The organism is Cytobacillus mangrovibacter (assembly GCF_042865275.1).
Lineage (GTDB): Bacteria > Bacillota > Bacilli > Bacillales > Cytobacillaceae > Cytobacillus > Cytobacillus mangrovibacter.
Genome location: NZ_JBIACJ010000005.1, coordinates 57,672 through 173,014, shown reverse-complemented (window position 1 = coordinate 173,014; position 115,343 = coordinate 57,672). Strand labels below are relative to the sequence as shown.

At 38.1% G+C, this 115,343-nt stretch carries 110 protein-coding genes, 1 other RNA gene, 3 pseudogenes and 2 other annotated features (1 of these 116 only partly in view); of the genes and pseudogenes, 99 read left to right on the top strand and 15 right to left on the bottom strand.

From position 1 onward, the window contains the following. From ACFYKT_RS11200 to ACFYKT_RS11190, 3 genes are all read left to right on the top strand, one after another. Positions 1–618: the end of a bifunctional folylpolyglutamate synthase/dihydrofolate synthase gene (locus ACFYKT_RS11200; RefSeq protein ID WP_389219466.1), read on the top strand. 690 nt of this gene lie to the left of the window's left edge; 618 of the gene's 1,308 nt are visible here — the last part of the coding sequence; the start codon falls outside the window, past its left edge; its stop codon occupies positions 616–618. 101 nt (positions 619–719) lie between these two features. Then, the gene (locus ACFYKT_RS11195) at positions 720–2,435 is read left to right on the top strand and encodes a sensor domain-containing diguanylate cyclase (protein WP_389219464.1); all 1,716 of its coding nucleotides are present in this window, start codon (positions 720–722) and stop codon (positions 2,433–2,435) included. Positions 2,436–2,778: 343 nt separating this feature from the next. After that, positions 2,779–5,604 carry a VWA domain-containing protein gene (locus tag ACFYKT_RS11190; RefSeq protein ID WP_389219462.1) on the top strand — a complete coding sequence of 942 codons (2,826 nt, stop codon included), beginning with the start codon at positions 2,779–2,781 and terminating at the stop codon, positions 5,602–5,604. A gap of 74 nt (positions 5,605–5,678) precedes the next feature. Here ACFYKT_RS11190 and ACFYKT_RS11185 read toward each other — a convergent pair whose 3' ends face one another. From ACFYKT_RS11185 to ACFYKT_RS11175, 3 genes are read right to left on the bottom strand one after another with little or no spacing between them, the layout of a single operon-like run. Then, entirely contained in the window at positions 5,679–7,700 is a 2,022-nt protein-coding gene (locus ACFYKT_RS11185) for a hypothetical protein (RefSeq protein WP_389219460.1), read from the bottom strand. A 15-nt stretch (positions 7,701–7,715) separates the two neighbouring features. Then, complete coding sequence (locus ACFYKT_RS11180) at positions 7,716–8,249, bottom strand: hypothetical protein (protein ID WP_389219458.1); 534 nt, start codon at positions 8,247–8,249, stop codon at positions 7,716–7,718. Beyond that, complete coding sequence (locus tag ACFYKT_RS11175; protein WP_389219456.1) at positions 8,233–8,739, bottom strand: type IV pilus modification PilV family protein; 507 nt, start codon at positions 8,737–8,739, stop codon at positions 8,233–8,235. Before ACFYKT_RS11175 ends, ACFYKT_RS11180 begins: the two co-directional genes overlap by 17 nt. 157 nt (positions 8,740–8,896) lie before the next feature. Here ACFYKT_RS11175 and ACFYKT_RS11170 point away from each other — a divergent pair, with 157 nt between their 5' ends. The 32 genes and pseudogenes from ACFYKT_RS11170 (at position 8,897) to pheA (ending at position 38,610) form a co-directional block, all read left to right on the top strand. After that, positions 8,897–10,237, top strand: coding sequence for a hypothetical protein (locus ACFYKT_RS11170; RefSeq protein WP_389219454.1), 1,341 nt, complete (start codon positions 8,897–8,899; stop codon positions 10,235–10,237). Between the two features lie 55 nt (positions 10,238–10,292). Continuing rightward, positions 10,293–11,069 carry a PRC-barrel domain-containing protein gene (locus tag ACFYKT_RS11165; protein WP_389219452.1) on the top strand — a complete coding sequence of 259 codons (777 nt, stop codon included), beginning with the start codon at positions 10,293–10,295 and terminating at the stop codon, positions 11,067–11,069. Positions 11,070–11,088: 19 nt separating this feature from the next. Next, positions 11,089–12,444 (top strand): VanW family protein, encoded by a 1,356-nt coding sequence (locus tag ACFYKT_RS11160; protein ID WP_389219450.1) that lies wholly within the window; start codon positions 11,089–11,091, stop codon positions 12,442–12,444. A gap of 21 nt (positions 12,445–12,465) precedes the next feature. After that, on the top strand, positions 12,466–14,127 hold the full coding sequence (locus ACFYKT_RS11155) for a GspE/PulE family protein (protein ID WP_389219448.1): 1,662 nt from the start codon (positions 12,466–12,468) through the stop codon (positions 14,125–14,127). Positions 14,128–14,138: 11 nt separating this feature from the next. Further along, the gene (locus tag ACFYKT_RS11150) at positions 14,139–15,194 is read left to right on the top strand and encodes a type IV pilus twitching motility protein PilT (protein WP_389219446.1); all 1,056 of its coding nucleotides are present in this window, start codon (positions 14,139–14,141) and stop codon (positions 15,192–15,194) included. Next, positions 15,181–16,386 (top strand): type II secretion system F family protein, encoded by a 1,206-nt coding sequence (locus tag ACFYKT_RS11145; RefSeq protein WP_389219444.1) that lies wholly within the window; start codon positions 15,181–15,183, stop codon positions 16,384–16,386. Before ACFYKT_RS11150 ends, ACFYKT_RS11145 begins: the two co-directional genes overlap by 14 nt. 108 nt (positions 16,387–16,494) lie before the next feature. Further along, entirely contained in the window at positions 16,495–16,947 is a 453-nt protein-coding gene (locus ACFYKT_RS11140) for a type II secretion system protein (protein ID WP_389219442.1), read from the top strand. A gap of 33 nt (positions 16,948–16,980) precedes the next feature. Further along, complete coding sequence (locus tag ACFYKT_RS11135) at positions 16,981–17,727, top strand: prepilin peptidase (protein ID WP_389219758.1); 747 nt, start codon at positions 16,981–16,983, stop codon at positions 17,725–17,727. A 12-nt stretch (positions 17,728–17,739) separates the two neighbouring features. Then, entirely contained in the window at positions 17,740–18,738 is a 999-nt protein-coding gene (gene pilM, locus ACFYKT_RS11130) for a type IV pilus biogenesis protein PilM (RefSeq protein ID WP_389219441.1), read from the top strand. Positions 18,739–18,741: 3 nt separating this feature from the next. Continuing rightward, positions 18,742–19,407, top strand: a complete 666-nt coding sequence (locus ACFYKT_RS11125; RefSeq protein WP_389219439.1) for a PilN domain-containing protein — start codon at positions 18,742–18,744, stop codon at positions 19,405–19,407. Next, positions 19,404–20,180: a pilus assembly protein PilO gene (locus ACFYKT_RS11120; protein WP_389219438.1), complete on the top strand. Its 777-nt coding sequence runs from the start codon at positions 19,404–19,406 to the stop codon at positions 20,178–20,180. The genes ACFYKT_RS11125 and ACFYKT_RS11120 overlap by 4 nt, the downstream gene beginning before the upstream one ends. A gap of 24 nt (positions 20,181–20,204) precedes the next feature. Further along, entirely contained in the window at positions 20,205–20,654 is a 450-nt protein-coding gene (locus ACFYKT_RS11115) for a type II secretion system protein (protein ID WP_389219436.1), read from the top strand. Between the two features lie 161 nt (positions 20,655–20,815). Further along, positions 20,816–21,901, top strand: coding sequence for a stage II sporulation protein B (locus ACFYKT_RS11110; RefSeq protein WP_389219434.1), 1,086 nt, complete (start codon positions 20,816–20,818; stop codon positions 21,899–21,901). Between the two features lie 232 nt (positions 21,902–22,133). Next, on the top strand, positions 22,134–22,706 hold the full coding sequence (locus ACFYKT_RS11105) for a Maf family protein (protein ID WP_389219433.1): 573 nt from the start codon (positions 22,134–22,136) through the stop codon (positions 22,704–22,706). 54 nt (positions 22,707–22,760) lie between these two features. Then, positions 22,761–23,252: pseudogene (gene radC, locus ACFYKT_RS11100) on the top strand (RadC family protein); the annotation flags it as partial. 605 nt (positions 23,253–23,857) lie between these two features. Next, a complete protein-coding gene (ltrA, locus tag ACFYKT_RS11095) occupies positions 23,858–25,669 on the top strand; it encodes a group II intron reverse transcriptase/maturase (RefSeq protein ID WP_389219756.1) in 1,812 nt (603 codons plus the stop codon). Between the two features lie 103 nt (positions 25,670–25,772). Next, positions 25,773–25,976: pseudogene (locus ACFYKT_RS11090) on the top strand (JAB domain-containing protein); the annotation flags it as partial. A 146-nt stretch (positions 25,977–26,122) separates the two neighbouring features. Next, positions 26,123–27,139 (top strand): rod shape-determining protein, encoded by a 1,017-nt coding sequence (locus tag ACFYKT_RS11085; protein WP_389219432.1) that lies wholly within the window; start codon positions 26,123–26,125, stop codon positions 27,137–27,139. A 134-nt stretch (positions 27,140–27,273) separates the two neighbouring features. Next, on the top strand, positions 27,274–28,158 hold the full coding sequence (mreC, locus tag ACFYKT_RS11080; protein WP_389219430.1) for a rod shape-determining protein MreC: 885 nt from the start codon (positions 27,274–27,276) through the stop codon (positions 28,156–28,158). Continuing rightward, positions 28,155–28,670 (top strand): rod shape-determining protein MreD, encoded by a 516-nt coding sequence (gene mreD / locus ACFYKT_RS11075; RefSeq protein ID WP_389219429.1) that lies wholly within the window; start codon positions 28,155–28,157, stop codon positions 28,668–28,670. The genes mreC and mreD overlap by 4 nt, the downstream gene beginning before the upstream one ends. A 252-nt stretch (positions 28,671–28,922) precedes the next feature. Continuing rightward, the gene (gene minC / locus ACFYKT_RS11070; RefSeq protein WP_389219428.1) at positions 28,923–29,600 is read left to right on the top strand and encodes a septum site-determining protein MinC; all 678 of its coding nucleotides are present in this window, start codon (positions 28,923–28,925) and stop codon (positions 29,598–29,600) included. Between the two features lies 1 nt (position 29,601). Further along, positions 29,602–30,405: a septum site-determining protein MinD gene (gene minD, locus ACFYKT_RS11065; RefSeq protein WP_389219426.1), complete on the top strand. Its 804-nt coding sequence runs from the start codon at positions 29,602–29,604 to the stop codon at positions 30,403–30,405. 303 nt (positions 30,406–30,708) lie between these two features. Further along, positions 30,709–31,491: a peptidoglycan DD-metalloendopeptidase family protein gene (locus tag ACFYKT_RS11060; protein ID WP_389219424.1), complete on the top strand. Its 783-nt coding sequence runs from the start codon at positions 30,709–30,711 to the stop codon at positions 31,489–31,491. After that, positions 31,484–32,350 carry a M50 family metallopeptidase gene (locus tag ACFYKT_RS11055; protein ID WP_389219423.1) on the top strand — a complete coding sequence of 289 codons (867 nt, stop codon included), beginning with the start codon at positions 31,484–31,486 and terminating at the stop codon, positions 32,348–32,350. Before ACFYKT_RS11060 ends, ACFYKT_RS11055 begins: the two co-directional genes overlap by 8 nt. A gap of 22 nt (positions 32,351–32,372) precedes the next feature. Next, positions 32,373–33,839 (top strand): Rne/Rng family ribonuclease, encoded by a 1,467-nt coding sequence (locus tag ACFYKT_RS11050; RefSeq protein WP_389219421.1) that lies wholly within the window; start codon positions 32,373–32,375, stop codon positions 33,837–33,839. 49 nt (positions 33,840–33,888) lie between these two features. Next, positions 33,889–33,985, top strand: a sequence feature (ribosomal protein L21 leader region). A gap of 13 nt (positions 33,986–33,998) precedes the next feature. Then, positions 33,999–34,307 carry a 50S ribosomal protein L21 gene (gene rplU, locus ACFYKT_RS11045; RefSeq protein ID WP_389219419.1) on the top strand — a complete coding sequence of 103 codons (309 nt, stop codon included), beginning with the start codon at positions 33,999–34,001 and terminating at the stop codon, positions 34,305–34,307. Positions 34,308–34,318: 11 nt separating this feature from the next. Then, complete coding sequence (locus ACFYKT_RS11040) at positions 34,319–34,663, top strand: ribosomal-processing cysteine protease Prp (RefSeq protein WP_389219417.1); 345 nt, start codon at positions 34,319–34,321, stop codon at positions 34,661–34,663. 1 nt (position 34,664) lies between these two features. Continuing rightward, a complete protein-coding gene (rpmA, locus tag ACFYKT_RS11035) occupies positions 34,665–34,958 on the top strand; it encodes a 50S ribosomal protein L27 (protein WP_389219415.1) in 294 nt (97 codons plus the stop codon). A 264-nt stretch (positions 34,959–35,222) separates the two neighbouring features. Next, entirely contained in the window at positions 35,223–35,756 is a 534-nt protein-coding gene (locus ACFYKT_RS11030; RefSeq protein WP_389219413.1) for a Spo0B C-terminal domain-containing protein, read from the top strand. A 59-nt stretch (positions 35,757–35,815) separates the two neighbouring features. Continuing rightward, complete coding sequence (obgE, locus tag ACFYKT_RS11025; protein ID WP_389219411.1) at positions 35,816–37,111, top strand: GTPase ObgE; 1,296 nt, start codon at positions 35,816–35,818, stop codon at positions 37,109–37,111. Positions 37,112–37,135: 24 nt separating this feature from the next. Then, positions 37,136–37,591 (top strand): ACT domain-containing protein, encoded by a 456-nt coding sequence (locus ACFYKT_RS11020; RefSeq protein WP_389219410.1) that lies wholly within the window; start codon positions 37,136–37,138, stop codon positions 37,589–37,591. A 134-nt stretch (positions 37,592–37,725) separates the two neighbouring features. Then, positions 37,726–38,610, top strand: a complete 885-nt coding sequence (gene pheA / locus ACFYKT_RS11015) for a prephenate dehydratase (protein WP_389219409.1) — start codon at positions 37,726–37,728, stop codon at positions 38,608–38,610. Positions 38,611–38,684: 74 nt separating this feature from the next. On the opposite strand, the gene ACFYKT_RS11010 is transcribed toward pheA, so the two are convergent. Further along, positions 38,685–39,224, bottom strand: a complete 540-nt coding sequence (locus tag ACFYKT_RS11010) for a transcription repressor NadR (RefSeq protein ID WP_389219407.1) — start codon at positions 39,222–39,224, stop codon at positions 38,685–38,687. A gap of 57 nt (positions 39,225–39,281) precedes the next feature. Continuing rightward, entirely contained in the window at positions 39,282–40,427 is a 1,146-nt protein-coding gene (locus ACFYKT_RS11005) for an IscS subfamily cysteine desulfurase (protein WP_389219405.1), read from the bottom strand. A gap of 156 nt (positions 40,428–40,583) precedes the next feature. On the opposite strand from ACFYKT_RS11005, the gene nadB reads away from it, so the two are divergent. The 7 genes from nadB (at position 40,584) to ACFYKT_RS10970 (ending at position 48,474) form a co-directional block, all read left to right on the top strand. Continuing rightward, complete coding sequence (nadB, locus tag ACFYKT_RS11000; protein WP_389219403.1) at positions 40,584–42,173, top strand: L-aspartate oxidase; 1,590 nt, start codon at positions 40,584–40,586, stop codon at positions 42,171–42,173. Next, positions 42,142–42,981: a carboxylating nicotinate-nucleotide diphosphorylase gene (nadC, locus tag ACFYKT_RS10995; RefSeq protein ID WP_389219402.1), complete on the top strand. Its 840-nt coding sequence runs from the start codon at positions 42,142–42,144 to the stop codon at positions 42,979–42,981. Before nadB ends, nadC begins: the two co-directional genes overlap by 32 nt. Before the next feature lie 119 nt (positions 42,982–43,100). After that, positions 43,101–44,207, top strand: a complete 1,107-nt coding sequence (nadA, locus tag ACFYKT_RS10990; protein ID WP_389219400.1) for a quinolinate synthase NadA — start codon at positions 43,101–43,103, stop codon at positions 44,205–44,207. A 305-nt stretch (positions 44,208–44,512) separates the two neighbouring features. Next, the gene (gene safA / locus ACFYKT_RS10985) at positions 44,513–45,988 is read left to right on the top strand and encodes a SafA/ExsA family spore coat assembly protein (protein WP_389219398.1); all 1,476 of its coding nucleotides are present in this window, start codon (positions 44,513–44,515) and stop codon (positions 45,986–45,988) included. A 16-nt stretch (positions 45,989–46,004) separates the two neighbouring features. After that, a complete protein-coding gene (locus tag ACFYKT_RS10980) occupies positions 46,005–46,955 on the top strand; it encodes a phosphotransferase (RefSeq protein ID WP_389219396.1) in 951 nt (316 codons plus the stop codon). A gap of 103 nt (positions 46,956–47,058) precedes the next feature. Further along, a complete protein-coding gene (locus tag ACFYKT_RS10975) occupies positions 47,059–47,781 on the top strand; it encodes a YhcN/YlaJ family sporulation lipoprotein (RefSeq protein ID WP_389219394.1) in 723 nt (240 codons plus the stop codon). 225 nt (positions 47,782–48,006) lie between these two features. Then, entirely contained in the window at positions 48,007–48,474 is a 468-nt protein-coding gene (locus ACFYKT_RS10970; protein ID WP_389219754.1) for a BofC C-terminal domain-containing protein, read from the top strand. 47 nt (positions 48,475–48,521) lie between these two features. Here ACFYKT_RS10970 and ACFYKT_RS10965 read toward each other — a convergent pair whose 3' ends face one another. Beyond that, positions 48,522–49,037, bottom strand: a complete 516-nt coding sequence (locus tag ACFYKT_RS10965) for an endonuclease (protein ID WP_389219392.1) — start codon at positions 49,035–49,037, stop codon at positions 48,522–48,524. 136 nt (positions 49,038–49,173) lie between these two features. Between ACFYKT_RS10965 and ruvA the strand changes: the two genes are divergently transcribed. From ruvA to yajC, 5 genes are all read left to right on the top strand, one after another. Next, entirely contained in the window at positions 49,174–49,785 is a 612-nt protein-coding gene (gene ruvA, locus ACFYKT_RS10960) for a Holliday junction branch migration protein RuvA (RefSeq protein ID WP_389219390.1), read from the top strand. 28 nt (positions 49,786–49,813) lie between these two features. Further along, positions 49,814–50,815, top strand: a complete 1,002-nt coding sequence (gene ruvB, locus ACFYKT_RS10955; RefSeq protein WP_389219388.1) for a Holliday junction branch migration DNA helicase RuvB — start codon at positions 49,814–49,816, stop codon at positions 50,813–50,815. A 22-nt stretch (positions 50,816–50,837) separates the two neighbouring features. Then, complete coding sequence (queA, locus tag ACFYKT_RS10950; protein ID WP_389219387.1) at positions 50,838–51,905, top strand: tRNA preQ1(34) S-adenosylmethionine ribosyltransferase-isomerase QueA; 1,068 nt, start codon at positions 50,838–50,840, stop codon at positions 51,903–51,905. Beyond that, positions 51,902–53,041 carry a tRNA guanosine(34) transglycosylase Tgt gene (tgt, locus tag ACFYKT_RS10945; protein ID WP_389219386.1) on the top strand — a complete coding sequence of 380 codons (1,140 nt, stop codon included), beginning with the start codon at positions 51,902–51,904 and terminating at the stop codon, positions 53,039–53,041. The genes queA and tgt overlap by 4 nt, the downstream gene beginning before the upstream one ends. 69 nt (positions 53,042–53,110) lie before the next feature. Then, positions 53,111–53,398 carry a preprotein translocase subunit YajC gene (gene yajC / locus ACFYKT_RS10940; protein ID WP_389219384.1) on the top strand — a complete coding sequence of 96 codons (288 nt, stop codon included), beginning with the start codon at positions 53,111–53,113 and terminating at the stop codon, positions 53,396–53,398. 43 nt (positions 53,399–53,441) lie between these two features. Here the strand turns inward: yajC and ACFYKT_RS10935 are convergent, their stop codons facing one another. Continuing rightward, positions 53,442–53,834: a TIGR04086 family membrane protein gene (locus ACFYKT_RS10935; RefSeq protein ID WP_389219752.1), complete on the bottom strand. Its 393-nt coding sequence runs from the start codon at positions 53,832–53,834 to the stop codon at positions 53,442–53,444. Positions 53,835–54,048: 214 nt separating this feature from the next. On the opposite strand from ACFYKT_RS10935, the gene ACFYKT_RS10930 reads away from it, so the two are divergent. Further along, a complete protein-coding gene (locus ACFYKT_RS10930) occupies positions 54,049–54,699 on the top strand; it encodes a DUF421 domain-containing protein (protein WP_389219382.1) in 651 nt (216 codons plus the stop codon). A 194-nt stretch (positions 54,700–54,893) separates the two neighbouring features. Here ACFYKT_RS10930 and spoVB read toward each other — a convergent pair whose 3' ends face one another. Then, positions 54,894–56,456: a stage V sporulation protein B gene (spoVB, locus tag ACFYKT_RS10925; RefSeq protein ID WP_389219380.1), complete on the bottom strand. Its 1,563-nt coding sequence runs from the start codon at positions 56,454–56,456 to the stop codon at positions 54,894–54,896. Positions 56,457–56,615: 159 nt separating this feature from the next. On the opposite strand from spoVB, the gene ACFYKT_RS10920 reads away from it, so the two are divergent. The 7 genes and pseudogenes from ACFYKT_RS10920 (at position 56,616) to dtd (ending at position 66,403) form a co-directional block, all read left to right on the top strand. Further along, positions 56,616–56,912, top strand: coding sequence for a post-transcriptional regulator (locus ACFYKT_RS10920; RefSeq protein WP_389219378.1), 297 nt, complete (start codon positions 56,616–56,618; stop codon positions 56,910–56,912). A gap of 274 nt (positions 56,913–57,186) precedes the next feature. After that, a complete protein-coding gene (gene secDF, locus ACFYKT_RS10915) occupies positions 57,187–59,448 on the top strand; it encodes a protein translocase subunit SecDF (protein ID WP_389219376.1) in 2,262 nt (753 codons plus the stop codon). A gap of 255 nt (positions 59,449–59,703) precedes the next feature. Further along, on the top strand, positions 59,704–60,600 hold the full coding sequence (locus ACFYKT_RS10910; protein ID WP_389219374.1) for a cation diffusion facilitator family transporter: 897 nt from the start codon (positions 59,704–59,706) through the stop codon (positions 60,598–60,600). Between the two features lie 75 nt (positions 60,601–60,675). Further along, positions 60,676–63,043, top strand: a pseudogene (gene recJ / locus ACFYKT_RS10905) (single-stranded-DNA-specific exonuclease RecJ). Further along, positions 63,034–63,546: an adenine phosphoribosyltransferase gene (locus ACFYKT_RS10900; protein ID WP_389219372.1), complete on the top strand. Its 513-nt coding sequence runs from the start codon at positions 63,034–63,036 to the stop codon at positions 63,544–63,546. The pseudogene recJ and the gene ACFYKT_RS10900 overlap by 10 nt, the downstream one beginning before the upstream one ends. Positions 63,547–63,750: 204 nt before the next feature. Continuing rightward, a complete protein-coding gene (locus ACFYKT_RS10895) occupies positions 63,751–65,949 on the top strand; it encodes a RelA/SpoT family protein (protein ID WP_389219370.1) in 2,199 nt (732 codons plus the stop codon). 13 nt (positions 65,950–65,962) lie between these two features. Next, entirely contained in the window at positions 65,963–66,403 is a 441-nt protein-coding gene (gene dtd / locus ACFYKT_RS10890; RefSeq protein ID WP_389219368.1) for a D-aminoacyl-tRNA deacylase, read from the top strand. A gap of 159 nt (positions 66,404–66,562) precedes the next feature. On the opposite strand, the gene ACFYKT_RS10885 is transcribed toward dtd, so the two are convergent. Beyond that, complete coding sequence (locus ACFYKT_RS10885; protein WP_389219366.1) at positions 66,563–68,326, bottom strand: SH3 domain-containing protein; 1,764 nt, start codon at positions 68,324–68,326, stop codon at positions 66,563–66,565. Between the two features lie 253 nt (positions 68,327–68,579). On the opposite strand from ACFYKT_RS10885, the gene ACFYKT_RS10880 reads away from it, so the two are divergent. The 4 genes from ACFYKT_RS10880 (at position 68,580) to ssrS (ending at position 72,776) form a co-directional block, all read left to right on the top strand. Further along, the gene (locus tag ACFYKT_RS10880; protein WP_389219364.1) at positions 68,580–68,756 is read left to right on the top strand and encodes a hypothetical protein; all 177 of its coding nucleotides are present in this window, start codon (positions 68,580–68,582) and stop codon (positions 68,754–68,756) included. A gap of 91 nt (positions 68,757–68,847) precedes the next feature. Then, positions 68,848–69,097: a binding site (T-box leader), on the top strand. Positions 69,098–69,407: 310 nt separating this feature from the next. Continuing rightward, entirely contained in the window at positions 69,408–70,676 is a 1,269-nt protein-coding gene (gene hisS / locus ACFYKT_RS10875; RefSeq protein WP_389219362.1) for a histidine--tRNA ligase, read from the top strand. A 77-nt stretch (positions 70,677–70,753) separates the two neighbouring features. Then, positions 70,754–72,523: an aspartate--tRNA ligase gene (aspS, locus tag ACFYKT_RS10870; RefSeq protein ID WP_389219361.1), complete on the top strand. Its 1,770-nt coding sequence runs from the start codon at positions 70,754–70,756 to the stop codon at positions 72,521–72,523. Between the two features lie 67 nt (positions 72,524–72,590). Next, a non-coding RNA gene (ssrS, locus tag ACFYKT_RS10865) (6S RNA) lies at positions 72,591–72,776 on the top strand. A gap of 234 nt (positions 72,777–73,010) precedes the next feature. On the opposite strand, the gene ACFYKT_RS10860 is transcribed toward ssrS, so the two are convergent. Next, a complete protein-coding gene (locus ACFYKT_RS10860; RefSeq protein ID WP_389219359.1) occupies positions 73,011–73,964 on the bottom strand; it encodes an NAD(P)H-dependent flavin oxidoreductase in 954 nt (317 codons plus the stop codon). A 217-nt stretch (positions 73,965–74,181) separates the two neighbouring features. Here ACFYKT_RS10860 and ACFYKT_RS10855 point away from each other — a divergent pair, with 217 nt between their 5' ends. From ACFYKT_RS10855 to ACFYKT_RS10830, 6 genes are all read left to right on the top strand, one after another. Continuing rightward, positions 74,182–74,943, top strand: coding sequence for a tRNA threonylcarbamoyladenosine dehydratase (locus ACFYKT_RS10855; protein WP_389219357.1), 762 nt, complete (start codon positions 74,182–74,184; stop codon positions 74,941–74,943). A 270-nt stretch (positions 74,944–75,213) separates the two neighbouring features. Beyond that, positions 75,214–75,999 carry a hypothetical protein gene (locus ACFYKT_RS10850; RefSeq protein ID WP_389219355.1) on the top strand — a complete coding sequence of 262 codons (786 nt, stop codon included), beginning with the start codon at positions 75,214–75,216 and terminating at the stop codon, positions 75,997–75,999. Positions 76,000–76,003: 4 nt separating this feature from the next. After that, positions 76,004–76,378 (top strand): GntR family transcriptional regulator, encoded by a 375-nt coding sequence (locus ACFYKT_RS10845; RefSeq protein WP_389219354.1) that lies wholly within the window; start codon positions 76,004–76,006, stop codon positions 76,376–76,378. Position 76,379: 1 nt separating this feature from the next. Further along, the gene (locus ACFYKT_RS10840; RefSeq protein WP_389219352.1) at positions 76,380–77,072 is read left to right on the top strand and encodes an ABC transporter ATP-binding protein; all 693 of its coding nucleotides are present in this window, start codon (positions 76,380–76,382) and stop codon (positions 77,070–77,072) included. Positions 77,073–77,086: 14 nt separating this feature from the next. Beyond that, positions 77,087–78,013 (top strand): ABC transporter ATP-binding protein, encoded by a 927-nt coding sequence (locus ACFYKT_RS10835; protein ID WP_389219750.1) that lies wholly within the window; start codon positions 77,087–77,089, stop codon positions 78,011–78,013. Then, positions 78,006–78,965: an ABC transporter permease gene (locus ACFYKT_RS10830; protein WP_389219350.1), complete on the top strand. Its 960-nt coding sequence runs from the start codon at positions 78,006–78,008 to the stop codon at positions 78,963–78,965. The genes ACFYKT_RS10835 and ACFYKT_RS10830 overlap by 8 nt, the downstream gene beginning before the upstream one ends. Before the next feature lie 313 nt (positions 78,966–79,278). On the opposite strand, the gene ACFYKT_RS10825 is transcribed toward ACFYKT_RS10830, so the two are convergent. After that, positions 79,279–80,544 carry a replication-associated recombination protein A gene (locus ACFYKT_RS10825; protein WP_389219348.1) on the bottom strand — a complete coding sequence of 422 codons (1,266 nt, stop codon included), beginning with the start codon at positions 80,542–80,544 and terminating at the stop codon, positions 79,279–79,281. Positions 80,545–80,694: 150 nt separating this feature from the next. Between ACFYKT_RS10825 and ACFYKT_RS10820 the strand changes: the two genes are divergently transcribed. The 23 genes from ACFYKT_RS10820 to ACFYKT_RS10710 all read left to right on the top strand — a co-directional run bounded on the left by ACFYKT_RS10820 (position 80,695) and on the right by ACFYKT_RS10710 (position 103,014). Continuing rightward, positions 80,695–81,375 (top strand): YczE/YyaS/YitT family protein, encoded by a 681-nt coding sequence (locus ACFYKT_RS10820; protein WP_389219346.1) that lies wholly within the window; start codon positions 80,695–80,697, stop codon positions 81,373–81,375. Then, entirely contained in the window at positions 81,375–81,794 is a 420-nt protein-coding gene (gene cymR, locus ACFYKT_RS10815) for a cysteine metabolism transcriptional regulator CymR (RefSeq protein WP_389219344.1), read from the top strand. Before ACFYKT_RS10820 ends, cymR begins: the two co-directional genes overlap by 1 nt. Before the next feature lie 117 nt (positions 81,795–81,911). Next, a complete protein-coding gene (locus ACFYKT_RS10810; protein ID WP_389219342.1) occupies positions 81,912–83,054 on the top strand; it encodes a cysteine desulfurase family protein in 1,143 nt (380 codons plus the stop codon). A gap of 30 nt (positions 83,055–83,084) precedes the next feature. Further along, positions 83,085–84,200, top strand: coding sequence for a tRNA 2-thiouridine(34) synthase MnmA (gene mnmA / locus ACFYKT_RS10805; RefSeq protein WP_389219340.1), 1,116 nt, complete (start codon positions 83,085–83,087; stop codon positions 84,198–84,200). Positions 84,201–84,552: 352 nt separating this feature from the next. After that, positions 84,553–85,218 (top strand): tetratricopeptide repeat protein, encoded by a 666-nt coding sequence (locus ACFYKT_RS10800; protein WP_389219338.1) that lies wholly within the window; start codon positions 84,553–84,555, stop codon positions 85,216–85,218. A gap of 33 nt (positions 85,219–85,251) precedes the next feature. After that, on the top strand, positions 85,252–87,666 hold the full coding sequence (recD2, locus tag ACFYKT_RS10795; protein WP_389219336.1) for an SF1B family DNA helicase RecD2: 2,415 nt from the start codon (positions 85,252–85,254) through the stop codon (positions 87,664–87,666). 90 nt (positions 87,667–87,756) lie between these two features. Continuing rightward, on the top strand, positions 87,757–88,230 hold the full coding sequence (locus ACFYKT_RS10790) for a PRC-barrel domain-containing protein (RefSeq protein WP_389219334.1): 474 nt from the start codon (positions 87,757–87,759) through the stop codon (positions 88,228–88,230). Between the two features lie 12 nt (positions 88,231–88,242). Continuing rightward, positions 88,243–88,434 carry a hypothetical protein gene (locus tag ACFYKT_RS10785; RefSeq protein ID WP_389219332.1) on the top strand — a complete coding sequence of 64 codons (192 nt, stop codon included), beginning with the start codon at positions 88,243–88,245 and terminating at the stop codon, positions 88,432–88,434. A gap of 40 nt (positions 88,435–88,474) precedes the next feature. Next, entirely contained in the window at positions 88,475–88,609 is a 135-nt protein-coding gene (locus ACFYKT_RS10780) for a YrzQ family protein (RefSeq protein WP_389219330.1), read from the top strand. 90 nt (positions 88,610–88,699) lie between these two features. Next, positions 88,700–89,782: an AI-2E family transporter gene (locus tag ACFYKT_RS10775; RefSeq protein WP_389219328.1), complete on the top strand. Its 1,083-nt coding sequence runs from the start codon at positions 88,700–88,702 to the stop codon at positions 89,780–89,782. 605 nt (positions 89,783–90,387) lie between these two features. Further along, entirely contained in the window at positions 90,388–93,021 is a 2,634-nt protein-coding gene (gene alaS, locus ACFYKT_RS10770; protein WP_389219326.1) for an alanine--tRNA ligase, read from the top strand. 121 nt (positions 93,022–93,142) lie between these two features. Continuing rightward, on the top strand, positions 93,143–93,409 hold the full coding sequence (locus tag ACFYKT_RS10765) for an IreB family regulatory phosphoprotein (protein WP_053477113.1): 267 nt from the start codon (positions 93,143–93,145) through the stop codon (positions 93,407–93,409). Positions 93,410–93,412: 3 nt separating this feature from the next. Continuing rightward, positions 93,413–93,829, top strand: coding sequence for a Holliday junction resolvase RuvX (ruvX, locus tag ACFYKT_RS10760; protein ID WP_389219324.1), 417 nt, complete (start codon positions 93,413–93,415; stop codon positions 93,827–93,829). Positions 93,830–93,842: 13 nt separating this feature from the next. Further along, positions 93,843–94,133 carry a DUF1292 domain-containing protein gene (locus tag ACFYKT_RS10755; RefSeq protein ID WP_389219322.1) on the top strand — a complete coding sequence of 97 codons (291 nt, stop codon included), beginning with the start codon at positions 93,843–93,845 and terminating at the stop codon, positions 94,131–94,133. 217 nt (positions 94,134–94,350) lie between these two features. Continuing rightward, positions 94,351–95,478 (top strand): endolytic transglycosylase MltG, encoded by a 1,128-nt coding sequence (gene mltG, locus ACFYKT_RS10750; RefSeq protein WP_389219321.1) that lies wholly within the window; start codon positions 94,351–94,353, stop codon positions 95,476–95,478. Between the two features lie 213 nt (positions 95,479–95,691). Next, positions 95,692–96,330, top strand: a complete 639-nt coding sequence (locus ACFYKT_RS10745) for an O-methyltransferase (protein ID WP_389219319.1) — start codon at positions 95,692–95,694, stop codon at positions 96,328–96,330. Between the two features lie 6 nt (positions 96,331–96,336). Continuing rightward, positions 96,337–97,266, top strand: coding sequence for a peptidase U32 family protein (locus ACFYKT_RS10740; RefSeq protein WP_389219317.1), 930 nt, complete (start codon positions 96,337–96,339; stop codon positions 97,264–97,266). A gap of 132 nt (positions 97,267–97,398) precedes the next feature. After that, positions 97,399–98,667: a peptidase U32 family protein gene (locus tag ACFYKT_RS10735; RefSeq protein WP_389219316.1), complete on the top strand. Its 1,269-nt coding sequence runs from the start codon at positions 97,399–97,401 to the stop codon at positions 98,665–98,667. 6 nt (positions 98,668–98,673) lie between these two features. Continuing rightward, the gene (gene udk / locus ACFYKT_RS10730) at positions 98,674–99,309 is read left to right on the top strand and encodes a uridine kinase (RefSeq protein ID WP_389219314.1); all 636 of its coding nucleotides are present in this window, start codon (positions 98,674–98,676) and stop codon (positions 99,307–99,309) included. Between the two features lie 159 nt (positions 99,310–99,468). Next, a complete protein-coding gene (greA, locus tag ACFYKT_RS10725; RefSeq protein ID WP_389219312.1) occupies positions 99,469–99,945 on the top strand; it encodes a transcription elongation factor GreA in 477 nt (158 codons plus the stop codon). A gap of 15 nt (positions 99,946–99,960) precedes the next feature. Next, complete coding sequence (locus tag ACFYKT_RS10720; RefSeq protein ID WP_389219310.1) at positions 99,961–100,260, top strand: hypothetical protein; 300 nt, start codon at positions 99,961–99,963, stop codon at positions 100,258–100,260. A gap of 46 nt (positions 100,261–100,306) precedes the next feature. Continuing rightward, positions 100,307–102,067 carry a peptidoglycan D,D-transpeptidase FtsI family protein gene (locus ACFYKT_RS10715; RefSeq protein WP_389219308.1) on the top strand — a complete coding sequence of 587 codons (1,761 nt, stop codon included), beginning with the start codon at positions 100,307–100,309 and terminating at the stop codon, positions 102,065–102,067. A gap of 176 nt (positions 102,068–102,243) precedes the next feature. Continuing rightward, a complete protein-coding gene (locus ACFYKT_RS10710) occupies positions 102,244–103,014 on the top strand; it encodes a YrrS family protein (RefSeq protein WP_389219306.1) in 771 nt (256 codons plus the stop codon). 10 nt (positions 103,015–103,024) lie between these two features. Here the strand turns inward: ACFYKT_RS10710 and ACFYKT_RS10705 are convergent, their stop codons facing one another. Next, the gene (locus ACFYKT_RS10705) at positions 103,025–103,231 is read right to left on the bottom strand and encodes a YrzA family protein (protein ID WP_389219304.1); all 207 of its coding nucleotides are present in this window, start codon (positions 103,229–103,231) and stop codon (positions 103,025–103,027) included. Between the two features lie 152 nt (positions 103,232–103,383). Between ACFYKT_RS10705 and ACFYKT_RS10700 the strand changes: the two genes are divergently transcribed. The 10 genes from ACFYKT_RS10700 to ACFYKT_RS10655 all read left to right on the top strand — a co-directional run bounded on the left by ACFYKT_RS10700 (position 103,384) and on the right by ACFYKT_RS10655 (position 111,737). Continuing rightward, complete coding sequence (locus tag ACFYKT_RS10700) at positions 103,384–104,250, top strand: ABC transporter permease subunit (protein WP_389219303.1); 867 nt, start codon at positions 103,384–103,386, stop codon at positions 104,248–104,250. Beyond that, positions 104,247–105,170, top strand: coding sequence for an ABC transporter permease (locus tag ACFYKT_RS10695; RefSeq protein ID WP_389219301.1), 924 nt, complete (start codon positions 104,247–104,249; stop codon positions 105,168–105,170). The genes ACFYKT_RS10700 and ACFYKT_RS10695 overlap by 4 nt, the downstream gene beginning before the upstream one ends. Positions 105,171–105,346: 176 nt before the next feature. Beyond that, positions 105,347–105,985 (top strand): class I SAM-dependent DNA methyltransferase, encoded by a 639-nt coding sequence (locus tag ACFYKT_RS10690; RefSeq protein WP_389219299.1) that lies wholly within the window; start codon positions 105,347–105,349, stop codon positions 105,983–105,985. A gap of 16 nt (positions 105,986–106,001) precedes the next feature. After that, positions 106,002–106,700 (top strand): 5'-methylthioadenosine/S-adenosylhomocysteine nucleosidase, encoded by a 699-nt coding sequence (mtnN, locus tag ACFYKT_RS10685; protein WP_389219297.1) that lies wholly within the window; start codon positions 106,002–106,004, stop codon positions 106,698–106,700. Between the two features lie 23 nt (positions 106,701–106,723). Then, entirely contained in the window at positions 106,724–107,647 is a 924-nt protein-coding gene (locus ACFYKT_RS10680) for a PLP-dependent cysteine synthase family protein (protein WP_389219295.1), read from the top strand. Continuing rightward, the gene (locus ACFYKT_RS10675) at positions 107,648–108,784 is read left to right on the top strand and encodes a bifunctional cystathionine gamma-lyase/homocysteine desulfhydrase (RefSeq protein WP_389219293.1); all 1,137 of its coding nucleotides are present in this window, start codon (positions 107,648–107,650) and stop codon (positions 108,782–108,784) included. A 592-nt stretch (positions 108,785–109,376) separates the two neighbouring features. Continuing rightward, a complete protein-coding gene (locus ACFYKT_RS10670; protein ID WP_389219291.1) occupies positions 109,377–109,517 on the top strand; it encodes a YrzI family small protein in 141 nt (46 codons plus the stop codon). A 641-nt stretch (positions 109,518–110,158) separates the two neighbouring features. Then, entirely contained in the window at positions 110,159–110,437 is a 279-nt protein-coding gene (locus ACFYKT_RS10665; RefSeq protein WP_389219748.1) for an ArsR/SmtB family transcription factor, read from the top strand. A gap of 109 nt (positions 110,438–110,546) precedes the next feature. Beyond that, positions 110,547–110,930 carry a VOC family protein gene (locus ACFYKT_RS10660; RefSeq protein ID WP_389219289.1) on the top strand — a complete coding sequence of 128 codons (384 nt, stop codon included), beginning with the start codon at positions 110,547–110,549 and terminating at the stop codon, positions 110,928–110,930. Between the two features lie 345 nt (positions 110,931–111,275). Beyond that, complete coding sequence (locus tag ACFYKT_RS10655; RefSeq protein WP_389219287.1) at positions 111,276–111,737, top strand: GNAT family N-acetyltransferase; 462 nt, start codon at positions 111,276–111,278, stop codon at positions 111,735–111,737. 209 nt (positions 111,738–111,946) lie between these two features. Here the strand turns inward: ACFYKT_RS10655 and ACFYKT_RS10650 are convergent, their stop codons facing one another. Genes ACFYKT_RS10650 through ACFYKT_RS10640 form a run of 3 tightly spaced genes read right to left on the bottom strand, consistent with a single transcriptional unit; the run spans position 111,947 to position 114,253 of the window. Beyond that, positions 111,947–112,729: an ABC transporter permease gene (locus tag ACFYKT_RS10650; RefSeq protein WP_389219285.1), complete on the bottom strand. Its 783-nt coding sequence runs from the start codon at positions 112,727–112,729 to the stop codon at positions 111,947–111,949. Beyond that, positions 112,726–113,658: an ABC transporter ATP-binding protein gene (locus ACFYKT_RS10645; RefSeq protein WP_389219283.1), complete on the bottom strand. Its 933-nt coding sequence runs from the start codon at positions 113,656–113,658 to the stop codon at positions 112,726–112,728. The genes ACFYKT_RS10650 and ACFYKT_RS10645 overlap by 4 nt, the downstream gene beginning before the upstream one ends. After that, entirely contained in the window at positions 113,642–114,253 is a 612-nt protein-coding gene (locus tag ACFYKT_RS10640; RefSeq protein ID WP_389219281.1) for a TetR/AcrR family transcriptional regulator, read from the bottom strand. Before ACFYKT_RS10640 ends, ACFYKT_RS10645 begins: the two co-directional genes overlap by 17 nt. 242 nt (positions 114,254–114,495) lie before the next feature. Here ACFYKT_RS10640 and ACFYKT_RS10635 point away from each other — a divergent pair, with 242 nt between their 5' ends. After that, positions 114,496–115,206 carry a hypothetical protein gene (locus tag ACFYKT_RS10635; RefSeq protein WP_389219279.1) on the top strand — a complete coding sequence of 237 codons (711 nt, stop codon included), beginning with the start codon at positions 114,496–114,498 and terminating at the stop codon, positions 115,204–115,206. Positions 115,207–115,343: the final 137 nt, after the last annotated feature.

Below are 115,343 nucleotides of genomic sequence, written 5' to 3'. Positions count from 1 at the left end.
GAAAACCATCGATCAACATTGAATGGAGAAACTTTTTCACAAAGAACGCCTTTCCGTGAATGGACTGATCTTGAAATTACGATGGCAGGCACTCACCAGACAGAGAATTCTTCTTTAGCGATTATGGCTGTAGAACTGTTAAATCAATATTATTCCTTTTTGATTGAGGACGAGCATGTCTATAAAGGACTCAAAAAAGCCTATTGGCCAGGTAGATTTGAAAAAATTTCAAATGATCCAATAGTGATTATAGATGGAGCACATAATGAAGAAGGAATTATGGCCTTAGTGACGGAACTTCAAAAGCGCTATTCAGCTCAAAAAATCAATATTGTCTTTGCCGCACTATCTGATAAAAAGCTAGATCAAATGATTATGAATTTAGATACAATAGCTGAAAGTATTACATTTGTAGACTTTGACTTTCCAAGAGCAGCAAGTGCAGAGGATCTCTATACAATAAGTCGAAATATCCATAAAGAGTATTCGAAGGATTGGAAAAGAGCAATTGAGGAGAAATATTCCTCCCTTCAAAAAGATGAAATCCTTGTGATTACTGGTTCTCTCTATTTTCTTTCTGAGGCAAAACCCTATCTATTAGATGTTGTAAATAGGTAAATATATGAAATATTCATGTGACAATAGTTTGAAAATTTGATAAGATGTTCATATTGTATGACGTATTTCCTATAAAGAGAATAGGAGAAGGGGGGATATAAATGGTTGGAAAAACAAAGAAAAGAATCATTTGGCTTATTTGGCTGCTAGGTTTTCCGTTAGGCTTGTGGTTCACTTATCATCTATATCCTCCTCAATTCACTGGAAAGGGAATAGATATTCTCGTTTACTTACTACTAACGGCTTTTGTAGCTGCAACACCGATGGTGATAAATGGAAGCCCTATTTTCTTAATCCAATGGGTCTCATGGGCCGCTTTTTTAACATTTGGCCTATTCGTAGAGCTAATGATGGCGCAGCTCGCATTAATCATTTTATTTATTCGAATTAAACTCCCTAGAAATGATTATTTTCGACTTCCTTTAAACTCTTTAATGTTTTTCCTCGTTTCATTATTAAGTGGCATTTTTTATTACACATTCGGTGGAAAAACAGGATTGAGTTTGATTGATGTGAAGCAAACCTTTTGGCTTGTTGTTACTTATCCTGTTCTCAACTATTTTCTAAATCAATTAATCATTATCTTTCTAAATTTTGCAATCTATAATAATACGAAGAACATTTTTGGCAAGGACTTTATTTGGGAAACCGTAACAACACTTATTACTTTTCCAATTGGTTTTGTTCTTTACATACTTTATACAGAAGTAGGCTTGGTATCCTTATTGTTTGTTGGTGTCCCATTTGCTAGTTTATCAATAATATTAAATCTATATTATTCAAGTGATAAAATAAACGGCTATCTCCAAACAGCTACAGATATTGGCCATCAGCTTGCCGAAAAGCTTATCGTAAATGAAGTAATCGATTTATTTATTGAGAAAATAACAGAAATGCTTACCGTTGATTATGCTTATATTCTTGATATTGTGGATGACAAGGAATTGCAACTGCTCCGATGTATTGAAAAAGGAGAAGAGAAGTCTACTGATATTCGCCCACTCAAAAAAAATGAAGGAATTAGCGGCCTTGTCTGGGATAAGGGAGAAGCGATGCTATTCCATTCAAAGAAGGAGTGGAAACATATTGTAAAAGGCTATATGCCTGACACAATTGAAAGTGTGATATGCGTACCAATTGTCCGAAATAATAAGGCAGTCGGTGTTCTTCTACTTGCTTCAACACAAAAAAGAGCATATGAAAAATCCCAGCTTATGATTGTTGATATCCTTTGCTCCCATTTTGCTATAGCAATTGAAAATGCAAGATATTATGAAGAAACAAAGGAAAAAAGCGAACGCTGTGCATTAACTAAACTCTTCAACTACCGTTATTTTGAAAATCTATTAAGTAATGAATTCAAGAGACTGCAGACCTTCCAAAGAGAGAAGCTATCGCTCATTATTCTCGATATTGACCACTTTAAATCCGTAAACGATACATACGGCCATCAAAGCGGCAATGAAATCCTTTCCCAGCTCGCAGATCAATTAGCTGATTTAATTGGTGATAGAGGCACAGTCGCCCGCTATGGTGGGGAGGAATTTGTTATCCTGCTTCCAAATGTGGCAAAAGAAGAAGCGCTCCAAACAGCTGAAGTCATAAGGCAAACGATTGCAGACCATCCATTCATCTTAACACAGCAAATGGAATGGGAAGGCATCCCCCTTCAAGTGAACATCACAGCATCCATCGGAGTAGCAACCGCACCAATGGATGCAGAGGATTCCCTTGGGCTGATCCGCCATGCAGACAGAGCACTATATGTCGGGGCGAAGAGGGCTGGACGGAATCGGGTGGCGGAGTATGTGAAGTGAAAACCCCATGGTTGGGGTTTTTATTATGTTTTTTACAGAATATACATTCTGTATCAGGAGAACAAAATCAAAAACATTTATCTGCGTTAACATACTTTATTGATTACGAAATTAAAAAACTAAATTAATACAAAAAGAAAGGAAATGACTGCTTATACCATTTAATTGGTATAAGCAGTCATTTCCTTTTGTAGTCCCCAAAAAAATTTGAGACTTTTGTCTTTTGTTGAAAAAGTGGAAAAAGATTTAATAAATTTGTATAAATTAACGCTATGGATTAAATAGGAAGATTGGTATAATAGTAGTAATATAGACATATGAGTTTTATTAAGGAGGAGACAATTTGAAGAATAAAAGAAAATGGTTTATCTCTTTTCTTGCCTTGCATTTTATTTTGCTATTATCTTTTTCCTCACTAACTGTTTCAGCAAATGGCATAGACACTCCTTCTATTGATTATACAGTTAAGCCTTCACAAAATGAAATTGTAAAGCCGCAAAATAGTAATGCAGAAGGCAGTCTTGATTTTCATTTAACACCAAGTGGGAAAACAACAAATGAGTATAGAGATCCGATAGATGTTGTTTTTATTTTTGATAAATCAGGTTCAATGAAAGATTCTGGAAAAATGGACAGTGCAAAAAAAGCAATGATAGAAGCAGTTGATTTCTTTAAAGAAAATGCGGGGCCAAAAGATAACTTTGCTTTTATTCCTTTTGCTAGTGATGTTGAAAAGGAAGTAGGCTATAGCCCGTTAGATATTAAAGGTGGGCTAGATAAAATTAAAGAGAGAGCAAATGGCTTACAACCAAATGGAGGAACAAATTATACACAATCCTTTGAAAAAGCGCTTGAAATATTACAAAATGAAAAACCTAAAGTCGAAAAGGAAAATAATAAGTATATAATCTTTATGACAGATGGAGAGCCGACTGTTTCAAAAAATGATGAAGTTTTAACATTTAATAAAAAACTTTGTATTTGGAATTGCAAAGTCACTAAAGAAGTAAATGTTGAATATCAATTATTAGGTAGCAAACCTTATTCTGGATATAATGCCACTTTTAGTTATAGTTTGTTTTCATATGATAAAGAAAACTTCGGTAAAGACGATACAATTAAAGCAATCAAGCAGCATGGAGAAGATAGAGCACAATTATTAGCTGAGCAAGATGTAAAGTTGTTTTCAATAGGTTTTGGAAATAAAAATGATGTAGATATGGAATACTTACGTAAGCTTTCATCTATTACAGGAGCTACTGCCCGACAGGCGTCTCAAGACAACATTACATCTATTTTTCGGGAGATTTCTGAGGATGTTGGAACTCCCTCAATTACAGCTGAAATTAAGGTTGATTTAAGTAAGTTTAATGGAAAAGTTAAACTAGTTGAGAATCCAACAGCCACAGAAAAAAATAATATTGTAACTATGAAATACAATTTTAAATTTCCATTTAATCAGAATGCCTCTCAGCCAGTTGATCTTTCTTTACCATTTAGTTTTTCAGAGATTGGTACTTATACTTTTGATGATATAACTATGACCTATACTGACTTGAAAGGTGAATTTAAAGAAAAGAAACATGGACCAGTAACGATAGAAGTGAAGAAAGATGCTGCACCTACCTTCCAAGGAACAATGGGCTTAGAAGGAATTACAAATACACCAGATAACTTAATTAAAGTTTCTGGTTCAACAGAACAATCTAACCAATTTAAAGTGAACTATACATTAACCCCATTTGGATTAGTAGATAACAAGGTGATAGGAAAACTGACAGATATCAAGATTATTCAGCCATTGCCAGATGGTGTTTCTATTGTACCTGCAAATGGTGTTTCATCAGTTACTACTCCTGACGGAAAGAAAGGAGCACAAATTAATATAGCCCAAGTGGTTAATTACAGTAATGGAAAGTTTGACCCAACTCAGTTGGCTGCTACGTTTCAATTAAAGGGAGAGTGGGCATTAAGTAATGTAAAAATGCCTTTAGCTACTGTTCAATATACTGATAGTAGGTTTGGCAACCAGACTAGTTCGATTGCAGCATCAAATCAATCGATTAATTTAAAGGTCAGATTGAAGGAGTTTCCAAATAACGCATATGATGGAGATGCTTCCGGGCTAATCACAAAGGTTGATTTAAACCAAAACGGAGCAAAGATAGGACAAACTGAGTTTCCAAATGATTATGGTCTAAAGAATAAGGCAATTAAAGACATGACTTTTAGTGGTGAAAAGAGTACGGCAATAGAAGTTACGTATTTTGATAATGAGAAGGCAATGATTTATTTACAGCCTGACTTTGAAATGATAGGTATGAAAACTGGTGATAAATATAATAGTGGAGATAAAGCAGTTGAAACTATTCAAGTCAAACTCTCCAATCTTGTAGCAGGTAAAGGTGTTAAATATTATTATTCCATCCAAAACGAAAAGCAAAATGTTAGCTGGACTGAATTCAATCCATCTCAACTTATAGGAGTCACTACTTCTGGATTAAATACGATTAAAGTAAAAGCAGTTGGCGGTTTTGCAATTGATAAGATCGAGATTACAAAAACAATAATAATTGAAAAGCCAATTGAAAAAGTTACGATTAATCCAAATCCAATAGAAGTTGAAGTTGATAAAACAAAGTCTTTTGAAATTGAGATAAATCCTGTTGAGGCTACGAATACCAAATTAGAAATATCAATAGAAAATAGAAATAAAGCTGAATTAATTGATGATAAAACTATACTTGGTAAATCAGATGGAGAAACGTATTTAATTGTCAAAACAACTGATGGTTCCAACATAGAAGTGAAAGTTAAAGTTATTGTAAAAGATCCATATATTTCATTAAAGGAAATAAAATTTAATAAACCAGTTTATAAGATTGAAAAAGGTGAAAGATTAGCAGTGAAAGATTTGCTGATTTTTAACCCAATAAAAGCAACGAAGAGAGAGTTAGATAGTGTAAAGTCATCAATGCCAGCTCAAGTCGGTATTGTAAATGATAATGGAGAATGGTTTATTGTAGGGAAAGATATTGGTTATTCAACGATCACAGTGCAAGCAGAGGAGCAGAAAGATAAGACCAAACCAAAAGCTTCTGCATTGTTTGAGATTGTCAATAAAAATGAAGGAAACAACAGTGGCCCTCCAGGGGGAGGAAGATGGTAACATTCAAAAGCTTTTTAATATGAAGTCAAACAAAAAATGGGGCTGAATTTAATCAGCCCCGTTTTTGTTAACTCTTATTTTACGATCAGCTCGTCAGAAAAAATTTGTAGTTGGTCAACAATCGGTAGGGCTTCAATTCTTTTTAGCAAAACATCTTGGTCATAATTAACAATGAAACGGGAGAAGTAATCTTCTTGTAAATGGGGGAGGTCGGTAATATCCTCTACTTCACCTCGAATCGCATTAATTGTAAGACTTTTCTTAGCAAATATGCCACCGTCAATATAGAAAAGGGAACCGACACCATATAATTCAGCTTGGTCTTCAGTATAAAAGAATCCTTTCAATGGTTGGATATCATTATCATCAATAGGCAAATAGGGTGCTCCATTTTCCTTTAAAGGTTTAAAGTTTTTAAATTCATTGATTCTTGTAATAAGCAGCTCTTCTTTTGCTAACAGGATAAGCTGTTTTTTATTATTATCAGCTCCGGATATATTCACATTCGAGATATAGGCATTCTTTCCAGCATACACAACCGAGTCGAAAATGACTTCATCATTTTCCTTCGATGTACCTAATTCATCGTCCCCCATAATAGATAAATCGTCATAGGCAAAGATATTTTTATTTATTTCGATAGCTGAATTAATTGGTTTAATAAAAATTTCATTAGCACCAATAATGTCTCCATTTAATGTAGTGGTAGCTGCGGCTATACCACTTTCATTATCTGCATGAAATTCTGAAGTAATCGTAATCGTATCCGCAGAAATAAGATTTTTTTCGAGCGTTAACTGCCCACCGAAGTTAATTACATGCGTTTCTCCAGTAACATATACATTATCTTTAATGGTAATATCTTTATTACTGACAACGTATAAATCCCCATCAACCACTAAATTCTTCTCCAAGTCTATTGGATGATTGGTGCTTGTTATAATAAGGTCGCCATTGACTTTAAGAGGCTTTGTTATTTTAAACCATTCATTGTCACTATTAATGCAGCTAATACTGACGGGGTCTACTGATTTATCAATAATAGATAGTGGATTTAGCTGTGATCCATTTCCCTCATCGATATTTTTCATATCTTCATTAGGAATAGTACAATTATTTATAAACTCTGATTCGATAGGAAAATCTTTAATTTCTGTTTTAAGATCTTCTGAAAAGGAGTTTACAATTGTTTTTGTTTCCAAGTCGCTGTCTGCTAATACTTCATTTGTACTTTCAATCATCGTTTTATCAAATTCAATATTAATAAATTGACTATCATGCTTTAGGATTGGAACTTTTCCTTTGTAAAAGTTTTTTTCTTCTAAAATGGACAAAAGATTAGCAGTTCTACTATATAAGTCTCCATTAATGGATGACTTTGGTGTGTTAATTTTTTGAGTATCTTTCTCATCCCTTAATTGATATTCAGCTTCATTGTTTAATGTTAAATGATTAGCATAAACATTACCCGCAAAATTTGGAGAACCATTAAGGATTAGATTTCCATCAGCTCCAGCCGCATATTTTAGAAAACTTGGCAATGGTGATAAGATAAGCCGCTTTGTGATGGTGCGAGAGATTTTTCCTTCTGTTTTTATTGGGTTTTTAGTAACAAGAACAATATCGAAGACCCTTGTGAAATCATCCCTTTTATCAATATTAAAGGAATGGTAGCCGGATAAAGCTCCAAGACAAGCGTTTTCACTATCGATATAGCGTGTATCGCCTTCTTCGCTAAGATCAATAATATTTATACATTCTAATACTTCATTGTTCTTATTTGGCATAATTAACTTTTCAAGTAATTCTTCTTTTAATTTTGTATCAAAACTACTATCAACCGTTATTGTCTGATTGCTTTTGCTGCGGTATTTTTCTAGATCTAATTGCTTGTCTTCTAATACCTTAGCAAGATCTGAAGTCATCTGGTCAACAAGTTTAATCGCATCATAGGTTAGTGAAATATCACTTTCTCTTGTTTCTGTTTTCTTCGCACCTCCTAATGAAGAGGCAACGATAGCCATGCCAAGTACAGTAAAGACGAGGGAGGCTAAGAGAACAGTAATTAAGGTGTTTCCACGATCATTATTAATCATTTAGTATAGCCCCTTTTAAAATCCGAATTGGCTTTTTAATTCTAATGGCTTTTTTAATCTTTTATCATCAAGTTTAAAGTCTAAAGTAATCATCCCTTCTCCACATCCATCACATGATAGAGTTATTGATGAATTGCTGAAATCAGAAACAGTATCAATTGATTTCCCATCTATTAAAAATACTTTTTTAATTTCATCGAGTTCTAATTTCACCGATGCTTCTGCTTTTTTATGATCTTGATCAATACGATAGAACGTTTGATTCTCATTATTATCTTTAGTTATAGACGTTTGTGTATTATCCACTAATTCGATACAGTTGTCCCCACATTTCCTTACATAATCAAAGGGAAAAGAATAAAAAGTATTCATAATCATAGTAGCAGTATAATCTGCATCATCTCGTAATTGTCCTTCTACTTGAATTTTATTATATAGATTTACTCCCGAAGAGAATACGCCATAAATGACTGGTAAAACAATCACCGAAATGACTAAGGTAGCTAATAATTCGTATAAGGTCACTCCTCTTTCATCGAATATCTTCACTTTTTATAGCCCCTTCCAATACTGTGGAATTCTCTTTTCCATTTATCGTCCAAGTAACATACGCTGTTAAAGGAAAATAGTATGAACGAATTTCGTTATAATTCACTTTATCTAATTCGTCCTTATCAGCACGGATCATTACTTTATATTCAACATTATTAATTTTAATCGGATTACAGCTGGAATCAATATCGTCTTCCTTCCAAAACTTGCTATATTTATCTTTACATATATATATGGATAATTCTTCGTCCGTTTTGTTTTCAAACGTATCTCTTATCACAATAAAATTATCCTTCTCAATATACATCAGGGCATTTCTCGCAACATTAATAGCAGCTGTCTTTTTTTGATTCATATTCGTATAGCTATAAGCCTGGGAAAAAAACTTCATTGAACCCATTAATATAATTCCTAGAATGGTTAAGGAAAGTAATACTTCAATTAGAGTTAATCCTTTTGAACTAGATAGGACCTTTTTAAATTTCATTTTTTCCCCTTCTTTCAAAATAGCTTATCTTATTATACAATATTTTAAAGTCTATATTTGTTGTAATAGGTCCGAATATGTTGTTTATTGAAAATTGTAACAAATTATTACAAAAATCGACCTTCACTATGTTTATAATAAAGAAAGGGGTGAGTTTATGAATATTTACCTACTTGCATTTGCATCATTGATTTTAGTAGTTCCTTTGGTCTACTTCCTTCCTCTTGGTCTAACTAAGAAAGGAAAGCTGCTTATTATTGCTGTTTCTTTTCTGCTTGCATTAATAGGACTTTCTGGAAATGCTATTTTTGATTGGTGGCAAAGCGTCTTACTTATTTTTAGCCTTGTTGTTCTTAGTTCATATTTATTGGATAAAAAAATGAAACACCTAATTTTGATTGATCAAGAAGAAGGGACTAAAAGTTCCTTTGATACACCTGCTCATTTAGAGGATTTGCCTGATAATGTTCATATGTTAGACGGAATAGGGCAAATTGATTTTGAAGACGAGAAGATTGAGGACATTGCGGGAGTAGGTGAAGAAGAACAAATTAAAGAGGAAATTGATAATGATGAACTATTTGTTATTGATGAGTATGAAAAGATAATAGAATCTTCAGTTGACCCGCATGCAAATCTAGAAATAGAAGAAGAAATAATTGAGCCTTTATTTAACAAGAACAATGATGTGGAGGTTGATGATAAGATTGAAGAAATAGAGAGTATCGTGGAATTAGGTTATATGTCTGAACTCGAGAAATTGATACTTGACTCATCAGAAGAATCACTTCCTTCCATTAATGAATCTGAAGTAGAAGAAGAACAGAATAAATTAATTTCAATAAATTTAGAAAAAGAAGCTAATGAGCATGACGATGAATTTTTAGAAATATTGTCAGAGTTTGAAAGTGTAAAGCAAGAAGCAGCAAGTACGATTGAACTATTAGTGGATATACCGGTTGCTGAGGAGAAGGAATTAGAAGAATTCAACAAAGAAAACCCTGTTAATGAAGAAGGGTATATAGAGATTTTATCACAGTTGGATAATACAGAAGACGAACTAACTGACAAGCCGCTTGAGTCAACATTAGATGTGAAAGATGTGTACGAAGAAATAGTAGTGGAAGAATCGCTTATCATCGTATCTCAAGAACCATCTGATATTGATTCCATCAATACAACGGAAAAAGGGGAAAAGAATGATTTGCAGCGGCAAATGTTTCAGACATTAATTGCTCAGGTTGAACTGGCTAAGAAAATGCTAGACGCTAATCAATATGAGCAATTGCTTAAGGAATGTATGCATCCGAAAATGCCGTATTTTGAGTATTATACTTTTGCTAGTCTGTTAATTAAGCATTACCACTCTATTAATAAATATGCAGAACTAAAGGAATTACTGAAAAGTTTAAAAGCGAAATACCGTGAATATCCAATATTACTTCAAGAAGTCCAATTTTTACTAACATATTATGATAAAAAATTTGACGAAAAATAGTGTGAAATGCCCTATAATAGGAATTACGAATAAATAGTCAGGTGTGGTGGAGAAAATGAAAAAAAGCTCACAAATTACAGGTTTGCCAATTATTAGTATTGCTGATGGCCAACAAATTGGGGAAGTTAAATCATTAGTAATAAATCCAGAAAAAGGTTCCATTGATTTCTTAACAATTGAAAATGAAGAGTGGCAAGTAAGTGTAAAGGCAATCCCTTTTAAAAGGGTTGTTGGAATAGGGGAGTATGCAGTTACGATTGAAAGTGATCATGCAGTAATTGACTTGAATGAAATTCCTATTGCGAATCAGCTCGTTAATAAAAAAATTAAGATTAATAATACGAAAGTGATGACAAGAAAAGGGGAACTCATTGGTGAGGTAACCGAATTCTATACGGATGATGCAACTGGGCAAATCTTAGGTTTGGACCTTATTCTTGGGGAAAGTGAAGCGACAATGCTATCCAGCTATGTATTAACATACGGAAAGGATATCATTATTGTTAAGGAAGATGTGAGTGAAGGATTTCTAGAGCACTCTTCACATTTAGATCCAAACTACCAGAAAGATGTAGAAGCTGGTTTAACTGGAGAGCTATTAGAAGATAACGTTCCTAGTTCTTTGGTACTGCAAGAAAATGAGGAAGAACATGCATTAAAAGAAAAACAAATTGAGTTATTAAATGGGAAAAGAGTTCTGAAAGATATCATGGATTTAGAAGGCAATGTTATTATATTTGAAAATGCAGTTTTAACACGTGAAGATATATTGAAAGCACAAAAAGAAGGCCCTAGTGTAGTTGTCGAATTGTCGATGAATGTGGAAGCATAAATAAAGCAGGGTGGTTAGTTTGAAAAATACTTTCAGTTTAAAGTTGTACATGATTGTAACGATATGTACAGCATTTATATTCTGCTTTTCTTATCTTGGGAATTCTGTATATGGAAAAGTATTCAACAAAAGTGATGTATTTGCGATAAACACAAAGATCGGGTCAGTAGAAGTTTCAAATATGTCCCAGGTGGAAGCATTAAGGCACTTAGCTGAAGAACAAGAGAAGTGGCGTAATGAGATAAAAATTACATTGCAGTATAAAGAGAAAGCAATAGAATTAGATACTAGCCTTTATACATTTCAGCCTGAAAAAACAATCGAAAATACACAGCAAGGGAAAGAAAATGAGTTATTTGTTGATATAGACGATGATGCGCTTAGTAACTTCCTTTTGGAAATATCACCTGAGCTAACAAGTGCTGATTTTAATATTGGCCAGTTAAAAAGTGGACTGTTAATTTATGCGGCTAGACTACAGCAAGGTGAGCATACGATAAAGCTGCAGGAGTACTTTTTAGAAAGTAAAGAGGATGAACTTGTTGCTGAATCAACTACTTCTCTGCAGGATTCAGATCATTCTCTTAACACTTGGATAAAGAACTTTCCAAAGATTGAAATCGAACCGCATAGTCAATTATCAATACTGAAGTTATTAGAAGAAAGTGGATTGAAAACATTTGATCAAAAGACATTGAGCATTGTTTCCTCAACAATCTATAAAACAATTTTATCTACGAATTTTGCGATTACTGAAAGGCATATTAGTAGAAGATTGCCAGATTATGCAGAGATCGGATTTGAGGCTAAGGTAGATCCGAATAAGAATATGGATTTTATAATCACAAACCCAAATGATGAAAAATACATCTTACAGTTTAAATATGTTGATAATTTATTATATGTCTCACTAAAAGGTTCTAAATTTATTTATCAATATCAAGTTATCTTGAAGGACAAAGAGACATTTAAACCTAAGAAAATTATTCAATATGATGGGAAACTTTCTTTTGGAGAAGAAAAGATTGCGGAAAAAGGAATCGAAGGCATCCTTATTAAAGTAGACCGGGAAATCCTTGATGAATCTGGAAACCTACTAAGAACTGAATCGGTGTCGGAGGATTTCTATCCTCCTGTACATGAGGTAATTATTCATAGTTTGGTTGTTAACGAGTCAACTAGTTTAAATGGGGACAATAGTCAAGATCCAACAGTTCCAGGTGAAGGCCAAGCAAACGAGACAACAGATAATCAAGTTGATATACCAGGAAACAGTGAAAAGAATACTGACTCCGATCAGAATATGGATCCAAGCAACAATACGGTTGGACAAGAATCCGATTTATGGGGTAAACCAAATGAATCGCTAAAATAAGTCGTTAAAGCAGGGATTGAGATGAACCAGATTCGAAAGCGGCTCGGGGACCTGTTAGTTGAATCAGGGCTAATTACTGAGGAGCAGCTTCAGGTTGCTTTAAAGGAAAAAGATGATGGACAAAGGCTTGGAGATGCCTTACTAGAAAGAGGATATATCACAGAACAACAGCTTATTGAAGTGTTGGAATTTCAGCTTGGGATTCCCCATGTCAGTCTATATCGATATCCGTTTGATGTGAAATTATTTACGATCGTTCCAAAAGAATTAGCGAAACGAAACCTTATCATTCCTCTGAAAAAAGAAGGAGATAAGCTGCTTGTAGCGATGGCAGATCCAATGGACTTTTTTACGATTGATGACTTGCGATTATCGACAGGCTTTCATGTCGAGGCAGCCATTGCTACAAAGGATGATATCCTTCGGGCGATTAATAAGTATTATGATATGGACGAAGGATTAGAAGAGTTATTTGGTGGTCCCTCTAGTACGGAAGAAGTTCAAGAGGCTAAGATTATTGATCAAGATTCACCAATTGTTCGACTTGTAAATCAAGTGTTAACGAATGCTGCCGTAATGAAGGCCAGTGATGTCCATATTGACCCACATGAAACAAAGGTAATAATCCGTTATCGAGTAGATGGTGTTTTAAGAACAGAAAGAGCGCTCCCGAAGCATATGCAAAGTGTACTTACTGCGAGAATAAAAATTATGGCTAATCTGGATATTACAGAACATCGCATTCCACAGGATGGACGAATAAAAATGAATTTAGATTTTCATCCTGTTGATCTGAGGGTATCTACATTGCCAACCGTTTATGGGGAAAAGATTGTTATGCGTCTTCTGGATCTTGGGAGTTCATTGAATGATCTGAATAAGCTAGGATTTAACAAAGTAAACTTACATCGTTTTACGGAAATGATTGGAAAGCCGACAGGAATCGTTCTCATTACAGGTCCAACGGGTTCTGGGAAATCCTCGACTCTATATGCAGCATTGAATCGATTAAATAGTGAAGAAGTGAATATTATTACTGTTGAAGATCCGGTAGAATATCAGCTGGAAGGAATCAATCAAATCCAAGTTAACTCTAATGTTGGGATGACGTTTGCAGCTGGGCTAAGGGCGATATTGCGTCAAGATCCGAATGTAATTATGGTTGGGGAAATTCGTGATAAGGAAACTGCAGAAGTAGCAATTAGAGCTTCCTTGACAGGGCATCTTGTCTTAAGTACGCTGCATACGAATGATTCACTTGGCTCGATTACTCGTTTAATCGATATGGGCGTTGAACCATTTCTAGTTGCATCCTCAGTTAGTGGTATCATTGCCCAGCGGCTTGTTCGCAAAGTTTGCCGAGATTGTGCTCAAGCACATGAGCCATCAAAGCGAGAAATTGAGATTTTTGCCAAACGAGGAATGAAGATTGAGAAAGTTGTTCGTGGCCGAGGATGCTCTTCCTGTAATATGACGGGCTATAAAGGAAGAGTCGCGATTCATGAAGTGCTTGTTATTGATGATGCCATCAGAAGGGTCATTATGAATGGGGAAGCATTCTCCAAGCTTAGAGAGCTCGCCGTGAAAAATAAGACAATTTTCTTAATTGATGATGGGTTGTTAAAAGTGAAACAAGGTATGACAACAACAGAGGAAGTTTTACGGGTAGCAATCCCTGATTAGGAGTGCAAATGATGAAAAATAAAATTGATCTTCTGCTTAGGGCCGGTTATGAATTAAAAGCCTCGGATGTTCACTTGACGATTGGAGTACCACCCGTCATGCGAATAAACGGTGATCTGAAGAAATATGGAAAAGAAACATTGCTTCCTGCCGACACAGAAGGAATGGCTAAAGCAATTATTCCTGAACATATGTGGGAGAAATTCAGGGAAAAAGGGGAACTAGACTTTTCATATGGGATTCCAGGTGTGTCTAGGTTTAGGGTAAATGCCTATTTCCAGCGTTCATGTATTGCAATGGCTATTCGAGTCATTCCAACTAGTATACCTTCGTTGGATGAATTAGCACTGCCAGAGGTTCTAAAGAAAATTGCCTTGAAACCACAGGGACTTGTACTTGTTACTGGTCCAACGGGAAGTGGGAAGTCAACTACATTAGCTTCGTTGATAGCCTATATGAATGAAACAATGAGGAAACATATTATTACGCTAGAGGATCCAATTGAGTATCTTCATAAACACAATAAATCGATTATCGACCAACGTGAAGTTGGTTTTGATACAAATAATTTTGCCAATGGATTAAGGGCAGCACTTCGTCAAGATCCGGATGTGATTCTTGTTGGGGAAATGCGTGATCTTGAAACAATCCAGACGGCAATAACAGCTGCTGAGACAGGGCATTTAGTATTAGGGACATTGCATACATCAAGTGCACCAGCAACGATAAACAGAATTATTGATGTATTCCCACCAGCCCAGCAGGCGCAAATAAGAATCCAACTGGCATCTGTTCTCGTTTCGATTATGTCGCAAAGGTTATTTCCGATGATTGATAAAAAAGGCAGAAAAGCGGCAACGGAGATTTTAATGAATAATGCAGCCGTTGCCAATTTAATCCGCAACGAAAAGATCCATCAAATCGTTAATATCATGCAAACCTCCCGTGCCCAGGGCATGCATACGTTAGAATCAAACATTAAAGAGCTTTTGCAGGAAGGTCTCATTGCGAAAGAATTGGCATTACCTTATCTGCAGGAAAAGGTGAATGATCATGCCCCGGTTTAAATATAGCGGTCGTGATAAAAAAGGTAAAAAGTCAGGGATGATAACATCTGCATCTAAGCGTGAAGCCATTCTGCAGCTTAAAGAAAAAGGAATACGGGTGCTAGAATTTAATGAAATTCCAGAAACACTGCTAACGAAAGATATAACCATTGGGAACCCGGTAAAGCTTCAAGATTTTGTTATCTATTTACGGCAATTTTCTACACTGCTTAAAGCGGGTGTTTCTGTCGTAGAGTCTACGGCCATACTCGCCCAGCAAACAGAAAGTAAAGCATTAAGAAAAGCTTTGCTTGTAATAGAGCAGGATTTACGAGAAGGAAATCCGTTATCGGCAGCGGCTGCTAAGCATAAAAAGATTTTTACAGGAATGTTTGTCAATATGATTAAGGCAGGTGAGGCCGGCGGAAATATGGATGATACACTTGAAAGGCTTGCAGTTCATTTTGAAAAGCAGCATTTTACGAAGCAAAAGATCGTTTCAGCTCTTGCCTATCCCGTTGCAGTTGCAATTATTGCAGTTGCTGTAGTTATCTTTTTGCTCGTTTCAGTTGTTCCTACTTTCGTAGAAATGTTTAAAGATTTTGGCGGTGAATTGCCGGCTATTACACAGTTTGTATTAAATTCCAGTGAATTCATGCAAAAGTTTTGGTGGCTTGTTATTCTATTGTTTATTGCAATATTCATAGGTTTTGTTCTTATAAAGAATAACAAAAAAACAAAGTATTACTTAGATTATGCGATCCTTCGAATGCCTATTTTCGGAAAAATGCTTCAAAAGGCTGTATTGGCAAGAATGACAAGAACATTAAGTTCATTATTTGCTAGCTCGGTACCAATATTGGAAGCAATGAGCATTGTCGAAAATATTGTTGAAAATGAAGTCGTTGCAAAAGTAATTCGGAAATCAAGGGATTCACTTGAGCAAGGGAAATCGCTCACCGAACCGATGAGAAAGCACTGGGTCTTTCCACCTCTCGTCTCGCAAATGATTGCAATTGGGGAGGAAACAGGATCTTTGGATGCCATGCTGTCAAAGGTTGCCGACTTCTATGAAAAGGAAGTTGAAAGTGCCACAGATCGCCTGAAATCATTGATTGAACCGTTAATGATTGTCTTTCTAGCTGGAATTGTCGGAACAATCGTGACTTCGATTATGGTGCCAATGTTCGATATTTTCCAACATGTCGGATAAGATCATATTTTGCAAAAAATTAACAATTTATGTTTTTACTACTTTAATAATCTAGTATAATAAATCTAGGTAATAAATCACAAAATACTAAAAAAGAGGAGAATCTTCATGTTACAAAAATTAGGCCAAAGATTAAAGAATCAAAAAGGTTTAACATTGATTGAATTACTTGCAGTTATTGTTATTTTAGGGATTATTGCGGCAATTGCGATTCCGAGTATTGGTGGGATTATTCAGAAGTCAAAGGAAGATGCTGTGAAGGCAGATGCGATACAGATAATTAATGCTGCTAAAATGTATGTTGCTGCTAATGGGGTAGATAAATTACCGGAAAATAAGCAGATAGCAAGTACTGATTTACAGGAATATCTTGAAAGTGTAACAATTACAGGTGCTTACTATGTTGTCTACGATGGTAAAGATTATAAAATTACTACGCCGCAACAGACCGTAGGAAATAACAAAATAACATTCTCAGGTGCAACTGTAAAAGCTATTAATGATGATAAACAAAAAGGAAGCACAACTGGAATAACTATTACTACTCCAACAGGAGGTTAATAACCGGAGGAAGTATAATACGTTATGGATTTAATGATTTCTATTTTTTCATTCATTTATGGTATTGTTCTCGGCTCCTTCTTCAACGTCGTCGGACTCCGAGTCCCAATGAAGGAGTCCATCGTCAAACCAAGATCACATTGTCCAAAGTGTAACCACACATTAGGGCCGCTTGAGTTAATCCCGGTCATTTCATTTTTAATTCAAGGTGGAAAATGCCGGTGCTGTAAGGCGCCGGTTTCTCCTCTTTATGCGATTGTTGAATTGATGACAGGTTTGCTGTTTATGGCAGCTCCTCTTATCATTGGATGGAGCTTCGAGCTAATAATTGCATGGACGCTTATTTCATTAATGATCATTATATTTGTGTCTGATTATAAATATATGCTTATCCCTGATAAGATACTGCTTGTATTTGCAATCATTTTTATAGGCGAAAGAATCTTTCTTCCATTAAGTCCTTGGTGGGATTCAGTGGCAGGTGCAGCTGTTGGTTTTACCCTCCTCCTCTTTATTGCTGTTATTAGTAAAGGCGGGATGGGCGGCGGCGATATAAAGCTATTTGCGGTTATTGGGATTGTGCTTGGTGTCAAGCTAGTCTTGCTTTCGTTTTTCTTCGCAACATTATTCGGGGCTCTCTTTGGCATAATTGGAATGCTTTTAGGCAAGGTGAAAAAAGGCAAACCGATGGCATTTGGGCCATATATCGGTTTAGGTACACTTGTAGCCTATTTTTATGGTGAGAGAATACTAGAATGGTATCTTTATTCATTTATTTAAGGAGTTTTCAAAATGGGATTTCGTCTTCAGCTTGGAAAACAGCGCACGATTAGTTTAATTATAAAAGACCATGTCATCCGTTATGCTGAAATTAAGAATCTGCAAGGGATTCAAGTGCAGAAATGGGAAGAACGCCATTTGCCTGCAGGGATTATTAAAGACGGGAAAATCCTTGATCATGAAACACTTATTGCTATTTTAGAAGAATGTGTCGGAGATTGGAAGCTGAAGAATCGATCGGTTTCCTTTCTTGTGCCTGATCAATTTATTGTTCTTAGGAAAATGCCCATTCCGAAAGATGTAGAAGAGGATGAAATTAGAGGCTATTTGTATATGGAATTAGGGACGAGCATCCATCTTCCGTTTGAAGACCCCGTATTCGATTTCCATTTGCTCCCTGAAAGAGAAAACACCCAAAAGGAGATTTTATTATTCGCTGCTCCAGAGGATATTGTAAGGGATTATACAGATGTCCTTGAAGAGGCAAAACTAAAGCCAAGTGTAGCAGATATATCCCCTTTAGCATTATTTCGTTTATATTACGAGCTTGACAATAAGAAGATAGATGAAAATTTATTAATTGCTCAATTTGATTTAACAACTGTTAATGTGAGTGTATTTGAAAATCATAAACCTGTTGTTATGAGACATTTACCGATGAATATTGACCTAATGAATTGGGAAAATGCAAAGCCTGAAAAGGGTATTTATAAAGCTCCTGTATATAAGGAAGACCATTTGGAAGTACTCAACGCATTAAAGGATATATACTCCGAAATTGATAAGGTCATGAACTTTTACCGTTATTCTATCAATAAAGGCAAACGACAAATTACAAAAATATTAATAGATGGAGATCATCCGTGGCTTGAGGATATTTTTTCTGAAATAGAAAAGAGACAAGAAATTCCTATTATTCGATTAGACAATAGTCATTTGCGATTGGATGGGGAAATACCAAACCTGGCGTCTTTTCATCTCAATATTGGACTAGGTTTAAAAGAGGTGTAATGAATGCTGGTAGAAATTAACCTACTCCCACAAAAAGAAAAAAAATCGAAAGCTGTATATATTATTTTTGCCTTGATCATTTTAATCCTAATTCTAGCTGTTGTGATTTTCTCCTTGTTTATAAAAGATAAAAATCAACAAGTAGAAAAGCTTGAGAATCAAATGACACAGATAAATGTCATCTTGGATGCGGAGAGAAGTAAACTAACTGCTTATGAATCCTCCTCCTCTATAAATGATCTTGAAACAGCTATAAAATGGGCAAAAGAACAGCCATATAATACGGTTTATGTTTTGCAGCAATTGACGAAGATACTGCCTGATAGAGGCTTTGTAACTGAGTTTGAAATGAATGAAGAGAATACCATTAATATTGCAGTGCAATTTGATACAAAAAGTGAAGCGGCTTATTACTTACATTCATTATTCACATTAGATTGGATTGAGGAAGCTGTTCTTAACGAAGCGAAAACAACCGAGATATCAAAGGATAACCAGGATAATGAAACGAAAGAAGAGGAGTTTCTCCCACGATATGTCGCACAATATGAACTGATTATTAACGTATCTTCTTTAAAAGCAAGTTATCAAGAATATGGTAAGTCAACAGAAAATGAAAAAGACAAAGATACTAATCAAGAAGAAGTGGAAGGGGGAACAACCCCGTGAACCTTCAAATATCGAAGAAACAAATCTTTATTAGTATAATTACTATTTTACTAGTTGGAGCACTTTCAGCCGGTGCATACTTTTTATTCTTACAGCCTGTAAATGAAAAGTTGGAAAGAAAGCAAACAGAACTGAAAATGGCTAATCAGGAACTGACGATTATTGAAAATTCGCTAAAGCAATCAAATGAAAAAACAGTCCTAAGCTCTATGGAGCTCCAGAAGCAAGTACCTGTGAAACGACTTCTTGATCAATTGCTGCTTGATATAGAGAAAGCTGAAATTATTTCTGATACAACAGTAAATGAGCTGAAATTAGATGGTTCAAGTAAAGATGAAGAAATTGATTTTCAAACGGGTGAAAGCAAGGAAGCGACTGCCGAAGAAACTAGCGATTCAGATAATACAGATTCACTAGATTCCACTTCAGTCGAAGAAGAAACTTTACCAATGGGGATCAAAAAGATTTCAATTTCAATGGTTGGAGAAGCAAAAACGTATTTCGAGCTTGAAAAGTTTATTGATAGTCTAGAACAATTGAAAAGGATTGTGAAAGTTGAAGCTTTAAGGTTCACAGGATTGGAAGAAATTTATTCAGTTGAGCAAGGGAATGAATTTATTCAATTTGAACTTACGATCGCTAGTTACTATTATCCTGAGTTAGAAGACTTGCTTGATGAGATACCTTCCCTTGATACACCAGAAATTTCAAATAGGAAAAACCCGCTGAGTAGTTTTTCTGATGCAAGTAATGAAGAAGTGAATGAGCCATAAGAATAGTGGAAAAGAGGTCTAGTTATGAATAAAATTACTAGACTAAATGAAAGAGGCCTAACATTAATTGAATTATTAGCTGTTATTGTCATTCTAGGTATTGTTGCATCGATTGGTATTATTGCGATTACAACCGTCATTCAAAACATGAAAGATAGATCATTTATTGGGAACGCTCTTGCTATAAAAGAAGCAGCAAGTTTTTACATTAGACAAGAAGCAGCGAATGATAAGGATCTGCCTGAACAGCTAACATATAAAACTTTGGTAGACAATCACTTCATCGAACAAATCAAGGATCCTGATACGGGGAATTACATAACTCCGTCTGACCAGATATACGTTGTGATTAACAAAGTGAGTGTGAGTGCGGTTTGCTTAAAAGGTGAAAAGAGGAGCCTATGTTCTTTCAATGGCAAAGAACAGGCTATTCCGATTGCTGAATTATCTACTGATCTTATAACAGTGAATTAGTTTCACAAATGCGGTTGTATATTTAAAGTAGCTCCTTTCATTATGAAAAATTTGACGAAAATCCCAAGTAACAAGACGACAAAAGTCTTGTTATTTTTTTTTGTCAATATGATAGGATGGAACAAAATCAGTCATTGATAGGAATGAGGGGAGGATAAAATGTGGATGGGAAGGAGAACGGGAAGACCGTTACGATTAAAATAAATGGGAAAAATCATACTTTTAAGGAAACCGAGTCAATAGAAAGTGATAGACTAGCAGCGAAAGGGAATAGCGAGCAATCAAGCGAACATTTCCCCAAAGAGGGTGCCTACTTTTCTTCAATCGAAGCTGCTGCATCAAAGGAAACAGCAGAGGATGATCAGTTTGATTGGATTTTACCAGATGAATCGTCAGCATCAGACGTAGAAGTGAAAGAATATCAAATAGCAAAACAACCAAGAAAGACAAATAAAAAAGGGATGGGAAACTTTAGTAATAGCTTAAAGAAGAATAAGAAAAATGGTTTGCTTTCCAGGATGTTTTTAACCGTATTCTTTGCCATTTTATTAGGGACAAGCTTTGGCCTTCTGTTGTTAAAACTGGTGATTACTGAAAATGAAACGGCTACGGAACAGCCTGTTGTCGCACAACCGGCACCAGAAGAAACGAACAATCAGCCTGAAGGAGCAGAGACGATTGCTTTAGAACCACTAAGTACTTTTGTTGTTCAGGGAGGTGTGTTCTCAAGTAAGGAAGCAGCGGAGCAAATAAAGGAAACGGCTATTCAGATGGGGGCACCAGCCGAGGTAGTAGAAATAAATGGGCAAGCTACACTTTATTTAAGCGTGGCTGACAATATAGAACATGCGAAAGAAATAGGAACACAGTTGAAGAATAAGGGACTTGAAGTATTTGCAAAGCCAATCAGCTTCGATGGAAAGTCGCTTGATAATCTTCAAGGCGAAGAGAAACAAATACTTGAAGCCGCACAAGCAATTTATCAATCATTTACAATTGGTGCATCAGAAGCAGCTAGTTCAATGTCAATATCAGCACCTACACTTGAGAATATCGAAAAACAAAGTGAAGCACTAAATGGAATCAAAGGGGATTCGCTTAAGCATGAGGGAGTTATTGCATTAAAAGGAGAACTTGATCAGGCACTTCAACAACTAGATTCATATAAGCAAACCCCAGATCAAACCACATTAACAAAGCTTCAACAGCATTTGCTTAGCTTTCTTGCAGTCTATCATTCCTTATAAAATGCTTCATTCTAAGAGATTCTTATTTTTGAAACTAGTTAACACCCTTCCATTTTTCGAATATTTTCTAGGAAATAATACAAAATAATGAAGTCTGTTGGCTTTTTCGACAGGCTTTTAATTGTGAATTTTTTCGTTTTCTGGCGGTTAAAAATTGTTTGTCCTGTAGAATTTTGATACGATTACAATGTATCTCCCAAATTGATACAACTATTAAGGTAAGGTGATGAAATTGCAAAACCTCATATTGGCCTCTTCTTCTCCACGACGAAAAGAACTTCTTGAAAACCTTCATTTGACATTTGAAGTTTCCAGCAGTGATGTTGATGAAAGCTTTGATCCGGAGCTGACACCTGGAGAAATTGTCATGGAGCTCAGCAATAGAAAGGCTAGAGCAGTAAGCAAGCAATACCCAGATTCATTTGTGATCGGGGCTGATACGGTTGTTGTTTTAGATGGGACTGTATTAGGCAAGCCAGTGGACAGAATGGAAGCATTCTCGATGCTAAAGGCACTAGCTGGAAGAACGCATTCTGTTTACACAGGGGTTTCAATTATTACCCCTCAGAAGGAAATTATATTTAATGTGAAAACGGATGTGGTGTTTTGGGAGCTTTCAGATGAAGAAATTAATGCTTACATTGACACCGGTGAACCGTTTGACAAAGCAGGATCCTATGGCATCCAGGGCTTTGGCAGTATGCTTGTAAAAGAAATTAGCGGCGATTATTTTTCTGTTGTCGGCCTTCCTGTTTCGAAAACCGTTCGAGAATTGAAGAATGCAGGGTATGTCATTCCTCATTAATTACTTTCTCATCTCCAACTCCCTTACACTCGAAAAAAGGGAGGAAATTTATTTATGCACACTGAATCCTTGATGATTAGGGATTTTCCACAAGATGAGCGTCCACGGGAACGGTTTATTCAACATGGACCGCAAAGCTTATCTACACATGAACTTATAGCCATTCTGCTTCGGACAGGAACAAAGGATGAATCTGTTCTGCAATTATCTAATAGGCTTATCACCCATTTTGAAGGATTAAGGCTATTAAAGGATGCATCATTAGATGAAATCACTGCCATCAAAGGAATTGGGAAAGCAAAGGCTATTCAATTACTTGCGGCAGTGGAGATTGGCAGAAGGATCTCAAATCTTTCATTTGACGATCGGTATGTCATTCGTTCGCCAGAAGATGGAGCAAAATACGTCATGAATGATATGAGATTCCTCTCACAAGAACATTTTGTCTGTCTGTATTTAAATACGAAAAACCAAGTCTTGCACAAACAAACTATTTTTATCGGCAGCCTAAATGCCTCGATCGTACACCCTCGCGAGGTGGTGCGCCCATAAGGGCATTTAGAAAATCTGCGCTAGCAAAGCAGTAGGGAAATATCACGATCTTTACCCTATCATCAGCCAACTTATCCGTAAGGGAAACCAAGCGGGGAGTGTAGCATGTTGGAAAAGCCATAAGTTGTCTAGTTACCAAGGCACGACTGAATGGCGAGATGAAAATTCATAGACAAGGATGAAAGCTGGATTGCTTGAATGATAGCTCAAGGAGGACTACGGGGACCTTCAGCGGGAGGTAACGATTTACGCTGTGCGAAGTATGCATGTTTCTTAAAAACTTCGAGAAATATGAAGTGATACTACTTCGTCCATCTTCTATATGGAAGAAAAGAGTGAAAATCACATCCGAAACTATGAAGTGCTATGTTTCTAAATGTCTAAATGGGGATTGCCTAAGTCAGAATGCTGTAAGTATAGCTATGCATAATGCCTGATAAGGTGACAAATTTCAAGCTAAAAAGCAAGAAAGATGATGCTGAATATCTGATATGGCAACGGAGTTCTCGTAGTAGTCCGAGATAGGGAAAGCCTATCACATGGCGAAGGAGAACAGTTTATCTAGTTTAATACCAAATTGGGAAGGAGCGAGAGGCTCTATAAGAAATCCAAAAGTAGTGTTAAGCGGTCTAACTTCCAAAGCACAAGACGAAGCGTATGTATTTGAACGATTGTATCGAAATTTGTATAATACCGAGTTTTATTTTGAAGCCTATGCCAAACTCTATCCTAATAAAGGAAGCAACACAAAAGGTATTAATAATGACACTATTGATGGAATGAGTTTAGATAGAATCGAGCGTTTAATCGAAAAACTAAGAGAACAAACATATCAACCAAAACCAGCACGGAGAATATATATCCTAAAGAAAAATGGTAAAACACGACCTTTGGGTATCCCAACTTTTGAGGATAAATTGGTGCAAGAAGTTGTTCGGCGAATACTAGAAAGTATTTACGAACCGCAATTTTCAAATCATTCACATGGTTTTAGACCGAATCGTAGCTGTCACACAGCTTTGAAGGAAATACGTAATACTTTTACAGGTACGAGATGGTTTATTGAAGGGGATATTAAAGGTTTCTTTGACAATATCGACCATCATGTACTAATTAAACTTTTACGGAAACGCATCAAGGATGAAAAATTAATTAATTTAATTTGGAAATTCCTAAGAGCAGGTTATGTGGAAGAATGGACTTTTCATAAAACCTACAGTGGAACGCCTCAAGGGGGAATCATTAGTCCATTGCTTTCGAATATTTATCTGCATCATTTAGATAAATATGTAGAAGGTTATGCGGAATCCTTTAATAAAGGTGAAAAACGTAGACATAATCTTGTTTATCATAACCTAGCATCAAGAATTAATTACTGTAAAAGTAAAAATAAACGTGATTGGGCACGACTTACTAACGAGGAAAAAGCTATAAGGCTTAGAGACTTAAAGGCTTTATATAAAGAATTACAAAGCCATGATAGCAAAGACCTTTTTGATCCAAACTATCGTCGAATGAAATATGTAAGATACGCGGATGATTTTATTATCAGTGTCATTGGTAGTAAAAAGGAAGCTGAACAAATCAAGAAAGATTTAACAGACTACCTTGCAGAAAAGCTCAAATTAGAATTGAGTGCTGAAAAAACGTTGATAACACATAGTGAGAAAAACGCTAGATTTTTAGGATACGATATACGAGTGGCAAGAGATTGGCACAGAATGAAAATGCCAAATGGCACAAAGAAACGAAAGTTTAACTATCAAACAAAACTATTCGTACCTCATGAAAAATACTTCAAAAAACTCATTGATTTAGGTGCATTGAAAATTGGCAGTAAAAATGGCTGGAAACCTATTCATCGTCCTTATCTAGTGCATAATGATGACCTTGAAATTCTTCGTACGTATAATGCGGAAATTGAGGGATTATATAATTATTATCGCCTAGCAAGTAATGCTCATGTCCTTCAATCTTTCCGACAAACAATGAAATACAGCATGATTAAAACGTATGCTAATAAGTACAAAAGCACAGTTAGTAAAATCATTACAAAATTTAAAATAAACGGGAAATTTGGTATACGTTATGAAACGAAGAAAGGCCCTAAAATTGCCTATTTTACGGAACAACGAATGGAAAAGAACTCGGAAATCAAAAAACAGTCAGTCGATATAATTGAAAATACGTTACTTTACGGTGGTAGAACAAGTCTCATTGAACGCCTTTTAGCTGAAAAATGCGAATGGTGTGGTGCAGAAAATGTTCCATTGGAAATGCATCATGTCAATAAGCTCAAAGATTTGAAAGGCAAGAAACGATGGGAACAAATCATGATTGCAAGAAATCGCAAGACAATTGCCATGTGTGTGCCATGCCATCATGACTTACACAACGGAAAGTTAGATTGATAAATGGAAAGCCGTATACTCTGAGAGGAGTACGTACGGTTTGGAGGGGAGTTCTTGGAAACCTACTTAGGTAACTAAGAAAGGCGCCGGGTACTTACCCTACTTCAAAGAAGCATTTAGGCGTTCCGCTGCCTCGATTATTTGCCTCCATAATCATCCCTCCGGAGACCCCGCACCAAGCAGAGAAGATATAGAGGTGACGAAACGTCTTGTCGAATGTGGGAAAATTATTGGCATTGATGTGCTCGATCATCTTATTATTGGAGAGAATAAATTTGTGAGTTTAAAGGAAAAAGGGTATTTATAACACTTTTGTTTTATTTGTCGATAAGCTATAATATTAGTTATGCTTTTTGACATCTAAACAAATAAAATTAGTCTTTTGAACTAAAGAATTTGAATAGAACTTTATCTTAATTTATTGCATTTCGTATCAGAAAGGGAGATACACTTATGTTTGGAACAAAGGACCTTGGAATCGATTTGGGGACTGCAAATACACTTGTATACATTAAAGGCAAGGGAATAGTTGTTAGGGAGCCTTCAGTTGTTGCTTTACAAACAGACACGAAAGCCATTGTGGCAGTTGGAAATGATGCTAAAAATATGATTGGCCGGACACCAGGAAATATTGTTGCACTTCGTCCGATGAAGGACGGTGTAATAGCTGATTATGAAACAACGGCCGTGATGATGAAATATTATATTAATCAAGCGATTAAAACGAAAGGCTTATTCTCAGGAAAGCCGTATGTGATGGTTTGTGTGCCTTCGGGAATTACAGCTGTTGAACAGCGCGCAGTTATTGACGCGACTCGCCAAGCTGGTGCTCGAGACGCTTATCCGATTGAAGAGCCATTTGCAGCAGCTATTGGAGCCAATTTGCCTGTTTGGGAGCCTACAGGAAGCATGGTTGTTGATATTGGCGGAGGAACGACAGAGGTTGCCATCATTTCCTTAGGCGGAATTGTAACAAGCCAGTCTGTTCGTGTTGCTGGAAATGAAATGGATGATTCCATTATTAATTATATTCGCAAGCACTATAATCTTTTAATTGGGGATCGGACAGCTGAAACGATTAAGATGGAAATTGGATCGGCTGGAGAGCCTGAAGGCATTGATAATTTAGAAATCCGTGGACGTGACTTATTGACCGGTCTTCCAAAGACAATTGAAATTACTGCAGAAGAAATTTCTCAAGCTTTACATGATACGGTATACTCTATTGTAGAAGCTGTGAAGGTTACACTTGAAAAAACACCGCCAGAATTAGCGGCAGATATAATGGATCGGGGAATTGTCCTAACTGGTGGCGGTGCCTTGCTTCGTAATTTAGATAGAGTGATCAGTGAAGAAACGAATATGCCTGTTCTAATTGCGGAAAATCCGCTTGATTGTGTGGCTATTGGTACTGGGAAGGCATTAGATCATATTGATTTATTTAAGAACAAAGCGAAGGATTCTCGTTAATCCAAAGCAGGTAAGCAGATAGTTTTTTCAAGACGACAGCCCATTCACAGTTATTTTAGTGATCGGGCTCCGTTCTTGTATCGACATTATAAATATAGAAATCAGGTACTCGCTACTAGAATCGAGGTGTAAGGATGCCACAGTTCTTTTTGAATAAACGCCTGATAATTTTGCTTGTCAGTATTATTATTCTCGTGGCATTGATTGGGTTTTCTTTAAGTGGTCGTTCTAAATTAAGTTGGCCTGAACAATTTATTAAAGATACAGTTGGCTGGGTTCAAACCGCTGTTTCACGCCCAACTCAGTATGTTGCTGGTTTTTTTGAAAACCTGCAAGATTTACAAGATACATATACGGAAAATAAAGAACTGAAGAAAAGACTTGATGAATTGGCACGTCTTGAATCTGAAGTGCAATTGGTGAAGAAAGACAATGCTGAGCTTCGCGAAATTCTAAATAAAAAAGATTCATTAAGTGCTTTTGAGCCAAAACAGGCAACAGTTATCGGACGAAATCCGGATAAATGGACGGAATTGCTCATTATTAATAAAGGGTCAAAAAATGGAATCAAGAAGAATATGGCTGTTATTACAGCTAATGGTTTAATTGGAAAGGTAAAAAACAGTGAGTCTTTTACTTCTACAGTACAGCTGCTGAGTTCAATGGATCCTACGAATCGTATTTCTGCTGAAATCCAGTCAGATGGTGAAAGTGTTTTTGGCTTTATTGAAGGGTATGATGATGAAAAAGGGCTTTTAATGATGAAGCGAATTCCATCGGATGCAAAGGTTAAGAAGGATCAGAGTGTCATCAGCTCTGGGAAAGGCGGCGTGTTCCCTAAAGGTCTTCTTATCGGGAAAGTGGTAGAGGTCGTCCCTGCTGAATATGGCTTAACTCAAACAGCCTATGTAGAACCAGGTGCGAATTTTGATGATATTGAACATGTTATGGTAGTGAAACGCGGCATGAGACAACCAGATTTAGAAGAGATGATTGACGATAAGGAGGAGGAACTGTGAGAAAATTCCTTCTTCCTTTTCTGCTCATGCTGTTTTTTATTTTGGAAAGTATATTTGTGGAGTTAGTGCCACCAAAGGTATTTGGAGATAACTATATCCTTGTACCTCATTTTTTGATAGCTGTGATTATCCTCCTTGCCATTTATGGACCGAAGAATTATGGTATTTTTTATGGTTTACTCTTTGGCTTATTATTCGATATTGTCTATACGGAAATCATCGGTATTTATCTGTTTTTGTTTCCGCTAGTTACATACATATGCTACAAGTTAATGAAAATAGTCCAAACGAATATCGTGATGGTTTCATTTATCACAATAATAGGTGTCATGCTCTTGGAGCTAGGCTCATATGAAATGAATTTTCTAATTAATCGAACGAATATGGACTTATCTACTTTCGGATCTGATCGGCTATTACCCACGTCCATAATGAATTTTATTTTTATTATTATTGCTGTCTATCCGCTTAAAAGGCATTATGAAAAGTTGATGAACAGCTTGGATGTTTAAAAACACAGCAAAGTTTCATAAATGGGGTTAAACTTGTATCCGACTGATTTTATTTCTTCATTCATTTTAGTGTAACTAGGACAAATTAGATGACGAAAAAAAGGATTTTTTAATGTTCCTGTCGAATTGTAGTAAAATATAGTTGAGGTAAGAGGGAATTCGGATCACTTGATGATTTCTTTAACAGCCGTCTTCCCTCTGACTTTTAGAAAAAGTGTTCAATGTTTTTTCTTATGGGGTGAACAACTTGACATGAAGAAATTCCAGAATGTAACGATAAAAGGAACGAAGGATGGTCTAACGCTCCATCTTGATGATTCCTGTTCCTATGAAGATTTGAAGAAAGAATTAGATCATAAACTTTCGGAGAGTTCGAGGTCTCGTGAAGATCGCTTAATTTCCGTCCATGTTCAGGTTGGCAACAGATACTTAACTGATGAACAGGAAGAAGAATTAAAGGATTTAGTTCGACAAAAGAAAAATCTTGTTGTAGATTCAATTAGTTCGAATGTGATAACTAAAGAAGAAGCTGAGAAGATAAAAAAGGAAAATGAGATTATTTCTGTTGCGAAAATTATTCGTTCAGGACAGGTTCTTCAAGTACCTGGTGATTTGCTGCTTGTTGGTGATGTGAATCCAGGAGGTACGGTTATTGCTGGCGGCAACATATTTATTATGGGTGCATTAAAAGGAATTGCGCATGCTGGCTTCTATGGGGATAAAGAAGCAATTGTTACAGCATCAACCATGAAGCCGTCTCAAATACGAATTAGTGATTGTATAACTCGGGCACCTGATCAATACCAGGATGATGAAAAAAGAGAAATGGAATGTGCTTACATAAACGATTCAGATCAAATTACTATTGATAGATTACAAGTGTTAATGCATCTTAGACCGAATATAACTAGATTGGAAGGGGGATACTAGAATGGGAGAAGCAATTGTGATTACATCTGGCAAAGGTGGGGTTGGTAAAACAACGACAAGCGCCAATGTAGGTACAGCCTTAGCTTTGCAGGGGAAAAAGGTTTGCTTGGTGGATACTGATATCGGCCTTCGAAATCTAGATGTCGTGATGGGGCTTGAAAACCGAATTATCTATGATCTGGTTGATGTGCTAGAAGGACGTTGTAAAATTCATCAAGCACTAGTGAAGGATAAGCGCTTTGAAGACATGTTATATCTGCTGCCTGCTGCTCAAACAAGTGATAAAACAGCGGTTACACCAGAGCAAATGAAGGAATTAATTACCGAATTGAAACAAGACTATGATTATGTCATCATTGATTGCCCAGCTGGAATTGAGCATGGCTACAGAAATGCGGTAGCGGGTGCAGATAAGGCAATCGTCGTGACGACACCTGAAGTTTCTGCTGTCCGAGATGCGGATCGAATTATTGGGTTACTTGAAAAAGAGGAAGGTGTTGAGGCGCCGAAGCTCGTTATTAATCGAATCCGCAATCAAATGATGAAAAATGGGGACATGCTTGATGTGGATGAAGTCGCTGCCCATTTATCTATTGATTTAATCGGTATTGTCGCAGATGACGATGAAGTAATTAGAGCATCTAATCACGGCGAACCAATCGCATTAAATCCTAACAGCAAGGCTTCCATTGCCTATCGTAATATTGCTCGCCGAATTTTGGGTGAGTCGATTCCTCTTCAACCACTTGAAGATGAGAGTCCAGGTGTTTTCTCAAAACTTAAAAAGTTTTTTGGTGTTAAATAATAATAGATGTAGAAAAGGTCAGGGAGTCTTCCCTGACCTTTTTAGCTTCAATCCCATTTCTCACCCCTGTTTTGTGCTTGTCGGGGCTGACCAGTCGCCTCCGCTTTTCTTTGTTGTCTAGCTCCGGCGGCTAGGGGCTCGAGGTCATAAGCCAAGCTGGCTAGAAGGTTAAAGAACAACCTTCCATCCAGCTCGTCTTATGCTTGTCGGGGCTGACCAGTCGCCTCCGCTTTTCTTGTTGTCATACTCTTTTTGGACAAATCATAGACTTGTACAAATGATAGTTGGGGGATGGGTGAGAATATGGGGACTAGAGCGGATGATATTCGGAAACGAGTCGCAAAAAGAAAACAAGAGCGAGAAAGAATGACCAAGCAGATAAATAAGAGTACTTGGTGGGCAGAGGATGAAGAGCGGTATGGGTTTGACAAAATGTCTTCCTATGATGGGAAGAGTGGGGAGGGTGACCATCCTTTATTCCGAAAAGAATGGTTTTTATTTAAGATCCTTGCTTCTGTTTGTCTGTTTCTGATTGTCGCGATTATGTTTAAAAACGAAGCCTCCATCTTTGATCCTGCAAAGAACTTTGTAAAAGGATCAATGGAGAAGGACTTTCAATTTGTTGCGGTGTCTAATTGGTATGAGGAACAGTTCGGAAAGCCTTTAGCCTTATTGCCATTTAAGAATGAAGCAAAAGAAGTGGACAAGAACAACACTTCTCCTAACACCGAGTATGCTTTACCAGCATCAGCAAAAATTCTTGAGGATTTTAATAAAAATGGGCAAAGAATTACGATTGAGACTGGAAAAGATGCTGCTGTTGTGGCAATGAGTGAAGGGCTTGTAAGTTTTGCAGGCAAGAAAGAGGGATTTGGAAAGACAGTGATCATTAAGCATGCAGATAATAGTGAATCCTGGTATGGCAATCTAGGTGAAATTCGTGTCAATCTGATGGAATATATTGAAAACGGAACAGAAGTAGGTACCTCAAGTGCAACTGAAGATGGAAGCAAAGGTGCCTTTTATTTCGCTATCAAAAAGGATGATGATTTCATCGATCCAATTCAGGTGATCCCATTTGATTAAATTCGCAGGATTGTTAAAATATATTCATATTCACCCTCTGCTCTGGGTAGTAGCTGGATTAGCCATTATGACTGCCCATTTTATTGAGCTGTCCCTTTTTCTATTGATTATTTTTGTGCATGAAATGGGGCATGTAGGTGCAGCTTCTTTTTTTTCATGGCGGATAAAGAAAGTTGTGCTATTGCCCTTTGGTGGGGTTGCGGAAATGGAGGAGCATGGGAACCGTCCATTAAAGGAAGAGGTGATCGTGATCCTGTCGGGTCCGCTTCAGCATCTTTGGATGATGGGATTGGCCTATATTCTTTTTCAGCTGTCACTCATGTCTGAGGGGATTTTTCTGTTATTTATTCAATATAACTTAATGATTTTACTATTTAATTTGCTCCCTATTTGGCCACTTGATGGCGGAAAGCTTATTTTCCTCTGGATGTCTCTCTATCATGCATTTCCAGACGCCCATCGGAAGGTGATGCAAATATCTGTCGGGAGCATCACAGTTTTTATTATGTTGACTTTATTCCTCTCTCCTTTAAACTTAAATATTTGGGTGGTTATCACATTTTTGCTATTCTCTCTTTACCATGAATGGAAGCAAAGCAGGTATGTGTTTATTCGATTTCTGCTTGAAAGATATTATGGGAAGAATCATAGCTTTCGTACGCTTAAACCTCTTATCGTAAAGGAAGAGGAAATGGTCATTCATGTACTGGAGAAATTCCGGAGAGGATATAAGCATCCGATTATTATCGAAAAGGATGGCAAGGAAAAAGGTTCTTTAGATGAAAATGAGCTATTGCATGCTTATTTTACAGAAAAGATTGTGACAGCACGCATTGGGGACTTGCTATATATGTATTAAATTTTAAAAGTGAGGAAGTAAATTGAAAACATTTGTCATTAATCATATCACAAGGGAAAAACGGTATGCCGTTTTAAAAGACAATATCGTTGAAAAATTGGTGATTGATCAGCCAAAACAGCATTCGTCTGTTGGTCATATATATTTAGGAATTGTTGAGAAGGTACTCCCAGGGATGAATGCTGCATTCGTGGCAATCGGGGAAGAGAAGAGTGGATATTTACACAGAGATAAGCTGGCTTCATTTGTTCTATCTGATGATGAAAGATCAGTGAAGGCTTCCAATAGCATCTCTTCCTACGTTCATCAGGGACAAAGGATTCTCGTTCAAGTTGAAAAAGATGCGGCAGGTACAAAGGGCCCAAGGCTTACTGGTGTAATTGAATTACAAGGGGATCATTTGATTTATATGCCACAAGGCAGATATGTAGCTGTGTCAAAGAAACTTGAAAATGATCGTATAAGAGAAGAGTGGCGTCAATTTGGCTATCAAATGAAAGAGGAAGCAGAGGGTATCGTTTTTCGGACATCGTCCCAGAATCAATCACATGAGGCATTAATAGCGGAAATGGAGCGGCTGCGCCTTAACTATGAAGAAATACTACAAAAGGCCAGTGGGCTAAAGAAGCCTGGACTTGTGCTTGCCTGTCATTCTTTTATTGATGAGATACTGGATGAGATAAAAAACCTTGATGAAGGCGAAATTATTGTCGATGATGCTGGCGCGAAAGAGTATCTTCAAAAAAATACCGATCTCCCTGTCAGTCTATATACGGGAAAGGAAAGTATTTTTTCTGCATATCGTCTTGAACATGAAATTGAAAAAGCATTGAAACGAATTGTTTGGCTTGAGAATGGAGCGTATTTAATCATTGATGAAGCAGAAGCTCTTACAGTCATTGATGTGAACACAGGGAAATTCTCTGGGAAGACTAATCTTCGAGAAACCGTTTTAAAAACGAATGAATGGGCTGCGGTGGAGGCAGTAAGGCAGATTCAACTCCGAGATATTGGCGGCATGATTTTAATCGATTTTATTGATATGAAAGCGGAATACGACAAAAAGATTATTTTAAAAAGAATGGAAGCAGAATTAAAGAAAGATAAACGAAGGACCAATTTAATAGGATTTTCTCCACTTGGCATTCTGCAATTAACAAGAAAGAAAACGAAGCCAGCCCTATCGGAAAGCGTGATGACTAAATGTCCAACTTGTGAAGGAACAGGACGGATATTAAGTGCGGAAACGATTGTATTCCGCCTAGAGAGAGAGCTATGGGAGCTTCGTGGGAGTGATTATGAAGCAGTGCTCATCCTTGCTTCTGAAGAGGTGGAAGAGATCTTCTCGGGGGAACAAGATGTACATAGAAAGCGGATGGAAGATTTACTAGGAATGGAAATAGTGTTTTCCAAAGTCAAAGCTGAAAAGCCATTTTACGAAATTCGTCAGTTTGGGAATAAGCTTGAGTTAGAGAGAAAAGTATATTGACACAACTAAACATATTATGATAGTATTTTCATGTTATGTTTGTAGCGCACCCGTGCTACAACCGCACAGAACAGGTAGTAAGATTTTACTCAGGATGCATTTGCACATGAGTGAAGCGCCTGAAGATGGCGAGTCTTAGTCTAAGAGGAGGTGCAGTTCATGTACGCGATTATTGAAACTGGTGGTAAGCAAGTAAAGGTAGAAGAAGGTCAAGCTATCTACATTGAAAAGCTAGACGCAGAAGCAGGCGAAACAGTAACTTTTGAGAAAGTTCTTTTCGTTGGCGGAGAAAGTGTAAAAGTAGGAAGCCCTGTTGTTGAAGGTGCTACTGTTACAGCTAAAGTAGAAAAACAAGGTCGTCAAAAGAAGATCGTTGTTTACAAGTACAAATCAAAGAAAAACTATCGTAAAAAGCAAGGTCATCGTCAGCCTTACACTAAAGTTGTGATTGAAAAAATCAACGCTTAAGGTAATCTGAGATGATTGAAATTACGGTTATTCGTAATCAATCCGAAATGATTCAATCCTTTGCAATTAGCGGTCATGCCTTTTTTGCCAAGCGAGGAAAGGATATCGTCTGTGCAGGCGTATCTGCTGTATCGGTTGGTGCAATTAATGCCGTGCATGCCTTAACTGGTATCACACCTTTAATTGAACACAAGGAAGATGGATTTCTTAGCTGCGTAATCCCAGATCATCTCTCGGATGAAGCAAATGAGAAAATTCAACTTCTTCTTGAGGGAATGGTTGTCTCATTGAAAACGATTGAAGAAGAATACGGACAGCATATACAAATTACCTTCAAAAAGCAGGAGGTGGAATAAAATGTTATTGAAATTAGATCTTCAGTTATTTGCTTCTAAAAAAGGAGTAGGTTCTACAAAGAACGGTCGTGATTCACAATCAAAGCGCCTAGGTGCTAAGCGTGCGGATGGACAGTTCGTAACTGGTGGTTCTATCCTTTACCGTCAGCGTGGAACAAAAATCTACCCTGGAGTGAACGTAGGTAGAGGTGGAGACGATACACTTTTTGCAAAAGTTGATGGCGTTGTTAAATTCGAACGTCTTGGCCGTGACCGCAAACAAGTGAGCGTATACCCTGTAGCTCAAGAAGCATAAGCAATTGATGGGAAAACTCTAACCATTAAGGTTAGAGTTTTCTTTGTTTTAAAACGCTTCTCTAAAAGACAGTTGTTTTTAAACCATGAATACTATTGGCAAAAAGCTTAGTTGTTGATTGGAGCTACCTGGAGCGGAAATCAACCTCTACCAACTACATTTTAATTAGAAATAATTATTTCCTAAAATTGCTTACGGCTTCTCATCTTTTTGTTATACTTACATCAGGCAGTCTTCACAAAATAGCCGTGTAGGAGTGCATGTATGAATAAGGACTGGAATATGATTGAAGTGCTGAGATACGCACGCCATGACTGGTTAAATAAAATCCAATTAATTAAAGGGAATCTTGCCCTCAATAAAATTGATCGGGCAAAAGAAATTATAGATGATATTGTTGCTGAAGCTAGGCAGGAAGCTAAGCTGACTAATTTAAATGTTCCTCAATTTGCCTCGCAGATTCTTACATATAATTGGGAAAATCATTTGTTTCAATTGGAATATGATGTGCTGGATGGGTCAAAATGTGATTACTTGGATGATGAATGGCTTGCAAACTGGACAAGCTCATTTTTTGCCTGCTTAAATTCATCCATTAAACAATATTATGAGAACCATCTATCTGTGACAATTGACCCTCAAATAGAAGGTACCCGTTTCTTTTTCGATTTTAGAGGAATAATAACTAATAAGGATCAGGTAGATGCCTTCTTCAAAAATAAATCTACTGCTCCACAAATCAATGTTCAACTTTTAACAGATCAAGAGCTCTCGTTTGAGTTTTTTCTACATAAGTAAAAACAATCAGTTCTTGCTGTCTTCAAGATAAATGAGACAGCCAAGGCAGGAGGAATAATATGTTTGTCGATCAGGTCAAAATTTATTTAAAAGGCGGAGATGGAGGCAATGGAATGGTTGCTTTCCGCCGGGAGAAATATGTTCCAAATGGTGGACCAGCAGGTGGAGATGGCGGAAAAGGCGCAGATGTTGTTTTCGAAGTTAACGAAGGCTTGCGTACTTTAATGGATTTCCGATACCAGCGCCACTTTAAGGCCCCTCGTGGTGAACATGGAATGTCGAAGAATATGCATGGCAGAAATTCAAAGGATATGATTGTAAAGGTTCCGCCTGGTACGGTGGTTACGGATGCAGAAACCAATGTAGTCATTGCTGACTTAGTAGAGCATGGTCAGCGTGCCGTTATTGCAAAAGGTGGACGCGGGGGAAGAGGAAACTCAAGATTTGCTACCCCATCTAATCCTGCACCAGAATTGTCTGAGAATGGGGAGCCAGGGATTGAAAGAGAAGTCATCCTTGAGCTGAAGCTGTTGGCTGATGCTGGACTTGTTGGTTTTCCAAGTGTTGGGAAATCGACGCTTTTATCAGTGGTTTCTTCTGCAAGACCGAAAATTGCTGAATATCACTTCACAACAATCGCACCGAATTTAGGAATGGTGGAAACAGAAGATGGACGCAGTTTCGTTTTAGCAGATCTTCCTGGATTAATTGAAGGGGCTCACTCAGGAGTAGGGCTTGGCCATCAATTTTTAAGGCATATTGAACGGACGCGCGTAATTGTTCATGTAATTGACATGGCTGCGGTTGAAGGCAGAGATCCGTTTGAAGACTACCTAACCATTAATAAGGAATTGAAAGAATATAATTTACGGTTAACTGAAAGACCGCAAATCATTGTTGCGAATAAAATGGAAATGCCTGGGGCGGAAGAAAATCTGCAGAAATTTAAAGAGCAATTGGAAGAGGATTTTCCAATATTCCCAATTTCAGCAATCACACGCCAAGGGTTGAGGGATTTATTATTTGCGATTGTTAATAAAATTGAAGAAACACCTGAATTCCCACTTCTTCAAGAAAATGAAGAGGAAGAAACAGGAGTTCATCGTGTGCTTTATAAGCATGAAGCAGAGCAGAAGGAATTTACTATTACAAGAGACCCAGCAGGTAACTTCATCGTTTCCGGCGATGCAATCGAAAAACTCTTTAAGATGACTGACTTCTCAAGAGATGAATCGATTCGTCGCTTTGCTAGACAGCTTCGTGGGATGGGTGTCGATGATGCCCTTCGTGAAAAAGGTGCAAAAGACGGAGACATTGTTAAGCTACTTGAATACGAATTTGAATTTATTGAGTAACCACTAGGAGCAGGTGGGGAAATAATGAGACATGAGAAATTAGATAAAAAGTTTTTTTTAGTTCGGGAAGATGTATTACCAGAAGCAATGAAGAAGACATTAGATGCAAAGGAAATGATTGAAAGAGGAAAAGCAGAATCCGTTTGGGATGCCGCTCAAAAGGTGGATTTAAGCAGAAGTGCCTTTTATAAATATAGGGATACTGTTTTTCCTTTTCATACTGTGGTTAAAGAACGGTTAATTACATTGTTTTTTTATTTAGAAGATCGTTCGGGTACATTATCCCAATTATTAAGTGTGGTAGCATCATCAGGATGCAATGTGCTGACCATTCACCAGACCATTCCTTTGCTTGGAAGAGCGAATGTCACTCTTTCTTTGAATACAGCTGGAATGCAAATTGAGATTGAAGAATTATTAACAAGACTAAGAAGATTAGAATTTGTTGAAAGAGTTGAGGTACTTGGTTCAGGTGCATAAAGAATTTGCATCTGAGCTAAGTCCTTTTTTTATTTGCAACAATGAAATTAACTAAATATTTTTACATATATCATCTAAAGTGATAAAGTGTAATAAACGATTTAAGAGTGCTTTTAAAGGGAGAGAGGCTTACCGTGAGAATAGGTTTTTTGGGTCCAAAAGCAACTTTTACAGATATTGCCGTTCGCGAAATGTTTCCAAAGGAACAATCTGTTCCATATGCAACGATTCCAGATTGTTTTGATGCATTAATGGCGGATGAAATAGAAATGGCGGTTGTGCCATTAGAAAATGCACTTGAAGGGTCTGTCAATATTACGCTTGATTATTTAGTTCATGAAGTGGACTTACCAATTATTGCAGAAGTTACATCACCAGTGCGTCAGCATTTTATGGTTCATCCAATGAACAAGGATTTGTGGAAGGAAACGGGAATTATTTATAGTCATTCCCATGCCATTGCTCAATGCCATAAATTTTTGCATAGAGAGCTGAAGGGAATTCCTTGTGAAAACACGACGTCCACAGCAGCTGCAGCCCAATTTATTAAGAGTAACCCAGATATAAGAGGGGGAGCCATTGCAAATGAGCTAGCAGCAAAGGAGTATGGACTTGCAATTGTTCGTGAAGATATTCATGATGTTCATTATAATCATACTCGATTTATTGTCCTCTCAAAAAAGGAGATCCCTATAAGTGAGAGGAAAAATTCTTTTAAAGGGTACAAAACAACTGTGATGATTACATTGCCATCGGATCGAGCAGGCGCACTTCACCAAGTATTATCTGCTTTTGCTTGGCGCAAATTAAATCTCTCCAAAATTGAATCAAGGCCAATGAAAACCGGGCTAGGAAATTATTTTTTTATAATCGATGTCGATATGAAACAAGACGATATATTAATTCCGGGAGTTGTGGCAGAATTAGAGGCATTAGATTGCAAAGTAAAAATTTTGGGAAGCTATCCCTATTACCAGCTAGGGGTGGCAGAGAAATCATCGCTTCATGTGAATTCTTGAATGCTGTCGTCCAAATAGCAGAAAAGGGGCTGTCCAATAAGTCTATTATAGACTTTGGAATGCCCCTTTTCCTGTTATTCAATCCAAAAGTTTGCTCGTTTTAATGCTTCTACTGCTTCGTCTAGTTTCTCATTCGTTGCGGCTGAAATGGTATGAAGATGAATGCCTCCTGTAAGCTCTGACAGGTAAGAGGCTTTTGTTGATTTGATTTTCTTCATAAATTGTACAACCTCTTTCCGGTTTGAAACCATTACGGAGGCTGTTAAATCACCATATACCGGATGCTCAATTTTAACATCCTTAACAGTAATTCCGTGATCAACAAGCAAATTCAGTTCTTCTTCTGTTCTTTCTGGCGGATGGTAGCTTGCGATGATCCGTTCGACAATCGTTGTATGTGGCCCACCCTGTATAAGCAGCATATAGCCTTGGCTCGTTGCAATGATTGGCTCCCCTTTAGCCTTTAAAAGGGTGATATCCCCAACGATGACTTGTCTGCTTACATTAGTAATTGAAGCAAGCTCGCTGCCAGTAATTGGCTCGCCCTTCTCTTTTAAGAGCTGGAGCAGTAGCTCTCTTCTTTCTTCTCCGAGAACCTTACGCTGATCCTTCATAGTTTTTCTCCCTTACATCCCAATAATTATTAATTCTAACATAATTGAAAGATGAAATTAAACTGGATTAGTGTTATGTGTAGTCTGAACAATTTTAACAATGGATTCCCCAAGTTCTTTTGCATCCTCTTTCGTTGTTTCTAGGCCAAAGGAAATTCTGATAAACTCTTTTGCCATTTTTCCTGATACCCCAAGTGCCATCATCGTCTTCGAAGAGGATTTCATTCCTGTCTGACAGGCACTTCCAGTGGAAATGGCAAATCCATAGCGATTGCACTCAAGCATCATCCATTGTCCCTCAATCCCTAGAACGCGCATGCCGATTGTAGATGGCAGCTGGAGTGAATCATCTGTTTTATATACAACAAATTGGTTCTTAATCGGTTCAAGTGCATTGAGAAAGGTCTCGCGCAATAAATAGTAATGTGAATGGTTCTGGTCAAGCTTCTGATAAACCTTTTGTGCAGCAACAGTCATGGCTGCAATTGCAGGCACATTCAAAGTGCCAGGTCTAAATCCTTTTTCATGTGAAGCATTTGGATAATATCCATTCCAGTTTAACCGTGGGTGGATATAAACAGCGCCAGTCCCTTTTGGTCCATAAAATTTATGTCCTGAAATCGAAAGACTATCAACTGATTGAGCGACCCGCTGTAGATCTGTTTTTCCAAATGATTGAACACAGTCACTGTGGACTAGAATATCTTTTTCTTTGGCGAGCCAGCCAATTTCCTCAATTGGCTGTTTTGTGCCAATTTCAGGATTGCCATGCTGGATACAGATTAATGCCGTATCTTTTCGGATAGCATTTCTTAGCTGCTCGATATCAATATGACCTTGTTGATTAAAAGGGAGTGCGGTTACTTCATACTGCTGTTCCTCTGTTAATTTTTCTATTGTGCTTGTGATCGATGAGTGCTCAGCGATTCCTGTAATAATGTGCTTTCCCTTCTTTGCAGATAAAAGAGCATGAATGGCAAGAAAATTGCCTTCAGAGCCTCCGCTAGTAAAATAGATCCCTTCCTTCACTACTCCTAATAATTGCGCAATTTCTCTTCTGCAATTTTCCAACAGCTCATTGGCTTGACTGCCTATATCATGAAGACTGCGTGTATTTCCGTAATATTCAGTAGCTGCCTTTACATATACCTCTGCTGCATCCTTGTCTAGAGGACATGTAGCTGCATAATCAAAATATTTCATTCATTTCCACCAGCTTCCAAAGTTTTCTTATTGTAAGTATAAAAAATAATTAGCTAGAAAAGTAGCTAAATAACAAATCTATTAAAAACACTTGTCATAAGTTTAAAACTATGTAAATATAAGTGTCAAGACACCTGTAAAAACAGGAGGGTGAAAATGAATAAGGCTAATGTCATTATTCTCGGCAGTGGGATTGCGGCCTTGCAGTTAGCAAAGAGTCTTAGCCGTGATATGAATGTGATTATTCTCACAAAGTCAAATATGAATAAAAGCAATTCTTATCTTGCACAAGGTGGAATTGCAGCAGCAATCGGGAAAAACGATCATCCTGAAAGGCATTTCGAGGATACGCTTGAAGCAGGAAGATACCATAATGATCCAACCATTGTCCATCAGCTGACAAAGGAAGCACCATCATTAATTCAAGACCTAATAAATAGAGGGTGCTCATTTGATAAGAATGAAGAGGGTGAGCTTTTACTTGGGATGGAAGGAGCTCATTGTGAACATCGAATCATTCACGGGGGCGGGGATGCAACCGGAAAAACAATGATTCAATTTATGACTTCTGAAATAAATAATAATCTCGAAATCATTGAAAATATGTTTGTTTATGAATTGCTAATGGATGAGGCAAGAAAACGATGTATTGGTGTAAAAGGCAAAGACTTGGATGGCCAAATCGTTTATTTCTTCTCTGAACATATTGTGATTGCCACAGGCGGTTGTGGACAGCTATACGCCTATACGTCAAATGCAGAAACCGTTGCAGGTGATGGAATTGCACTTGCTTATCAGGCTGGTGCACAAATTGCTGATATGGAGTTTATTCAATTTCACCCAACATTGCTTTATACGAAAGGGAAAGCAGTTGGGCTAGTATCAGAAGCTGTGAGGGGAGAAGGCGGTCGTCTGGTTACAGAGGCAGGCATACCGATTATGAAGGGAATTCATCCACTTGCTGATCTCGCGCCAAGACATATCGTTTCACAAACTATTTACAGCTATTTAAAAACAGGGAAGAAAATCTTTCTTGATATTTCAGCAGTAAATGATTTTTCAAATCGCTTTCCGACGATTACAGATTTATGCAGGCAAAACGGAATTGATTTGCAAACTGGTTTGCTGCCTGTTGTTCCTGGAAGTCACTTTTTAATGGGCGGCATAAAAACTGATTTATTCGGAAGAAGCAGTGTCGAGGGCTTGTACGCCATTGGCGAAGCAGCTTGCACAGGTGTGCATGGGGCGAACCGACTGGCAAGCAATTCATTGCTGGAAGGGCTATTTTTCGGAAAAAGGCTTGCGGAATGGATTAATGCCGAAGCCATTAAACGGCCATTGCAGGGTCTCTCTTCTGTAAAAATCCAGAATCCGATTGCTGAAATAAGGAAATTACCAGTTGTTAATGAGCTACAAGCTTCAATGATGGAGCATGTAGGGATTGTACGAACAAGAGAAGGATTGAAGAAGCAAAAGTCATGGCTGGAGAGCTATCATGTGAAGGATTGGGCAAATGAAAAGTTGGATCATTTAACATGGGAAGAAATGTCTCAAGTTTTTATGCTGATTACAGCATGGCTTGTTACTGATTCTGCCTTGAAACGAACAGAAAGCCGGGGAGGCCATTTTCGTGAGGACTACCCATTTGAAAATAATCAGGAGTGGCTTAGAAAGCAAATTATTCAATGTCAGTTATCAGGAGAGGATGGAAAGCATGAACAAATTAAAGCTGCGCTTGCAACTTGAGCAATTTTTTCTAGAGGATATTGGTGATCAGGATGTAACAAGTGAGTGTATCTTTGGTCCAGAACAAAGAGGGAAAATTGTCTTTTTGGCCAAAGCAAATGGTGTTTTTTGCGGAGAAGAAGTGATTTGTACGGGGTTTGCCCTGCTTGATCAGGAAATTAAGACTGATGTACTTGTTAAGGATAGCGATCGAATTGAAAAAGGGCAGACCATTGCGACAGCAGAGGGAACGGTTTCCTATTTATTAAAAGGAGAGCGGGTCATTCTGAATCTCGTTCAGCGCATGAGCGGCATTGCAACGAAAACGAGGGAAGCTGTTTCTGTTTTGAATAGCGCACATACGAAGATTTGTGACACGAGAAAGACGACTCCAGGCTTAAGAATGCTTGAAAAGTATGCGGTTCGATGTGGGGGCGGCTTCAATCATCGCTTCGGGCTTTATGATGCAGTAATGATAAAGGATAATCATATTTCGTTTGCTGGCTCCATAACGAAGGCAATAGAAAACGTAAAGACAAACATTGGGCATATGGTGAAGATTGAAGTAGAAACAGAAACGAAGGAACAAATGATGGAAGCGATTGCAGCAAAGGCTGATGTCATCATGTTCGATAATCGAACACCAAATGAAATTAAGGAATGGATTTCAAATGTACCAGAAGGCGTAATAACAGAAGCATCAGGCGGAATTACTTTAGATAATTTAGCAGGCTATGGTGATACAGGTGTTGATTACATCTCACTCGGTTTCTTAACACATTCGGTGCAAGCTTTAGACATTAGCGTAAAGGTAACGGTTGGCGAATGAATTGGTGCGGTATAAGCTGAAGTGCTCGATAAAATGTAAAAGTTGATCAATAAATTGCAAAACATGCTAGATACCAAATGAAATGCACCAGATTTCAAACAAAAAAGGGAGTAGTGAGTATGAATATTTTCCAAACAATTGATAAAACATCAAATATTCTTCCAGAAAAGTATCGCAAAATGACTACTGCAGAATTAGAGGGAAAAGTATTAACAATCAAAAGAAAGCTCGGCAGCAAATTATTTATTCCATGCCATCATTATCAAAAGGATGAGGTCGTTCAATTTGCAGATGCAACAGGTGATTCCTTAAAGCTGGCACAGCTTTCCGAGGAAAATAAAGAGGCAGAGCATATTGTCTTTTGTGGTGTTCATTTCATGGCTGAGACCGCTGATATTTTAACAAAGGAAAATCAAAAGGTTCATTTGCCTGATATGCGGGCTGGCTGTTCAATGGCTGATATGGCAGATATGCACCAAACAGAAAGAGCGTGGGAAAAGCTAGAGAAGATTTTCGGAGAAACAATCCTGCCTTTAACATATGTGAATTCAACAGCAGCAATTAAATCCTTCGTTGGTCAGCATGGCGGTGCAACAGTCACTTCTTCAAATGCTGAGAAAATGCTAAAGTGGGCATTTGAACAGAAGCCACGGATTTTATTTTTACCTGACCAGCATTTAGGCCGGAACACAGCCTATGATTTAGGCATTGGGCTGGATGAAATGGCTGTTTGGAATCCAATCAATGATGAATTGGAATATGATGGTCCAGTAGAAAAGATTAAAGTCATTCTTTGGAAAGGCCACTGCTCAGTTCATGAAAATTTCAACGTGAAAAATATAGAAGATGTGCGCAGCAATTATCCAGAAATGAAAATTATCGTTCATCCTGAATGCACAAGAGAAGTCGTTGCCTTATCAGATATGGCCGGATCTACAAATTACATTATCGAAGCCATTAAACATGCGGAAAAAGGCTCATCATGGGCGATTGGCACGGAAATGAATCTTGTTAATCGAATCATTCAGCAGCATCCAGATAAGCATATCATTTCGCTTAATCCACATATGTGCCCATGTTTGACAATGAATCGGATCGATCTTCCGCATCTAGCATGGTGTCTAGAATCGATTGATCAAGGTGAATCCAATAACATTATAGATGTAGACAAAAAAGATGCTCAATTTGCGAAGCTGGCGTTGGAAAAAATGCTTGCCCGTGTCTAAAAATCTCCAGTCATGGAGGTTTTTTTTTCCATTTAAAACCCTCTGATGACACGCTGTCCAAACATATTCTCAAAAAGAATTGCATAAGTTTTTGTGTAGAGTGTTAGCAATTTGCCCATTCCGACATACACTATATGGACTTATCGCAGATTAACGGGCTGCAAATCTCAATTTGAAAATATAGAGAAATCGGAGGGGAAACTTGGGATGAACTGCCCGTAAAAGCCCGATTGGTTCAACTAGCCATCAGTGGAAAAAACACCACTGATGGAAGTTTCACCTTATGAATAGTAGGAGGGATCAGAGTGAAGATCCATATCGTACAAAAAGGGGATACTCTTTGGAAGATCGCCAAAAAGTACGGCGTGAACTTTGAAGAGCTGAAAAAGATGAATACACAGCTCAGCAACCCTGATATGATTATGCCCGGTATGAAAATAAAAGTTCCTGGAGCAGGAGGATCCGTTAAGAAGGAAGCTCCGATTGGAGGCATGCCGGAAACAAAAGTCAATATGGGTGCTAAAAAAGAGATGCCAAAAGCAGAACATCCTTTTGTCAAAGAAAAACCGATTACATTGCCTGTGGTTGAAGCACCAAAAGAAGTGCCGGTAAAAGAAAAACCGGTGCAAGTACCACCGAAGAAAGAGGTACCAAAAGTAACAGCGCCACAAGTAGAAATTCCGAAAGAAGTGCCCAAAAAACCTTATATTCCGAAAATGCCAAAACCGATCCTGCCTGAGATTGATATCAATAATTACTATATGATGAATATGGCTAATCTATCCGTGCAGCAGCCTGCACCACAGTTGCCGCCAAAGCCAGTAAATATACTTCCAGAAGTAAAACCAATTGCTAAACAGCCGCCAAAAGCTGTTAAGAAAGAATTACCTAAGGAAATAAAACAAGGGGGTCAAGAACAACCGATGTATCCATATTACCCAAATAATTTATATCCTGCTTCACAAGGAATGCCTGGTTCTGGTCAACAAGGTGGTTTCCCACAGCAAATGGCCTTTCCACAAGTCCAAGGAGCAGCTAATATGCCGATGAATCCAATGCCATATCAAAATTATGGATTAGCGGGGGTAGAAAGCCCTGGTTATGAGGAATCTCCACCATTTATGCCAATGCATCAGTTACCGCATCATTCACAGCACCAAATGCCGCATATGCAGCAGCCAGCACAAGCACAAATGCCGGCGCCTGTAATGGGTGCGCAAGATATGGGGCAGCAGCAATTGCCGCTTCAGCCAACCTATACAGCTCCAGTAATGCAGCAGCCATTCTATCCTTGCCCTTGTCCTTGTCCGCCGCAATTGTTCCCTATATCACCTGTTATGCCTGGATCAGGTTTTTGTGGACCAATCCCATATGGGCAAATGCCATACGGATTTCCGCAAATGGGGCAAGTACAGGGAGTAATGGATGAATCCCCTGAAATGGCTCAAATGCCATTAATGCCGACTGAATACCAAATGCCTGCAATGCCAACACAAAGCCAAATGCCATTAATGCCAACACAAAGTCAAATGCCATTAATGCCAACAGAAGGAGTAAAGGGAGCTGAGGCAGATTGTGGCTGTGGAGGCGGCGCACCACAGATGGCTCCGTATGGATATGGCCAAGGATTTGCACCAGGCGGATATGGAGGCTTCCCATACGGACAGCAAATGGGATTTGCCCAGCCACCTATGATGAACCCGTATGGCTATGGTCCAATGGGCGGGCAAGCGTTCGGAATGCCGCGGAATTTTGATGAAAGCAGTGAGTTTGACGTTTAAAAATGGAGGAGACGATTTGTTTCAGAATCGTCTCTTCTCTTATTTACAAAAACAGCTGATTGTTCCGATTGAGGAGATTGTGCCAATTAAAAATAAGGTTTACCGAATAAAAGCGGATACATTTAATTTCATATTAAAAGGATTTTTTTCATATCATCAGTTCGTTTTACAAGATAGTTTTTCTGATTCTTTACATCAGGAAGGATTTAATCAAACATATACTTTTTATCCATTAGCGAAAGAACCTCCGCTGCTGTTTGATCAAACCTATTATGGATGTTTGGAATACATTCATCCTTCAACCAATACATTTACATTTCAGAAGCAGGAAGACCGGTTGAAGGGCCTAGAGATTCTTTCCCACTTTCATGCTGTGACTGAGAAATTAACGGGTCAATTTCAGATGGCTGTACCTCACTTTAATCATATAGAAAAATGGCAAGAGCGTACCGCTATCTTTCTAAATAATCTTCCTGTCATTCGTTATTTTATTCAAAAGGAAATGGTCAATGAATGGCTTCTATGGGCGGATTGGTCTTTAAAAGGGATGCAGAAGGAATCATATATATTTGAAAATGGCAAAAAGGTCATTTTACATGGGGATGTGGCTCATCATAATTTTTTGCGAGCAAAGAATGGTGATGTATATTTAATTGATTTTGATCTCATTAGCTTAGGAAACCCACGTTCTGATTACCTTCAGTATGCCAATCGGATTCTTCCCTTTATTAATTGGTCACTTGAAGATCTAGCCGATTATAAAGAATTGGCTGATTTTCTTGATGAAGAGGGATTTATTTATGCACTTGCTTTTCCAACAGATATCTTCAGAGAGTGGAATCGGGCTATTCGGGAAAAAAACTATTTAAAGCCAACAAAAATTCAAGCATTACTCGATTTAACTGTTAAACAATTTCAGGAAAGGCAGAACTTTTTCATGGAGCTCAAAAAAAGAGTTGGTCAATAGCCATGATTGGTAATAACTTTAGGAATGAAAAACCTTCTTAATTGGCAAGCTACTGATGAGCATAATGCTCATGCTTGTTAGATTAGCGAAGGAGGGTTTTCGCTTGAACAAGAAACTTGTTGCACTTCCATTTTCAGCTATCATGTCTTTAGGGTTAGTTGGCTGCGGGACAAATGATGAATCAGCAGCACAGGACCGCTACACAGATCAAGCACAGCCAATCGGTTATTATTCAAATGAAAACCATCGGAATCGTGGAGGCAATGCTCAAATTCTTGATGGAGCCGACAATGATGGACCATTTACCGAGATGATGGACCATACGTTTGGGATGGAAGGCCAAAATGGCAGAACGAACCGTCCAAACACATATGATGGCGTAAACACCCGTAACGTAAATAATAATCAGAATGATGGACAGGGAAATCACCTTTTTAGTGAAGATGACGCCAACTATCATAGCCATTTAGGCAATAATATGCGAAAAGCAAAAAATTCCTATTATGAAGCCTATCATGGTAAGTTGGTTGAAAACATTAATAGGGCTGCTGCTTCTGTCAATAATGTAAATGATGTTCAAACAGTAGTGAATGGGGAGCATGTGATTATTGCTGCCAATATTCAAGATGCCAATCGCAAGAGCGAGACGGTAGCAGCTATTGGCCAGGCTGTTCAGCCATATTTAAATGGAAGAACAAGTAAAGTTGTAACAGATGAAAGCACATATAACCGTTTGAAAGTGATTGATAATGACCTTCGTGATGGCGGTCCAAAGGATCAGCTTTATGTTGATGTCAAAAATTTGTTTCGCAACTTAACCGACTAGAAAAACAAAAGGGTAGAGCTTTAATGCTTTGCCCTTTTTGTGTGGGAAAAGGAGCATTGAATAAGCTTGAAAAAAATGGTCACAATAGATATTGAAATAAAGCTTAAAGATTTGTATTTATTTAAGAGGTGATCAAATTTGAGAACCAATGAGGCTTCTAGCATACTCTTTTGTTTGGTGGCTTTTCTCTCTCTTACCTTTCTCCCTATTCCTTTGAATATATTTATGAGTGGAGAAAGTATTGTATTAGCAAACGATCAAGTAGAAAAGAAGAATCCTCTGCAAATGCATGTGATTTTGGAGCGGATATATGTAGATGGTGAGATTAGTCAAGAGTCTATAACTGAAACGATCTGGTCGATGGCAGACTTTTGGGCTAAATACGATGGATGGCAGCTCATAGATAGCAAGATAGACAAAGTAGTATTTCGGATGCAGATGGATGATATTTCCCCATTATTAAAATCGAATGGATATTTTGGGGTTACGGAAGAAGGAGTGCTGACCATTTTTAACGGGCGGCCGCATAAGACAAATATTATTCAATCTTTTTTTCAAATAGACCTAGGGCGGCTTGAAAGTAAAAAATGTGAAGAGTTGAAAAAAGGCATTCCGATCAAGTCGAAAGAAACTTATGTGGAAGTACTCGAAACGTTTAAATCTTATTCGAAAGAAGAGAAACTAGCGAATTAAAGAGTAAAAGCTCCAGTAGCCGTTTTAGGCACCGGAGCTTCTTTGTTTTACTTTTCTACACTTGTAATAATGTATTTTCCATCTTTTAATTCGATCTGATAACTGACATTCTCTGCTGTCTTGATTGTGGCTTTATTTTCGTCCCCTTCAATGGTAACGGTTTCTTGATTCGTATCTAAGAAAGAAGGGTTAAAGTAGGCTTCTGCATTAATAATCATTTGACCTTCTGCTGTTTTTTCGCCGGTCGCATAATGTGTATAAATATCCTTTGCAACTTCTTCACTATAATATTTAGATAAAAACGCAATGGCATCATTTTCATCAGAGAAACTTGCGTTAATAATAGGTGTTTCTTCATCAGCAGCAAGCTCTTTATGGAAAACCTCATTAACTTTTAGTTCGGCAACTCGTACTGAATTATACATCTTTGATTTAACTGAATCCGTTAATTCTGAAGTCTTTTCTACCTTATCTTTTTCAGCCGTTTCTTCTTTAGAAGAGGAACAGCCAGTGACAGCAAATAAAAGTGAGAAAATTGCTAATAAAGCTAATAGTTTCTTCATTCTTTTGACCCCCAATGATGTTTTGAAAACATTTTCAATTATAAATTTTAATAATCTATTTTTGCAACCTTTTTTTCTACGAACCTAAATTAAAGTATGGTACAATGAGGTACAGCAAATCAGAGGAGCGAGTGTTTTGTTTGAATTTATTAAAGGCCGGGTCGAATATATTGGACCGGAGTTTGTTGTAATCGAAAATAATGGGGTTGGCTTTCAAATCTCAACACCCAATCCTTTTAGCTTTCAAAAGGTAAGCGGCCAAGAAGTCAAGATTTTTACTTATCATCATGTTAGGCAAGATTTCATGGCTTTATACGGTTTTCATTCAAGAGAAGAAAAAACACTATTCATCAAGCTTTTGGATGTAACGGGAATTGGTCCAAAGGGTGCGTTGGCAATCCTTGCTGCTGGTGAGCCTGAGCAAGTTGTTCAAGCGATTGAAAATGAGGATGAAGCGTTTCTCGTTAAATTCCCTGGGGTAGGAAAGAAAACAGCAAGACAAATTATCCTTGATTTAAAAGGAAAGCTGCAGAATATCGTCCCCGACTTCTTTCCGGATTTATTTTCTGCTGATAAAATACGCCCGCTTGAGAGCGAGAATATGGCTGATTTTGAAGAAGCAATGCTTGCCTTACAAGCACTTGGCTATTCAGAAAAGGAAATTAAGAAGATCTCCCCAGAATTAAAAAAGGAAAAACTGACAACAGACCAATACATAAAAAAAGCGCTGCAGCGACTTTTAAAATAATCGTTTATATATGAGGCGGTGATAATTAATGGAAGAGCGGATCATTTCCGGCGAGGCTGACATTCAGGAAATCTCTTTTGAACAAAGCCTGCGTCCTCAAAGTTTAAAGCAATATATCGGACAGGATAAAGTAAAGGAGAATCTTGAGATTTTCATTCAGGCAGCGAGGCTAAGGCAGGAAACACTTGACCATGTCTTGCTGTATGGGCCGCCTGGGCTTGGGAAAACTACTCTTGCTGCAATTATCGCTAATGAGATGGGTGTTAATATTCGTACGACTGCTGGTCCAGCTATCGAAAGACCTGGTGATTTAGCAGCTATTCTTACAGCATTAGAACCAGGCGATGTTTTATTTATCGATGAAATTCATCGGCTGCCGCGAACAATAGAAGAGGTATTATATCCTGCAATGGAGGATTTCTGCCTGGATATTGTGATCGGTAAAGGGCCGAGTGCTAGATCTGTCCGGCTTGATCTTCCTCCTTTCACTCTTGTAGGGGCGACAACAAGGGCAGGTTCTTTGTCTGCGCCTTTACGGGATCGTTTCGGTGTGCTTAGCCGGTTAGAATACTATAATGAGACACAGCTGACGGATATTGTTATGCGAACAGCTGAAGTATTAGATACAGTCATTGATAATCAGGCTGCTGTGGAAGTGGCGCGAAGATCTAGAGGGACACCGCGAATTGCGAATAGGCTTCTTAGGAGAGTAAGAGATTTTGCTCAGGTGAAAGCAAATGGAGCAATCGATGAACAGTTGGCTAACGAAGCTTTAGAGCTTTTGCAAGTAGACCGTTTAGGGCTTGATCATATTGACCATAAATTATTAAGAGGGATAATTGAGAAATATCGCGGGGGACCAGTTGGTTTGGAAACAATTGCGGCTACAATTGGAGAAGAATCACATACAATTGAAGATGTTTACGAACCCTATTTATTGCAAATTGGTTTTCTTCAGCGTACGCCAAGAGGCAGGATTGTAACAGAATCAGTGTACCGGCATTTTCAGATGACGGTTCCAAAAACGTAAATAATATTAAAGTTGGTGCATCATGAAGGTAGATTTATTTGATTTTCATTTACCAGAGGAATTAATCGCGCAAACCCCTCTTGAAGAGAGGACAAGCAGCCGTTTAATGGTACTGGATAAAAAGACTGGAAAGATCCAGCATACAATTTTTAAACAGATTAAAGCTTATTTCAAGGCTGGAGATTGTCTTGTACTTAATGATACAAGAGTGCTTCCCGCTCGGCTCTTTGGAGAAAAAGAAGGAACAGGTGCTAAAATAGAGGTTCTTCTATTGAAGCAGCAGAATGGTGATGCTTGGGAAACGCTTATTAAACCAGCCAAGCGTGTAAAAGTAGGGACAAGAATTGTGTTCGGTGATGGGATTTTAACAGCCGTTTGTACTGAAATGTCTGAGCACGGCGGACGTGTTCTTGAGTTTCAATACGAAGGGATCTTTTATGAGGTTCTTGAGCAATTAGGGGAGATGCCTCTGCCGCCATACATAAAAGAGCAGCTGGATGATAGAGAACGTTATCAAACGGTTTTTGCACGGGAGCGCGGGTCTGCCGCCGCACCAACTGCCGGTCTTCATTTTACAGAGCAGCTGCTAGAAGAAATAAAAGATATGGGCGTCCACATTGCTTTCATTACTCTCCATGTCGGACTGGGTACCTTCCGTCCTGTGAGTGTAGATGATTTAAATGAGCATGAGATGCATTCAGAATTTTATCAAGTAACAGAAGGAACGGCTCGGCTTCTAAACGAAGTGAGAGAGAATGGCGGTAGAATCATATCAGTTGGAACTACTTCTACTAGGACACTTGAAACCATTGCTGCTGCAAATAATGGGCGTTTTCAAGAGTCGAGCGGATGGACAGATATATTTATCTATCCAGGCTATGAATTTAAAGCCATTGATGGCATGATTACTAATTTCCATTTGCCGAAATCAACGCTTATTATGCTTGTTAGTGCACTAGCAGGCAGAGAGAACGTCTTGAACGCCTATCGTGAAGCGGTTGAACAACAATACCGTTTCTTTAGTTTTGGAGATGCTATGCTGATTTTGTCAAGTGAATCTGACAATGTGGAAGGAGAACAAACAAATTGACAGCTATTCGCTATGAGTTAATAAAGACATGTAAGCAAACGGGGGCAAGACTTGGCCGTGTTCATACACCACATGGCACTTTCGAGACTCCAGTATTTATGCCAGTTGGAACGCTGGCAACGGTGAAAACAATGTCACCGGAAGAGCTTGTAGAAATGGGTGCAGGCATTATTTTAAGTAATACTTATCATCTTTGGCTGCGTCCTGGACAAGAGATTGTTGAGGAAGCAGGCGGTCTGCATAAATTTATGAATTGGGATCGTGCCATTTTAACGGATTCTGGCGGTTTTCAAGTGTTTAGCTTAAGTGAATTCCGCAAGATTGAAGAAGAAGGCGTCCATTTCCGCAATCATTTAAATGGGGATAAATTGTTTTTATCTCCTGAAAAAGCAATGGATATTCAAAATTCGCTCGGTTCGGATATCATGATGGCCTTTGATGAATGTCCACCATTCCCTGCAACATATGAATATATGCAGAAGTCTGTTGAGAGGACTTCACGCTGGGCTGAACGCTGTTTAACTGCTCATAAGCGTCCGAATGATCAAGGGCTATTTGGTATCGTTCAGGGCGGTGAATATGAGGAGCTTCGAAAACAAAGTGCAAAGGATCTCGTTTCTCTTGACTTTCCAGGGTATGCTGTAGGTGGATTATCAGTAGGTGAGCCGAAAGATATAATGAATCGTGTGCTTGAATTTACAACGCCATTGCTTCCATCTAATAAACCAAGATATTTAATGGGGGTTGGATCACCTGACTCATTAATTGATGGAGCTATTCGAGGAATTGATATGTTTGATTGTGTGCTGCCAACAAGAATTGCACGGAATGGCACATTGATGACAAGTGAAGGCCGCTTAGTTGTTAAAAATGCGAAATTTGCAAAGGATTTCGGTCCAATTGATGAAAATTGCAATTGCTATACATGCCGAAATTACAGCCGTGCCTATATCCGCCATTTAATTCGCTGTGATGAAACATTCGGAATAAGACTTACTTCTTATCATAATCTCTATTTTCTGTTAAACTTAATGGAACAGGTCAGACAAGCGATCAGAGAAGATCGTCTCGGCGACTTTAGAGAAGAATTTTTCGAACGATACGGCTTCAATAAGCCGAATGCGAAAAACTTCTAAATAGGAGTGTTCAATAGATCAAATTTGATTTGATGAACATTCTTTCATATGTGAAAGGGGGGAAAATACATGGAAATGATTAGTACAATTGGACCACTATTGCTAATGTTTGTTTTATTTTACTTTTTACTAATTCGTCCGCAGCAGAAGCGCCAAAAGGCGGTTCTGCAAATGCAGACTGATTTAAAAAAGGGAGATAAAATCGTTACAATCGGAGGTCTTCACGGCTTTGTAGATGCCATCGATGAAGGGAAAGTTGTCATCAAATGTGGGGATGGAAGCCGTCTTACATACGATCGCGCAGCTATTCGCGAAGTAACAGAAGCATCAGCTGGCGATATGCTTGCGAAATCATAATAAGAGAAAGAAGCGAGGTCCAATAGGTCCCGCTTCTTTTTTTTTATGCTGCTGTTCTTGATTTATTTGACATATTTACACCTAGAATACCGCCCATCATGGCTGTCAGTATAAAGCAGATATGATAGATCATCTGCTGCGTATCAAATAAGCTATCGTGTCCTAAATATTGAAATAAGAAAATGATCAGTGAATAGATCAGTCCTGTTAATCCCCCAAGCAGCCAGCCCTTCTGTTTCCCTTTTCCACCTGAAACAAAACCTCCAATGAAAAGTGAAACGAAAGAAATAGCTGTAACAACAAATTGTAGGGATGATTCCTGAAGAGATGTAAATGTTAGTAACAGAGAAATAATTAAACTGCAAACAATCGCAAGTACAAAAATGACAATAAGCCCATAAAGGATCCCACCGCCAACGTTTTTTGATTCTTCTATTTTGCTCCTCCCCTTTCTATCTGTGCGGATATATCAGAACAATCGATTGGACTGCCTGATTCCTTAGTACAAGCATATTCATATAAAGAAAAAATAGAATATAAATCTTAATGACAATTAAATATGAAAAACACTTTTGGGAAAAAGTACATGACATCTTTTCTTATGTGAGGTTAAAAATAAAAGAGAATGTCATTTAAGGGGGGAATGGTGTATGGCAGAGTACGCTACAATTATTTTTCGGACAACCTTCTTATACATCATCATTATGGTTATCTTTCGAACGATGGGAAAGAAGGAACTTGGCCAGCTTAGTACAGTGGATATTGTAGTCTCAATTATGATCGCAGAAATGGCGGCATTGGCGATTGAAAATCCAGAGAGTTCATTATTTAGCAATATCCTTCCGATGTTAGTATTAATGCTTATTCAAATGACCTTTTCCTACGCAACACTTAAAAGCAAGAAGTTACGTGATTTAGTTGATGGAAAGCCGACCATTCTCATTAATAAAGGGAAGATAGATGAAGCAGCAATGAAAAAGCATCGCTATAATTTAGATGATTTACTGCTGCAACTAAGAGGAAAAGATATACGAAATATAACAGATGTAGAGTTTGCCATCTTAGAAACAACTGGAGAATTATCTGTGCTGAAAAAGGAAAAAAAGAATAAAGGAAAGATGACCATCCCGCTTATACTAGATGGGATGATCCAAGAGAATAATTTGAAAGATATCAATGAAACTAACTTTTGGCTGCGGCAGCAGCTGAAGAAGAGGGGATACAATGATATTCACAAAATCTCTTTTTGCAGCTTTGAGAATGGGATATTCTATATTGATTTAAAAGATGAGAAAAAATAGGAGGTACTCTTCGTATGAAAAATAATCCTCCGTTATTGTCAAATCCTTATTCTTATTGGAAGTAACCGATAAAATATGAAAAGTGACCGATAATTTGGGTAAAACCGATTGATAAAATGAGAAACAGATTGATAAATAGAGGAAACTGACCGGTAAATTTTGAAATAGATTAGATTATTTCCTAATCTGAAGCATTATCTTATCGCAAACTTGGATAAAAACTCTCCGATCCAAGGAATTCGTCTCAACTCTTCCTTTTTTACTAATCCTAGTAGTAAAGTAAGGCTCGAATATAGGATAGAAATCACTATCGCAATCAGCAATACCTTAATGATCAGATGCACACTGCCATTTAAATTTTGGAGAATAAAATAACCTGCATATCCTGATACTCCCATTACGAGGAAGGTTTTAATATATTCACGGATATAGAATGTAAATGAAACCTTTTTCAGAATGGTTGAAAAGTGCAGCAATGTGACAAGGACAAAACCAACAAGGATTCCCATTGCAACACCGTTGATTCCAAACTCAGCCTGCCGTGCAAGTAAATAGATGACAGCAGTTTTTACAACGGCTCCAATCAAGCTATTGATCATCGCAGCTCTAGCCAAATTCAATGCTTGAAGTGCTGCTTGTAATGGGCCTTGAAAATAATAAAATAAAAAGAATGGAGCCATTAACTTAATAAATTGTGTACCGCTTGATGAGTTATACATGGCTTGCATTAATTCATCAGACAGTACATATAGAATGACAACAGCTAGACCCCCAGTTAAAAGGCAGAATCGGAGTGCCTGCTGTAGACGATATTCGATAAGCCGCTGATTATTATTGGAATTTGCCTCGCTTATCGCAGGAACGAGAGCGGTAGAAAGAGAATAAGTAATGAATGAAGGCAGCATAAGTAATGGCATGGCAAAACCAGTCAATGCCCCGTACTGTTTTGTCGCAGCAATGGCTGCTACACCTGCGATTGCCAGGCTATGAGAAACAACAATCGGTTCAAAGAACCAAGCTATTGAACCAATCATGCGGCTTCCCGTTGTTGGAAGGGCAATACTCATTAACTCTTTAAATGTACTTTTTCCGGATTTCACATATTTAAAAAATTGCTTTCGTACCCTAAATTTCTTCTTTAGTTTAAACGTAGTTAATAAATAAATTAGAGAAGCTAATTCACCGATCACTGAGGCAAGCATCGCACCTGCTGCAGCATACTCGATTCCATATGGAAGGAATGCTTTTGTCATCGCAGCAATTAAAGTAATTCTCACCATTTGCTCAAGCATTTGGGAGAGGGCAGCTGGTTTCATGTTTTGTCTGCCTTGAAAATATCCCCTAATGACTGATGAAATAGCGATGATTGGCACAATTGGTGCAATAGCTAGCAATGGTAGATGTGTACGCGGATCAGTGAATAATGTTTCTGAGAGCAATGGAGCAAGGAAGATTAGAGCAGGTGTGAAAATAGCAGAAAGTGAGATCGTTATCGCTAGTGAAACGACTAAAATTTTCTTCACCTTAGCTGAATCGCCGCGTGCTACTGCTTCTGCCACATTTTTAGAAATAGCAACGGGCAATCCAAGCTGTGTGATTGTGACAACTAGGATTAAGGTTGGAAAGGCCATCATATATAATCCAACGCCTTCTTCTCCAATAAAGCGTGCGATAACAATTCGATTTATAAACCCAAGCACCCTTGTAACGAGCCCGGCTGCTAATAGTATCATTGTTCCTTTTAAAAACTTAGACATTGGATTCCCTGCCTTCTCAAAATAGGTGTAATCATATACAATTATCTATATGCAAGAAAGTGGACAAAGCATGACAAGCAATCATTATTTTTATTTGAATAGTAAATTGTAAGGTATTAAGAACGTCCCAGTCATTTGAAATAAGAGGAGGGTTCGATATTGAAGACTAGCCATGCGTACGATCACTTCCGAGAGCATGTTCAACCAGCATTAAGGAGCAAATTAGAAGAGTTTTTTTTGTTAGGATACGGTCATGTGAAAGAAAAGGAGCTTTGGGATTTTTTAGTGAGGAAGAAATGGCGAAAGACTGATGAAAATAAACGTATCTCCGAACTTGTTGAAGATATCCTCTCTATTAAGGTGGGAGAATACTTTCACTTCGCTACGATTGAAGCTTTTAAAGGGGCAGAGTTTGCTTTTGATGACGAAGATGAACTGCGGGAGCTTTTAAAATAGTATGTTTTTATAGGCAGAAGAGGTTTTGAGAACTGGGGATAGACAAAGAGGCCTTTTTAACTTCCATTCCTTCAAAAAACACTCACAGTCTCTCTCATTTCTAGAATAATTGACAGCTTTTGCAAACTGTTTCATAATGAGAATATTGGATTTTCCGGTCGATAGATCATTACTTGCTACTGTAGGCATTTATGTTCAAATGCAAGTAGAGAGATGAAAGCCGGCTTACGCTGTAAGCCTTTTGGGGCTTGTATTTAAGGAGGACAATTACATAATGGTAAAGCGCGGTCGCATTGTTGCCTTCTTCCTTATTGTTTTATTAGTAGGGAGTTTGATTGGAGCAACAACTAATGGCATTACAAAGGATATTAAACTTGGACTGGATCTTCAAGGTGGATTCGAAGTTCTTTATGAAGTAACTGCTTTAGATGGTCAAAAGGTTGATAAAGAAGCGTTAGCTAGTACGGCGAAAGCATTGGATAAACGGATCAATGTCTTAGGGGTAAGTGAGCCGAATATTCAGATTGAAGGAGAAGACAGAATTCGTGTTCAGCTTGCTGGCGTTACAGATCAAAATAAAGCACGTGAAATTTTATCGACTGAAGCGAATCTATCTTTCCGTGATGTAAATGATGTAAAAATGATGGATGGCTCTGATCTTGCAGAAGGCGGAGCAAAACAGACCTTTGATGATAATGGGAATCCAAGCGTCTCACTTAAACTTACGAGTGCAAGTAAATTTAAAGAGGTAACACAAAAAATTGTTAATATGGGTGAACCAAATAATTTACTTGTTATTTGGCTTGATTTTGAAGAAGGTGTTTCTTTTAAAGCCGAATCAGCGAAGCAAGACCCTGCTTATTTATCTGCTCCACGTGTGAGCCAAGTATTTAATCAGGATTCAGTTTCGATTACTGGTCAATTTACGATTGATGAGGCACAAACATTAGCTGATTTATTAAATGCAGGCTCATTGCCAGTGAAATTAGATGAGGTGTACTCAACCTCGGTAGGTGCACAATTTGGTGAGCAGGCCATGCAGAAAACCGTTCTTGGTGGAATTGTCGGAATTGCGGTTATCTATTTATTCATGATTTTCTATTATCGTTTCCCAGGATTTATCGCAACAGTGACACTATCTATTTATATTTACCTTATTCTTCTAATATTTGATTGGATGAATGCGGTATTAACGTTGCCTGCTATTGCGGCACTCGTACTTGGAGTGGGTATGGCCGTCGATGCCAATATCATCACTTTTGAACGAATTAGGGAAGAAATGAAGGTTGGAAGAACACTTAAGTCTGCTTTCCAAGCAGGAAGCAAAAATTCATTTGCTACTATTTTTGATGCGAACATCACGACAATAATTGCAGCCGTAGTTTTATTTGTGTATGGGACAAGCTCTGTAAAAGGTTTTGCAACTATGCTAATCCTAAGTATTGTTGTCAGCTTTTTAACAGCTGTCTACTTATCAAGACTTTTGCTTGGACTATGGGTTAATAGCAATTTCTTCTACAAGAAGCCTGGATGGTTTGGTGTGAAGAAGAGTGAAATTAAGAATATTGCAGAAAATTATGAAGCACAGGATTTGCCAACAAGATTTGATAATATTGATTTTGTTAAGCACAAAAATAAATTCTTTATATTCACTAGTGTTGTTATGGTACTTGGAATCATCGCACTTGCTGTTTTCCGATTGAATTTAGGAATTGACTTTTCAAGTGGTTCTCGAATCGAACTTGATGCAAAAAATGCCTTAACAAAGCAAGAATTACAAACTGAGCTTTCGAAACTTGATATTGAAACCGATGATATCGTAATTTCAGGAGAAAATAGCGATATTGGTGTAGCAAGGGTCAAGGATGTACTTAGCAAGGATGAGATTGCTGATTTAAAAACACATTTTAATAAGAAATTTGGTGCGGATCCAAATGTAAGCACGGTTTCACCAACTGTTGGTAAAGAGCTTGCAAAAAATGCAATGAAAGCATTAGTCATTGCCGCAATTGGTATAATCATCTATGTAACAATTCGATTTGAGTATCGAATGGCGATACCTGCTGTTCTTGCTCTTATACACGATTCATTTTTCATTATTGCCTTCTTCAGTTTCACAAGACTAGAAGTGGATATTACCTTTATTGCTGCCATTCTAACGGTTGTCGGTTACTCAATCAATGATACAATCGTTACTTATGACCGTATGAGGGAAATCATGCATAAGAAAAAGCGTTTGAAGACAGTTGAGGATATTGCTGAAGTTGTTAATAAAGGACTTCGCCAAGTAATGGGACGTTCAATCAACACTATTTTAACTGTTATTATTGCCGTTTTAGGATTGTTGATTTTCGGAAGTGAATCTATTCGTAACTTCTCAATTGCTTTGCTTGTTGGTACGGTTGCTGGAACCTATTCCTCTATCTTCTTAGCTGCACAAATATGGTATGTATGGAAGTGCAAGGAATTGAAAGCAAAAGGGCCAATTTCAACAGTGAAAGAAAAACGTAAGATGAGTGATGAGCCACAAGTATAATTTCGGGTCATTAAATATACATGAAAAAACCTCAGGTGTTCATTCCTGGGGTTTTTTTGTAGGCAAGAAAGCATAACTTTATATGAGTTTAAGAAATGTTCTTCTCAAAGCATCTTGTGCTATTCTTAACAGGATCTGTATGAGTGTCTTTTCAAATTGGTACGCACCATTTCTGCTTTTCTATATTTCCTAACGGTATTATTAGAATGAATAGGTTAAACTATAAATAAGTTTAGAGGAGGAAGGAAGTTTCGGGTGAGTAATCAAGATCGTTTTAAAAAAGCAGAGTCAGCTGCGATGCTTGGTATTATTGTGAATATCGCTCTTGCTATTATTAAATGGGGGATTGGAATCTATTCTGGAAGTCGTGCCTTAGTAGCAGATGCTGTTCATTCAGCCTCAGATGTTGCTGGTTCGTTTGCTGTTTATTTAGGTTTAAAGGCAGCTAAGCAGCCTCCTGATGAAGATCATCCATATGGTCATGGAAAAGCTGAATCCATTGCAGCAATTATCGTAGCTGTTCTTTTATTTCTAGTAGGGATTGAGATTGGGAAATCGTCCTTTCAGTCATTTTTTCAGCCGATTCAAGCACCAAAAACAATTGCCATTGCAGCTGTGATCCTTTCAATCATAGTAAAGGAAATTTTATTTCGCTATAAGTTTAAATTAGGTCGTGAATTAAATAGTGATGCATTAATAGTCAATGCTTATGAGCACCGTTCAGATGTTTATTCCTCCATTGCAGCTTTAGCAGGAATTGGCAGTGCAATTATTGGGGGAAAGCTTGGAATTGGCTGGCTTGAATATGCAGATCCAGTTGCTGGAATTATCGTGTCGCTTATGGTTATAAAGATGGCTTGGTCGCTAGGAAAAGAGTCCATACATAATACACTTGATCATGTGCTTCATGAAGAAGATACGATAGAGTTGCGCCGTGCTGTCGAAGGGGTTGAAGGGGTAAAGAAAATTGATGAACTACATGCTAGAGAACATGGGCATTATGTCATTATTGATTTGAAAATATCTGTAGATCCTTATATTACAGTAGAACAAGGGCATCTTATTGGAAAAAAGGTAAAGAAAAAGTTATTAGAGATGGAAAATGTTCAGAATGTTTTTGTTCATATTAATCCATATAATGATAAAGATTAAGAAAAAGACAAGTACTTTCTATTATTGAAACGCTTCAATCCCTCCTGTATAATTAAAAAGTTGAGGGGTGAACATATGTTGCATTCAAAAACACGATGGATCGTACGGGATTCAGATAAAGAGAAAGAAAATTTACTTGTACAAGAATTAAATATTACTCCTCTCATGGCTTCGCTGCTTGTTAATCGTGGATTAGAAATGCCGGAATCAGCACGGCATTTTTTATTTGATCATAATCAAGATTTTCATGACCCTTATTTATTAGCGGATATGGATATAGCTGTATCAAGAATAAATGAAGCGATCGAGCAGAAGGAACCGATATTAATATTCGGAGATTATGATGCCGATGGAGTAACCAGCACTTCGGTTATGATGATGACTCTCCGGGAGCTTGGTGCAAATGTTGAATTTTATATACCAAACCGTTTTACGGAAGGGTATGGGCCAAATATTCCTGCTTTTCAGCATGCAGCAGAAGCAGGTGTTCAACTAATTATTACGGTTGATACGGGAATTGCTGCTGTCAATGAGGCGAAGGCAGCAAAGGAACTAGGACTCGATCTTATTATTACTGACCATCATGAACCAGGTCCTGAGCTTCCAGAAGCGCTGGCCATTATTCATCCAAAGCTTGCGAAAGGCAATTATCCTTTCCGGGAATTAGCAGGAGTTGGGGTGGCATTTAAACTAGCACATGCTCTATTAGGCAAGGTTCCGGAGCATCTGCTTGAAATCGCAGCAATTGGCACGATTGCAGACCTCGTTTCCTTAAAAGGAGAAAACCGTTTAATAGCCAAAAGAGGGATAAAAAAACTTCAATCAACTCAAAATATTGGCCTAAAGGCTTTATTTAAATTAACAGGTGTAGAAGCTAGTACGATTAATGAGGAAACAATAGGTTTTCTTATCGCACCACGCTTGAACGCAGCTGGAAGATTAGAAAGCGCCGACCCTGCTGTTGATTTATTATTAACAGAGGATGCTCTTGAAGCAGAGACAATTGCTGAGGAAATAGAGCAGTTGAATAAGGAAAGACAGACGATTGTTCGTGAAATCACGGAGCAAGCGATACGTGAAGTCGAAGAAAAGTACCCAATAAGTGAGAACTCTGTGCTTGTTATTGGAAAAGAAGGCTGGAACGCAGGCGTTATTGGGATTGTCGCTTCCAAGCTAGTGGAGAAATTCTATCGGCCAGCAATCGTACTAAGCTATGATTATGAAAAAGGTCTGGCAAAAGGCTCTGCGCGTAGCATCTTAGGCTTTGATTTATTTAAAAACCTTTCTAATAGCAGAGATATTCTGCCGCACTTTGGCGGACATCCGATGGCTGCTGGGATGACATTGAAACTTGAGGATGTTGCCGAACTTCGTAATCGGCTAAACGTAGCTGCAAGTGAACAATTAACTGCTGAGGATTTTATTCCCGTTACTAAGCTTGATGGTGAAATTGTTTTAAATGATATTCATCTTTCAGCTTTAGAAGAAATGCAGATGCTTTCTCCTTATGGAATGGATAATCCAAAACCAAAAGTAGTCATTAAAGATGCTGCTATTTCTGGAATGAGAAAGATTGGTTCGGATCAAAACCATTTAAAGATGACGATTGAAAATGAAGGATACACCTTAGATGGTGTTGGCTTTGGACTTGGTTCTCTGTACGAACATATCTCACCAAGTTCCAAAATATCTGTTACAGGGGAATTAGCAATAAATGAATGGAATAATATACGCAAGCCGCAAATTTTTCTCCATGATTTAGCCATAGAAACATGGCAGCTTTTTGATATAAGAGGGGTTAAACGTCTTGAAAGTTTAGTAGACCTAGTTCCTAAAGAGCAATCGAAATGGATTATTTTTAATGAAGAAAATCTGGAGAAATTTCAATCCTTTGCAGATGGAAAAATGGTGAGAGTAAGTTCTATAGAAGATGCTTGCGCCTTGAATATAGATAAAGAAAATGTGATTTTGACAGACTTGCCGCCTAATAAAGAAATTTTGAATGGATTATTTGCTGGGAAAAACCCAGCAAGAATTTATGCCCATTTCTATAAAGAGGATAGTACTTATTTTAGTACCCTTCCAACTCGTGATCATTTTAAATGGTTTTATGCTTTATTAGTAAAGAAAGGCCCAATGGATTTGGTGAAGTATGGAAATGATATAGCTAAATTTAAAGGGTGGAGTCGAGAAACGATTGAATTTATATCAGAAGTGTTTTTTGAACTGGATTTTGTTAAAATAAATAATGGAATCATTTCTGTTAATAAAGCTTCACAAAAGCGTGATTTAACGGATTCAATAATTTATCAAAAAAAACATATTCAATATACGCTAGAGAGCGATTTTGTGTATTCTTCTTACGAACAGTTAAAAGAATGGTTTGACGAAGTGATCCAAGGTGTACGTGAAATTTGAGGAGGAAATGAAAGAATGGACTTAAAACAGTATATTACAATTGTCCAAGACTGGCCAAAACCAGGTATTAAATTTAAGGATATCACAACGCTAATGGATAATGGTGATGCCTATAGATATGCAACAGACAAAATTGTTGAGTATGCACAAGAAAAGCAGATTGAACTAGTTGTTGGCCCTGAAGCCCGTGGTTTTATTATCGGCTGCCCTGTTGCTTATTCACTTGGCGTTGGTTTTGCTCCAGTAAGGAAAGAAGGAAAGCTTCCTCGTGAAACAATTAAAGTCGATTATGGCCTTGAGTATGGGAAGGATGTCCTTACAATTCATAAGGATGCCATTAAACCAGGACAGCGTGTCTTAATTACTGATGATTTGCTTGCTACAGGTGGAACGATTGAAGCAACGATTAAATTAGTAGAAGAACTTGGCGGTGTTGTGGCTGGGATTGCTTTTCTAATTGAATTATCTTATCTAAAAGGCCGCGACAAGCTTGAAAAATATGATATCCTTACATTAATGGAATATTAAATTTTCTTTTAGAGCGCTTAAACAATGGCGCTCTTTTTATATTGAAATACTTCAGAATTCGACAGACTTTTTATTTTTCCTTAAAAATAACCTTCTAACCCTTTACATCTTCGCTATTTTTTTCGATAATAGTAACAATCATTATTATTTATAAGGCAAGTTTAAACGGAAATTTAGATAAAATAATTAGATAAAGGTGATCCCATGGCGAACGATCATGTTCTGACCGCTGAGCAAGTCATCGACAGGACAAAAGTATATTTAAATGATGAGCATGCGGCACTAGTGAAAAAAGCATATGATTTTGCAAGGCATGCACATCGTGAACAATATCGAAAATCGGGTGAACCTTATATCATTCATCCTATACAAGTGGCAGGCATTTTAGCTGATTTGGAAATGGATCCTTCCACGGTTGCAGCCGGTTTTCTTCATGATGTTGTAGAGGATACGGATGTCACATTAGCAGATATTAAAGAAGCCTTCAATGCAGAAGTAGCGATGCTTGTTGACGGCGTCACAAAGCTCGGAAAAATTAAATATAAGTCAAAAGAAGAACAGCAGGCCGAAAACCATCGAAAAATGTTTGTTGCGATGGCACAGGATATTCGAGTCATTCTGATAAAACTGGCTGATAGACTCCATAATATGCGTACACTAAAGCATCTGCCAGCAGAAAAACAGCGAAGAATTTCAAATGAAACTCTAGAAATTTTTGCCCCTCTTGCTCATCGATTAGGAATCTCAAAAATTAAATGGGAACTTGAAGATACTGCTTTAAGATACTTAAATCCGCAGCAATACTACCGGATTGTCAACCTGATGAAAAAGAAAAGAGCAGAGAGAGAGCAATATCTTGAAGATGTCATCGATGTTATGCGCGGTCGGATGGCTGATGTTTCAATTAAGTCCGAAATTTCTGGGCGTCCAAAACATATTTACAGTATATATCGAAAAATGGCCTTGCAGAATAAGCAATTTAGTGAAATTTACGATCTACTTGCTGTAAGGATTGTTGTGAACAGTATTAAAGATTGCTATGCCGTTCTAGGGATCATTCATACATGCTGGAAGCCAATGCCTGGACGATTTAAGGATTACATCGCCATGCCTAAGCAAAATATGTATCAATCCCTTCATACGACCGTTATTGGGCCAAAAGGGGATCCGCTTGAGGTTCAAATCAGAACATTTGATATGCACCGGATTGCTGAATTCGGGATCGCCGCCCACTGGGCATATAAAGAGGGCAAAAAGGTCAATGAAAGTTCATCTATTGAAGACAAGCTGACATGGTTCCGTGAAATTCTGGAATTCCAGGATGATACGATTAATGCAGAAGAGTTTATGGAGTCTCTTAAGATTGACCTATTCTCTGATATGGTATTTGTTTTTACCCCTAAGGGAGATGTAATTGAGCTTCCATCAGGTTCTGTACCAATTGACTTTGCCTACCGAATTCATTCTGAAATTGGGAATAAAACAATTGGGTCGAAGGTCAACGGGAAGATGGTAACCCTTGATTATAAATTGAAAACAGGCGATATTATTGAAATATTAACTTCCAAACATTCTTATGGTCCAAGTAAGGACTGGCTAAAGCTAGCTCAAACATCGCAAGCCAAAAATAAAATAAGACAGTTCTTTAAAAAACAAAGACGTGATGAGAATGTGGAAAAAGGAAAAGAGCAAGTTGAAAAAGAAATCCGCAATATGGATTTTGATTTAAAAGAAATCTTAACAAATGATAATATTAAAAGAGTTGTGGAAAAGTTCAACTTTATGAATGAAGAAGACATGTACGCAGCTGTAGGCTATAACGGGGTAACTGCCTTACAGGTTGCTAACCGGCTAACTGAAAAATGGCGCAAAAAGCGCGATATGGAGCAGACAGCTGATATTATTACAAATGCAGTCTCTGAATTAAAGTCCTTTCCTTCAACCAAAAAGCGTGAATCTGGTGTACGCGTTTCGGGAATTGATAACTTGCTTATTCGCTTGTCGCGCTGCTGTAACCCAGTGCCTGGAGATGAAATTGTCGGTTTCATTACAAAGGGACGAGGTGTGTCTGTCCATCGAGCGGACTGCACGAATATTGTTACAGAGGATGCAAAAGCAAGATTAATTCCAGTCGAATGGGAAACGGCATTAAATGATCGCAAGGAATATAGCGTTGAAATTGAAATCACCGGTTATGATAGACGTGGTTTATTAAATGAGGTTCTTCAAGCGGTAAATGAGACAAAAACGAATATTTCGGCAGTGACTGGCCGTTCGGATCGGAATAAATCTGCGACTATTAATATGACCATTGCGATCCATAATGTCAGCCATTTGCAAAAAGTAGTGGATCGGATCAAGCAAATTCCTGATATTTATGCTGTTCGAAGGATTATGAATTAAGGAGTTTTTTGTGATGCGGGTTGTTGTACAGCGAAGCAAAAAGGCAAGTGTTACAGTTGATGAGGAAATCGTCGGAAGCATTGTTAAGGGGTTTGTATTGCTTGTCGGTGTTACTCATGAAGATACGGTAGAGGATGCTCACTATCTAGCAGAGAAAATAGCCAATCTGCGTGTCTTTGAAGATGAGGAAGGAAAAATGAATCTGTCCATTTTGGATTATGGCGGAGAGATTCTTTCTATTTCACAATTCACATTATATGGGGATTGCCGTAAAGGACGCCGACCAAACTTCATGGATGCAGCAAGACCCGAACATGCTGTGACAATATATGAAGCTCTCAATGCTTCTCTTCAGGAAAAAGGTTTTAAAGTTGAAACAGGCAAATTCGGGGCAATGATGGATGTCCAATTAATTAATGATGGACCGGTAACATTGATACTAGAAAGTAAATAGAAAAGAGTCAGATACTCTTCATACAATTGTATGGAAGGATCTGACTCTATTTTTTTGTAAAACAATTGTTGGTCTGATTAACTGAACAAGCCTTTATGTACGAAGGAATAACCAGCGTAGTGAGATGAGGCAGATCGACACTTACTTGATTATGGATGTCTACCTAAAATGCTTCACTAGCCCTTGGTATATTCCCGTTGTAACCATTTCTTGATATTGATCAGAAGTGACAAGCATTTCTTCAGTTGGATTACTTAAATAGCCTAGTTCCAACAGAATGGCATTGCGTTTATTTTCTCTTAACACATAGTAGTCGCCAAATCGGTAATCACGGTCTTTCAGACTAGAATTAGAAGCGACAGATGTATGAACATCAGCGGCTAAGCTTTTTTGATTAGCATGATAATAATAGGTAGTCATCCCTCTTACACTACGGTCAGTAATGCTATCATAGTGAATACTAATAAATGCATCAGCATTCTGGTGCTGTGCTGCATAGACTCGTGATGACAATGGAACATATGTATCATTATTTCGTGTTAAGATGACATTTGCACCAGTTGCTTTTAATTTACTATATAAGAGCTGGGCAGTCCGTAAGGTTACTGTTTTTTCTATTGTTCCACTTGCACCGGTTGTCCCGTTATCTCTGCCGCCATGACCAGGATCTATGACGATTGTTTTGTTTTTTAAACTTTTGCTTGAACCGGGTTTATCAACGATAGGTGCCAGTCCATTTACCGAAACAATCCATCCAGCAATATAGCCGCTTTCCCCATTTGCCAGGCGAATTTCATACCAATCATTTTGGATACTGATTACATCAAACATTGCTCCTTGATCAGCTCTTTGTACAACTGCAGAAGAAGCATTAGCGCTTTTTCTGATATTTGACCCATTATGAATGATTGTAATCTTGCTGTTTTTTACTGTTTGTTTACTAGATTCTAGACCGCTTTGCTCAGCTTTGTTCAAATACCAGCTTGCAACCCAGCCGAAGTTGCCTTTTTTATATTCTATTTTCGCCCAATTATTAACGATCTCTATGATTGGAAAGCTTTGTCCCATTGAAATAGAACCGATTGCTTTTCCATTAAGTGAGCCAGAACTTCTAACTGTTAAGGATGTTGCCGTAACCGTTCCTGTTCCTGCTTCTTTTTTATTTCCGCTTGGCTTTGATTCATTCGTGTCAGAATGAGCTTTTTCAACTTCTACATATTGACTGCTAATCCATGCCTGATTACCTGAATAAGAAATTTCAGTCCAGCCATTTTTTTGAGAGAGAATCTTTACCGTATCCCCAGCCCCTAATTTTCCAATAATCGATCCATCGAGAGAGGGTGTGCTGCGAATATTTAGCGAGTTGGAAGTGATCCTTCCATTCGAATTACTTGTGTTATTGCGAGTTGTGGAATTCTTTTTGAACTGAACATATTCACTTGAAACCCAGCCAACTCCGTATGAAGTATCAAGTTGGACCCAATCGCCACTTGTCGATAGAACAGTAAAGTCATTTCCTTTATTAATAGTTCCGATGACTTGATAGTTTGTTCCAGGCCCTTTTCTAACCCTTAATCCATCAACAGTTACCGCCGCATGATTGTCCGCGGATATTGAAGCAGTAGTACCGCTATCTTTGCTGTCTTCCTTGGAAACAAGCCAATCTGCAACCCAGCCCTTTTTCCCACTATCAAGTTGAATTTCTATCCATTCTTTGCTTTCTGAGAGAAAAGGATAGCTTTCCCCCCTATAAGCCTTTGCAACAATAGGATAGCTTAATCCTGGACCCTCACGAATATTTAAGTTATCTGTAGCGATCTTGATAGATGAACCTGCTGCATTCGTTGGTGATAAGGGCATCGGTCCTAATCCAATGAAAAGAATTAGGCAAACAAATAGAATGATTTTTTTCTTTCTATGCATTCGTACACTCCTCTCCTATAGCAATGAAAAGAAATATCATCTTATAAGAAAAACAAAATTGCTTTAAGCAGTCAAGCTTTTTCAGTATAAAAAGTAAACTGATTTTGTTCAACCTTGTTATTATTTCTCTTTTTGATTCGGATTTCCTCCTATAAATACTTATAAATAACCTAGTAAATTTAGCAAGAAAATGGGATAGATTTTTTACATTGATGGGAACAATAGAGAGGAATAATGGAATGAGGGTGATTAGATGCGATTTGGTGAGAAAGGTATGTCAGCGCAAATGGGAGAAAATCAGCTTTTTGGTGTGGATTTCCACGATTTTATCCAAAAGGAACAAGGCTCAAATATGGTAGAATTAGCTTCGGAATTTGGGCTAACAGTTAAAGATGTTCGGAAATTGAAAAAGCATTTGGAACGATCTTAATAAATCCCTATTGACATTAGACTTGATGATACGTATTATTAAATAAATATTAAGCGAAGCATGCTGCTGACAAGGCGCACTTGGCGCTATTATAATACCGTTTGATGAAGAAGAGTAGTTAAACCCCACATGAAAAGAGAGAAAATGCCATAGGCTGAAAGCATTTTTCGCATGATGATTTAATGAAAGAACACTTCGTAGGTTTCTCTCTGAAAGAAGCAATCGCTCTTTAGTAGGAGTTGAACGTTAACAGGCGTTAACTGTAAAAGAGGAAGATCGTCATATCTGACGGCTTCAACTAGGGTGGCACCACGGGAATCTCAGAAGCTCTCGTCCCTTGTATATTTATACAAGGAGGCGGGGGCTTTTTTATATTTTTGGCTGTTTTTTTAAAGATTGTTGTTTTTGAAAGTGTGAATATACTTTGTTGATTGGAGCGGAAGGCATGAGACTCCTGCGGGAGGAGTGGGACGGCTGAGACCCCACAGGAGCTACGCTCCGAGGAGGCTTAGCGCCCACCCCGCGGAAAGCGAATGCCTGGAGCGGAAATCAACCTTTACTTACTATTTTTAATTAACAACAACGTTTGCGAGTATAGCCATATTTATTATGACTACATATGAAAAATTCTAAATAGGAGGAGACGAAAAAATGTCTATTCGTTTACCAAGAGGTACCCAGGACATCCTTCCAGGGGAAGTTGAAAAATGGCAGCTTATTGAAGAAAAGGCAAGAGAACTATGTACTAAATTCCAATATCGTGAAATCAGAACCCCGATTTTTGAACATACAGAACTTTTTTTACGGAGTGTAGGGGATACAACTGACATCGTTCAGAAGGAAATGTATACCTTTGAAGATCGCGGAGAGCGAAGTTTAACATTGCGTCCAGAAGGAACCGCAGCTGTCGTTCGCTCCTTCGTCGAACATAAAATGTATGGGGACGCGAATCAGCCAGTGAAGCTTTATTATATGGGACCTATGTTCCGCTATGAGCGCCCACAAGCTGGACGTTACCGTCAATTCGTTCAGTTTGGTGTAGAGGCAATCGGGAGTGCGGATCCAGCTATCGATGCAGAAGTCATTGCATTAGCCATGTCCCTGTACAGCTCACTCGGCTTAAAAAAACTGAAGCTAGTAATTAACAGCTTAGGTGATAAGGATAGCAGAAAAGCGCATCGTGAAGCTTTAGTAGATCATTTTAAGCCAAGAATTGGTGAGTTTTGTACGGATTGTCAAGGAAGACTTGAGAAAAATCCAATGCGTATTCTTGATTGCAAGCAGGATCGTGATCACGAGCTAATGAGCAGTGCACCGTCAATTATTGATTACTTAAATGAGGATTCTAAGCACTATTTTGAAAAGGTACAGCAGTATTTAACTAATCTTGATATTGCATTTGAGGTTGACCCAAACCTTGTTCGCGGTCTTGATTATTATACACATACAGCATTTGAAATTATGAGTGATGCGGAAGGCTTTGGAGCAATTACAACTCTTTGTGGAGGCGGACGCTATAACGGATTAACTGAAGAAATTGGTGGTCCAGAAGCACCGGGAATCGGATTTGCAATGAGTATCGAGCGTTTTATTGCTGCGTTAAATGCTGAAAGTATCGAGCTTCCTATCGATAAAAAAATTGATTGCTATCTCGTTTCATTAGGAGAGGAAGCGAAGGATTATACAGTTGGTTTGCTTCACAAGCTGCGCCTTGCTGGATTCTCTGCTGAAAGGGATTACCTTGACCGCAAAATTAAAGCGCAATTTAAAGCGGCAGACCGTTCTAATGCAAAATATGTAGCGGTTTTAGGGGAAGATGAGCTAAAAGCGAACAAAATCAATCTAAAGTCGATGGATACAGGTGAACAAATTGAAGTTGACCTAGAATCCTTCATAGAAAAGCTTGCTGAATTAATATAGTTTTTGGGAAACGGAAGTTTATTTGCGAATCCTAGTTTACTCGCGAAATTTCTGTCTTACTAATAGGAGGAATCATCATGTTTGGGAGAACGTATTACTGCGGAGAAATAACAGAGGCGGCAATTGGTGAAAAGGTTATTTTAAAAGGATGGGTACAAAAACGACGTGACTTAGGCGGCTTAATTTTCATTGACCTTCGTGACCGTACAGGCATCGTTCAAGTTGTATTTAACCCAGAAGTGTCTCCAGAGGCTCTTGCTTCAGCAGAAAGAGTAAGAAGTGAGTTTGTCCTTGATATTGAAGGGATCGTTGTTGCAAGAGAACAAGGGACAATAAACCCGAATATTAACACGGGCCGTATTGAAATTAAAGCAGAAAAAATCTCTATTTTAAATGAAGCGAAAACACCACCATTTGCTCTTGATGACAAAATGGAGGTTTCTGAGGATGTCCGACTTAAATATCGCTATCTTGACTTAAGAAGATCGGCTATGTTTGAAACGCTAAAAATGCGTCATCAAGTAACGAAAGCTATGAGGGATTTTCTTGATGGAGAAGGCTTTCTCGATGTTGAAACACCAATTTTGACAAAGAGTACACCTGAAGGGGCACGTGATTACTTAGTTCCTAGCCGTGTTCATCCTGGTGAATTCTACGCATTGCCACAATCACCGCAAATTTTCAAACAGTTGTTGATGGTTGGCGGCTTTGAAAGGTATTATCAAATTGCTCGCTGCTTCCGTGATGAGGATTTACGTGCTGACCGTCAGCCAGAATTTACCCAAGTCGATATGGAAATGAGCTTCATGAGTCAAGCTGAAATTATTAGCTTAATGGAAAATATGATGAGCAAAATTATGAGAGAAGTAAAAGGGCTTGATGTTCAAATCCCATTCCCGCAAATGACTTATCAGGATGCAATGGCTCGCTTTGGTTCTGATAAGCCTGATACTCGTTTTGAAATGGAACTAACCGATCTATCAGAAATTGTGAAGGATTCAAGCTTTAAAGTATTTGCAGGCGCTGTATCTTCAGGTGGACAAGTAAAGGCAATCAATGTGAAGAATGGAGCGGGAAAATACTCTAGAAAAGATATTGATGCATTAACAGAGTTTGTCTCACGCTATGGTGCCAAAGGACTTGCATGGTTAAAAGCAGAAGAGGATGGCTTAAAGGGGCCAATTTCTAAATTCGTTACAGAGGAAGAACAAGCGGCAATTAAAGCAACTCTATCCGTTGAAGTTGGTGACCTTCTATTATTTGTAGCCGATAAGAAAAATGTTGTTGCTGATGCTTTAGGTGCACTGCGTTCGAAGCTTGGCAAGGATCTTGAACTTATTGACCAAAGTAAATTCAACTTCCTTTGGATTACGGATTGGCCATTGCTTGAATATGCTGAAGAAGAAGGCCGTTATTATGCTGCCCATCATCCATTCACGATGCCGGCGAGAGAAGATCTAGAACTGCTTGATACAAACCCATCCCAAGTTAAAGCTCAAGCATATGACCTTGTCTTAAATGGCTATGAACTTGGCGGGGGATCTCTTCGTATCTTCGAAAGAGAAGTACAGGAGAAAATGTTTAGTGTCCTTGGCTTTTCAAAAGAGGAAGCGTATGAACAATTCGGTTTCTTGCTTGAAGCTTTTGAATATGGCACACCACCACACGGGGGCATCGCACTTGGTCTTGACAGACTTGTCATGCTGCTTGCAGGCAGATCTAATCTACGTGATACGATTGCATTCCCGAAAACTGCTAGTGCAAGCTGTGTCTTAACGGATGCACCTGGTGAAGTAAGCGGGGCGCAATTAGACGATTTACACTTAGCACTTAATTTAAAAAAATGAGGTATGACCTATTTAGGATTGCTTGAAAGGGTCATTCTAATATGGTAAAATACAATTAATCAAATAAAGAGTCCTGATGTGTTCGTTGTGTAACCTAAAATTTTGACCAACATTATTTCTTCGGGAGACCGAGTTTTCCTGCCGCGTAAATGCCTCATGGATGAGGACTTACAATAGCAGGGAACAGGACACCCACCTGCTGAGTGCGGGTTCAAAACGAAGGCATCAAAGCGACGGCACGATTGGGACTCTTTACGTACATACGAAATAAAATCCATGTCTATCTCAGACATGGATTTTTTGTGTGAAATTTGGCAGGTATTGAAAAGCAAATGCGATCGAAACACTAAAAAACTGGAACGTAAAATAGTGAAACGTTCCAGTCAGCGGTTGTAATGTCCGAACACGGGAGCGGAAAAAGAAGAAACGTTCCCATCAATGATTGAACATCAAAACATGGGACGAATAGAACTAATATTAAGAAATATTACTGTGCTGTCTGGTACTCTGCAGTAATATTATTGATGATATCTCGAACGGGTAAGATCTTTTTGATTTCTGCTACTCTTGAGCCGGCAAATACTAAACCATTCTCAACATCTCCTCCAACAGACTTCAAGAGTGAGTCTAGTGTGCAGAAGCGATATGAGCAGTTTTTTAAACAATCATGGCATTTTTCTATTTTTAATTTTCCTGTACCGGAAATTAAGTCAGTGAATTTATTTTTTATTGCTCTTCCATGTAGGCCAACAGTTGTTTTGACAAGAACTGTATCTCCAACTTGTGCGTTTACATACTTTTCTTTAAATGATAAAGGTGCATCACATTCTTCACTAGCGACAAATCGGGTCCCCATTTGTACTCCCGATGCCCCCATCTGAATAGCTTTAGCTAAGTCATGTCCTGTCAGGATTCCTCCAGCTGCAATTACAGGAATGTTTACTGCCTCGACCACTTCAGGAAGGATTTCAAACAGCGGTCGATCGGTGCCGAGATGTCCTCCAGCTTCATGTCCTTCGACGACAACTGCAGCAGCACCAAGTCTTTCTGAAATTCTGGCAAGCTTAGCAGATGAAACGATAGAAATGACTGGAATGCCGTATTCTCTTCCCCATGCATACATATCACGTGAAATACCAGCACCTGAAATAATAAAATCCACTTTTTCTTGGAGTGCGGCCTTCATATTTTCGGCAAAATCATTCATGGCAAACAAGACATTGACGCCAATATAGCCAGAGCCCTTTACAAGCTCTTTTGCTTTTCTAATCTGATTTCTTAATTCGTCTGCCGAAATGCCAGTACCAGAAATAATTCCGATTCCCCCAGCATTTGCAACAGCTGAAGCGAGTCCGCTTAGTGAAATGCCAACACCCATTCCGCCTTGAAGGATTGGAACTTTTGGTGTCATATGCCCAATTTTTAATTGTGGTAAGCTCATACTAATTCCCCATTTCTACTCCTATTTTTTTATCCCCGCCTAAGCGTAGCATCTGAAATAAAAATATAATAGTGACAACTGTCATCTGGTCATAATAGTTAGTATAAAAATTTTTCGATTGTGATTGATGCTTATTTTTTTCAAAAAGTATGATATATTCATTATCGGGAAAAAAATAAAGAAATGTCATTTTGAAAAAGTTATGGAGTTGAGATAGATGTTGCATCAATTTTCACGAAATGAGTTGGCTTTTGGTACGGAAGGCCTTGAAATTATGAAAAATAGTACAGTTGCTGTTCTTGGAGTTGGCGGGGTAGGGACGTTTGCTGCTGAAGCATTAGCCCGATCTGGAGTTGGCCGATTAGTTCTTGTTGATAAAGATGATGTGGATATTACGAATGTGAATCGCCAAATCATTGCCTTGCTTTCAACTATTGGGCAGCCAAAGGTTGATTTAATGAAGGAAAGAATTAAAGATATTAATCCAGAGTGTGAAGTTATTGCATTGAAAATGTTTTACACAGAGGAAACATATGAGCAATTTTTCGAGCAGGGTCTCGATTTTGTCATTGATGCCTCAGATACTATTTCTTATAAAATCCATTTAATGAAGGAATGCTTAAAACGCAATATTCCTATTATTTCTAGTATGGGTGCTGCTAATAAATTGGATCCGACACGCTTCCAAATTGCTGATATTTCGAAAACACATACAGATCCAATTGCAAAAGTTATTCGGACACGTCTGAGAAAAGAAGGAATTAGAAAGGGAATTCCAGTCGTATTCTCTGATGAAAGCCCGATTGTCATTCGTGAGGATGTCCGTAAAGTTGTAGGTAAGGAAGATGCGGAAATCCGCAAAGCCAAAATTCCGCCCGCATCCAATGCATTTTGCCCGTCAACAGCTGGCTTAATTATGGCGAGTTATGTGAATAGAGAACTGTTAAAAGATATTAAAATTTATCGTGTAAATGATTAAGGAGCACCAAGTGGCCTGGCTGGCTGAAGCCAGGCCTTTTTTAATGGAGTTTGCAAAAAAGACTGTATTATTGCAAAGGTATTGTGGCTTTTTGCAAAAATAATGCTGAATTTGCAAAATTAATCATACTTATTGCAAATAAAACAGTTTTTTTGCAAAATAACCCCGAAAATTCTTAATTCCCATGGAAAATTACCAATTGACGGATAATTATGTATCAGTGTACTATGTAACTAGAACACTAGAACGCCGATTTGGAGGTTGGAGCTTGTGAAGGCTTTTAAAGGTTTACTCTATAAAGAATTAAAACTGACGAAAAATTGGTTTATGGTCGGAATCGCTCTATTGTTATTTGGTGTAATTATCGGTGTAGGCTTGACGAAATATTTCAATGAGCCAAATATTTTCGCTGTCGTGGCCGTGCTGATATTAGTTGGGCATGGACTTTACTTACCTGCATACCTTCTATCTTCACTTAACATTGAGGGCCAAACACAGCTATGGCTACACAATCCAAATAGTGGAGCTGCGCTTTTTCTAGCTAAACTAACAGCTGGCTTTGTTTTATATGTTGTTTCTTTTTTCATTTCACTCGTTGTTGCAATTATGGGACTCTCTCATGCGGTGAACGTGGTAAGCCTGTTTAATTTAACTGGGGGGCCAGTCCTCAATCTTACCTTAATGGGAGTAGGGATTACGCTAGGAACTCTTTTCCTGGGAGTCTGGGTTTTATTTTATTGGTCGTTATTTCATTCTTTGAAAAATGTTCCAATCTTGAGTTCCCTTCGTTGGCCGATTGTTATTGGCACTTGGATTTTGTTAACGACAATAGGCAATTATGTGAGCAATCTGCCATTGTATCAAAAGCTAAAAAACATAGGAGTTATTAAACTCGATGCCTATTCGTTGGAGTTCGAAGCAGGGAAAACTTCGGCTTCTGCTGGCTTTGTAGAAAATGCTGAACTATCAATAATGAATGGAATGATTTATACAGTTATCGTTATTATCGTTTTCTATGCCTCCGTTTGGCTGTTAGAGCGGAAAGTTGAGGTGTGACGTCATGGGTGAGGAATTCCAAGCATCAAGGCCTATATATATGCAAATTGCAGACAAGATTAATCAGCAAATTATCCGAGGGGATTTATTGCCCGGAAACAAGCTCCCTTCCGTTCGTGAAATGGCCGTACAATCAGGAGTCAATCCAAATACGATTCAAAGAACATACAGTGAATTGGAGAGGATGGAAATCGTGGAAACGAAACGAGGGCAAGGAACGTTTGTAACGGAGAATGAGGGAATGATTCATCGATTAAAGCTCGGTATGCAAATGGACATCATCGAATCGTTTGTTAACAACATGAAAGAACTTGGACTTTCAGAAGAGGATATGATCTCTGGCTTAAAAAGATATTTTAATGGAAAGCGGGAGAGTTAAGATGATCGAATTCAAAAATGTATCCAAAAAATACGGACGGGATTCTGGCTTAGATGATGTGTCCTTTACTCTGGAGAAAGGGAAAATCTATGGCTTAATAGGTCCGAATGGAAGTGGAAAATCAACGACATTAAAGATTATAGCGGGACTTGTTCATTCTTCGAAAGGAACTGTTCTTGTAAATGAAATTCCAGTTGATAGAAGAATTGCAAAAGAAGTAGCCTATTTATCTGAACTAGATAGTTTCTATCAGCCTTTTAAGGTGAAGGATATGATTAACTTCTATGCTTCGCAGTTTGAGGATTTTCGAATCGATCGTGCGAATGAGTTATTAACATTTATGAAGCTAGATCCTGATAAAAAGCTAAAGCAATTGTCAAAGGGGAATCGGGGAAGATTAAAACTTGTACTTGCATTGGCAAGGGAAACATCTGTCCTGCTATTAGATGAGCCTTTTTCAGGTCTTGATCCAATGGTAAGAGATTCAATTGTAAAAGGACTACTATCTTATATTGATTTCGAGAATCAAACAGTTGTCATTGCGACCCATGAAATTGATGAAATTGAGCCTTTACTAGATGAGGTACTTGCGATTAAAGATGGAAAAGTGATCGATCGGCAAAATGTCGAGGATTTAAGAGAAACAAGAGGTTTATCAATTATTCAGTGGATGAAGGAGACTTTTAAAGAATGAGAGGAGAAAAGACAATGGATACCCTTGTGGAAATTCAAAATGTAACCAAAACGATTAAGGGCAGAACGATTATTGATTCACTAAGCTTTAATGTTAACAAAGGGGAAGTATTTGGCTTTCTGGGCCCAAATGGTGCTGGAAAAACAACAACGATTCGAATGATTGTTGGTCTGATCGGAATGACTTCAGGTGATATTAAAATTCTTGGTCATAGCATTAAAACTGATTTTGAGCAGGCGATTAGACATGTGGGGGGCATTGTTGAAAATCCGGAAATGTATAAGTTCATGAGTGGTTATCAAAATCTCATTCATTATGCCCGGATGTCTCAAGGCGTTACGAAAGAAAAAATTGCTGAAACTGTTGAATTCGTAGGTCTTACTGATCGTATTCATGACAAGGTAAAAACATATTCACTTGGAATGAGACAGCGTCTTGGATTGGCACAGTGTCTTTTGCATGATCCGAAAATCTTGATTTTGGATGAACCGACGAATGGCTTGGACCCTGCAGGAATTCGCGAAATCAGGGACCATGTTAGAAAGTTAGCAAGAGAAAAGGATATGGCTGTTATCGTATCAAGCCATTTGCTATCAGAAATGGAAATGATGTGTGATCGAATTGGAATCATTCAGCAAGGGAAGCTCATTGATGTTCAGCTAATGACTGATTTTGTTCAAGGGAATGAGAAGATTTATGAAATTGAGGTAGATCGAAAAGAACATGCCGAACGAATGGTTAAAGAGATTTTTCCAGATATAAGAGTGCAGTTAACTGAAAATGGCGTCGCTTTGCCGCTTAAAAGAGAGAGTATTCCTGAGATAATAAAATATTTTGTTAGTCAAGACATTCAAATTTTTGGCGTTAAGGAAGTAACGAAAACATTAGAAGATCGTTTCCTTGAGGTTACTTCACAAAAGGGGGAACTTGTTCATGATTAAATTGATTCAAAACGAATGGATGAAAATATTTAGAAGAACAGGAACATATGTCATGATCGGGCTGCTCCTTTTCGTATTAATAGCTATGGGCGGCTTTATCAAGTATCAGGATAGCAGAGGAAGTGTTCCAGACAATTCAGAATGGAAAAAAGGTCTTCAGGTTCAGAATGAAAGCTATAAAAAAGAACTAGATGAAATGGGAGATGCGCTACCAGCAGAAGTAAAGACTAGCTATGAAAGAGAAATCACGATAAACGAATATAGAATTAAAAATGATTTATCACCAAATGACGGGTATTCTGTCTGGGGATTTTTAACTGATGCATCGCAAATGATTGAATTTGCTGGTTTATTCACGATCATTATCGCAGCAGGAATCGTTGCCAGTGAATTTAACTGGGGAACAATTAAGCTGCTATTAATCCGGCCGATAAAAAGAGGAAAAATTTTGGCGGCAAAATATTTGACTGTTTTGCTATTTGGCTTGTTCATGCTCTTCATCCTATTTGCCTTTTCAGGAATTTATGGAATGATTCTTTTCGGTTTCCCAAGTAATCCTGCTCCATATTTAAATTATTATAATGGTACTGTTACGGAGCAGAGCATGCTTGTTCATCTAATCATTTATTTCGGACTGAAATCTATTAATATGATTATGCTGGCAACTATGGCATTCATGATTTCTGCAGCATTCAGAAACAGCTCACTAGCAATTGGTTTATCGCTCTTCCTAATGTTCATGGGCGGACAGTTGACACGATTAATTGCAATGAAATATGAATGGGCAAAATATATCCTTTTTGCAAACACAGATCTTCTGCAGTACTTTGAAGGAGCGCCAATGGTAGATGGGATGACATTAGGGTTTTCAATTGTAATGATCATCATTTACTTCCTTCTCTTTCAGGCTGTTGCATTTTATGTATTTAAAAAGAGGGATGTTGCTGCATAGGAATGGGTGGCATTATTGGATAGTCCTTTGTAAATATCAAAATGCTCAGAGATCGATTGAACTCTGAGCATTTTTTGAAGATGGATGACTGATAGCGAAATGAGGGTCTATTTGAAAAATGTAGCGGACACCCAATCCGCTATTTGTATATGATCTACTATTTTTACTACGCGAACGGACACCTATTCCGTTAATGAGTCATCTTCATCCGAAATTTACGCTCTTGAACCTTAATAGCGGAACTTAAGTCCGAAAGTGTAAAAAATAAAGGGATTATGATGAAATAGCGGAACAACAGTCCGCAACTATTTTTTTATTTCAATAACTTGCTATAAATAGTTGCCAATGCCTGTTCGAATTTCCCTGTCTTCTTCGGTTCATAATAGATTTTGTTTTTCAAGCGATCAGGTAAGTATTGCTGCTTCACCCAGCCTGCATCATAATCATGTGGGTATTTGTATTCAATCCCTCTGCCAAGTTCTTTTGCCCCCTTGTAATGGGCATCCTTCAAATGGTCGGGAACTTCTCCGCTCTTGCCAGCTCTTATATCTTCGAGGGCTGCACCAATTGCGATTACTGCTGAATTAGATTTTGGAGATAAACATAATTCAATGACCGCATTTGCAAGCGGGATTCTCGCTTCAGGAAATCCGATTCGTTCTGATGTTTCAATCGCAGCAAGTGTTCGTGCACCGGCCTGTGGTGAAGCGAGTCCAATATCTTCATAGGCAATCACAAGCAATCTTCTTCCAATGCTTTGCAGATCTCCTGCCTCAATTAATCTTCCTAAATAATGTAAGGCAGCATTGACATCACTGCCGCGAATCGATTTCTGGAAGGCTGACAGCACATCATAATGGGCATCTCCGTCTTTGTCATGTGACAAACTCTTTCGCTGCATACATTCCTCTGCCGATTGCAAGTCAATGCGGATGATGCCAGCATCATCAGGCTCTGTAGACAATACGGCAAGCTCTAATGCATTTAAAGAGCTTCGAACATCTCCATTAGAAGCGGTCGCAAAGTGTGTGAGCGCATCTTCACTAATATTGACATGTTTCTCACCTATCCCACGTTCACTGTCACTAAGTGCTCTTAGAAGCGCCTCTTTTATATTTTCTACTGATAAAGGCTTTAATTCGAAAATTTGACAGCGGCTCCTGATCGCTGGATTGATCGCATGGTATGGGTTACTAGTCGTTGCTCCAATTAAAGTAATCATTCCATTTTCTAAATAAGGAAGCAGAAAATCCTGTTTGCCTTTATCCAGTCGATGGACTTCATCAAGAAGAAGAATGACCTTCCCAGACATTTTCGCTTCTGCAGCCACGACTTCCATATCCTTTTTGTTGTTCGTTACTGCGTTAAGCGTGCGGAAAGCATAACTGGTACTTCCAGCAATAGCACTTGCAATGGACGTTTTACCGATTCCAGGGGGACCGTATAAAATCATTGAGGATAGCTGTTTTGCTTTTACCATCCGATGAATGATTTTGCCCTCAGCTACAAGATGCTCTTGGCCAATAATTTCCTCAATAGACCTTGGCCGCATTCGAAAGGCCAATGGTTTAATACTCATGTCTATCACTCCAAAACGTTCAAAGGTTATTTAAATAAACATACCATATTACATGATTAGGCAAAATGATAAAGCTAATTAAATATGTTATAATTACAAAAGTCTATCTATTTACTGAGAATAAACCTTTTGGGGCGGGGAGATAAGGCAATGAATACGAAAAAAAGCGGTCAGATAGGTGCGAGATTTATTGTGTATTTAACTGGTCTTCTCGTTATGAGTCTAGGGATTGTATTATTGATTATTGCTGATTTAGGAGCAACGCCCTGGGACGTCCTGCACGTTGGCCTGTACTATCAGCTTGGGCTGACAATCGGAAGCTGGTCAGTTATTGTTGGGATTGTGATTCTAACTGTTGCTTCGCTTATCTCAAAAGAGTTCCCGAAAATGGGTGCCTTTTTAAATATGGTTTTGATTGGTGTCTTTATTGATTTATACTTATTGCTGCCGTTCATGCAGACGCCTTCTGCATTAGCTGGAAAAATTGTAATGTTTCTTTGCGGGATTATTATTTATTGCTATGGAATGGGCATCTACATTTCAGCACAGTTTGGAGCAGGTCCAAGAGATAGTTTAATGATTGCCTTAACATCAAAGACAGGCTGGAAGGTAGGCCGTGTTCGGAGTTTCATGGAAGTGATCGTCCTTATTATTGGATGGCAGCTTGGGGGTCCTGTATTTTGGGGAACCATAATCATTGGTTTAGCAATCGGCCCACTGGCGGGAATAGCATTGCCACAATGTCAGATGGTAACAGACCGATTTTTAGCAAGTTTGAAAAAACAAGTATATACAACAATTGGCAAAGAGAAGGATAGAGGTGTAAGTTGATGAAAATATCGACAAAAGGACGATATGGATTAACGATTATGATTGAATTAGCCAAAAAGCATGGAGAAGGTCCGATCTCATTAAAATCGATTGCACAGACGAATAACTTGTCTGAGCATTATCTGGAACAGCTTATTGCTCCTTTAAGAAATGCTGGTTTAGTAAAAAGCATCCGCGGCGCATACGGTGGTTATGTTCTTGGTGATGCCCCAGCAAATATTACAGCCGGAGATATTATTCGCGTACTGGAGGGGCCGATAAGTCCTGTTGAAGGAATTGAAGATGAAGAACCTGCTAAGAAACATCTCTGGATGCGCATTCGCGATGCAGTGAAAGATGTATTAGATAATACAACAGTAGAAGATTTAGCCAACTTTAAAGATGATGGCGAATCTGATGGGTATATGTTCTATATTTAATCTGTAAATAGTTCAGTGGCCTGTAAATTGGTAAGTGGGCCTGAAGGTTGAAAAGTGTCCAACAATTTACAAATACAAATTCAATAACAGTGCATTTCAGATAAGAAGGTGAATAAATTGGAACGGATTTACGTTGACCATGCTGCTACTTCGCCTATGCATCCAAAAGTAATCGATAAAATGATGGAGGTTATGGGCGCAGAATTTGGCAATCCATCAAGCATCCATCATTTTGGCCGCAGTGCTCGTCATATCATTGATGAAGCCCGTACAGAATTGGCGAAAAGCATTGGTGCTGAAACGAATGAAATTATTTTTACTAGTGGTGGAACGGAAGCGGACAATCATGCTATTTTTGGTGTGGCGGAATCGTACGGAGCACAAGGAAAGCATATTATTACAACACGAGTAGAGCATCATGCAGTCCTTCATGCTTGTCAGCAATTGGAAAAGCAAGGATATGAAATAACATATCTTCCAGTTGACCAAAAGGGAAGGATTCATGCGGCAGATGTTGAAAAAGCATTAAGGGACGACACGATCCTTGTTACAATCATGTATGGCAATAATGAAGTCGGAACAATTCAGCCAATTAAAGAAATTGGGCAAATCCTTGCTGAACACCCCGCTATTTTCCATACAGATGCAGTCCAAGCATATGGATTGGAAAAAATAAATGTTAAAGAATGTGGAATTGATTTATTATCTGTTTCTGCTCATAAAATAAATGGACCTAAAGGAATCGGGTTCTTATATGCAAGCAAAGATGTGAAGCTTTCTCCTCGTTTATTTGGTGGTGAACAGGAAAGAAAAAGACGTGCAGGGACAGAAAATGTTCCTTCCATTGCCGGATTCCTCGAAGCTGTTCGAATCAGCCAACAGGAAATGGAGAGTAAAGGAAAAGAGTATCAAGGATTCAAGACAGCTTTTCTAAAAAGACTAACTGAAAATAAAGTTGAATTTAGCCAAAACGGATCACTTGATTATTCATTGCCCCATGTTTTAAACTTAAGCTTTCCTGGAACAAATGTGGAGGCTATGCTTGTGAATTTAGATTTAGCTGGTATTGCGGCATCAAGCGGGTCTGCATGTACAGCTGGTTCAATTGATCCATCGCATGTGCTTGTTGCCATGTTTGGTCAGGGAGATGAACGTCTGCAAAATTCAATTCGCTTTAGTTTTGGCCTTTTCAACACATTAGAGCAGGTTGAAAAAGCAGCAGAAGAAACAAGTAAAATCGTTAAGCGATTAACTAAATAGATTATTTATTGGGAAACGTGGTGAAATGAAATGACGAAAGCACCGAAGGATACCCGCGTTGTCGTAGGGATGTCCGGTGGAGTCGATTCCTCGGTTGCCGCACTTCTTCTTAAGGAGCAAGGCTATGATGTGATCGGAATTTTTATGAAGAACTGGGACGACACCGATGAATTTGGGGTCTGTACAGCTACAGAGGATTATGAAGATGTAATCCGGGTTTGTAATCAAATCGGGATTCCTTATTATGCAGTTAATTTCGAAAAGCAATATTGGGACAAGGTGTTTACTTATTTCCTTGATGAGTATAAAGCGGGAAGAACGCCAAACCCTGATGTCATGTGTAATAAAGAAATTAAGTTTAAGGCATTTCTTGAGCATGCAATGAATCTAGGTGCAGACTATTTAGCTACCGGTCATTATGCACGAGTGGAGCATCGCGATGGTGAAGTTAAAATGCTTCGCGGGATCGATGAAAATAAGGATCAAACGTATTTCTTAAACCAATTAAGCCAGGAACAGCTTGAAAAGGTTATGTTCCCAATTGGCAGTATTGAAAAATCTAAAGTACGGGAGCTTGCAGCTGCGGCTGAGCTTGCAACCGCAACGAAGAAGGACAGTACGGGCATTTGCTTTATTGGTGAACGGAATTTCAAGGAGTTTCTCGGTAATTATTTACCTGCTCAGCCAGGAAACATGGAAACATTCGATGGAAAAGTAATGGGCAAGCATGATGGGCTCATGTACTATACGATTGGTCAGCGTCATGGATTGGGAATTGGCGGATCTGGAGAACCTTGGTTTGCGATAGGGAAGGATTTAAAGAGAAATGTCCTTTATGTCGGACAAGGCTTTCATAATGAAAAGCTATACTCACATTCCATTACAGCGGTAAATGTCGGATGGGTTTCAAATACAGAGAAACCGCAAACATTTGAATGTACAGCAAAATTTAGATATCGCCAGTCTGATAATAAAGTAACAGTTGAGCGATTAGCAGATGATAAAGTGAGAGTAATCTTCGATGAACCGATTCGTGCGATTACACCAGGTCAAGCAGTTGTCTTCTATGATGGGGACGAATGTCTTGGCGGCGGAACGATTGACGAAGTATACAAAGACGGAAAACGTTTAGATTATGTTGGATAAATAGATTGCCCCAATTCTTCTCATATAGAATTGGGGCTTTTTTATTTAGGAGCTTTTCTAAAAGATTGTTGTTTTTTGAATAAATGATGTGAGTGAAAATCGAAGACAGTTATGGTTAGTTGATTGTAGCGGAAGGTGCGAGACTCCTGCGGGAAGTGTGGGACAGCTGAGACCCCGCAGACGCATTAGCGTCGAGGAGGCTCAGCGCCCACCCCGCGGAAAGCGAGCGACCTGGAGCGGAAATCAACTTTTACGAATTCGTGTTAAAGGCAACAAACAAAGCTTTTTCTTGAAGTGATTGAATAGAACATTATATGCTATAATTTTGAAAGAAGAAATGGAGTGAATAAGGATGAATAAAAACCAATTAGGTATTCAATATATGCAAGAAGGCAAATGGGAAGAGGCAGCTACGACATTTATGGAAGCGATAGAAGAAAATCCAATGGATGCTGTTTCCTATATTAATTTTGGCAATGTTTTATCAGCGGTTGGAGAGGTCGAAAGGGCGTTGAAGTTTTACCAAAAGGCGATTGAGCTCGATGGAGAGGCAGCAACTGCCTATTATAGTGCAGGGAATTTGTATTATGAGCTGGAGCAATTTGACGCAGCAAAGACCATGTTTGAATCAGCAATGAAAAAAGGCTTGGAGTCAGGGGATAATTTCTTCATGCTTGGTCTGTCTCTTGTTGCGCTTGAGCAGGGGAAATTGGCATTGCCATATCTCCAACGAAGTACGGAACTTAATGTGGATGATGCGGAAGGCTTTTTTCAATATGGATTATGTTTGGCACAGCTGAATTATGTAGATGAATCTATTTTACAATTAGAAAAGTGTATTGCGATTGATCCTGAACATGCAGATGCTTACTATAACTTAGGTGTTGCTTACGGATTTAAGGAAGAAGAAAAGAAGGCACTTGATTATTTCAATAAGGCATTGGACAGTCAGCCTGATCATATGCTTGCTGGATACGGAAAGAAGCTAATTGAAAAAGGAAACACAGATACACAATAATTTCATGCAGGATGAGGGAAAGGAGGAAAAGGGATGGAGAAGCAGGACTCCTTAGACTTATTTGCTGAACAAAGGAAATTTATGAAGGGCAGGCATTTAGTAACGATCTTTCATAATGAGCAAAATTTATATACGGTATTGCGTATTCGCGTAGAGGAAACAAATGAGCATTATGAAGACAAAGAAGCAGTTATTACTGGATACTTGCCGAAAATGCATGAACAAGAGACGTATATTTTTTATGGCGAATTGAAGGATCATCCGAAATTTGGAGTCCAGTTTCAAGCCAGTCATTTTCGTAAAGATATCCCTCAGACAAAACAAGGTGTCGTCAATTATTTATCGAGTGAGCTGTTTAAAGGAATTGGGAAGAAAACGGCTGAAAGTATTGTGGCCGCATTAGGAGAAAATGCTATTTCGAAAATCCTTAACCAGCCTTCCTTGCTTGATCAAATTCCTAAACTAGCTGGAGAGAAAGCGAAATCCTTATACGATACGTTAATGGAGCATCAGGGCCTTGAGCAGGCAATGATTGCTTTAAATCAATATGGCTTTGGTCCACAGCTATCGATGAAAATATATCAAGCTTATAAAGACCAAACGATTGAGATTATCCAAAGGAATCCCTTTAAGCTTGTAGAGGATATTGAAGGAATTGGTTTTGGCAGAGCAGATGAATTGGGCTATCAGCTTGGGATTTCGGGCAATCATCCAGACAGAATTAGGGCAGCATGTCTATACATACTTGAAATAGAAAGCATGCAGGCTGGGCATGTATATGTAGAAGCTCGAACACTTTTGCCGAGCGTGAAAAAACTTCTCGAAGACAATCAGCATGATGTCATTGAATTTACCGATATTTCAAATGAAATCATTAAGCTTCAAGAAGAAGGAAAAATCATTGGAGAAGACCAAAGATTGTATTTGCCTTCCCTTTATTATTCAGAAAAAGGGTTAGTCACAAATATTAAGCGGATTTTACAGCAAACACAATATAATGAGCAGTTTCCAGAATCAGAATTCTTGCTTGCGCTCGGCAAACTAGAGGAACGAATTAAGGTACACTACGCACCAACACAAAAAGAAGCGATTCAAACCGCATTGATGTCTCCGATGCTCATTCTAACTGGAGGTCCTGGGACAGGGAAAACAACTGTCATTAAGGGAATTGTTGAATTATACGCAGAATTGCATGGCTGTTCATTAAGTCCAAAGGATTACAAAAAGGAAGAGCCCTTTCCATTTTTGCTAACGGCGCCAACAGGCAGGGCCGCAAAAAGAATGACAGAATCAACCGGTTTGCCGGCAGTAACTATCCATAGGCTTTTGGGGTGGAATGGGTCGGAAGGATTTGATCGTCATGAGGAAAATCCACTGGAAGGAAAGATTTTGATTGTTGATGAATCATCGATGGTCGATGTGTGGCTTGCGAATCAACTTTTCAAAGCAATTCCGGAAAATATGCAAGTAATCTTAGTAGGGGATGAAGACCAGTTGCCATCTGTTGGACCAGGACAGGTATTAAAGGACCTCCTGTCTTCCGAACGAATTCCAACTGTAAGCCTGACAGATATTTATCGACAGGCAGAAGGTTCATCCATTATTGAACTAGCCCATGAAATGAAAAAGGGCAGGCTTCCTGTCAATATATCCTCCCAACAGCCAGACCGCTCATTTATTAGATGTCATTCTGGACAAATATCAACGGTTGTTGAACAGGTTATTTTGAATGCAAAGAAAAAAGGCTATTCGACAAAGGATATTCAAGTGCTGGCGCCGATGTATAAAGGGCCAGCAGGGATTGATAAGCTAAACGAAATGATCCAAGAGATCTTTAATCCGAATGAGGATGGGTCTAGAAAAGAATTGGTCTTCGGTGAAGTGAAATACCGAATTGGCGATAAGGTACTTCAGCTTGTCAATCAGCCTGAGAACCATGTATTTAATGGAGATATGGGTGAGATTGTTTCGATTTTCTATGCGAAGGAAAATACAGAAAAGCAGGATATGATTATCGTTTCATTTGAAGGAACTGAAGCCACATATACCCGTCAGGATTTAAATCAAATAACACATGCATACTGTTGTTCCGTTCATAAATCTCAGGGCAGTGAATTTCCAATTGTTATCCTTCCTGTAGTTAAGAGCTATTATCGAATGCTGCGAAGAAATTTACTTTATACAGCAATCACCCGAAGCAAACAATTTCTTATCTTATGTGGTGAGGAAGAGGCATTGAGAATGGGTGTTGAAAGAGCAGATGAGCTTGCACGATTGACAAGTCTGTCCGAAAAGCTAAAGGAAGCCATTCTGCCACATTCTTCACAAGAGGATGAAACGGAAACAATGGATGTACCAAACATGCATTTAACAGATGAAGTGGAATGGATGAATATTGACCCACTTATCGGTATGGGAGAGATAACCCCATATGATTTTATGGAATGAACAAGATTGTTAAATTGGAAAGCGTTTCACGTTATTTTTTTCACATAGAAAACGCAAACTAAGAATGTTCCGGGAAGGTGGGACAAACTTTTGCGGACATTTTCTTTATTAAAAGGACTCCCAGTTATTGAATTACAGAGTGGTTCAAGGATTGGTGAAGTGTGTGATATCCATATATCTGGCAATGGGGTTGTAAAGAGCTTACTCATCCGAAAAGGAACCCTCTTGAAAAAAACCTTTCATATCGATGTTCAAGATGTTGCTTCTTTCGGATGGGATGGAGTAATGGTTGAGGATCAATCAGTCCTTAAACCGCTTAAGAAATCAAATGAATATACATTTGAAGGGCCAAACCGTTTAACTGGAAGAACAATGATGTCAAGAGAGGGAGAGCGGCTTGGATTACTTGAAGATGTATATTTTCATGAAGAAGTGGGGACAATTATAGGGTATGAATTATCGGATGGGTTCTTTTCAGATATGCTGGAAGGAAAACGAATAATCAAAACCGAATTGCCGCCTGCAATTGGGAAGGACACCATCATCGTAAACGTTAAAGAGTGAGGTGTCTTTTCCATGCTGAAATGTCCCAACTGCCAGAGTAAGGATATCGGAAAAATTGGAATAAGCCAATATTATTGCTGGAGCTGCTTTATTGAACTTTCCCTATCTCAAGGTGTAATTAGTACGCATCAAGTCGAGGAAGATGGAACATTAAGTTCACTTGATGATCTATTTGAAGAAGACGAGCGCCGTTACCTCTTGTAGTAGGCAAATTGCAAATTATTAATAGAGCGAGGTGAGCCAAATGAACCGTGTGTTAACCTCTGCGATTGTTTTTGGAGCAGGAATGGCAGTATATAATCTAGCCCAAAAAAATAATTTAATGTCTGGTCGTCAAAGAAAGAAAATCCAAAAGCGAATAACAAAAGCATTATTCTAAAAAATAAAAGCTGACATCTGAATTTTAAGATGTCAGCTTTTTGTATAAAACCAATAATTAACAGCAAAAATAAAAGGAGGAGGGTGAAAAATGGATATTCGTCTGAAATGGTATTATCGGTTAGGTTTTCTCCTTCTATTATTTATTGTTGTATTTGTTTTTTTAAAGCTGCATTCATTGTGGATGCCAGTGTTAAAAATTATGATAGCAGTGTTCATTCCTTTTATCGTGGCAGCCTTTATCACTTATTTGCTGCACCCCATTGTAAGAAAATTACATGAAGGCGGTCTGCATAAAGGGGTAGCTGTTTTTAGTATTTATATCCTCTTTTTTGGCGGAGTTAGTTTTGCTCTTTATAAGGGAATACCAGCTTTTATTCACCAATTAAAGGATCTTACCGAGAATGCTCCCCAATTTGCAAACCAGTACAGAGAATGGATTCACGTGATCCAGCAAAAAACCTCTTCATGGCCTGATGGATTGCAAACAAGAATTGATGAAGGCATCTTGGCTATGGAAGCAGCTTTGGATAAACTTCTTTCTAAAAGCGTAAATGTGTTATTAAGTATTTTAAACTACTCACTAATTATTGCAATTATTCCATTTATCTCCTTTTACATGTTAAAGGACTTTGATTTAATGAAGCGGGCTGTTTGGTATTTGACGCCAAGAAAATGGAGACAGGAAGGAATCCTTTTTTTGCGTGATGTTGATAAATCACTTGGCAGCTATATTAGGGGGCAGCTTCTAGTATGTATTGTAGTTGGAGCTATTTCTGCTTTGCTTTTCTGGATATTTGGCATGAAATACCCGCTGCTGCTTGGAATGCTAATTGGAATAACCAATGTCATTCCGTATTTTGGCCCAATATTCGGCGCCATCCCTGCACTGATTATTGCTTCCACCATTTCTGTAAAAATGATGATAATCTCGGTTGTGATTATTTTTGTCCTCCAATTTGTTGAAGGCAATATTTTATCACCATTAATTGTTGGAAAAAGCCTTCATATGCATCCGCTGATTATTATGTTCGCTCTCCTTATTGGCGGGGAGGCGGGAGGAGTATTAGGGTTAATTATTGCGGTTCCCATTCTCGCAGTTATAAAAGTTAGCCTTGTTCATGCAAGGACACACTTTGGAAAAAGGAAGAACCCAAAATTCGCCCGCCCTTGACAAATCTGTTTTTAACTAGATATAATTCGACTATAATAACAAATATAAGGTAAACATGAAGAAGGAACGAGTATGTTATAGCCCATCTACGTGTCTAGCGCAAGTCGCGCTTTACGCATCAGAAAAGGAATTCCTTGGCTGGAAGAATTCCTAGATGAAGGATAACAGAATGCTAATCCGGAGTGCAGCTAACCCCTGTCGTCTATCCGCGTTAAGGATCTGAGAGATGAATGTGAAAGCGGTGAGCAAGGCGCTTACGCTTTTCGTTTAATCAGGGTGGTACCACGAAGAGCTCTTCGTCCCTGTCCAGGGATGAGGGCTTTTTCTCGTTGCATAGGAAACTATGTGATCCAATGGAGTGGATAACTTTGCGACAAGTTTGTCTGCGTTCAGCTCCAGCGCCTACCCCCGACGTACAGGACGTACTAGTGTCGGCAATGCGACAGGACGTCGCGCTTTTGTCGACCTCGAGGTCACAAGCCAATCCTCACGAAAAAGGTAAAGAACACCTTTTTAGTGAGGCTCGTCTTGTGCTTGTCGGGGGTGACCAAGGCGCTTGCGCATTTGTTTTTTAATTTAGAAACCATTTATAGGAGGCTATACATATGAAACAATTATCAGGATCAGATATCCGTCGTTTATTTTTAGAATTTTTCCAAGAAAAAGGGCATGCTATTGAGCCGAGTGCTCCACTTGTTCCACATGAAGATCCTTCTTTGCTTTGGATTAACAGTGGTGTGGCAACACTGAAGAAATACTTTGATGGCCGTGTTATTCCGGAAAATCCAAGAATTACAAATGCACAAAAATCGATTCGAACAAATGATATTGAGAATGTTGGGAAGACAGCTCGCCACCATACTTTCTTTGAAATGCTTGGCAACTTCTCTATTGGGGATTATTTTAAAGTAGAGGCAATTGAATGGGCATGGGAATTCTTAACTAGTGAAAAGTGGATTGGTTTTGAAGAGGAGAAATTATCTGTCACCATTCATCCTGAAGATGACGAAGCATTTACTATTTGGCGCGAACAAATAGGGATTCCAGAGGAAAGAATCATTCGTTTGGAGGGGAACTTCTGGGATATCGGTGAAGGTCCAAGTGGTCCGAATACAGAAATTTTCTATGATCGTGGACCTGAATACGGAAATGACGTCAATGATCCCGAATTATATCCTGGTGGGGAAAACGAAAGATATCTAGAAGTATGGAATCTTGTGTTCTCAGAATTTAATCATAACCCTGATGGAACATATACGCCACTTCCGAAAAAGAACATTGATACTGGAATGGGTCTGGAGCGAATGGCTTCTGTTGTGCAAAACGTTCCTACTAATTTTGATACAGATTTATTCATGCCGATTATCCAAGGAACAGAAAAGATTGCTGAGGAAAAGTATGGTGTGAATAAAGAATCAGATATTGCCTTTAAGGTAATTGCAGATCATATTCGTACAGTAGCCTTTGCTGTTGGTGATGGTGCACTGCCGTCTAATGAAGGCCGTGGGTATGTATTACGCCGTTTACTACGCCGTGCTGTCCGTTATGCGAAACAAATTAACATCAACCGTCCGTTTATGTATGAACTGGTTCCAGTAGTTGGCGAAATTATGAGCGACTTCTACCCAGAAGTAAAGAGCAAAACCGAATTCATTCAAAAAGTTATTAAAAATGAAGAAGAGCGTTTCCATGAAACATTACATGATGGCTTAGCGATTCTATCTACTGTTATTAAAAAGGAAAAAGCTGCAGGAAGTGATAGGATTCAAGGGGAAGATGTATTCCGTCTTTATGACACATATGGATTCCCTGTCGAGCTGACTGAGGAATATGCGGAAGAAGAAGGCATGAAAGTTGATCATGAAGGCTTCAATACTGAGATGGACCGTCAGCGTGAGCGTGCACGTGCAGCAAGACAAGACGTAGATTCCATGCAAGTTCAAGGAGGCGTGCTTGGAGAGATTAAAGTCGAAAGTAAATTTATCGGCTATGACTCACTTGTAGCAAGTTCTAAAGTTGTTGCCATTGTTCAAGATGGACAATCCATAGAAATGGCAGGAGCTGGAGATGAGGTTCAACTGATTTTGGATGAAACTCCATTCTATGCTGAAAGTGGCGGACAAATTGCGGATCAAGGTTTATTAGAAGCAGATGGTCTACGTGTGTCCATTAAGGATGTTCAGAAAGCGCCAAATGGGCAGAACCTTCATAGAGCGATCGTTGAGGCAGGCATATTGAAAGTAAATGATCAGTTAACAGCAACGGTTAATGAGCAGAGTCGTTCTAAAGTTATTAAAAATCATACAGCTACACATTTGCTTCACCAAGCGTTAAAGGATGTACTTGGAAGCCATGTCAATCAGGCTGGTTCACTTGTTGAACAAGATCGATTACGTTTTGATTTCTCTCACTTTGGCCAGATCACTTCAGATGAATTAGAGAGAATCGAGAATATAGTTAATGAGAAAATTTGGCGCAGCATACAAGTAGAAATAAATTACAAAGATATTGAAGAAGCAAAAGCAATGGGAGCGATGGCGCTTTTCGGAGAAAAATATGGGAAAATCGTTCGTGTTGTTCAAGTTGGAGATTATAGCTTGGAGCTTTGCGGCGGATGCCATGTTCCAAATACATCAACAATTGGGTTATTCAAAATCCAGTCTGAAAGTGGAATAGGAGCGGGTACACGTCGTATTGAAGCAGTGACTGGTGAGGCTGCTTATCAATTATTAAACGATCAGATCGGGATTCTTAAGGAAGCAGCTAGTAAACTGAAAGCAAATCCGAAAGAATTAGCAACAAGAATTGAAGCATTACTTGGAGAAATGAAGCAGCTTCAACGAGAAAATGAATCATTAGCTGCAAAATTGGGTAATATTGAAGCTAGCAGCCTTGTATCGAATACGAAAGAAATTAATGGTGTAACTGTATTATCAGCAAAAGTTGCCGCAGCAGACATGAATAATTTACGTAATATGGCTGATGAGCTAAAGAATAAACTAGGCTCTGCAGTCGTTGTCCTTGGAAGTGTGCATGAAGGGAAAGTAAATTTAATTGCTGGAGTAACCAGTGATCTGATTGAAAAGGGATACCATGCTGGGAAAATTATTAAGGAAGTTGCTACTAGATGCGGCGGAGGCGGCGGAGGCCGTCCAGATATGGCCCAGGCTGGTGGAAAAGACCCGGAAAAGCTCGAAAATGCATTGAATTTTGTAGAAGAATGGGTTAAATCCGTTTGATATCCCAACAAAGTAGTGTAAAATGAAGAAAAGCTCCAGCACCTTGTCAGGACTAGGTGCCGGAGCTAGACAAAAAAAGCGGAAGCGTCTGCTTATGCTCAATCAAAAAGAGGTGTAAAGTATGAGCTCATTTGATAAAACAATGCGGTTTAATTTTCCTGAAGAGCCAATCGAGCATGATGTCAATCAAGTGTTATTTCAAGTATATGAAGCTCTTCAAGATAAGGGCTATAACCCAATCAACCAAATTGTCGGTTACCTTCTTTCTGGGGATCCTGCGTACATTCCCCGTCATAAGGATGCACGTAACATTATCCGTAAACTTGAAAGAGACGAAATCATCGAAGAGCTTGTTAAATCATACTTAAAGCAGCAGCGAAAGGGATAAAGTATGCGGACAATGGGATTGGATGTCGGCTCGAAAACAGTCGGCGTCGCGCTCAGCGATGCATTTGGCTGGACAGCGCAAGGCTTAGAAACCATAAAGATTAATGAGGCAGAAAATAAGTTTGGTTTCGAGCAGCTTGGGACAATAATAAAAGAGCATGAAGTAAGTAAAATTGTTGTTGGTTTGCCAAAGAATATGAATGGGTCAATCGGTCCGCGGGGAGAAGCCAGTCAAAATTATGCTGCTGAGCTTGAGAACCTCTTTGGTTTGCCTGTCGTCCTTTGGGATGAGCGATTAACAACGGTTGCAGCTGAAAGAGTCCTGCTTGAGGCGGATGTTAGCCGAAAGAAGCGAAAAAAAGTGATTGATAAAATGGCAGCTGTTATGATATTACAAGGCTATTTAAATAGCCAAACTTAATGAGGTGGAAAGAATGGAACACGGAGAAAAAAATATTACAGTAGTAGACGAAGATGGTAACGAGCAATTATGTGAGGTGCTTTTCACATTTGATTCAGAGGAATTTGGAAAGTCATATGTCCTTTATTATCCGATAGGTGCAGAAGAAGATGAAGATGGCGAAATTGATATTCATGCTTCTGCATTTCTGCCAAGTGAAGATAATCAAGATGGTGAATTAATACCGATTGAACCAGATGCAGAAGAAGAGTGGGAAATGATTGAAGAAATGCTTAATACGTTTCTTGCTGAAGAGGAAGAATAAGACTAAAATAAGAAAACTGGCCCCTTGAGGTCAGTTTTTTTTGTTGGAGATATTTGTTTATTTTCATAGATTTATGTAATATTTTGCGACTGCAAAAAGAAAATATAGTATAATTATTCGAGGTGTAGAAATGCAGCTAGCATCAAAAGCTAAGGTGATGAATAAAGAGAAATAGAAGTTCCTTAGCGCTTGCAGCCTTGATAGGAGGGGAAAATGAATGTCAAAGGAACATAAGAATGATAAAAAAGATCAAATCCGTCAGAAGATGATCGAACGTCAAAGTGAAGCAAAGCTGGTCCGGAAAATTGTTTTGATTATTGCGATTATTCTGGTTATAACAGTTGGAGCAGCAGTTGGCGGTGGATATTTTTATATTAAATCTGCTATAAAACCTGTCAATCCAGATGATAAGAAAGAAAAGCAAGTAGAAATTCCGATTGGCTCCTCATCGACAAGTATTGGTAAAATACTTGAGGATAACGGAATCATTAAGGATGCTCGTGTTTTTAAATATTATGTGAAATTAAAGAATGAAACAGGATTTATGGCTGGTGAATATAAACTGAATCCATCGATGACCATTCCAGATATAATTAAAAGCTTGAAAACAGGAAAGCTTGAAGAACAGCTAGTTTTTAAAGTGACAATTCCTGAAGGAAAACAGCTAGAACAAATTGCTGGCATCATTGCGGAGAAAATAAATAAAAAGCCAGAAGATGTTTTTAAAACGCTCAATGATCAAGCGTTTATTGAATCTCTAATGGGGAAATATCCAGATCTATTGACTGAAGAAATTTTGAATGAAAATATTAAATACCCTTTAGAAGGCTACTTATTCCCAGCCACTTATCCTTTTTATAAGGAAAATCCAACAATAGAGGAAATTGTCAAACCGATGCTTGATAAAACAGCCGCTGTTGTGAATGAGTATCAAGTGGCAATGGAAGAACGGGAGCTTACTGTGCACGAATTGCTTACGATGTCTTCTCTCATTGAGGAAGAAGCAACAGCAAAAGTGGATAGAGATAAGATCGCGAGTGTCTTCTATAATCGAATGGCGACAGGAATGCCATTGCAAACAGACCCAACCGTGCTCTATGCACAAGGAGAGCATAAGGAGAAAGTTTTGTATAAAGATTTAGAGATTGACTCGCCATATAATACTTACAAATATCCAGGACTGACCCCAGGACCAATTGCGAATGCGGGTGTTATGTCAATTGAAGCTGCATTGGTTCCAGATGAATCAGATTACCTTTATTTCCTAGCAACTTCATCAGGAGAAGTCTTATTCTCGAAAACACTTGATGAGCATAATCAAAAGAAAGCTACACATATCAAATAAATGGTAAAGGGGATTGTATGAAAAATTAGCATTCCCCTTTTATTTATGATAAAATAGTACAAGTATTTTATATTGTTAACGATAGCGTGACTCACGGATGGGTAAAGGATGGCGGCTTTTACTAGCTGGTAATATGCGAAGTCTTTTGCATGATTACGATCCTCTTACGTGAACGCTATTTTTTCATGTCTAAATGATAGAGGTGATGGCAGCTTGGAAAATGAAAAGCTGCATGTATATATAGAAGGCATCACACCAGCTAGGTCAGAATTCTTTCAGAAAATGGAGCAATTTGCAAACGAGAATGGTGTGCCAATTATGGAGCTTGCTGGAATTGAAATGCTGCTTCAGCTTTTACGAATTCAGCAGCCAAAGGCTATTTTGGAAGTGGGTACTGCGATTGGGTATTCTGCTCTCCGAATGGCTGATGCACTTCCAAACTGCAAGATCGTCACAATTGAAAGAGATGCTGAACGTTCTCAGCTTGCTGAACAATATAGGAGTGAAGCTGGTAAGGATTCTCAAATTCATATTATTAAAGGTGATGCGCTTGAAGTGGAAGCAGAGGTGAAAGAACATGGTCCATTTGATGCCATCTTTATTGATGCAGCAAAAGGTCAGTACCGGCGTTTTTTCGAAATCTACTCCCGTTATTTAAGTGATAAGGGTGTTATTATTACGGACAATGTTCTTTTTAAAGGCCTTGTTTGTGAGTCAGAATTTGCAAACAGAAATATACGCCAGCTTGTTAGGAAGATCGATCAATTTAACTATTGGTTAATGAATCATCCTGATTTTCATACGGCAATTGTGCCAGTGGGTGATGGGGTAGCAATTAGTAAAAAGAGGTGAAGAAGAATGACAAAACCAGAGTTATTAGTGACACCAAAGAGTGTTGAAGATATTATCCCATTAGCAGATGCAGGTGCGGATGCCTTTATCGTGGGTGAACAGCGCTATGGCTTGCGTCTTGCAGCTGACTTTTCAAAGGATGAAGTCAAAGAGGCAATCCAGCTTGCACATGAGAATGGGAAAAAAGTGTATGTAGCAATGAACGCGATTTTTCATAATGAAAAAGTGGAAGAGTTAGCAGACTATCTTCTATTTTTGCAAGAGGTACAAGCAGATGCGGTGATCTTCGGTGATCCAGCTGTATTAATGGCAGCACGTGAAGCAACACCGAATATGAATTTGCATTGGAGTACAGAGACAACAGCAACCAATTGGTATACATGTAATTATTGGGGCAGAAAAGGGGCAAAGAGAGCTATCCTTGCCCGTGAAATTAACATGGATGCTATTGTTGAAATGAAAGAAAATGCTGAGGTAGAGATTGAAGTACAAGTTCATGGAATGATGACCATGTTTCAATCAAAGCGTTCCCTTCTAGGAAATTATTATGAGTACCAAGGGAAAGTGATGGAAGTTGAAAATCGGAAACAAGAGCATAATATGTTTCTGCATGATAAAGAGCGGGAAAACAAATACCCCATTTTTGAAGATGAGAATGGAACACATATCATGAGCCCAAATGATATATGTATCATAGACGAACTGCAGGAAATGATTGAAGCTGGCGTCGATTCATTCAAAATTGATGGGATTTTAAAAAGCCCTGAATATATTCTTGAGGTAACAAAGCTTTATCGGAAGGCTATTGATCTTTGTGTGGAAGACCCTGATCAATATGAAGATGAAAAGGACGAGCTCTTAAGTAAAATAGAAGAAATTCAGCCTGCCAATCGTCCATTGGACACTGGGTTTTTCTTTAAAGAGACGGTTTATTAAAGATATCTAGCTTCAGCGCCTAGCCCCTCGATGGTCTACAGCCAAGCCTCCCAAAAAGGTAAAGAACACCTTTTCGTGAGGCTTGTCGGGGCTGAGCAAGGCGCTTACGCTTTTAATTTAGGAGGATTACCTATGACAGTAGTGGAAGATAAAATTTCCAAAATCGTGGACGGCAAACGGGTAATCGTTAAGAAGCCCGAGTTGTTGGCACCTGCTGGGAATTTAGAAAAATTGAAAATCGCCGTTCATTATGGAGCAGATGCTGTATTTATTGGCGGACAAGAATATGGGCTGCGATCAAATGCAGATAATTTTACATTTGAAGAAATGAAAGAAGGCGTAGAATTCGCCCGGAAATATGGCGCGAAGATTTACGTAACAACAAATATTTATGCCCATAATGAAAATATCGACGGGCTTGAAGAGTATATGCTCGGTTTAAAAGAAGCGGGAATAGCTGGAATAATTGTTGCTGATCCTCTTATTATTGAGACCTGCCGACGTGTAGCCCCTGAAATTGAAGTCCATTTAAGTACGCAGCAATCCTTATCAAACTGGAAGGCCGTTCAGTTCTGGAAGGAAGAGGGGCTAGAACGTGTTGTTCTTGCTCGTGAGGCAAGTGCAGAAGATATTCGTGAAATGAAGGAAAAGGTCGATATTGAAATTGAAACCTTTATCCATGGTGCCATGTGTATCGCCTATTCTGGGCGCTGTACATTAAGTAACCATATGACAGCCCGTGACTCGAACCGTGGTGGCTGCTGTCAGTCATGTCGCTGGGATTATGATCTATATCAATTAGAAGGAGAACAGGAAGTTCCTTTCTTTAATGAAGGCGATTCTCCATTCGCAATGAGTCCAAAAGACTTAAATTTAGTTCAAGCCATTCCTCAGATGATTGAACTAGGAATTGATAGTTTAAAAATTGAAGGCCGGATGAAATCCATTCACTATATTGCAACAGTTGTAAGTGTCTATCGTAAGGTCATTGATGCTTATTGTGCAGATCCTGAAAATTTCCAAATTCAACAGGAGTGGCTGAAGGAATTAGCTAAATGCGCAAATCGTGATACGGCTCCAGCATTCTTTGAAGGAGTTCCTGGGTATAAGGAGCAAATGTTTGGAAATCATAGCAAAAAGACGAATTTTGATTTTGTTGGACTGGTATTGGATTATAATGAAGAAACCAAAATGGTTACTCTTCAACAACGTAACCACTTTAAACCAGGACAGGAAGTTGAATTTTTCGGACCAGAGATTGAGAATTTCACCCATGTTATTGATAAGATTTGGGATGAGACTGGGAACGAGCTGGACGCAGCCCGGCACCCACTTCAAATTGTTCAATTTAAGCTGGATAAACCGGTATTTCCTAACAACATGATGCGAAAGGAGATTTAAAATATTATGGAACGCAAACCTGTTGTTATCGGTGTTACTGGCGGCTCTGGATCTGGAAAGACGAGTGTGACTAAATCTATTTATGATTGTTTTAAAGGTCACTCGATTATGATCCTTGAGCAAGATTATTATTATAAAGATCAAACCCATTTGCCATTTGAAGAACGGTTGAAAACAAATTATGATCACCCGCTTGCATTTGATAACGATTTATTAATCGAGCATTTAAAAAGGCTTTTGCAATATGAGCAAATAAATAAGCCTGTATACGATTATGCGATGCATACAAGATCCAATGAAGTGATTACTGTAGAGCCAAAAGATGTAATCATCTTGGAAGGGATTCTTGTTCTTGAGGATGAACGTCTCCGTAATCTAATGGATATTAAGCTTTTTGTGGATACAGATGCAGATCTGCGTATCATTCGACGTTTGTCTAGAGATATTAAAGAACGTGGCCGCACATTGGATTCTGTTATTGAACAATATGTAGGCGTTGTTCGTCCGATGCATAATCAATTCATTGAACCAACGAAGCGATATGCGGATATCATTATTCCAGAAGGCGGTCATAATCATGTGGCCATTGACCTGATGGTAACAAAAATTCAAACAATTCTTGAACAAAAGGCATTTTTATGACACAATAGCATAGAAAATATATTATAGGTCCAACAAAGTGGACGAATGAAATGCGCGCCCTTATTTTAAGGGACGCGCTCCTTATGCATGTACCTGATTACATAAAAAAGAAAGACACGATTCACTGGTGAGTTGTGAAAATTTGAAGGAGTGAAGGTTTTGGCAATTGAAAAAGTTTTCCCTATGACACAAGCTGGTAAAGAGAAGCTTGAACAGGAATTAGAATATTTAAAATCAGTTAAGCGTAAAGAAGTGGTAGAACGTATTAAAATTGCTCGTAGTTTCGGTGACTTATCTGAAAACTCTGAGTACGATTCTGCTAAAGAAGAACAAGCATTTGTTGAAGGCCGTATTACAACAATTGAAAATATGATTCGAAATGCAAAGATTATTTCAGAAGATGAAATGAGTGGAGATACAGTTGGTCTAGGCCGCTCTGTTACATTTATTGAACTGCCTGATGGCGAAGAAGAAACTTATACAATCGTTGGAAGTGCTGAAGCTGATCCATTTGATGGGAAAATTTCAAACGACTCTCCAATTGCTAAAAGCCTGATCGGCCGCAAAGTTGGCGATGAAGTGAAAGTTCAGACTCCTGGTGGAGACATGGATGTACGAATCGTGACAATTAAGTAAAGATTTCTTTTTTAGATGAGAGGAGAAGAGGAACCTTCTCCTTTTGTTTTGGAAGATGCGCCCGGATGTAGTGGGTCAAGATTTTACGAGCTTGCAAATGGTAAAAAACAGTTAATTTTGTCGCTGAAAAAAATTTATGAGCCCTTAAGCGGTGAAATAAGGAAAAGTAGGTCGCGAAAAAGATTTTATGAACCCACTATTAGTGAAAAATGGATAAAGAGGTCACTAAAAGGAATTTATGAACCTGAAATTGGTAAAATATGCAAATTAGGTTACATAAAAACTATTTGCTCCCTACAATCAGCTAATAAGTAGTTTGAAAAACAGAAACCTCGTCAAAACTCTTGACGAGGTGTTTTTTATGTGGAAAAAAAGAGCAATTATATGGTTATGTCTATGTTTAATAGGATTGACAGTATTGCTTGGCAGGCTAACACAGCTTCAATTAGTGGATACAGAGCATTTTACAAAAAGAGGAATTAATTTGATTGAGGCAAGTGTCAGCCAGCGCTCACAAGAGATGATCCTTGATACTGGGAGGGGGAACTTTCTTTATAAGGATGGAACGCCTATTACTCATCAGAACAAATTAGTCCTCATTCTATTTCCCTTTTTGAAAAAAATGGACTGGGATAGTAAAAGTATTTCAGAAATCATAGGTGCCTCTGAATATGCGCTAAAGCATGCAATAGAATCAGCAAAGGAACCGTTTGCCTATGGCAACCCGAATCCGATTGAATTAACAGAACTTCAAATGGAGAAAATAAATGCTTTGCAAATTCCTGGAGTATTTGCTGTAGAAAAAAAGTATCATTTAACTCAAAATCCTGCGGAACACTTGGTTGGGATTACAGGAGAAAATGAAGCATTACTTCGCAAGCGCTACCCAGACAAAGAGCTTTCTTCAAAAACAATGGTAGGGCTAACTGGAATGGAAAAAAGCTTCGATGAATTTCTTTTACCTGATGGAAAGTCAAAGCTTGTCTATCATGTCGATGCAACTGGTGGCCCTTTGTTTGGAATTAATGTCAAATATGTTGAGCCAGCTAATCCTTTTTATCCAATTAATATCAAAACAACACTAGACCATGATTTACAGACGATGGTTGAGAAACTTGTCGATCAACATGGGATCGAACGTGGGGGTGCTGTTCTTCTTGATATTGAGACAAATTCAGTATTAGCGATGGTTTCTCGACCTGCTATTAATCAAAGTGACCCTTTCAATAAAAACACTGGTGGAACGGAAAACCTAATGCTTAAGCAGCAAATTATCGGTTCTGTATTTAAGACAGTCGTTTCTGCTGCAGCCATCGATCATGAGCTGACTAGTCCATCCCGTCAATTTGACTGTAGCAAGACAATAACGGGGCAGCCTGATCCATTATTTCAATATGGAATGCTTGATTTTACAAATAGCTTTGCCAGAAGCTGCAATAATACGTTTGCTACTCTAGCCAAAGAATTAAAAGAGGTGGATCCAAATATCCTTGAAAATTTTGCAGAAAAGCTATCACTGACTGGGCCTGCTGGTTGGATAGGAGATATTTATCATTTCAATGGTTTCAAGCAGCTTCAAGAAGATGAAGGAAGAATTTTCTTATCGGAGGATGCCAAAAAGGATAATAACTTTGTTGCCCTTACCGGTATCGGTCAGCATGAGGTTCGTGCTACCCCTTTAGCAGTTGCAAATATGATGGCAACCATTGCAAGAGGGGGAAAGAAGGAAATGGTTCGTGTAGCATCAAAGATTGAATATAAGAACAGTACTTCTTTACTTGAGTTCAATGAGCAAAATATAAAGGGGGAGACGATTTCTCCCTATACCGCGATGAAGCTGCAAAAGCTTCTGAGAGAAGTAGTTATCAATGAGAATGGAACAGGACGAAGTTTGCAGGGGCTTCCATATGAGGTGGCTGGCAAGTCTGGTACAGGAGAAACGGGGAGAATGGATGGAGACAAGCCACTCTATAATAAATGGTTTGCAGGTTATTTTCCATTTGATAAACCGAAATATGCACTTGTTACGGTTAGACTAGGGGGAACAGGGAATTCCGGTGGTGTGAACGCTCTCTTTGCTGATATTGTAAAAGAAATCTACGCCATCGATCATAATGGTTAAATGGTAACTCCAATTTACTTACTTTATATGCTAAAGTGAAACTTTCCTATCAATTTTTCCGTCTGGTTAAGGAGAGAAGATAAGATTTTTTTCAAGTTGTATGAAGTCATGTTAAAATATGAAAAGTAAGTATCCCACAAGATAGAGCCAAAAGAACGGGAAGGAGAATCATTTTTATGAGCCGCAATTATGATCCATCTAATCAGGGATTACGTTCCGAAATGAGAGGGAAACGAAGAAAAACAAATTTAATTTTAAATTTGTTAATTGGCCTTGTTGTTTTATTAATTGTTTTTGTCTCTGCCAAAATCTTTTTTGGAGGAAATGACGAAAATGCGACAGATAAAGAAGTAGCACAAGAACAACAGACAGAAGCGGAACAAGAAGAGAAAGCTTCAAGTGCTGATGAAAATACAGACTCAGATATAGCTGAAAATAAAGAGAATGAATCTGAAGAAGAGACTGATATCGAAAAAGAGGATAATGAAGCTTCAACGGATAACAATGAGATTGAACAAGCAGAAATACCAGAACCAGCAAATGAAGAAGAGGCAATTGTTACCGTAGGTGGAAATGATGGAAATGTAAAAAAGGCGATTGAAAATCCTAGCTGGAAGCCGATTGGAACCTCACAAACGGGTGAACATTATGCTGTCTATGACAAAGAATCTGTAGACTGGTCAGAAATGCTGCAAGCAATATCTTATGCTACTGGTGTTGATCAGAGCAATATGAATGTCTGGTTCCTTGGAAACAACGGATTTAATAAATCAGTTGGGACGATTACAACGAAAGATCAGCAGCAGAAATATCGTGTCTATATTGATTGGGTAGACGGGCAGGGCTGGAAACCAACAAAAGTAGAAGAGTTGAATGAAGTAGAAAAGAAATCAGAAGCCAAAAAAGAAACAAAAAAAGAAACAGAGAAAAAAGATGAGGATAGCTAATCAGCTACCCTCATTTTTTTACCTTAAAATGTACAACCGCAGAATAATATCTTCTTCCATTCTCGTCCATGCTCATTTGATGAGAAACATGATGCACAGAAAGGAGAATAGCTCTATTATTTTCAATTTGAACTGAAATATTTTTTTCTAATGTTTTTAAATCATATGCTTCAAAGAATTCAATCTTATCCTCAATTAAGTCAAGGTGAAAGTTCATCTTCTAAATAACCTCCTACTATAAGTTCCTCATAAGTATTGTAATATATTTTATTAGAAAACCTCTATAGATTTTCCTTTAAATTTGTTGCTATATAATTAAATATTCAGATAAAATGAATTGAAAGTAAAATAAGTTAATTTGGAGGGGAAATGACAACTTTCTACCGAAACTTAATGAGTCTTTTCTTATTGCTTATTTTGGCGGCTCTTCCTTTAGGTTTAATCAATATCGATAAAAAGGTATCCTTGAATGTTGAAGGAATGGTAGTAGTTATTAAGGATTTTTTTGGGGGACTTTTTTCAGGTGATACTTGGTATTATTCTCAAGGTGAACGAACTCGTTTAATATTTAGTGACCTAGTTTCCTATTTTTTATCTTCCTATTTATATTTAATAATCTCAGCTATCATTGTTATGGTTATTTCAATCTCCTTAGGGATATTCTTCTGGAAGAAATCGAATCGCTGGATAAATACAAGCTTAGGATTTTTAGGAATGGTTCCCGATTTTCTTCTCGTGCTTATGTTGCAAATAGCAGTCGTCTATTTAAATAAAAGATTAGGAGTAAAGACTTTTAAAGTAGCTTCTTCTTCCATTGATGACCCAGCAATTTTTCTACCTATCCTTACATTAATCATTATCCCTGCGATCTATTTAGTTAGAAGTTTATCTGAAGCAACATCGGAAATAATGGCTGAGGACTACATTCTTATGGCAAAGTCTAAAGGACTTGGAAAAAAATATATTTACTTGTACCATGTGACAACAAATACCCTTCCTTTTTTGAAGGCCGATTTACATAAAGTTTTGAGCATTATGATGGGCAACCTCTTCATTGTGGAATATTTATATAATACTCGTGGACTAACATCATTTATATTTGTTCATTCAAGTAAGTTTGGGTATCAATACAATCTTGTGATAATTTGCCTTTTATCATTATTTGTCCTTTATTTGTTCTGTTACCATTCAATTAGATTATTATTGGCTGTTGTTGAAAGGTGGCTAGCCAAATGAGACAAAACCCTAATCCTTTTCTAATTTTAGGTATTATCCTCTTATCCTTTTTTGTCATTATGTCCGTAATTGGACCATATGTAGCACCTTATGATTTAGAGTATTCCAAAAAGATAGGATATATAACGACTGATGATGGAAGCCAGCAATTGAAAGGTTCCCCGTTTCCTCCTTCCAAAGAACATTTATTTGGGACTGATAAATGGGGGTATGATATTCTCACACTCTTACTATATGGTGCAAAATACACAGTCTTTACAGTGTTGATTGTAGCTGTTATCAGAATAATAATAGGAACAGCTTTTGGGGTCTTTAACGGGGTATTGTCCCCAGTTAACAAGAAAAAAAATAAACAGATATCTCTATTTAGCGGCATTCCGATTTTTATCATTATTTATTTCATTATGATAGGAATAAATATTGAGCCAAACCTTCCTCCTGCTTACTTAGCTTTCATTCAAGGCATTTTAATGGTGATTTTAGGAATCCCTGGCATTTACAATGTAATTTTTAATTTAACGATTGAAATAAAGAAAAATGCATACGTGGAAGCAGCAAAAACACTTGGAGGAAGTAACCACCACATTTCTAAACAACATATTCTTCCTGCTATTAAAGGCAATCTTCTTGCTCTGTTTGTAAATGAATGCATACAAGTATTACATATTATTGGACAGCTAGGAATCTTTAATCTTTTTCTAGGCGGAACAGAAAAACAATATTTCCCTACTATCTACCTTTCAATAACAAATGAATGGTCAGGACTAATTGGTCAATCTCGCTCCTTCTTATATCACTCTCAATGGGTCATTCTATATCCATTAATAGCATATATGCTATTACTATTTTCATTTTACCTTCTTTCAGCGGGCTTAAATATCTCATTGAAAAATATGAGCAGAAGAACGAGTCATCTGTAATCTGAAAAAAAATAACATCCAAATTTCACAAAATTGGGTGTTATTTTTAATTCAAGTGAACAGGTTTCCATTGTTGAATGTTCTATACACATATGATAAATTAAGAACATGTTTTTTGTTTAATTCATAGTATACTCATAGGAATTATAAGTGTATAATTAGAGGAGTGAACGAAAATGGGGAAAGAGTTTATCGAACTATTTGAGCAATGGGCTGGTACCTATGATGATAGCGTGACTGGTCATGATATAGAGTATAAAGAAGTGTTTAAGCATTATGATCAATTATTGCAGATGGTTGCAGATCGTTCATTCGGCCATGTTCTTGAATTTGGACCTGGTACTGGTAACTTAACTGCAAAGCTAATAGATAAAGGGTTAAAAGTCACTGGGATGGAACCATCACCTTCCATGAGGAAAATTGCTATTCAAAAGCTGGGTGATCAGGCTCATATTTTTGACGGTGATTTTCTTACCTTTCCGAATGATCAAACATATGACACAGTTGTCAGTTCTTACGCCTTTCACCATTTAACCGATGAAGAAAAAAGCATAGCTATTGCCAAGTATGGAAACTTACTTGCATCAGGTGGTAAAATAGTCTTTGCGGATACAATGTATGAGTCTGCTAAAAGCTATAAGAGCGCAATAGAAAAGGCAAAAGAAGACGGTTTTCATAATCTAGCAGAAGATTTGCAGCGTGAATACTATACAACCATTCCTTTCTTAAAAGGATTGCTAGAGCAAAATAGATTTACAGCAAAGTTCGAACAGGTAAATGATTTTGTCTGGATTATGGAAGGAGTCAAAAAATAAGAAAGAGGTTCAAACAATGAAAATAGCAATCATCGGAGCAATGGAAGAAGAAGTAACTTTACTGCGTGAAAAAATAGAGGGCAAATCACAGGAAGTTATCGCAGGCTGTGAGTATACAACTGGAAAAATGGATGGGGTAGAAGTTGTACTTTTACGTTCTGGAATCGGTAAAGTAAATGCAGCTTTGTCAACGGCTATTTTACTAGAACGATTTAAGCCGGATTTTGTAATAAATACAGGTTCAGCAGGAGGATTTAATCCTGATCTAAATGTTGGGGATGTAGTAATCTCAACAGAGGTAAGACATCATGATGTGGATGTAACTGCATTCGGCTACGAATATGGGCAAGTTCCTCAGCTTCCACCTGCCTTTGAAGCAGATAATCAATTAGTTCAGGTTGCAGAGGCATGTGCTAAGGAAATTAAGGATATTCAAGTGGTTCGCGGGTTAATTGCAACAGGTGATTCATTTATGAATGACCCGGTAAGAGTGGAGTACATCCGTGATAAGTTCGTAGATCTTCAAGCGGTTGAAATGGAAGCAGCAGCGATTGCGCAAGTTTCTTACCAATTCGGTACGCCATTTGTTGTCATCCGCTCTTTATCAGATATTGCAGGGAAAGAGTCTGATGTTTCATTTGATCAATTCCTTGAAAAAGCAGCGCTTCATTCAGCAAACTTAGTTATGAAGATTGTAGCAGCAATGAAAAAGTAACTCCGAATAAAGGATGAGGTTTTTTGAACATTTATAAAAATATTCATGAGCTAATCGGGAATACGCCAGTAATTGAGTTAAGTCAGTTTACTCTCCCAGAAGGTGTTCGTTTATTTGCTAAGCTTGAATATCTGAATCCTGGTGGAAGTGTGAAGGATCGTCTCGGGCAAGAGCTATTAAGAGATGCATTGGAAAGCGGCAAGCTGAAAGAAGGCGGAACTGTCATTGAACCGACAGCAGGGAATACGGGGATTGGCTTAGCGCTTGCTGCTTTAAATAAAGGGATTAAAGTCATTGTCTGTATGCCGGAAAAGTTCAGCATGGAAAAACAAGTGATTATGAAAGCGCTAGGGGCAGAAATTATTCATACACCTACAAGTGAAGGGATGCAAGGTGCGATTGCAAAGGCAAAGCAATTGCTTGATGAAATTCCTAATTCATTTTGCCCTCAGCAATTTGGCAATCCAGCGAACCCAGCGACTTACTATAAAACATTAGGACCAGAACTATGGAAGCAGCTGGATGGCGAAATTGACATTTTTGTAGCTGGAGCAGGCTCGGGTGGTACCTTTATGGGAACTTCCCGCTTTTTAAAAGAAAAAAATCGTGAAATAAAAACAGTCATTGTGGAACCAGAAGGATCGATCTTAAATGGCGGTGAATCAGGTCCACATAAAACAGAAGGAATCGGAATGGAATTCCTTCCTGAATTTATGGATTCCGCGTATTTTGATGAAATTCATACGGTATTGGATGAAGATGCATTTCGCTGTGTGAAGGAATTAGCTCTAATGGAAGGTTTGTTAGTTGGCAGTTCATCAGGTGCTGCTCTTCATGCTGCCTTGGCAGAGGCAAAAAATGCAAAGGCTGGGACGAATATTGTCACGATTTTTCCAGACGGAAGTGACCGATATATTAGCAAGAAAATTTACGAAGGTGGGATCTAGATGAGAAAAAAGACTCAATTGATTCATGGTGGAATCTCAGGTGACCCGAATACGGGTGCTGTATCTGTACCGATTTATCAAGTAAGCACATACAAGCAAGAAAGCGTTGGAGAGCATAAAGGATTTGAATATTCCCGTACGGGTAACCCGACACGTCACGCGCTTGAGGAGCTTATTAAAGACTTAGAAGGTGGAAAAGCTGGATTTGCCTTCGGTTCAGGGATGGCAGCCATTACAGCTGTAATGATGCTGTTTAACAGCGGTGACCATGTCATCATGACCGATGATGTGTATGGCGGCTCTTATAGGGTAATGACAAAGGTATTGAATCGTTTTGGCATTGAATCGACATTTGTTGATACGAGCAAGCTAGAAAACATCCAATCAGCAATTAAGCCAAACACGAAAGCCTTATACTTAGAAACACCAACAAATCCACTTCTAAAGATTACCGATATTGCAGAAGCAGCAAAGGTAGCAAAAGAGAATCAGCTTCTTACAATTGTTGATAATACTTTCTCTACCCCTTACTGGCAAACACCAATTGACCTAGGTGCCGATATCGTCCTTCATAGTGCGACGAAATATATTGGTGGACACAGTGATGTTGTCGCAGGATTGGTTGTAGTAAACAGTGAAGAGCTAGCTGTAGATATGCATTTTGTCCAAAATTCAACAGGTGGAGTCCTAGGCCCGCAGGATTCATGGCTTCTAATGAGAGGGATCAAAACCCTCGGTATTCGTATGGAAGAAACAGAAAGCAATACTAAGGCCATCGTGGAGTTTCTAGAAAGCCACCCTGCTGTAACAAAAGTTTACTACCCCGGCCTTGAAACACACCCAAATCATGACATTGCCAAAAAACAGGCAAATGGCTTTGGGGGAATGATTTCATTTGATATTGGCAGTGAAGCGAATGCGGATAGACTTCTAAAGAAAGTGAAGTACTTTACACTTGCAGAAAGCTTAGGTGCAGTTGAAAGCTTAATTTCCGTTCCTGCCCGGATGACTCATGCGTCTATTCCGCAAGAGCGACGTGCTGAACTTGGAATTACAGACGGATTAGTTCGTATTTCTGTTGGGCTTGAGGATGCAGAAGATTTAATTGAAGATTTGAAACAGGCTTTAGAGCAATAAATTAGTTTGTTTGGAACGTCCTCTTATTAGAGGGCGTTTTATGTTGGTTCTAAAAAAATGTTGTTTTTGAATAAGTTTTTATTTACCAAAAAGACTAGTTGATTGGAGCGGAAGGTGCGAGACTCCTGCGGGAAGTATGGGACAGCTGAGACCCCACAGGAGCTATGCTCCGAGGAGGCTCAGCGCCCACCCCGCGGAAAGCGAGTACCTGGAGCGGAAATCAACCTCTACCAACCATGTTAAAAGTAATAAATTTTGTGAGAACAGCCTATTTTTAAAAAAATTCAAAAAAACAAATAGAAAGATGTTTACAAATAGAGGTAGTGTGGTTATAATTACCAATGTAAGTGAAAAAATTCCAAAAGGAGGTCGAATAAAATGATGATGAACATGATTGAAGCTGGAAAACTCAATAAATTTTTATATTTTACGAATTCGACCGCTAGGAATTGGATTGCTTAGTATTTACTTATAGCCTATCCATGCCGCAGGGAGATTCGTGTACCTGTGGCTTTTTTGTGCCTAAATTTAGCCGCAGGAGCAGTGTCTCTTTGCGGTTTTTTTATGGAAAAAAAAGGAGGTGAAACCCATCATGACCCTAAATATATTATTTTTAACGATAACGATTAAGAAAAGAAATATTTCTATTGAAGAAGTCCTTCATAATGAAATGATTAAGAAAATTCACGATGAAAACCGTGATCGTCAATTCTCACTGTATCGTCACTTTTAATTTATCAAAAATAACAATGAAAGGTGGTAGTTAAGATGTTTATTTTAATGCAATGCCGTCAAGCAGTTTTATGGGTGGAGAAGGATTCCACCTAGCCCAAATTCGTTTGAGGAGGATTCCACATGTCATTACATGTCTTGTTGCTAACGCTCAAGTTTCGGAAGAAAAAACGCAAACAGTAGTATCTAGATCTAGATCTCTCTTCTTTAACAAAATGTTCATATTTGTTTTAAATATTAACTATGTGAGTATGGTAAATTTAAAATGAATAATGGAATGTTAAGGGAGGCTAAATCATGTTCACAATTGTGATGGGGATCGTGCTTTGCTCAACGATAGGATTAATCATTTACTCTGAAGTAAGTGTTGTTGAATAAGAAAATATGTTCAGTTTAATAAAGAGATGACGTATGAATTAGCATACGTCATCTCTTTATTTATCATGTTAGGGGGATGCGTTGATCCAAGAAGGATTGACGCATTTTTTGTAGAAGTTACTAAACTAACGGGGCGGGGTTTTGAAAAGAAACATTTTAAAAGGAATGTAAAACATCATTATTGAATGATACAATTCCTTAATCAAGCAACCATTTAGTTGCCTATAGTTGACAAGCAACCGTAAAGTTGCTTATACTAAATATATGAATTGGGACAAAGACGCTATATTCAAAGCACTTGGAGACTCGACTCGACGACTAATCCTAGATGAACTTTCGGAGCGAAACGAGCAGACGTTGTATGAACTTACAGTACGTCTTATTACGAAACACAACCTTTCCATTTCGCGACAGGCGATCGCGAAACATCTTTCTGCATTGGAAGAAGCAGGTCTCGTAAAATCAGAACGAAAGGGAAAGTACCGAGTACTTATATTCAACAATGAACCACTTAAAAATTTGCTGAAAGGATGGATAGAGTAATTTTATTAAATCGGAACAGGATTACTGACTAATGTGTTGGGTGTTTTGCTTGCAGGCAGATAGTTAGCACAGCACAATAAGTTGCAACTATTAAAGGAGGAAAAGAAGTATGAAAATTATTGTTACCAGCATATTCGTAGAAGACCAAGATAAGGCACTAGCATTTTATTCGGAAACATTGGGTTTTGTCAAAAAGCATGATGTTCCTACAGGAGAATTTAGATGGATAGCAGTTGTTTCTCCAGAAGATCAAAAAGGTACCGAGCTTTTACTTGAACCGAATAACCATCCAGCTGCAAAAGCATATCAAAAGAAGATATTCTCTGATGGTATCCCAGCAACAATGTTTGGTGTTGCAGATATTCACGCTGAATACACACGATTAATAGAAAAAGGCGTGAAATTTACTATGGAGCCAACAAAAATGGGCGATTTCACAATAGCAGTCTTCGACGACACATGCGGAAACCTTATTCAGATAATACAGCAGTAACTTTTTACATACTAATCTAGGTTCTAAACGAGTTCCTTGATAAGTTTTAAATACGGTGAAATGCTTTTTATCGAGGATTTTCGATATTTGATTTGAATAAGTTTTCTGTTTATCAAAAGACTTGTTGATTGGAGCGGAAAGCGAACGCCTGGAGCGCAAATCAACTTCTACGATTTCAGGTTTAAACAACAATGTTTATGTAACCCTGTCCTAATTCTAGGATGGGGTTATTTATTTGTAAGGAATTATCATTCTACAATGGCAAGGGAATTTGAAAAAGGTGTTGAATAATAATGATGAGCAGTAGAATTTATTGGAAAATACTAATAAGGAGAGGAAGTAGAGATGAACATAAGACTTGCTGAAGCAAAAGACATTTCGCGATTAATAAAAATGAGATGGGATTTCACTATTGAACATGATGAAAGTAAGAAAAATGCATCATTTACTGATTTTGAAAAAGAGTGCCAATCCTTTTTAGAGAGTGCACTGAATAGTGGTCGATGGTTTATATGGGTTGCTGAAGAAAATGGAAAAGTTGTTTCACATATATACATAGAATTAATACAAAAAGTACCACGACCAGGTAGAATAACATATCCATTTGCGTATATGACTAACGTTTATACAGTTCCAGAATTTCGAAATAGGGGGATCGGAAGTAATATGCTTAGTGTAATAAATAAGTGGATTAAAGAAAATAAGTATGAATTTGTTATCGTATGGCCAAGCGATGAATCTATTAATTATTATAAGAAAAATGGTTATGTTCATTGTACGGAACCAATGGAATATTTCCCTTCTTAAAGTAACTAGCAAGTTAGTTAATTAGTTTTCCACATATCATGGATGTTGTATCATGTTGAAATTATCCATTTTTTGCACGTCCAAATGGACAGTGGAAGGAAATATCTTCGGTATTCATCTATTAGATGTGAATGCGAAATAAACCTGATCCTAAGCGTAATAATTATGAACGCTTGGATCAGGTTTTTAAAATTTATAAATTATTACATTTAATGATGGTCAGCATATTTCCACCAGCATAAAGTTCCTAAAAATCCAATGAAACTTGTAAATAAAACTATAAAGACAGCAATATTTATCAATTCTATATTTTCATTTCCTGCAACTCCATTTAACAATGCCGGCACGGCCCAAGGGAAATATTGACCATAACCTGTCGCGGCAATAATTTGGGCCAGAACCATTGTAAACAAAACAAATCCCAATGGTGATAAGTAGCCTCTACCTATACTGGCAAAGAGAGAAACTGGGGCAGAGAGTAAGATGGTCAGAATCGAGCATACAAAATAAGTGGTCAATCCATGAATAAGCGTTTCTTTTGAGTAACCAGGAATATCTACCCAAGCTCCAACAATTAATCCAATAATAAAGACAATAATGGAAAGAAGAAAACACCATAAAACGATTACTAAAAATTTGGAAAGGACAATGGTATTTCTTGATATTGGCAGGGCAAGTAAATCCTTGATTGTTCGATCGGAATATTCTCTTCCAAACATCCAGCTTGTGATAAATCCAAAAACTAATAATCCTCCTATGGATATAGCTTGTGCAAGGAGGCCAAAATAGGATGGCCAATCAGCTGTTCCTGCAATCTGGGCCTTCGCAGAAATAATCCCAACTTTTTGTGCAAAAACAGGATCCTTCAAAATAAACATAAATAACCCACCGATAAATGGCACGAGTAATAATGCACAGGCAGTGATGAATGGAATTTTTGAACGAAAGAATTTTTTTCTTTCGACAGAAAAAGATACGATTAGTTTGTTCATTTTACTCCACCGCCATTGTTTATGATTCGGAGGAAGTATGTCTCTAAATCTTCTTTTTCAATTTTTAATAATGTTGGTGGGTGTCCAGCCTCTACAAGTAATGTAGCAATTTTGTCAGGATGTTGTATAGCATCCATATTCCTTATTTCTAGAACATCCTCATTTTCTTCAGAAAAGGTAGTCACTTGATAGCCAGATTGAGTCAAAATAGAAATCATTTCAGTTTTTCTTTTTCCATCTAACAGCAATGTTTTCCGTAATTGGTTTTCAAGCTGAGAACTATTGATTTCTTTAACTAATTTTCCATTATTTATAATACCGATATTCGTTGCTACCTTCGAGATTTCATCTAACTGGTGACTTGAAATTAGTATAGTGACCGCTTCATTTCTAGCTAAATCCTGTAATAATTTTCGAATTTCGATAATTCCAGCTGGATCTAAACCATTGGTAGGTTCGTCAAGAATCAATATTTTCGGTTGATGAATCATAGCTTTGGCTATTCCTAATCTTTGTGCGTTTCCTAATGATAGATGTTTTGCTTTCTTATGCGTATATATTTCAAGCTTCAACATCTTTATAATTCTAGAAACAGCAGAACGATCTTTCATCCCTCTTAGTTTTCGGACAATCTCTAAATTCTCTTCGACTGTTAACTCTGGATAAGAGTGAGGGGCTTCAACCATATATCCAACTTCATTCCAAATAGCAGTATTTCCTGCAGATACTTTTTTTCCGTCAAGAAAACTCGACCCTTTTGTAGGTGATATCATCCCCAAGAGCATACGGATCGTTGTCGTTTTACCTGCTCCATTTAATCCTAAAAAACCGTAGATTTCTCCTTTTTTGATCGATAGATTGACATGGTCTACTGCATAATGTTTTCCAAACACTTTCGTTAATTCTTCGGTTCTAATAATTTCCTTCATGACCATCTTCCTCGATTAATTGATGTATTGCACTGTGAATAAGCAGTTTTAACACTTCATCAAATTCTTTTTCTCCGATTTCTTTTACGTGAAGGAGGCTCATAAATATTGCTCTTAACGAAGCTGCTGCAACTTCAATACTGAATTCCTTTTTTAGCTTTACATAGGAGAAAACAGTTTGTGCTAATACGTTATCAAATGAATGATGATTCATGATCATGTCTTGAGGAAGCTTTCTTACTAAGTTTTCAAACTCTTGATTTTTAATGATGGTCATAAGAAAAGAATGTCTGACCTCTTGAAAAAGTTCAACAAGCAATGCTGCAAATATCCCCTTGCGTATCTCAGTCATTTTTTTTAGCTTTTCCGCAAATTCAGCCATCAACTGTTCTTGATAATCCTCCAGTACAGTAAAAAACAGGATTTCTTTTGACGGATAAAACATGTAAAAAGCACCCTTCGAAATACCTGTTAATTGAACAAGCTGATCAACGGTTGTTTTTTTTACACCATACTGACTAAGATATTGTCTTGCTACATGTTTAAGTTTGTCTCTGATTAATTCTTTTTCGCTTTCTGTAAATGCGGTTGCCATTGCAGTCTCCTAACTATATGACTAAATTTGAATTTATAGTCATAAAATATCATGGATGTTTGAAGACGTCAAATATTGCAAATAATTTTCTCTCAATTCAAATAGTTAAAAGGGAGTTTAGAGACCGTTCACAAGCAAGTTACTAAAAGAATCATTTCTAGTTAATAAGAAAGTTATGGTTAGTTTTCAAAAGACCCTCAATTATCCCCTTCTATTGGAAATCATAAATAGAAGGGGTGAAGATGATGAAGAAATTTTTTATAGGCTTATTCATAATGGTTATAGTTTTTCAAACCGAAAAGGCATATGCGATCCAGAGAGTTGTAACATCACATATTATTTCTGATGTGTGGTACGAAAATGTCTTTCTTATAGCAGATAAGGTAGATAGCATGGCAACAAAAAACTTTACTGTTCAAGTTGGCGGTGGGGTGGACAGTGTTGGTGGAGAATTATTATACAACTTTCCAAATTGGTATAATGTTAAGTTTGGCCCTAAATTATTTTATAAGGATATTAATAGCGATGGACGAAAGGATGTTATAGTTGCGCTGATTTCTGGAGCAGGTGTGTCATTATCAACAAAAGAAATTCATGTTTTAAATCAAGTAAATGACCCTAATAGGAAATATGAAGAGGTACCAGTTGAATCCATTAATGATGCCGTTAAGCGACTTGTAAAAATAGAACGAAAAGGGAATAAAATCACTGTGTTAATTGGCAAAGAGAAATATGTAGTGGACTATTCAAAATTTGGGTACTACACTCCTGTTGATACTCCAGGAGTAGGGGCAATAGAAACTTATGAGCCTAAAGAGGGGATTCTATACGGATTAACAAATGTTTATGTAACTATTCCTGAGGCATACATAGGCAGTATAAAATTTAAATATGGTTGGGATGGAAAGATGTATAAAGCGGAATCTGCTACTTTTAATGTTTATAAGCCTTAAAGTTAACTGCATTAAGAATATAAAAATTAGCTTTTATTTTATCTCCAAAATATCATTCAAAATAAATATCCCCATAGTACTTGCGTTGATTCAGGAAGGATTAACGCTATTTTTGTTGAACTTATTAAGCTAATAAG

Excerpts from the sequence above, each read along its gene's own strand:
- mtnN (WP_389219297.1), top strand. The coding sequence starts at position 106,002 with ATGAAAATAGCAATCATCGGAGCAATGGAAGAAGAAGTAACTTTACTG.
- ACFYKT_RS10720 (WP_389219310.1), top strand. The coding sequence starts at position 99,961 with ATGAGAGGAGAAGAGGAACCTTCTCCTTTTGTTTTGGAAGATGCGCCC.
- ruvB (WP_389219388.1), top strand. The coding sequence starts at position 49,814 with ATGGAAGAGCGGATCATTTCCGGCGAGGCTGACATTCAGGAAATCTCT.
- mreC (WP_389219430.1), top strand. The coding sequence starts at position 27,274 with ATGCCACAGTTCTTTTTGAATAAACGCCTGATAATTTTGCTTGTCAGT.
- nadA (WP_389219400.1), top strand. The coding sequence starts at position 43,101 with ATGAATATTTTCCAAACAATTGATAAAACATCAAATATTCTTCCAGAA.
- ACFYKT_RS10895 (WP_389219370.1), top strand. The coding sequence starts at position 63,751 with ATGGCGAACGATCATGTTCTGACCGCTGAGCAAGTCATCGACAGGACA.
- pilM (WP_389219441.1), top strand. The coding sequence starts at position 17,740 with ATGGGATTTCGTCTTCAGCTTGGAAAACAGCGCACGATTAGTTTAATT.
- ACFYKT_RS10715 (WP_389219308.1), top strand. The coding sequence starts at position 100,307 with ATGTGGAAAAAAAGAGCAATTATATGGTTATGTCTATGTTTAATAGGA.
- recD2 (WP_389219336.1), top strand. The coding sequence starts at position 85,252 with ATGGAGAAGCAGGACTCCTTAGACTTATTTGCTGAACAAAGGAAATTT.
- ACFYKT_RS10710 (WP_389219306.1), top strand. The coding sequence starts at position 102,244 with ATGAGCCGCAATTATGATCCATCTAATCAGGGATTACGTTCCGAAATG.
- ACFYKT_RS11005 (WP_389219405.1), bottom strand. The coding sequence starts at position 40,427 with ATGAAATATTTTGATTATGCAGCTACATGTCCTCTAGACAAGGATGCA.
- ACFYKT_RS10645 (WP_389219283.1), bottom strand. The coding sequence starts at position 113,658 with ATGAAGGAAATTATTAGAACCGAAGAATTAACGAAAGTGTTTGGAAAA.
- ACFYKT_RS10835 (WP_389219750.1), top strand. The coding sequence starts at position 77,087 with ATGGATACCCTTGTGGAAATTCAAAATGTAACCAAAACGATTAAGGGC.
- ACFYKT_RS11195 (WP_389219464.1), top strand. The coding sequence starts at position 720 with ATGGTTGGAAAAACAAAGAAAAGAATCATTTGGCTTATTTGGCTGCTA.
- ACFYKT_RS11085 (WP_389219432.1), top strand. The coding sequence starts at position 26,123 with ATGTTTGGAACAAAGGACCTTGGAATCGATTTGGGGACTGCAAATACA.
- secDF (WP_389219376.1), top strand. The coding sequence starts at position 57,187 with ATGGTAAAGCGCGGTCGCATTGTTGCCTTCTTCCTTATTGTTTTATTA.
- ACFYKT_RS10885 (WP_389219366.1), bottom strand. The coding sequence starts at position 68,326 with ATGCATAGAAAGAAAAAAATCATTCTATTTGTTTGCCTAATTCTTTTC.
- ACFYKT_RS10660 (WP_389219289.1), top strand. The coding sequence starts at position 110,547 with ATGAAAATTATTGTTACCAGCATATTCGTAGAAGACCAAGATAAGGCA.
- ACFYKT_RS11010 (WP_389219407.1), bottom strand. The coding sequence starts at position 39,224 with ATGAAGGATCAGCGTAAGGTTCTCGGAGAAGAAAGAAGAGAGCTACTG.
- ACFYKT_RS10700 (WP_389219303.1), top strand. The coding sequence starts at position 103,384 with ATGACAACTTTCTACCGAAACTTAATGAGTCTTTTCTTATTGCTTATT.
- ACFYKT_RS11140 (WP_389219442.1), top strand. The coding sequence starts at position 16,495 with ATGTTACAAAAATTAGGCCAAAGATTAAAGAATCAAAAAGGTTTAACA.
- ACFYKT_RS10970 (WP_389219754.1), top strand. The coding sequence starts at position 48,007 with ATGAGTGGAGAAAGTATTGTATTAGCAAACGATCAAGTAGAAAAGAAG.
- hisS (WP_389219362.1), top strand. The coding sequence starts at position 69,408 with ATGTCTATTCGTTTACCAAGAGGTACCCAGGACATCCTTCCAGGGGAA.
- ruvX (WP_389219324.1), top strand. The coding sequence starts at position 93,413 with ATGCGGACAATGGGATTGGATGTCGGCTCGAAAACAGTCGGCGTCGCG.
- obgE (WP_389219411.1), top strand. The coding sequence starts at position 35,816 with ATGTTTGTCGATCAGGTCAAAATTTATTTAAAAGGCGGAGATGGAGGC.
- ACFYKT_RS11125 (WP_389219439.1), top strand. The coding sequence starts at position 18,742 with ATGCTGGTAGAAATTAACCTACTCCCACAAAAAGAAAAAAAATCGAAA.
- ACFYKT_RS10655 (WP_389219287.1), top strand. The coding sequence starts at position 111,276 with ATGAACATAAGACTTGCTGAAGCAAAAGACATTTCGCGATTAATAAAA.
- ACFYKT_RS11060 (WP_389219424.1), top strand. The coding sequence starts at position 30,709 with ATGGGGACTAGAGCGGATGATATTCGGAAACGAGTCGCAAAAAGAAAA.
- ACFYKT_RS10825 (WP_389219348.1), bottom strand. The coding sequence starts at position 80,544 with ATGAGTATTAAACCATTGGCCTTTCGAATGCGGCCAAGGTCTATTGAG.
- minD (WP_389219426.1), top strand. The coding sequence starts at position 29,602 with ATGGGAGAAGCAATTGTGATTACATCTGGCAAAGGTGGGGTTGGTAAA.
- ACFYKT_RS10840 (WP_389219352.1), top strand. The coding sequence starts at position 76,380 with ATGATCGAATTCAAAAATGTATCCAAAAAATACGGACGGGATTCTGGC.
- ACFYKT_RS11040 (WP_389219417.1), top strand. The coding sequence starts at position 34,319 with ATGATTGAAATTACGGTTATTCGTAATCAATCCGAAATGATTCAATCC.
- ACFYKT_RS11185 (WP_389219460.1), bottom strand. The coding sequence starts at position 7,700 with ATGATTAATAATGATCGTGGAAACACCTTAATTACTGTTCTCTTAGCC.
- ACFYKT_RS10820 (WP_389219346.1), top strand. The coding sequence starts at position 80,695 with ATGAATACGAAAAAAAGCGGTCAGATAGGTGCGAGATTTATTGTGTAT.
- rplU (WP_389219419.1), top strand. The coding sequence starts at position 33,999 with ATGTACGCGATTATTGAAACTGGTGGTAAGCAAGTAAAGGTAGAAGAA.
- ACFYKT_RS10755 (WP_389219322.1), top strand. The coding sequence starts at position 93,843 with ATGGAACACGGAGAAAAAAATATTACAGTAGTAGACGAAGATGGTAAC.
- ACFYKT_RS10635 (WP_389219279.1), top strand. The coding sequence starts at position 114,496 with ATGATGAAGAAATTTTTTATAGGCTTATTCATAATGGTTATAGTTTTT.
- ACFYKT_RS10695 (WP_389219301.1), top strand. The coding sequence starts at position 104,247 with ATGAGACAAAACCCTAATCCTTTTCTAATTTTAGGTATTATCCTCTTA.
- ACFYKT_RS10640 (WP_389219281.1), bottom strand. The coding sequence starts at position 114,253 with ATGGCAACCGCATTTACAGAAAGCGAAAAAGAATTAATCAGAGACAAA.
- cymR (WP_389219344.1), top strand. The coding sequence starts at position 81,375 with ATGAAAATATCGACAAAAGGACGATATGGATTAACGATTATGATTGAA.
- ACFYKT_RS10650 (WP_389219285.1), bottom strand. The coding sequence starts at position 112,729 with ATGAACAAACTAATCGTATCTTTTTCTGTCGAAAGAAAAAAATTCTTT.
- ACFYKT_RS10855 (WP_389219357.1), top strand. The coding sequence starts at position 74,182 with ATGTTGCATCAATTTTCACGAAATGAGTTGGCTTTTGGTACGGAAGGC.
- ACFYKT_RS11030 (WP_389219413.1), top strand. The coding sequence starts at position 35,223 with ATGAATAAGGACTGGAATATGATTGAAGTGCTGAGATACGCACGCCAT.
- ACFYKT_RS10860 (WP_389219359.1), bottom strand. The coding sequence starts at position 73,964 with ATGAGCTTACCACAATTAAAAATTGGGCATATGACACCAAAAGTTCCA.
- ACFYKT_RS10800 (WP_389219338.1), top strand. The coding sequence starts at position 84,553 with ATGAATAAAAACCAATTAGGTATTCAATATATGCAAGAAGGCAAATGG.
- ACFYKT_RS10830 (WP_389219350.1), top strand. The coding sequence starts at position 78,006 with ATGATTAAATTGATTCAAAACGAATGGATGAAAATATTTAGAAGAACA.
- mnmA (WP_389219340.1), top strand. The coding sequence starts at position 83,085 with ATGACGAAAGCACCGAAGGATACCCGCGTTGTCGTAGGGATGTCCGGT.
- ACFYKT_RS11150 (WP_389219446.1), top strand. The coding sequence starts at position 14,139 with ATGAAAAATAAAATTGATCTTCTGCTTAGGGCCGGTTATGAATTAAAA.
- ACFYKT_RS11170 (WP_389219454.1), top strand. The coding sequence starts at position 8,897 with ATGAATATTTACCTACTTGCATTTGCATCATTGATTTTAGTAGTTCCT.
- ACFYKT_RS10765 (WP_053477113.1), top strand. The coding sequence starts at position 93,143 with ATGAGCTCATTTGATAAAACAATGCGGTTTAATTTTCCTGAAGAGCCA.
- ACFYKT_RS10690 (WP_389219299.1), top strand. The coding sequence starts at position 105,347 with ATGGGGAAAGAGTTTATCGAACTATTTGAGCAATGGGCTGGTACCTAT.
- ACFYKT_RS11165 (WP_389219452.1), top strand. The coding sequence starts at position 10,293 with ATGAAAAAAAGCTCACAAATTACAGGTTTGCCAATTATTAGTATTGCT.
- ACFYKT_RS10785 (WP_389219332.1), top strand. The coding sequence starts at position 88,243 with ATGCTGAAATGTCCCAACTGCCAGAGTAAGGATATCGGAAAAATTGGA.
- queA (WP_389219387.1), top strand. The coding sequence starts at position 50,838 with ATGAAGGTAGATTTATTTGATTTTCATTTACCAGAGGAATTAATCGCG.
- ACFYKT_RS10930 (WP_389219382.1), top strand. The coding sequence starts at position 54,049 with ATGGCAGAGTACGCTACAATTATTTTTCGGACAACCTTCTTATACATC.
- minC (WP_389219428.1), top strand. The coding sequence starts at position 28,923 with ATGAAGAAATTCCAGAATGTAACGATAAAAGGAACGAAGGATGGTCTA.
- ACFYKT_RS10675 (WP_389219293.1), top strand. The coding sequence starts at position 107,648 with ATGAGAAAAAAGACTCAATTGATTCATGGTGGAATCTCAGGTGACCCG.
- ACFYKT_RS10845 (WP_389219354.1), top strand. The coding sequence starts at position 76,004 with ATGGGTGAGGAATTCCAAGCATCAAGGCCTATATATATGCAAATTGCA.
- rpmA (WP_389219415.1), top strand. The coding sequence starts at position 34,665 with ATGTTATTGAAATTAGATCTTCAGTTATTTGCTTCTAAAAAAGGAGTA.
- ACFYKT_RS11175 (WP_389219456.1), bottom strand. The coding sequence starts at position 8,739 with ATGAAATTTAAAAAGGTCCTATCTAGTTCAAAAGGATTAACTCTAATT.
- nadC (WP_389219402.1), top strand. The coding sequence starts at position 42,142 with ATGAACAAATTAAAGCTGCGCTTGCAACTTGAGCAATTTTTTCTAGAG.
- ACFYKT_RS10780 (WP_389219330.1), top strand. The coding sequence starts at position 88,475 with ATGAACCGTGTGTTAACCTCTGCGATTGTTTTTGGAGCAGGAATGGCA.
- ACFYKT_RS10965 (WP_389219392.1), bottom strand. The coding sequence starts at position 49,037 with ATGAAGAAACTATTAGCTTTATTAGCAATTTTCTCACTTTTATTTGCT.
- ACFYKT_RS10740 (WP_389219317.1), top strand. The coding sequence starts at position 96,337 with ATGACAAAACCAGAGTTATTAGTGACACCAAAGAGTGTTGAAGATATT.
- ACFYKT_RS11145 (WP_389219444.1), top strand. The coding sequence starts at position 15,181 with ATGCCCCGGTTTAAATATAGCGGTCGTGATAAAAAAGGTAAAAAGTCA.
- ACFYKT_RS11115 (WP_389219436.1), top strand. The coding sequence starts at position 20,205 with ATGAATAAAATTACTAGACTAAATGAAAGAGGCCTAACATTAATTGAA.
- ACFYKT_RS10880 (WP_389219364.1), top strand. The coding sequence starts at position 68,580 with ATGCGATTTGGTGAGAAAGGTATGTCAGCGCAAATGGGAGAAAATCAG.
- aspS (WP_389219361.1), top strand. The coding sequence starts at position 70,754 with ATGTTTGGGAGAACGTATTACTGCGGAGAAATAACAGAGGCGGCAATT.
- yajC (WP_389219384.1), top strand. The coding sequence starts at position 53,111 with ATGGAAATGATTAGTACAATTGGACCACTATTGCTAATGTTTGTTTTA.
- ACFYKT_RS10900 (WP_389219372.1), top strand. The coding sequence starts at position 63,034 with ATGGACTTAAAACAGTATATTACAATTGTCCAAGACTGGCCAAAACCA.
- dtd (WP_389219368.1), top strand. The coding sequence starts at position 65,963 with ATGCGGGTTGTTGTACAGCGAAGCAAAAAGGCAAGTGTTACAGTTGAT.
- spoVB (WP_389219380.1), bottom strand. The coding sequence starts at position 56,456 with ATGTCTAAGTTTTTAAAAGGAACAATGATACTATTAGCAGCCGGGCTC.
- alaS (WP_389219326.1), top strand. The coding sequence starts at position 90,388 with ATGAAACAATTATCAGGATCAGATATCCGTCGTTTATTTTTAGAATTT.
- ACFYKT_RS11135 (WP_389219758.1), top strand. The coding sequence starts at position 16,981 with ATGATTTCTATTTTTTCATTCATTTATGGTATTGTTCTCGGCTCCTTC.
- ACFYKT_RS11155 (WP_389219448.1), top strand. The coding sequence starts at position 12,466 with ATGAACCAGATTCGAAAGCGGCTCGGGGACCTGTTAGTTGAATCAGGG.
- ACFYKT_RS10775 (WP_389219328.1), top strand. The coding sequence starts at position 88,700 with ATGGATATTCGTCTGAAATGGTATTATCGGTTAGGTTTTCTCCTTCTA.
- ACFYKT_RS10665 (WP_389219748.1), top strand. The coding sequence starts at position 110,159 with ATGAATTGGGACAAAGACGCTATATTCAAAGCACTTGGAGACTCGACT.
- nadB (WP_389219403.1), top strand. The coding sequence starts at position 40,584 with ATGAATAAGGCTAATGTCATTATTCTCGGCAGTGGGATTGCGGCCTTG.
- ACFYKT_RS10670 (WP_389219291.1), top strand. The coding sequence starts at position 109,377 with ATGACCCTAAATATATTATTTTTAACGATAACGATTAAGAAAAGAAAT.
- udk (WP_389219314.1), top strand. The coding sequence starts at position 98,674 with ATGGAACGCAAACCTGTTGTTATCGGTGTTACTGGCGGCTCTGGATCT.
- ACFYKT_RS10735 (WP_389219316.1), top strand. The coding sequence starts at position 97,399 with ATGACAGTAGTGGAAGATAAAATTTCCAAAATCGTGGACGGCAAACGG.
- mltG (WP_389219321.1), top strand. The coding sequence starts at position 94,351 with ATGTCAAAGGAACATAAGAATGATAAAAAAGATCAAATCCGTCAGAAG.
- ACFYKT_RS10705 (WP_389219304.1), bottom strand. The coding sequence starts at position 103,231 with ATGAACTTTCACCTTGACTTAATTGAGGATAAGATTGAATTCTTTGAA.
- ACFYKT_RS11020 (WP_389219410.1), top strand. The coding sequence starts at position 37,136 with ATGAGACATGAGAAATTAGATAAAAAGTTTTTTTTAGTTCGGGAAGAT.